Below are 91,749 nucleotides of genomic sequence, written 5' to 3'. Positions count from 1 at the left end.
TATGATCGTGCTATAAGCTCAACCCACAAAGACGGTATAGAAAAGGTCAGTGTGGTCTTTGATAAAGATACGGTGATTCCTACTCAAGAGAATCATATCTTTACCAACCGATTGACTAATAGTGTGGGTGAGACGACCGACTACCGCTATCAGTACAACAACGGTGAGGAACAGCTGCTATCGGTGGTAGGGGCAGGGTGCGTTACTTGTGGTCCGAGCAATGTCAGTTACGAGTATGACAGTGCAGGACGAGTGACTAAAACTAGTCAGCTGGATGGGCAGGGGCAAACGGTTTCGTCAACCAGTACGGTGTTTGATGAGTTGGGGCGGGTAACTAAGCGTATGGTTATGAGTAGTGATGCTACCCCTACGCATTCTGTTGTTCATTATAAGTATGTATCTGATAATCCTGAAGATAGTGGGTTCGCTCTTGTTGCTACAGAATGGCAAAATAGCGTTGCAGCAGATAAACAGACTGGTATAAGTTATATTTATGATAATCAAGGACGACCAGTTGAGAAAACAGAGTTCGGTCATACTCCTGACGGTATATCTATTTCTCGCACTCATCTTATGAGTTATGATAAAAAAGGCAATCTAACTAAAGTTGCTCTTCGTGATGACAATAATCCTGAGAGTAAACCCATCGTTATAGAAGCTTATACTTGGTTCGCTGATGGTAGCGTCAAAACCTCCGCAAGTCCCAATCTTGGAGAAATGACTACTTTCGAACATAATTCAGATGGTCAAACCACTGCAGTAGAGCGTAAAAATAATCAAGAGACAACGACTATTAAAATCAAGTATGGCAATAACAAACTCCCTATGTCTGTTTCTCGCTATCTTAATGGAGAGTTATTAAATGGTGTCAAGTATCAGCGTAATAGTAAAGGTGATATTACTAACGTTAGCGATTTAGAAGATAACTTTATCGCTAGTTACGCTTATGATGCTGCTGGACGCAACCTAGGTGAGTTAAATCCAAAAGGAGCTATGTTTAGCCATTTGGATACTGAAGGCAGACCTATTGTAGATTATAGTGTTAGTGATAATAAAGTCGACAAGCTCAGTTATATTTATGATGCTAAAAATCGAATTATAGGTGTAGGAAGAGATGATACTCAACTAGTCTCAGTTAACTATAGTAATGACAATAAAGCAGCTGACATAGTAGGTGCAAGTGGCGAACATATTTTGATGCAAGAAGAGGATTCAGAATCTAATGAGTATATTTTACCGAATGCATGGGATGCCTTAGGTTTAAAAGGAACTAGTGTTAAATCGATAAAGCCAGGCGTGACTCGCGTCGAACAAAACAACAATGTAACTACTGACTATGGTTATGATGATTTTGGACGTATAGCCTATGTAGATAGTAAGACCGCAGGACGTAATAACTACCGTTATGATGCTCGTGATCAGCTAATCACTATTAAATTAGCAAATGACGTTATCATCAACTATCAATACGATGAAAAAGGTCGTCAAATTAATAAAATGGTTAAGCAAGAAGATAAAATCGTACAGCAAGTCGCTTGGGAGTTCGACGATAAGGATCAACTACTTAGCGCTAAAGGCAATAACCAGCAAATTGATTATCAGTATGACGATGAAGGCCGTGTGATTCAAAAGCGTCTGAGCTTGGCTGATCTTGCAAACCCGTTAATCACTAATTATCGTTATGATAAAGATGGCAGCATGGTAGGGACTACTTTACCTGACGGAGTTGAAATACTCAGTCATGATAATCAAATTAGCTATAAAGCGCCTGACGATATCAGAGCAACCGCAATATACAGCGAAAGTGCGTACCAAGCTTCTGGTATCAATAAAATCAGCTATCAGTTAGGTCAGCACATTGTCATGGGTCACTTCTACGACGACAATGGTCAATTCTCAGGTCTTAGCTATCGCAGTATACCAAAGTCTGGCGACAATCCATTCATCCGCTCAGTTCGTGCAGATGACATCACGCCACTATTTAGCCAACAGTGGCAGCGTACCTCTGACGGTATCGTAGGTCAAGTCTCTGAACTTGATTACCAATCCAAACCTAAGGAGCACAATTATCTCTATGACAGTCAATACCATCTTATCAGCAGCTCATACCAGCCACTAAAGCTAAACGCTGACTTTACTCAAGTAGGTGCCGCTAGTAAGCAAGCCGCTGATCAAGTAGATAATGACACTATTGAAGCCCGTTATATCTATGACGAGCTTGGCAACCGTATATTAGGTATAGATGACTCACAGACCCTGAAAAAGTATCAATACGATGATAGAGGTCGTCTAATAACGGTAATTCCTATCGCTCAAGCCACAAACAACCAGAATAACAGTGCTCAAAGCATTGCCTATGATGCTGCTGGACTGCCTACTGAGTACGGCGGCTATCACCTGAGCTACACCGCAGGACAGCTTAGCCAAGTCAAAGATAATAAAGGACAGCTCGTTGCAGAATATTCCTATAATGACGAAGGGCAACGCATTAAAAAGAGCGTCCATCTAAAAGACAACAAGCCGCTTAGCATTCCAGAGAACAGCTATTATGTTTATGAAGACAGTCAGCTCCAGCATGAGCTTGATGGACAAGGCAATATTGTTCGTCACTATGTCTATATTGGTAATACTCTAACGGCTACCCTTGACTATCCTACAGATCAGCATGGAGAAGTGCTAAGCAGCGATCAGTCTGATATCTCACTATGGACTAGAGGTAAAAACTGGTTAGGGTCGCTATGGGGCAATGATGAAGCCTATCCAACCATTAATTATGTCATCACCGATTATCTAGGACGTCCCCGTCAAGTACGTGATGGTGAGACTAATGCGCTCAAATGGCAGTTTAAGCCTACCGCCTTTGGGGGTCAGGTAGACGACAGTGTTAATACTGGTAAATCAGATAGCAGCAAAGACAATAGCTACGAGCTAAACGTGCGCTTCCCAGGTCAGTATGAAGATGTTGAGACAGGACTGTACTATAACCATTGGCGCTATTATGACCAAGATACAGGACGTTATCTGTCTGCTGATCCATTAGGGCTTGGCGGTGGTGAGAACTTATATACTTACGTCAATGCAACACCGACCCACTTTATCGATCCGCCAGGGTTATTGCTGTTTGCCTTTGATGGGACAGGGAATAATGACAATGGTAATGAGCAATCTAAGTCTAATGTAGTAAAGTTTAGAGACGCTTATAGAGCTGATCCGAATGAACCAAAAATGTTTGATGGCGCTATTACAAAAATAACTAAACAAAATAAAGCGTTTGGTGCATTTGCTAAAAACAATGCGTTTTATATTTCTGGTGCTGCTACGACAGATCCGTATACTAGAGAAAAAGGCGATTCAACCGATGGCGGGTTTGGACTCTCCATAGTTAGAAGAGTAAATACTATGATTGGCTATTTAGAACATTATTTAGAAAAAGTCGATAAACAGTATAAAGGTAATAAGAAGCCAATAACTGTGGATTTAGATGTTGTTGGTTTTAGTCGTGGTGCTACCTCTGCCAGAATGTTCGCAAGTAAAGTAGAAAGGTTAATATCTGGTAAAGACAAAACATATACTGCTTACCGACAAAATGGAAGAATAGGAAAAGATTGGATTGATACGCCATGGAAGTATAACCAAGCTTGGCTGACAAGTAGTTGTGGTCTTAAAGTTAATTTTAATTTCATGGGGTTATGGGATACCGTTCCAGCATATGGTGAAGATACCAGTAATGATGTTGCAGAGATGAAAGCTCTTAATATGTCTCTATCGATACCAGATAAGTTTAAAAAAGTGGTTCATGCTGTGGCTGTCAACGAGCACCGTGCTCAGTTTCACGGTTATTCGATATTTGATAAGGCAAGTGAAGCAGTTAATACAAATAAACGAACAGAACTCGGTTTCTTAGGTGCACACTCAGATATTGGTGGAGCTTATAGAGAAGGCGATTTATCTGATGTAGCATTGATGTGGGTGATTCAAGAAGCTGGTAAAGCGGGTATTGATTTTAATGAAAAATTAATTAAAGACAAAGGATGGGACAACGTTACTAGACCTATCGTACATGACAGTATCGGTGTTAAAAGAGGAGGGTCTATTGGCGGTGTAGGACTGATTAATTTCTCACCTGGGCGTGAGTTTCGTTGGGCAGGTACAGATGCAGCAGGTGCACAGCAGTTTGCTAACTTTAATCATTTGAAATTAGATTGGAATGAGACATTAAAATTTCAGCCTACTTATAAAAAAGGTAATAAAAATTTTAGAAGGAATAAGTTTCAGCAAATACAAGGTTTGGCACAAGAGTATCTTGAAGATGAAAGTATAGGATGCGGTTACGTTTTGAACGCCTGTGATCAGACAAATGATATTATGGCTCTTAAAACTATAGACGGTGAGAAAAATATAACTATAGTCTATGATGGTTCAAATAGTAAAGAGACAATAGAGATAAAAAATTATATTCAATGGCTACAAAATAAAGGTTATGGTCTTAGTAATCTAAAAGTTAATGGAGCGACAATTAAAAAATGAAATTAAACCTATCAAAGCCTACTGAAAGTTTTCGCGTCATAGTCATTAGTTTGCTGTTATTAATCGTAGCAAGCAGTGCTTTCGCTTTAGATAGAAAGTTTTATTTGGAAATTGATCCTAGTGGTGGTCAAGGATTTGATGAGGATAAACCTCAGGTTTTAATCAGAGGAGATAATAATTTCAAATGTTCAAATACTTCTCTAAGTATGTTTTATTATGGTGAGCACTGTCAAGTAAAAGAAAGACCTGTTCCTGAGTCAGTTACTATTGAGTATGGTCAATGGATATCTGCTGAGGAGAGTGAAAGGTTATACCCCGCGATGCCTGGCTTTAGACCAAAGCAATCTGAAGAAACAGAGGCTGCTTACAGAGTAAAAGTGGATGCTCACTACGAAAGACTATCTAACCTTCCTGAATATCAAAAAATTGCAACCGATGAAGAAGCGTCTAAAGCTAATATAGAGTGGCATACTTATACTATATATCCTGAGCAGCTAATGAAAAAATACAAGTACAAAATACCAGAAGGTGGTGATACTTCATCGTATCTAAACCCTTTAGATTGGAGTACAAAGCTTTGGGTGACTATAGTGATCCATCCAGACATGACAATTACATTAGATGAGAGTTATAGCTTTGCTTCTGGCACTGTTAGCTGGCATTAAATAAATATTTGTTCGACGTATTAAATTTCATATAAGTCAGTAAAAATCATATTGGATTCTCAATACGATTAATATGTAAAATATGAATTCAAATTATTAAATTTGCGAACTCAGCAAACCGAGTAGAGCGTGGGTTTTTAGGTGCACATTCTGATATAGGTGGTGGCTATCAGGAAGGTGACTTGTCTGATGTATCGTTGATGTGGGTCATTCAAGAAGCTAAAAAAGCAGGTATAGACTTCAACTCTACGCTAATAAAGAATAAGGGATGGAACAAAGTAACCAATCCTATAGTCCACGATAGTTTATCGGTTGAGCTATCTGCAGTTAATTTTACTCCTGGTAGAGAATTGCGTTGGGTTGGTGCTGATGTCAGAAAAGGTCAAGCACCTTTGCAATCTACAAACTTTAATCATTTGAAATTTAACTGGCAAAATTCTTTGCAATTTCAACCCATAGTCAATGGTACTAGGGCTGATATTTTCCAACAGATTAGAGATTTAAGTGTAGAGTTTGCTAACAATAATAACCCTGCTTGTGGTCAGCTAAATTTTCTTTGCGACGCACAGAAAGATATCTACGCTCTTAAAGGTTTAGACGCTGATAGGACAGAAGATAATAATAATATTGGTAATAGAACTATCGTATACAGCAAGAACTTTCGGGGACAGATTAATATTTCAGGCTATGTTAACTGGTTGAAAAATAATAAAGGTTACGGTAGCTTATCTGAATTAAGTACTGTTAAATAGTACAGATAGTCAAGGACGCTAATATGTCAAATTTTGCCAAAATATTGATTATAAGTTCAAGTGTACTGATCGCATCTTGCGGTAATGCGAGTGTAAATAAAACGGTAAGCAGTATACAGACGAATAATTCTGATCCAATGATGACTATTTTTCTTCATGATGAACACTACTATGAAGCATTAGAGGCAGAAGATCCAAGTTATCTAGATGCAGAACCACAAATTATCATTCAACCTCTAAGCGATGTAGTTTGTACTAATGAGAAGAGTTCTGACTATAAATTTGTAGGTTCACAATGCGCGCTTAGTAGAGAGGTGTCTTTACCTGAAAAGATAGAGTTTCGATATGGTAAATGGTTGTCAGTTGATGAAGAACGTCGTCAGTTTCCCCCTATTCCAGACGAAGAGTATACTAATGAACCTCTTTTAGTAGATAATTATGAGTCTAGAGCGGCTTTTGAAAAAGCGAAAGACCACTTTTATGAGCAGTTATTTAGCATACCTAAGTACAAAGCAATGCGTGAAGCCAAACGCACCTCCAAAGATGCTATTGATTGGCATACTTATACCATCTATCCTCAAAAAATTATGCAGAAATATGATAAAGAGCATTCGACCCATCCAATGTCAACCTCTGAGGTCACGATTGTCCTTACTTTTCATGATGACCTCAGTATCACTATCAGCGATAATTTAAAATATTTGAATGCGTCACACCCTTAGCAATTATAGTCAATACTGCGTTGTACACTAGCTCTAGTACAATAGTGAAAATTTTGAAAAATACTTTAGTTCGCTAAGACCAGTGGTTACTACGGTGGTCTTAGCGAACTAAGTGCGTCAAAGCCAAAAAGTTAGGGGCATACAATGAAAATGTTGTTAAAAGTAATGCTAATCAATTTAGGTCTGGTGCTCACGATACCACTATTAGGCTGTAGCAATTTTAAAGACGGAGAACAGTCTACTCGATTTGGGCCTGGTCTTATCGTTACCGTCGGGCAGAACTCTGCGGCATGGTTTCCAGAGGATAAAGAGAATAACTACAATAATGTGCCTCAAATGATCGTTGAAGCGACAACTCCCGTAGTTTGTAGTAATACACCTGACGGTAAGTTTGATGTAAGTCACTGCGCATTGAGTCAAGAAATACTATTACCTGAAAAGATAGTATTTCGATACGGAATATGGCTATCAGAAAATGAAGAGTATCATAAATTTCCGCCTATACCGAGAGAAGCATTTGTCGATGAACCTCTTTTAGAAGAAAACTATGAATCTAAAGCCGCCTTTGAAAAAGCGAGAGACGACTTTTACGAAAATTTATTTAACATACCAGAGTATAAAGCAGTACGTGAAGCCAAACGCGCGTCAAAAAACGCTATTGATTGGCACACCTATACCTTCTATCCTCGCGAAGTCATGCAAAAATATGACAACTTAAGCCCTTACAACTATGCAAGAAGTTCATTCGTGGAATATGAAATTACTTTTAACCCTGATTTTTCAGTGACTACAGATGAATACATAAGGTATTTATCCTCTCCAACAACTAAGTAGAGTAATGTAGTGAAGTTTAGAGATGCTTATCAAGCTGATGTGAATGAGCCACGCATGTTTGACATTAATAAGAAAACTGGAAAAGTCGATGTTAAAAAAATAACTAAACAGAATAAAGCATTTGGCAAATTTGCTGAAAATAATGCATTCTATATTTCAGGTAACGCTACGACAGATCCGTATACTGGAGAAAAAGGTGATTAAACGGATGGTGGGTTTGGACTATCCATAGTTAGACGAGTAAATACTATGATTGGTTACTTGGAACAATATTTAGCTAAAGTAGATAAACAATATAAGGGTAATAAGAAGCCGATAACAGTGTACTGAGATGTAGTTGGTTTTAGTCGCGGAGCTAGGAGCTACATCTGCTCGCATGTTTGCAAGTAAGGTAGAAAGACTAATATCTGGTACAGACAATACATATACTGCTTATCGACAAAATGGAGTACAGGGAAAAGATTGAATTGACACTTCATGGAAGTATAACTATAGAGGTGATAAATTCTGCCAAACAGTGTTTGACGGTAATTTATTTCTTTTTTATCTTCATCTTTAAAATGAGGACATGTCGTTATTTATTTCGCTCGATTAGACAGGATGACACCAATTGTGCTTAACGCTATGCCGCATATCATTGCGATTGATAAGGCTTCATGAAGTACCAACGCTGCGAGTAATGCGGTTAATCCGGGAGACAGGGAGCCAAGTAACAAAGAGCGAATAGAACCAAGTTTATTGACCGCATAAGAAAATCCAATGGTTGAGATGACACCGACGCCAACGCCTTGTACTAAGATAAAAGGTAGGGCGTCGTCAAAAGAAATAACCCCTAGATTTGTCTTCAAAATACCAGATAGAACCATCACTAATGTCACAAAGAATGACGTATAAGAAAGCACGATAGCAACAGCTATTGGACTCAATTTCGTACTCTTTAAGCCTAAGGTGTAACCCGCCCAAACCAGACTCGCTATCAGTAAAAAGGCTGCGCCATGTAGAAGACTGTCAGGTATTGACCTTGCATTCCCGACAATCATAGTGGCTATGCCAAAGAGAATAAGAAGAAATGCCAAAAATTTACTCAGCGAGATCCTTTGACGATAAAAAATAAAGGACAAGAGTGCGGCAAAGAATACTGGCGTCCCTGTCAAAATAGTGCCAACGTAAGCTGCAGGAGCAGTGCTCGCGCCAAAAGTGGCTAGCAAGAGAAAAGGAACACCGCCAAGCATAATAAACGTGATATCAGACCATCTAATATTTTTGATTTCCTTCAAACTAGACAATACCCATGGCGTCAATAAAAGTAGGGGTACGCTAAATCGAATTAACATGACATCAGCAATGCTTAACGACGACGCACCAACAGCTCGAACAGTTAATGCAAAGCCTGACCAGATAAATAACACAATAATCATAGCCACATAGCCTTTCATTAGCGGCGACATTATGAATAAGGGGTTTTTACGTGGTGAGGACTGAAATGCTGTATTCATATTGATTTCTTATGCTTATCTTTAAAAACCAATTATCAATCAAAAGCCACGCCTTTATCTCTGTTTATTGATTGCAATTTCACAGTTATTTGATGGATAATGCTAAATAACTGTGAAATTTTGGCTGAAAACGCTAGAGAGGTAATTTATGGATAAAATTGATCGTCATATTTTGGAAGTGCTTCAAAAAGAAGGACGCTTATCAACGGCTGAATTAGCCGAGCGAATAGGGTTGTCACCCTCACCTTGTGCCAGGCGCTTGAAACGTTTAGAAGATGAGTTTTATATAGAGGGCTATCAGGCGAACGTAAACAAAGCTAAAGTTGGTATTACGATGAGCTTTTTTGTAGAAGTTAGTCTAAGTAATCATCAAGAAGAATCAATTACAGCCTTTGAAAAAGCGTTATCTGAGATGGATGAGGTTATTAACGGACATGTTGTTTCGGGCTCTTACGATTACTTATTAGAGGTGGTAAGCCCAGACCTCAACGGTTATGAGGAATTTACTCGTAAGCTACATAAGCTTACTAGTGTTAAAGACATACATACCCACTTATCAGTTAGACAAGTGATCCATAAAACGACGTTGCCTACTTTTATGTGATCTTTTTTGAGTGCAATCCAGTTCGCTAAACTACAATGTCAATTGAACTATTCTGAAGAAATTGTAGAAACTAACATGGGAGGTTTTAATCAGACAGCTCGATCATAATGACCCATGCTGTCGATTTTATAGTCATTAAGTTCATATCTAACACTAGCAGTTCGATGCCTGTATAGTGCACCGAACATATACTGATAAATCATTGAACGAATACACCACTTTGAAAATGGGTTTAGAGAATTAATAGGGATCAGTCCTAAAAAGGCAGCAGCCCGAGACGCTTTAGTAAAGCTTTTATCGTGCATGAGAGACAACATCTGTCTTGAAAAAATAACACCAACGCCGTTACTCGTTTGTAGCATATCTTGGTCTCGCTTTATTCTTGGACACGCAACATGGCATGCTTACCTTGTCCTTGTCCTTGTCCTTGTCCTTGTCCTTGATCCGCAGGGTGAAGAGCGCGAAACCGATTAAGACACTGACTGCCGCCTACCTCCTGTGATGGCGGCGGTCAGTGTCTTAATCGCAGACCCGCATGCCTAGGGTCAGGATACTAAGCTTGTCTGGTCACGGATACCGATTGGTTGACAAATTCCATGGAGCCGAACGAGGTTAAGAACGCGACGCTGGAAGCGTCAGATCCAACACCGATGCGTGCCATCGTGTCGGCATCTGCCATGCCGGTCGGATCAATGAGGTGCCAGCTTCCCCCGAGATAGACTTCGGCCACGGCATGGAAGTCCTGTGGCGTCACATCAGGCGCATAAACACTCGCGAACCTAGCGGGTATCGACGACGCACGCGCTAGTGTCACGAGAACATGCGCGAAGTCGCGGCAGACGCCCTGACGTTGAACAAAGCTGTCGAGCGCGGTGGTTTGTGCGTGGCTCGATCCGGGCACATAGCTAAACGCCGACTCGATCCAATCACGCATCGCGGCAATCCGTGCGCCGCCAGCGAGATCGCCAAACTCGGCGTCCACGAAGGCTTGGAACTCGTCTGACGGGCAATAGCGAGACGGCATCAAATGTTTGATTGTCTCTCCGGGTAAAAGGTGAAGTGGCGTTTGGGGCAGTGCCGATATGTCCAAGATAGGACGGTCAACGGCAATTTCTGCGATGTAAGTGCAGCTAAAATCCCCTTCGGCGCGGATCCAAATCCGCTCTCCTATGCCATCATCGGCGGCGACCCGTGAAAAATGCGCAACGTCTGATGTCCAAATCTCGGTCGAACGCACCCGCTGATCCACAAGATCGGCAGCTTCGATCTGAAGCAAAAGGTCCATCGGCTCGGAGAGCCGATAATGGAGTTTAACGTTAAGTTTCAGGATCATGTTCGAATTCCCTAAGGGTAGTGATCTGGCGGGCTATATCGGAGACTGTTTACTTAAGTCAATCAGCAATGCCTGACAGGGCTAAATTATCATAATACCGCTTTTCAAACTCAAAAGGTGAGACATAACCAATTGCACTATGCAGTCGGGCTTTATTAGACCTGAGAAACGTTAAAAATCGATTAACTATCGATTAACTATCGATTTAGCTTTGCAAGACGAGAGTGTGCTCGAAGTGCCACCCATTCAAGGGTTGCCAGTTCAACATCGTTCACCCCATGCCACTGCTCTTTTAGGTACTCAATCACTTCAGACTTATATAGCCCGTTGATGATTTCAGCCAAGGCATTATCGTATGAATCGCCTGTTGTGCCACTTGAGAGTGTTTTAAATAATTTAGGGTAGAGGTCGAAAGTGCTACTCTGAAAGATAGGCAAAATAGAGAGCAGGCGCAACTTAGGCACAATTTGGGCACACACGTTTTTTGATACAGTTTAATTAGGGTCGGAAAAGTGAGTGTTCTAATTGGTGTCAACGTTCTTTTGCCTCTACAGCCCATATTTTGCGGACAAAAAAAAGCCTCAATCGTGAGATTGGGGCTTTCTAAATTTGGTAGGCATAAGCAGACTCGAACTGCTGACCTCTACCATGTCAAGGTAGCGCTCTAACCAACTGAGCTATACGCCTATTTAGGTTGAGCATTTTAGCAAGTTTCTCAGACTTTGCAAGTCTTTTTTATCATAATCTTGCCTTATTATTATTATATTTAGAATTGAAGTCTATATTAAGCACTACAGAATATTCTTTTGTGTATATTTACTAAATATATCATTTAATAAGTTTAGTTTTTATTGTTAATTATAATGGATAAGTGCCTATAACTGGTATGATATCTCTCTAACTGAAGTGAAAGTCATAATAGTAATGACTTAGATTCAGGCATGCCTAACAGCGTCAAATGAAAATTAGAAATAGTCGGAGAATAATATGGGCTTATTGGTAGACGGACAATGGCAAGACAAATGGTACGAGACAGAAGCCAACGGTGGACGTTTTGAGCGTGAAGACGCAGGTTTTAGAAACTGGGTGACCGTGGATGGCAGTGCAGGACCAACAGGTATTGAGGGCTTTAAAGCCGAACCTGATCGTTACCATCTATATGTGTCGCTTGCGTGTCCTTGGGCGCATCGTGCTTTGATTTATCGTAAGCTCAAAGGTTTAGAAGACCTCATCCCAATATCCGTGGTTAATCCCTATATGAGTGAGCACGGTTGGACATTTGCAGATGATGCAGGCGTCGTTGCTGACCCAGTTATCCATGCAGACTATGCGTATGAGCTTTATACCAAAGCAAAGCCAGATTATACAGGCCGTGTCACAGTGCCGATTTTATGGGATAAGAAGACCAATACGATTGTGAGTAATGAATCATCTGAAATCATTCGCATGTTTAATTCAGCTTTCGACGAAGTTGGTGCCTTAGCAGGTAATTTTTTGCCAGCAGATCTGTTGCGCGAAATCGATGATATCAATACCTTTGTCTATTCTACTATCAACAATGGCGTGTATAAAACTGGGTTTTCGACCACACAAGAGGCCTATGAAGAGGCCGTGATTGAGTTGTTTGCGGCACTAGATACACTTGAGGCGCGCTTGGCACGCCAGCGTTATCTAACAGGCAGCACTATAACCGAAGCCGATTGGCGACTGTTTACCACCTTGGTGCGCTTTGATGCTGTTTATGTTGGGCATTTTAAATGTAATCTGCATCGCATTGTTGATTATCCAAATCTGTGGGGCTATCTGCGTGATTTATACCAAGTGCCAGGTATTGCAGAGACGGTGAATATGACTCACATCAAGCAGCATTACTACACCAGTCATGCCAATATCAATCCCACTCGTATCATACCTGTTGGTCCTGCTATTGATTTTATGACAGCGCATAATCGTGAGCAGTTATAAATATCGATACTTCGTAAGCACAATAAAAATCTTTTGCCTCAAATAGAGTTGCAGTATAAACAATCGCCCCAGCGACTATGAAGCAGCTGGGGCTTTTTTACGACATGAAAGGTAGTTCAATACTAAGCGTTGTTTAGCTGACGGGCAGCTTCTAATGCAAAGTACGTCAAGATACCATCAGCCCCAGCACGGCGGAAGCCAATTAATGACTCTAGAATTACCGCATCACTCAACCAGCCGTTTTGGATAGCAGCCATATGCATGGCATATTCGCCAGAGACCTGATAAGCAAAGGTTGGTACGCCAAAGGTATTTTTGACTTCACGAATCAAATCTAAGTATGGTTGACCAGGTTTTATCATGACCATATCAGCGCCTTCGTTAATGTCCATGGCGACTTCATGCAGTGCTTCAGCGCGATTGCCAAAGTCCATCTGATATTGTTTCTTGTGCCCACCTTTTAGATTGCCAGCACTGCCGACCGCATCACGGAATGGACCATAATATGCAGAGGCATACTTGGCTGAGTAGGCCATAATCGCGGTATTCACAAAACCTTCTGCTTCAAACGCATCACGCATGGCTTTGATACGACCATCCATCATGTCACTAGGCGAGATGATATCAGCACCCGCGCGGGCGTGTACTAACGCTTGCTTGACCAATACTTCGATGGTTGCATCGTTGATGACATAGCCACTGTCATCGAGCAGGCCGTCTTGACCGTGTGAAGTATAAGGATCTAATGCCACATCGGTCATGACGACCATTTCTGGCACAGCGTCTTTGACCGCCTTTATCGTACGTGCAGTCAGGGCATTTTCATCATAGGCTGCTTTGCCATCAGGCGTTTTTAGTGAGTTATCAATGACAGGGAAGATGTCGATAGTGGTGACACCTTCTGCTAATAATTCCTTGGCATAATCAATCAGCAAATCAACTGACAGGCGTTCAACACCCGGCATACTAGCGATGGTTTCGCGCTGATTTTGTCCTTCTAAGACAAATACGGGGGCGATGAAATGCTTAGGATGTAGCTCTACTTCACGAATCATAGCCCGTACATTATCGTTATAACGCAGGCGGCGCAGGCGAGTGGCAGGGTATTGGCGGTTAAAGGTATAGGTCATAATCATTCCTTACGATCGTTTTAATGGTTATCGCTTCATATCATTGGAGCATAGGTGCTGATATAGTCAGTTCAATATAAAAAAGAGACAGCGAAACTGATATAAATTTTTTGTAGTCTCTGTTTGCGTAGGCACAGCAAGCAAAAAAAACTGTACCAGTCACGCATCATAACGTCGTGTATCTATTTTATTTAGCATCGACTATAGATTTAATATTTGAAAATGGGCGCTAACAAAATAGCCGTTAGCATAGTGATTGATTCTACTATAACCAAAGACAGCTGATAAAAGCAAAAAGCCCTACCAAGTCGGCAGGGCTAATGGTACTTATCAACTGTCAATACGAGGATACTGTGATGTCACGATTTTAAGATCGAACCATTTAAGGCTCAACAATCTGTGTGACCGGCACTTGCTCAACACTATTTTCATTGAAACGCGTCTCTTCGGTAATCACACCCACTGCAGCATCTGTTTTACCATCGCTATTGACATCGACGATAGCAGTCGGCTCAAAGGTAGTGGTTTCTGACGGCTGCGCTTGTTTGATAGCGATGGCTTCTTGTACAGACGCCACACGTGCTGAGCTCGCCGCATCAATCGCGTTAGCCGCTTTTACCTTGTTGCTATAGGCAGGTAGGTTAACGACTTGAACCAAGTTGGTATATTGCGGCACAGGGATGACCGTTGGCACGTCAAGGTTAGCACCGCCACCGAGCGCTTGGTACAACTCAATTTGGCTGACAAGTTTTTGTAGTTCTAAATCCAAAATTCCCTGCTGGGTTGAGAATAACGAACGCTGGGCATCGAGGACATCTAGATAGTTGGAAACACCCGCTTTAAAGCGTGCATCGGCAATTTGATAGGTTTGCTCAAAGTTATCTTGTAGGCGATACTGGGATTCTAACTGCTCACCCAAGGTGGCGCGCGTCGCTAGCACATCCGACACTTCGCGGAATGCGGTTTGGATAGAGCGCTCATAACTCGAAAGCGTCTGCTCACGCTCGATTTTAGCCACATTGTATTCAGCATCCAAACGTCCTGCATCAAAGATTGGGACACTAATACTTGGGCCAAAAGACCAGCCGACTGCACCGCTTTTGAATAGATCATCTAAGCTACCGCTACTGACACCAACACTACTTGCTAAGCTAATAGAAGGGAAGTAAGACGCACGTGCCACTTCGATATTGGCACCCGCAGCTTTTAGGTTGTATTCCGCTTGTAGGACATCAGGGCGATAGCGTAACAACTCACTTGGTAAGCCGGCATTAAAGAGTTGCTGGCTAGTAATATTGCTGACTGCCGGTGTTGGAATCAACTCGTTTGGAATAGAAGCACCAATCAAATATTGCAATGCATTACGTGAGGTCAAGATGCTGCTTTGTGCCCGTAATACGGCAAGCCTAGCATTTTCTAAAGAAGCACTGGCTTGAAGTGAAGGCAGTTTAGGATCAATGCCTGCCTCAAAACGTTTGCTCGCAATAAACAATGATCTGTCACGACTCTCAACAGTAGCTTCTGCCAGCTTAAGCTGTGCCAAGCTATAGCTTAAATTGGCATAGCTTTGGGCAATATTACTGATTAGACTAATTTGAGTCGAATCCTTCGCGGCTGTAGTCGCCAAAAAATTCTGCAACGCTTGATCTTTTAGGCTAGAAATCTTACCCCAAAAATCCAGCTCATAGTTGGCCAATCCTAGGTTGACGTTATAACTACTGTTGGGGTTTTTGTCGGTTCTATTCTGTGCTTGGCGCGTGTAGCCGCCACTACCATTGATGGTTGGGAGGTCGTTAATATCGGTGATTTGATATTGCGCTCGTGCTTTTTCAATGGCTAAACGGGCACTTTCAAAGTCTTTATTGTTCTCAAGTCCTAAAGCAATCAGCCCTTTTAGACGCTCATCGCTGTAGAAGTTTTGCCAGCGTTGACCCGCAATACTTGGCTGTGACGCGTTACTAGCCGTTTCCTTGTCGAACGCCCCGTAGGCTTGTTCAATAGAGATATTGGGCTCAGCAAGTACAGGGCGAGTATCGGCTTTTGGAATGGTGTTACAAGCCGCCATACTCATCGCTAAAGCAGTCAAGCCGATTAAACGACCGCTGTTCTTGCGCATGCGTGATAGAACTGGGCGCGCAAGGGTAGCAGAGGCTACCACCGCTGTAGTATTGGTTGTACATGTTTTTTGAGCACTCATTATGTATTGTCTCCAAGGCTTGCAGGCTGATAACTCTCTGAGGGAGTTGGGTTCTGAGGAGCAGGCGTACCATTGTCGCCATCGCCTTTATCATTTGGCTTATTGTTGTCATACTTGTGAGGGAACACACTGCGTATCCAAATGTAGAACATTGGGATAAAGAAGATGCCTAAGAGGGTCGCCGTTACAACACCGCCAACCACACTGGTACCAATGGCGTTCTGACTGCCTGAACCTGGACCACTCGCCAAGAATAATGGCACAACACCTAGACCAAAGGCAAGTGAGGTCATGATAATGGGGCGCAGACGTTGGCGTGCTGCTGTCATGACTGCCTCTTTTAGACTATAGCCTTCCTCTTGATGCTCTTTAGCGAACTCGATAATCAAGATGGCGTTTTTGGCCGATAGACCAACCACCGTCAATAGACCTACTTGCAGGTAAATATCGTTGGCGAAACCTCGCAACCACGTAAATATCACTGCCCCTAATACCCCAAGTGGAATGACTAGTAGGACAGAGAAGGGGATAGACCAGCTTTCATACAGGGCTGCCAAACATAAGAACACGACTAAGATTGAAAGCGCGTAGAGCATCGGTGCTTGAGCGCCTGACTTTTGCTCTTCTAGTGACATACCTGTCCACTCGTAACCGATACCTTCAGGTAGCTTCTCAATCATGGCTTCCATCGAGCTCATGGCTTCACCAGTACTTAGACCGGGCGCAGCACTACCTTGGATGTTCATAGACGGTAAGCTGTTGTAGCGGGTCAGACGTGGTGAGCCTGATTGCCATTCACTGGTCGAAAAAGCATTAAATGAGATCATATCGCCCATTTCATTTCGCACATACCATTTACCAATATCATCAGGATTGGTACGGCTACTCGCTTCACCTTGAACAAAGACGCGTTTAATACGACCACGATCAATGAAGTCATTAACGTAGCTTGAGCCCCAAGCGGTTGAGATAACGCTATTGATATTACCTAATGACAAGCCATAAGCGGCAGCTTGCTCTTGGTTGATATTCACCTTAAGCTGCGGTGAGTCTTCCTGACCGTTAGGACGTACACCAGCGACTTGATCGTTTTGCGCTGCCATGCCTAGCAGCATGTTTCGTGCTTCAAGTAGCCCATCATGACCAAGGTTACCATTATCTTGGAGCATCAAATCAAAACCACTGGCGTTACCAAGTTCGGTAATGGCTGGCGGTACAATCGCAAAAACTTGCGCTTCATTTAATTGGGTAAAGAAGTAACCCATTGCTCGACCAGCAACAGCCTGAGCAGTGTTCTCATCACCCGAACGCGCTTCCCAATCTGACAGGCGAACGAATGCCAGTCCCATATTTTGCCCTTGACCTGCAAAGCTGAAGCCTGCAATGGTAAAGACGGAGGCAATGTTATCGGTTTCTTGAGTGTCGTAATAATTTCTTACTTTATCGAGCACTTCTTGTGTTTCATCTAACGTCGAACCAGCAGGAAGCTGAACCAAGGTAAACATAATACCTTGATCTTCTTCTGGTAAAAATGAGCCGGGAATACGTAAGAATACCACCACCATGACGCCAATAATGGCCGCATAACCAATCAAATATAGCCATTTGAAGCGAAAGCTTTTACCGACAAAGCCTTCGTATGAACGACTAAGCTTAAAGAATGAGCGGTTAAACCAGCCAAAAAAGCCTTTTTGCTTTTCTTCGTTGCCTTTTTCATGGCTCTTGCCACGTTTTAATAAGGTCACGCATAGCGCAGGGGTGAAAACAAGGGCGACAATGGCTGATAACACCATAGCAGTAATCAAAGTAATGGAGAACTGACGGTAAATTACGCCTGTCGAACCACCGAAGAAGGCCATCGGTACAAATACTGCTGATAGAATCAAAGCAATACCGATAACAATCTTACTAATCTCACCCATCGATTGAATGGTCGCGTCTTTAATAGAAATATGAGGATCTTCTTCTAAGATACGTTCAACGTTCTCTACCACAACGATCGCATCATCGACCAGTAGACCGATGGATAGTACCATCGCAAACATGGTCAGCACGTTGATACTAAAGCCCGCTACATAAAGCACTGCGAACGTGCCCAATAAAACGACAGGTACGGCAAGCGTCGGAATAATAGTTGCACGCCAGTTCTGTAAGAAAATGAACATGACGATAAATACCAACACAATCGCCTCAATGAGGGTCATGACGACTTGTTCGATAGACAAGCGTACAAATGGCGTGGTGTCATAAGGAACGACTGAGGCTAGACCAATTGGGAAGTTTTTTTCTAGCTCCGCCATACGTGCGCCAACGGCTTCACGAGTCTCAAGCGCGTTAGCACCACCTGCGAGTGAAATACCCAAAGCGGCAGCTTCTTGACCGTTATATAGCGATACTACACTATAGTCTGCACTACCGATTTCGACATCTGCCACATCGCCTAAGCGTACTTGGGCGCCTGAGGTATCTGTTTTTAACAGAATATTTTGGAATTCTTCAGGTGTTTGTAGATAGCTTTGCACTGTAACGGTGGCATTGATAACCTGTTGATCGGTATCAGCAGGTGCTTGACCTAGCTGACCAGCAGATACTTGCGCGTTCTGCGCTCGTATTGCATTGACGACATCAGACGGTACCATGTTATAGCTGCGTAGGCGTGAAGGGTCAAGCCATACACGCATCGCATAGGTAGAGCCGAAGACTTGAACTTCACCCACACCCTCTACACGACTGATCGAATCAACGACATTGGAGTTAATGTAATCGGCAATATCTGCTCGATCCATAGTGCCATCTTCAGAAATAAATGCTTGCACCATCAAAAAGCTGCTAGACGATTTATTGACGTTGACGCCCTGACGCTGAACAGACTCAGGCAAGGAACTCATCGCGGCTTGCAGTTTGTTCTGTACTTGTACTTGTGCGGTATCAGAATCAGTACCATTCTCAAAGGTAAGCGTCACTGAGGCGCTACCATTTGACGAGCTCGATGACGACATATACATCAGACCATCAAGACCCTTCATACGTTGTTCAATGATCTGTACGACTGAGTTCTCGACAGTTTGTGCGTTAGCACCAGGATAGCTGGCACTGACTGAGATGGTCGGTGGTGCAATACGTGGATACTGTTCGATCGGTAGGTTAATGACCGATATCACCCCGATGAGCATGACTAAAATAGCCAACACCCATGCAAAAATAGGGCGATTAATAAAAAAACGTGACATAGTATATCCCTAAGTCTTCCTATCTTTGAATGGAATTAGTTAGCAGTGGTTTCTGTAGGTTTCTTAGCAGAAGTTCCGTTACCAGCTGGCTTATCCACCGTTTTTGCAGCTTGCTGAGGCGTTTTGGCGTTTGGCGTGCCTTGTCCTTTTGCAGATGGTGCTGGATTGGCGCTTTCTAATGGCTTAGCGACTACCTCTTGATCAGGTTTGACTTTTGAGCCACCAATAATCACGACCTTATCACCTGCTTTTAGACCGTCAGTAACTACCCATTGTCCGTTATAAGTACCATTAATAGTGACTGGACGTACTTGGATTTTATTGTTTTCATCGACGATATAGACTTGCGTCTCACTCTTAGGCGTACGTGACACTGCGCTTTGCGGCACTAGCGCGGCATTGGTAATGATGCTTTGGGTCAAGCGTGCAGTGACATACATACCCGGCAGCAAGATGTTATTGCTGTTCGGGAAGATGGCACGTAAGGTCACAGCGCCAGTTGACGCATCAACCTTTGCTTCAGATAATGCAAGCTTGCCACGTACAGGATAGACTGAGCCATCTTCTAGAACCAATTCAACCGAGTTCATACCAGGCTGTGCTTTGCCTTCAGATATTTGCTGGCGTAATTTGAGCAGCTCAGACGATGATTGACTGATATCTACATAGATAGGGTCTAGACGCGAAATAGTCACCAACGGACTGGCTTGACTGGCGCTTACCAAGGTACCCGCAGTCACATTCGAGCGCTCTGTGCGACCTGAGATCGGTGCCCGGACAATCGTACGGTTAAGATCTAACGTGCTGGACTCCAATCCTGCTTGAGCCGTTTGGATACCCGCTTTCGCGCTTTCAATACCTGCTTGCGTCTGACCAACGGCTGCACGCGCACTTTCTACTGCAGCTTGAGCTGTACGGACTTCTGTCTGTGCTTGATCGTATTGTTGTTTAGAGATAGCGTCGATCTCTACAAGACCTTGTAGTCGCTGAAAATCATTGACCGCTTGGGCTAATGAAGCTTGGCGACTGCCCAATTCAGCTTTGGCATTGGCGTTATTGGCCAGTGCAGTCTGATAATTGGCTTGAGACTGAGCAACTGCTGCTTCACCGCTGGTGATAGAAGTGGCATAGTTATCAGTATTGATACGATAGAGAGGCTGGTCTTTTTTGACGTTACCGCCCTCACGGAACAGTACCTCGTCAATGACGCCATTAACCTGTGGACGAACGTCAGCGGTTTGATAGGCCGCAGTGCGTCCAGAGAATGTTTGTACTTGGGGTACAGTATCGAGAGTGACAGTCTGAACGTTAACAACCGCAGGCGGCATCTGCTGTTGTGCGGCATCTGCGCCAGCGGCGTCCTCGTTTTTGTCACAGCCAATCAGTACAGCTCCAGATAGTACAGATGCTATTACAAGCGCAAGAGTAGAGTGCTTCATCAATGTCCTCGGCAATAGGTATAAAATAAATAGTGACAGTATAAAAAATTTATAAGTAAATAAATCTTAACGTATGAAATTTTAAAGGTATTAAATATAGGGGCAGTCTTAACGCTAAGTACATGCCATATCTTGCTCAGATCACTTTCGATAATATCAGTTTTAATAGAACCAATTTTAATATCACGTAATGATTAGAATGCCCAGTTCTTACGTTTGTATGATGAATCATGAGGCAAGGTTTTTAGCATCATAGATGTAGGCAAGCCACAGAGTTGATTAGTAAATTTAATCAGTTATTATAAACTAATGGGGTTACCCCACAGTCAAGTACTTTAGGAGAGGGAAGGCGGCAAAAAGCGGCAATATTACGTTTTATGAATAAATGAAGTGCCGCTATAGTAAGCCTCACCTTAGTTAACCGCTAATAGGGCGACATACAACCTACTATCAAAACATATTGTAAACTTTTGTTATATTTATAAACCACATAATCATTGAGGCTTTTAAACGATGAAAATTGGGGTTTGTAAACAAAATAAAGAATTTATCAACTACTAATTATGACCATAAAAATAGGGCTCAATAGTTTCTACTATGCATAAATTAGTATCACAATAGAAACGCAAATCGAGACTAATAACCGTTAAAAAACGATGCTGCTACACTATCTACACTAAACGTGCACTAGCAAGCTCGGTCAGTTGATGCAAACCTTGACGATAGCGATTGTCTGGTAGCGTGCTCAGTGCTTGTTGCGCCAATTTGGTTTCTTCCAAAGCACGCTGTTTGCAATAATCTAATGAGCCTGAGCGGCGCACCAAATCAATAAGCTGTTCAGCGTTAGGCGTTTTCCCAGTTTGTACGGCAATGCGGAGCTGCTCATAGCCTTCTGTATCGCTGTTTTTTAGCAACTCAAGCGCTTTAATCGTTGGTAAAGTAGGTTTGCCTTCAGCAAGGTCGTCGCCTAGGTTTTTGCCCATCACTTCACTATCGCCACTATAATCAAGCACATCATCGATAATCTGAAAGGCATTGCCAAAGTGTTGACCAAAATCACCCAACGCCGTCATATATTCTGTCTTGTCTTGCAAGATAGCGGCACCTTGGGTCGCCATCATAAACAGACGTGAGGTTTTGCCATCAATAATGCGTAAGTAGTCTTCTTCTGTCGCGGCAGGGTTATGCTGATGCTGTAGCTGCAACACTTCACCTTCAGCAATATCACAAGTACCATCCGAGAACACTTGCAACAATGGCAAGCTTTGAAAACCGACCAGTAGGTTGAAAGCTCGGGCAATGAGGTAATCACCGACCAATACTGCGGTGGCATTGTCCCATGTGGCATTCGCCGTTGGCTTACCGCGGCGCTGTCCTGACTCATCAATGACATCATCGTGGACGAGGGTAGCAGTATGCAGCATCTCAGTGATGGCAGCTAAATGCATGGCTTTTTCTGATGGATTGTCATTGAACATGCGGGCACATAATAAGGTAATCAGTGGACGCATACGTTTGCCACCAGCATTGATTACATGCTGCGAGACGCTCATGACGAGCTGTACTTTTGAGTTGAGACTACCAAATACTTGCTTGTCCATGACCTCAAAATCATCAGCGACGATACTTTGAATATCAGCATAGCTAGGCATGGATTGAGTCATAGAAGAGGTATTAGTTGAAGAGGTAATAGTCATAATAAATAGTCATATTAATAAGAATAAAGAGAGTTTTTATAACCTTGACTTTATCTATCTATAGGTAAGGTATCGTTTTGCTTATAATAGCATAGCTGTACGTTTAAATTGTGGGTTAAAGTATATAGCAGAAGCAGAACAAAAATGTTTTATACACGCTTTACTGCGCGGGTTAAGAAGAATAAAAACTGTAAAAACCTCTTATATTTTGAATATATGTTCCCTAGCTTATTTAAAAATTTTTAATCACATAAATGACTCATAAAAGGCTGTAAGTAACTGATTGCATGAGTTATAATAACCGCTGTTGGGCTTAATCGATCATTCGTCATTGCTGTTTTGTATGCTCATATTAGAATTGTTGTCTATGACGCTCTTATAATCAGCAGTAGATATAGCAGGATGAGTGATTGTCATTAGTGTAACCACCTTACAAAAACAAGAGGCGCGGCTTGCTTTTATGAGCAAAAAGCCGTAAAATCTTGCCTTTAATTTTTCCCTGTCGTGTTCGTCGTAAAAGCGTTGGTATAACATCAGCCACGGCACACGGGTTAAACGGAGTCATACAATGTACGCAGTAATCAAAACTGGTGGTAAACAGCACCGTGTAGTCGTCGATGAATTGCTTAAAGTTGAACTACTAAAAGCAGAAACTGGCGCTACAATCAAATTTGAAGACGTATTGATGATTGTTGACGGTGAAACTGTCAAAATCGGTCAGCCTATCGTTGAAGGTGCTAGCGTTGAAGTTGAAGTTGTTGAGCATGGTCGCGGCGAAAAAATTCGTATCGTCAAGCACAACCGTCGTAAGCATTATCACAAAGAGCAAGGTCACCGCCAATGGTATACCTTGTTAAAAATCAAAGCCATTAATGCCTAATTACCCATTTAGCAATTATTGCTAAACAGCGCACTAAATGCTTAAGAGTTGTCGCATTAGCGATAAGTCACATTAACAAGGAGATTTTCTCATGGCACATAAAAAAGCTGCCGGCTCGTCACGTAACGGTCGTGATTCAAACCCAAAAATGCTCGGCGTAAAAATCTTTGGCGGTCAAGCCATCGTCGCTGGTAACATCATCGTTCGTCAACGTGGTACAGAATTCCACGCAGGCGAAGGCGTTGGCATGGGTCGTGATCACACTTTATTTGCACTGAATGACGGTGTTGTAAAGTTTGCGACCAAAGGTAAATTCAACCGTCGTTATGTTATGGTTGAAAGTGCATAATTGCCCATCTGAATTATTTTATTCTCTGTGAATAAAATAATCTGATGACTAGAAAAGCCTCTATTACCGTATGGTAGTGGAGGCTTTTTTGTATCCATACTTTATAGTAGGTTTGCGTTCGTGAGCCATCAAAGCCTTTAAAATCGTATCTAAAAACCTTGACGTACTGTGTAACAGAGTTGGTTACAAGCGTGTATGGCAGGCGTAGTAATGATTGCAAATCATGACTAGGCGCGTAATGAAAAAACTGGCACACTGTGCGCATTGCTTAATGACACTGGTTTTATCTGATGAGTTAAACATTATCGAAAACAAAAAATTTAATAAGAACATTTATTTTTTAGCGATTACGCACTTTAAGAGAGAATTAATAATGACTTTACTAAACAAACAAACGATTGAACAGACAACTACTTTAAAACAAAAAATAATGAGCGGTGCTTTAGCGGGCGTATTAATGACTTCGCTTGGTGTTGCAGCTCCAATGATGGCATTGACTCAGTCTGCTACCGCCGCGCCGGCTGACAATTTAACAGCAGCCACGCGTTTGAATAAACTGCTAACAAACACAAAAAGCATGACAGCCAACTTTAGCCAAACGACAAAAGGCGCTAGTAGCGGTACTTTTTCTGGCTCTATGAGTGTGCAGCGTCCAAACAACTTTCGCTGGGAGACAAAATCACCCTCACAGCAGCTGATCATTGCTAATGGTAGCTCTATGTGGGTCTATGATAAAGATTTAGAGCAAGCGACCAAACAAAACGTCGATAGCCAAGTGGGAAATACCCCAGCACTATTATTGTCAGGTGATCCAAGTAAAATTGATCAAAGCTTTAAAATCACCCAGCCGTACGATAATAAAAACTATTATGTGCTGTATCCAAAGTCAGATAGTGCCAGTTTTAAGAGTTTATCAATGAGTTTTAGCGGTGGTAAACCAGTGATGATGGTGTTAAATGATACCTTGGGTCAAACCACTTCTATCAAATTTAGCGGTATCAAGTTAAACCCAAGCATCAGCAGCAGTCAGTTCAAATTTACTCCACCAAAGGGTGTTGATATTATCAATCAGTAATCAGTACTGCTAATTGATGACACACTCAAGCTGTATTGGTTTACACCAATCAGCTTCGAAAAAAGGACAGACCTAATGAGGTCTGTCCTTTTTTTCGAAGCGATATAAACATTAGGCCATGGTCTTGATGGCTGGCATATCTGGCATTGGTGGTAACTCATCTAAATCACTCAGTCCAAATGCATCTAAGAATTGCGCAGTGGTATGTAGCAATGCTGGTCGACCCAAAGTCTCTTTATAGCCCTTCTCTTCAATCCAACCTTTATCAAACAATTGGCGCAATATATTGCTCGATAGTGTGACACCGCGCACGTGCTCGATATCACTGCGGGTCACTGGTTGTTTATAAGCAACCACACTTAAGGTCTCAAGTAGGGCTTGGCTTAGCCGCTCTTGACGTTGCGGGAACACGCGTTGGATTAAGAGGCTGTAGCTATCTGCGATTTGCAAGCGATAACCACTGGCAGTTTCATGTAGGCTAAGGACGCCCGTGTCTAAGCGTTGTCTCAGTAGGTCTAAGGCTTGTTTTAGCTCTTTACTAGACAACGACAGGTGCTTCTTTAAGGCATTGGCAGGGAGTGGTGCTTCAGATGCATGCAACAGCACTTCGATATGCTTGCTTATCTCTTCAAGATGTTGACACTGAATATCTGTCATTAGGAAAGCTCTCTTTTGAAAATCATTAAGCCAACCACTGTAAGGTCAATGGTCTCATTTGCTCGTTTATAGCAGATTGATTCGTATCCATTGAGGTCCTATCATCGTCAGAAGCAGAATTTACCACAACACCAACTAGTTGCCGCTTCATCAGCTCGAGCACGGCGACAAAGCTAACCACCACACCTATTTTACCTTGAGTTTTATCCAACAGCTCATAAAACGAGTGCGCGCCATCCGTGCTTAATTGCCTACTAATACTGGCAATACGATCAGCAAGTGGAATGGTATCGACCTTGATAGAATGCATTTGATAGTCTGGCTGTAGCTGCATTTTGAACAAGCTATCAATCAGTAAGTTTGGTGAGTAGTGCGGCAGCTCGGCATTCATGATGTCTTGACTGGGCATACTGACCATCGCCAAGAACACATCACGCTCAAGCCGTACCAGACTATCCAAGCGCTGACTGGCTACTTTAATTTGTGCATACTCCTCGAGGCGCTCAATCAGCTCAGCTTTTGGGTCGCGCTCATCGGCAGGCGTTTCGGGCTTAGGTAGTAACAGCTCGGTTTTAATCGCAATCAACGTTGATGCCATTAATAGATAATCACCGGCCAACTCAAAGTGCTCGGTATCTAATTCGCTGATGTAAGCCAAGTATTGCTCAGTGATAGGCAGTATTGGCATTTGCGTCAGATCAACGTTGTTTTTTTTGACCAGATATAATAAAAAATCTAACGGTCCAGCAAACTGCTCTAACCAAATAGCAAATGCTTGTGGTGGCACGTAAAGATCTTCTGGCAAATGCTGTACTGGCGTTTGATAGATGCGTAACGACGTATCACGGATAGTTGAGCGGTCTGTAGCACTTGTAGCGTCATGACTCGTTAGAGATTCAGACATTTGATAGGCATCTATGGACAAGACAGCTTGTGATACAGCTGCTTGTCCATACTGTAGGTCAGTATCCACGTTTTATATCCGTATTGGTGACCATCATTAAATGACTATTTAAGTTTGGCAAGTGGACGAATACCAATGGCGCGGCGAGTCTTGTCTAACTGTTTACGGCTATGGCGACGGGCTTTTTCTGCACCCATTTGTAAGATTGCTTCCAACTCTTTTGGATTGGCCATTAGCTCTTGGTAACGCTCGCGAAATGGGGCAATCTCAGCATCTATTTTGTCAAATAATGCCTGTTTGGCATCACCCCAGCCAATACCAGCAGCAAACTGTGCACGCATGTCGGCGATTTCTTGCGGCGTAGCAAAGGCTTTATAAATCTCAAAGATAGCAGAGTCGTCAGGATCTTTCGGCTCTTCAGGCAGCTGCGAGTTAGTGACGATTTTCATGATGGCTTTGTGCATTTGTTTTTCGGCACTGACTTGCGGATTATGCTCACCGAATAGGGGAATGGTATTGCCATAGCTTTTGCTCATTTTGCGCCCATCAAGACCAGTCAATAGCGGGATATTGTCGTCAACTACCGCTGTGGGTAGGGTGAAAAGCGGTTTGTAGCGGTGGTTAAATGTACCAGCGATATCACGTGCCATCTCAATATGCTGAATTTGATCACGACCAACAGGCACATGGGTGGCGTTGAACATTAAAATATCTGCTGCCATCAGCACCGGATATCCAAACAGCCCCATATTAATACCTTGATCAGGATCAACGTCTTCTTTTTCCATATTGATATCGACCGCTGCTTTATAAGCATGAGCACGATTCATCAGACCTTTGGCACATGAACAATTTAAAATCCAAGCCAGCTCTGATATTTCTGGCACATCTGATTGACGATAAAACGTCACACGTTCAGGGTCTAGACCACAGGCAATCCAAGTCGCGGCAATGGCTTTGGTCGACTCATGGATGACGGCAGGGTCGTAACAGCCAATAATGCCATGATAATCTGCTAAAAAGAAAAATGCTTCATCATCACTGTTTTGAATAGACTGAATTGCTGGACGAATAGCACCAACGTAATTGCCTAAATGTAGCGTACCAGTTGGCTTGATACCAGTTAAAATGCGTTTGGCTTGCGTTGAGCTATTAGATATTTGGCTATCAGAGGTCTGATTATCAGAAGTACGGTTGTTACTCATGGGAAATCCATTATTTGGTTTATCAAATTATTATAAATTTATGGTTAGTTTTGCACAGTTAATGGCAAAAATATTAGCCTCAAAGTATAGCAAATTTTACTTATATTTTTGGGAATAAAGTCTATTTATAGATATTTGTGCGACCTGTCGGCCCATGTTTAAAGCGCCGATGAAACCACATCCACTGGGTGGGATCGATACGAATGAGTCCTTCTAAGACTTCATTCACCTGAGTGGCGTCAGCAACCTCATCATTACTTGGATAATTATGCAGCTCAGGCGTAATCGTCAGATGATAATGCGGACGTTTGCCACTTGGCAAATTATCTGGCGTTTGCCGATAGGTATGCAGTGCCATGACAGCAGGCGGGTGCGCCTTGCTGCCCAATTTTGCCATGCGTCTTGAGGCAGTGATAGTGGCTGCAGGCACACCAAAGAACGGTGCCATGACACCTTGCTTAAGACCATAGTCTTGGTCAGGAGAATACCAAATGACATGCCCAGCTTTAATTGAACTCACCAAGCTACGCATATCACGACTGGAGATTTGCTTACCGAAGATATTGGTGCGACCGTTATAAATGAACCAATCAAGTAGCGGGTTATTCTGTGTACGATACATACAGTCTAAGGCAAAAAATTGCGCGCAAAACAATCCACCCAAATCAAGCATTGTATAATGTGCACCTAGCAAAATGACCGGACGATTTTCATTTTGGGCATTAACTAAATGCTGTAGTCCTGAAATAGAAACCGTACGAGTAAAGACATTCGGGCGGAACCAAGCACACAAGGTTTCAAATATACCAATACCTTGATTGACAAAGACCTGCTTTGCCATCAGCTCACGTTCAACTTCCGGCTTTTCTGGAAAGGCCAGTTTTAAATTAATGAGCGTATCACGTCGCCGCGAGCCTACAACTTTGTAAAACAAGATACCCACTTTACGCCCTAGCCAAAACTGCCAGCGTAGCGGTAGATAAATCATGGGCAACATCATCAAGAACAATAGCCAAATTGCCCAATATTTAGGCGATAAGAACTGCCATTGAAAGGGCTTTTTGTCTGCTTGTGCCGTACGTTTATGAGTTTGGGTAATCGTTGGCGTGCCGACAGGAATGGCGGGCGACTTATCCGACCGCTGCATACTCAGTGGTGGTATGCTGTTTTTTGCTGGCGGTTTGCTGGGGTCGTATTGTTCGGGCGCTTTCATAATGTCCTTTTGTAGCACTGTTTATAACGTCGGAGCTAATGACAAAAAGTTATTATTATGATGGGGTAGTCGCTACTGGTTTGCAAGCTGGTTTTCGACACTTAATGAGCAGCCATAAAAAAACCTCATAAACTGTGACCAGCTTATGAGGTTTTGCAAATCTATTCTTTTGCTTAATAGTGTTAAATCGACTCTGAGAAAAAGGCGATAACCACAAAAAGCAAAGAAGTAGCTTTGATTAACGTTTCGAGAATTGTGGACGTTTACGTGCTTTACGTAGACCCAATTTCTTACGTTCAACTTGACGTGAATCACGAGTCACAAAACCAGCTGCTTTTAGAGCAGGTTTGTTGGCTTCGTCAAGCTCAATCAATGCACGCGTGATGCCGTGACGGATTGCGCCAGCTTGACCACTAATACCGCCGCCTTTTACAGTGATGTAAAGGTCATAAGCAGTAGGGGTGTCAAGTAATTCTAAAGGCTGACGAACAACCATGCGCGACGTTTCGCGACTGAAATACTCATCAAGTGGTTTGCCGTTAACAACAATGCTACCAGTACCTTTCGCTAAAAAGACACGAGCGGTAGAAGTTTTGCGGCGACCAGTTCCGTAATTGCGTTCCATAAGTATATCCTTAGATGTCTAGTGCTTTAGGTTGCTGTGCTTCATGTGGATGTTCAGTACCCGCATAAAGTTTCAGCTTCTTGATCATCGCATAGCCAAGAGGACCTTTTGGAAGCATACCCTTAACCGCTTTGTGTAGAACATCTTCAGGCTTATGTGCAAGCAATTTACTGAAGTTGGTTTCTTTGATACCACCTGGGTAGCCACTGTGACGATAGTACTTTTTATCTTGCGCTTTTTTACCCGTTACCGTGATTTTGTCAGCGTTGATGACAACAATAAAGTCACCAGTGTCAACGTGCGGCGTAAAAGATGGCTTATGCTTGCCACGTAAGCGAGTAGCGATTTGAGTGGCTAAGCGACCAAGGGTTTTGCCGTCAGCATCTACGACATACCAGTCATGGGTCACTTCAGCTGGTTTTGCACTAAGTGTTTTCATGATAAAACCTTAAAATTAGAATTCGTTGAGAGTTTAGCTGGGAAAACGGGGCTCTCAAAAAACAGACTGCACATTATAAGCAGTAGCGCCTACGCTTGCAAGCTGCATTGGGGTTTATTTTCGCCTTATATACATTAAACTGCAGCGTTGGCCAGTTTTTTAGCGGTTTTAAACATTTTTAAAATTTATTAACGGCTTTCATTAACCCGACAATTATGACGATGATAGGCGAAAAAGTCCAGCAACAACTTGTCCAACTTTGGTTTGTTTCAAGCATTCAAAGTTAATTGGTTGCTGAATAACAGATGGTTGAGTCACCATACTATTATTAATAGTCTCTTCTAACTGCTCCAATTGTGTCGCTAAGTCTCTATCCGCTTCTAAATAAATAAGCGTCTCGGTGTTGATTAATGCTTGGGTAATAAGTGTCGCTAGAATAGGCTGCCATAAATCCTCAGCATAAGGCGGATCGATAAATACGATATCGAAAGGGCGCGGGACGATATGACTTTGCATCAATACTTGCTCTGCTGTGCCATTGATAATTTGATAGGTGTCAGCGTTGAGCTGCAACTGCTCAGCACTTTGGCCTAGCATTTGACTTTGCCCACGATTCATCTCAATAAAAGTGCAGTGTGCTGCGCCACGAGACAGCGCTTCAAAGCCTAAGACGCCGCTACCAGCACAGCTATCAAGCACGTATGCACCATGGATGTCGGCAAGTAGCCAATTGAATAGCGTCTCCCGCAGGCGATCTGGTGTTGGGCGCAGACCCTCAGCATCAATGAAACTGACGCTGCGACGTTTAAATTGCCCACCGATAATACGTACCTGACCGGCCGTCGATGATTTTTCCTGATGAGATGTTTTCTGTTTGGTATTACGCGATGCTGCTGTTTTTTTCATGGCCACTATTCTTTTTCTGTATTGGTTTTTATTCGGTCGCTGTCGTGGTTTCTGCTTGTGCGGCTGCCTGCTCTGCTAGTGCCTCCTCTTTATCACGCAGGGTGTCACGCATGATTTTTTCAAAGGCTTTTTGTCGTTTGATGACTTTTAGCTCATCAGCAGAGGGTGGCAGGATAGGATCGTTTTTGCGTTGTAATACCCAATAGTCAAACAGCGCGCGACCAATAGGTGCTGCTACGGCACTACCGCCGCCACCGTTTTCGACCAACACGGCAAGGGCAATTTGTGGGTCTTCTACTGGCGCAAAACCATTGAACCACGCATGATCCCAGTGGCGTTTGTCTATCGCAGACTTATCATAACGTTTGCCTTGAGCGATGGATTTTACCTGTGCTGTACCAGTCTTGCCCGCGATACGATAGCGCGGGGTATAGATACCGCGTCCCGTGCCATCTTTAACCACACTTTCCATCGCATCGTGCATACGCAGCCAATCAGAGGGTTTGCCATTATAGTCAATTTTGCCATCGGGTTTGGTGATGACATTGACCGCTGCTGCACCATCGCTGCTTTTTAATAGATGCGGGGTGATGTGATAGCCTTTGTTCGCAGTCATCGCTGTCGCATTAGCGATCTGTAGCGGCGTTGCCAAGAAATACCCTTGACCGATACTGACTGAGATGGTTTCACCAGGTAACCAGCCTTTATCGTAAGTGTCTTTTTTCCACTTAGGCGAAGGCATAATGCCTGACTTTTCATTGGGCAAGTCAATGCCTGTCTCTTCGCCAAAGCCAAAGCGTACCATCCAATCATGCAGACGCTGAATGCCCATCTCGTAGGCCAGTTTATAATAGTAGGTATCAACCGACATCACGATGGATTTTTTGAGATCGACCGTGCCGTGACCACCGCGTTTCCAATCGCGAAAACGGTGTGAGTCTCCAGGCAGGCTAAAATAACCGGGATCATAGATGGTGGTGTCCCAATTGCGTAAACCGTAATGAATTCCGCCTAGGCCTTCAAAGGGTTTAATGGTAGAGCCGGGCGGGTAGGTGCCTTGTAGCGCTCGGTTGTAGAGCGGCTGGTCTAGGTCTTCTCGTAGCGAGCCATAGTCTTTAAACGAGATGCCAGATATAAAAGGGTTGGGATCGTAGCTTGGATTACTGACAAAGGCTAATACGTCACCGTTTTGGGGATCTATCGCCACAATAGCACCACGACGACCATCGAGCTGCTGCTGGGCGATGGTTTGTAAACCATAGTCCAAGCTCAAGGTAATGTCATTCCCTGCAATCGGTGGCTTGGTGTCTAGTTGGCGGATGATGTTGCCGTGGGCGTCTGTTTCTACCGATTGGTAGCCCGGTTGCCCAAGTAAGATATCTTCATAAAAATCTTCGATGCCGATTTTGCCAATCAGATCTGTACCCGCATAGCGATCTTTGTCAATGCGCTTGGTTTCTTTATCATTGATACGACCAACATAACCGATGACATGGGCAAACAGCTCGTCATAAGGATATGAGCGTGTGAGCTTACTCTGGATGGTTACGCCACGAAAGAAAGGTTTGCGCTCGCTAAATTGTGCCAGTTGCGCCTCGGTTAAGTCGATTTTTACGGTTACCGGATCGTTTTTGCTTTTGCTCAGACGTGCCAAAATATCCGTGATATCTTTATCAGTAAGCTCAAAAATAGGCGCGAGCAAATTTAAAGTGCGTTCTGGGTTTTCCACTTCATCAGGGCTTAGCATGGCAGTAAATACGGGCTGATTGTCTGCCAAAATCACGCCATTACGATCGTAAATATAACCACGGCTTGGCGGCGCAGATATTAGCTTAATGCGATTATTGTCTGCCTGTGTGGTGTATTTATCATGAGCATAAACTTGCAAATAACCATAGCGTATTAGCAAACCACTCAGACCCAAAAATATTAACAGCCCAAAGATAATAATTCGGTGCGCAAAAATACGGTTGACCTGTTCGGCGTCGGAAGCTAGCGGTTTATTCATAGAAAATCAGTACTCAGGCGGTCAGAGAAGCATTGGAAATGGAATAAAAGGGCAGGGAAGTAAGCCAAAACGCGATGAATATAAAAGATAAGATAAAGGATTTCAATCACATACAGTATTATGAGTAAGCATGGGATTGCAAGGGATGGTATGCTAGGTTTCGCTGCAAATTAAGCACAAATTATAACAGAACAAACGCGAGGGCGCAGTACTCAGCCATTTATTTTGTTGTCATAATACGCCACACAAGCGATAGACCATATTAATATTTTTTCTACCATCAGAATCACATAAAATATGTCACCTTTAGTCACAACTTGCTTCTGGTCTACGTGTGCTAATAAACGGCAAGTATGCTAAAATCAGGCGATTTATTTTATAGTAGTTATTTGGGCGGAACGTCTTTTTAAGCGTTCTCAACTTGCTAAGCGTATTTCGTTAGCAACGACAACCATCACGTCAGGGACACAGAAAGTCATGGACGCAACTTCATTGTGGCAGACGATAGCTGAGCACCCAGAGTTTTTTGCCATGTTGACCATTCCACCAGTGACGGCATTCGTCACTTGGATACATGTGTGGATGGCGCTCAAAATGCTGTTTTATCCGGTCAAGTTTTGGGGTATTCGTATTCCGAACTTTCCATTTTTTGGTCTACCGGGTATCGGTTGGCAAGGTATCGTTCCGCGAAAAGCGGGCAAGATATCTGGGGTGATTGTAGATCAGACGCTCTCCAAATTGGGGTCGCTTAATGAGTTTTTTAAGGCGATGGAACCTGAGCAGATGGCAGTATTCATCACTGATACGGTGGATAAAAACCTTGAGCCACTGATTGATGAGATTATGCTGGATCACTCGCCAGCACTATGGGGTAATTTGCCTTATGCATTAAAGCGTCGTGTCTATGCCCAAGCGCACAAAGAGCTGCCCAGTATCATGCAGTCGCTCGTGACGGATTTGACTTATCATGTCGAAGACTTGGTCGATATGCGTAAAATGATCGTTAATACGATGGAAAATGATCGACGCTTAATGGTCGATATGTTTTTGAAGGTAGGCCAAAAAGAGATTAACTTTATTTGGCATATCAGTGCGTTGATTGGACTGGTTTTCGGTATTATCCAAATGTTTATATTTTTGGTGGTGCCGCAGCATTGGACAGTGCCTTTCTTTGCCGCTATTTGGGGATTTCTCACCAACTGGATTGCCATTTGGATGGTGTTTAATCCAGTGCAGCCACACTTTATCCCTTATGTGAAGTTTTTTGCGCTGCAAAGTCGCTTCCCGTTTATTAGGCCACAGCTGCCGCATATTGGTCAGTATCGTTTTCAGGGTGGTTTCATGAAACGGCAAGAGGAAGTCTCTGAAGTTTTTGCTGAGATTGTGGTAAAGGATCTGGTCACGCTTGAGAACATCATGAATGAGATGATGTATGGGGATCGTGCTGTGCAAACGCGTGAACTTATGAAGTCGCACCTATATGAAGTGCTAGAATCTCCTGTCATTAGCACAACCTTGCGCGTAGGGCTTGGTCGCCGTGAGTATGGACAGTTAAAAAACACTATCATTGACAAATCTATCGTTGCTACTATGGTGCCACTGCGAGATCCTGAGCTGAATGAAAGCCGAGCTAGTAAGATATTTGGGCTGTTTCGGGATCGTATTCGTGCGCTATCGCCAGATGAGTTTCAGAATTTATTACGTCCGGCGTTTCGTGAAGATGAGATGACACTTATCGTATTGGGCGGATTGACTGGATTTTTGGCAGGTTGGCTGCATTTGGTATTGGTGTTTTTCCCAGCGATGCAGTAGTAGAGCAATGAGTCAAAACTTTTAAAAGCTTTCTAAAATAATATAGTTAACAATATTAGAGCGTGTTGAAGATTCACAGAGCATTCATAATGTAGTCACTGCTATTGCCAGTGCTATGGTTGAGTGCTCGACATGCCCTAGGGCGTGTCATCAATTAGCACATTGATAGATTTAGTGGTCTTAAAATGGCTAAATTTTGCCAAACATCGTCAGAAATCTTGTCAATATGTTCATATTTACGGCAATTTCTTCCTTGTTTGGCTGCAATTTTCCTCATTTTAAGCCTCACAATCTAAATGATGACACACCCTAGTTTAAGCCAGCTTCTTTGTATTAATAATTCGTATTAATACATCACGATAATAGTAGCGGGTTTTATGGGCTTCTATAGCCACTAAAACCTCAGTTTTCAACCGTAAACCATGACCAAATAAAGGATTATTTAGTGTTTGCCAGTGGCTAACCATGCCATCGGTGAACCTTTAATTGTATTCAAGGTAAACAAGGTTAGACCGTATGTTAATCACAGAATTGGGTTATTTTGCCTTGCTGATCGCTTTTATGTTGGCGATTTTGCAAGTAGTATTACCAACCATTGGCGTTATGCGTGATCACGTTGCTTGGCAGCGTTTGGCGCCAAGTTTGGCGTGGGCACAGTTTGCCGCAATGATTATCTCGTTTGGCGCTTTGATGGCAGGCTTTTATTATAATGATTTTAGCCTAGTCTACGTCAGCCAGCACTCTAATACTTTATTGCCTTGGTACTATAAGCTATCAGCGACATGGGGCGGGCATGAAGGGTCATTGTTGCTTTGGATGACCATCATGGCCACTTGGTGTGCCTTGGTCTCTTACTTTAGCCGTGGTCTGCCATTGTCAATGCGCGCGCGCGTACTGGTAATTTTGGCTGGCGTACAGATGATGATGCTGGCGATGCTGATTTTCACCTCATCGCCGTTTGATCGTACCTTGCCGAACCTGCCTGTTGATGGTGCCGATTTAAACCCGGTTCTACAAGATTTCGGTCTGATTATTCACCCGCCTATGCTGTATATGGGTTATGTGGGTATGGTGGTGCCATTTGCTTTTTGTATGGCTGCACTGTGGGAAGGGCGCTTGGATGCCGTTTGGACACGTTGGTCGCGTCCATGGGCACTGGCTGCTTGGGGTTTCTTAACCATTGGTATCGCGCTGGGCTCGTGGTGGGCTTATTATGAGCTTGGCTGGGGTGGTTGGTGGTTTTGGGATCCGGTAGAGAATGCCTCACTGATGCCATGGCTTGCGGGCCTTGCTTTATTACATTCGCTAGCAGTAACAGAAAAGCGCGGTGTCTTTAAGGCTTGGACGATTATGCTGGCAATTTTTGCCTTTGCCCTCAGTCTGCTTGGTACTTTCTTAGTTCGCTCTGGGGTCATTACGTCGGTACATTCGTTCGCAGCCGATCCAACGCGTGGTCTGGTTATTTTAGTTATTCTGGGTGTGATCGTTGGCGGTGGTTTATTGATGTTTGCTATCCGCGGCTGGAGCTTGACGGTTGAGAGTCAGTACCAGCTCATCTCGCGTGAGTCATTCTTAGTCATCAATAACGTCATTATTTTGATTTCGACCTTGGTGGTGCTGCTTGGCACGCTATATCCTATCATTGCTGATTCCTTTAATTTAGGTCAAGTGTCCGTTGGTCCTCCTTACTTCAATGCGCTGTTTGTGCCTTTAACGTGGTTGTTGTTGATTGCAATGGGTATGGGCTCCAATATCCGCTGGAAAAAAGACAAGCGTCCACTACTAGGCGTTGGTATGGTCATTGCGGTTAGTAGTCTGGTGCTTGCTGCCATTATTACCTACTTTGTCGATCCCTCTTCTATGCTCAATATTGGCGTTACTTTGGCGGTTAGCTTTTGGGTATTGTTCTGGATGGTGGTCGACTTCAAAGACAAAACCAAAAATGCACCGAGCCTTTTAAAAGGCTTAAGTCAATTACGTTTGAGCTACTGGGGCCAGCAAACGGCACACATTGGCGTCTTAATAGCGGTTATCGGTATTGCTTTTACTAGCAGTCTGAGTATCGAGCGAGATGTGGCGCTGGGACCAAACGATAGCGTCCACGTGCAAGGCTATGACTTTACCGTAAAAGGCTTTAGAGAAGTCAAAGGCAGTAACTTTGATGCGACACAAGCTGAGGTATTAGTAAGCAAAGATGGTCAAGATGTGACTACCTTGTACCCTGAAAAGCGTAACTATATCATTAGCATGATGCCGATGACTGAAGCGGCGATTGATGCCAGCCTCATGCGTGATGTTTATGTGGCACTTGGCGAACCGATTGCTAAAGACAGCAACCAATGGGCGGTACGCATCTATGTGAAGCCGTTGATTCGTTGGATATGGCTTGGTGCTATTATTATGGCTCTAGGTGGGCTGCTAAGTATGTTAGATAGGCGCTATCGAATTAAAAAGCCTAAGACTGTCAGCCAAAATGTGATTAATGCTGCAGGTTTTGCAACAGTAGCAGATGTAGAAGTACCAGCAGCAAAGATGGGGGACAAATAGTATGACTAGGTCAAATAATACCTCTAATCAAAACGGCAACAAGACCATAAATAAAAAGCAGCTAAAGATATGGTTTGTCATTCCGCTCATCGTCTTTGCAGGCTTCGTAGTTATGCTCTACATGCGCTTAGGTCAGCCGACTGAGATCGTGACCAATACCGCGCTTGAGCGTCCGGTACCTGCTTTTGAGCTGCCATTGTTATCCGATACTAGCCGTATTATGACCAATGACAATCTGCCTGATCAACCGTTTTTGCTGAATATTTGGGGCTCTTGGTGTCCCACTTGTATTATCGAGCATCCTTTTTTAATGCAGTTAGAAGAGCGCGGTGTCAATTTGGTTGGCGTCAACTATAAAGATGAAATTGGTGATGCCCTCAGCTACCTCAACCGTGGTGGTGATCCTTTCTCGATGTCTATTCAGGATTTGTCCGGACAGTTTGCTTTAGACTTAGGTTTGACGGGTGCGCCTGAGACTTTCATCGTCGATGGTGAAGGGGTGATTCGTCAGCATATCATCGGTGAGATTAATGAGAGCAATTGGCAAAGTCGTATCACGCCTTGTCTCATGGTACTCAACGAAGCCAATAAGCGTAATGTCAGTCCTGACGCTACTCAGGTCAAGGAGGCGTGCAAATGATGACGATGTCTATAATGACTATGCTTATAAAGCACATGAAGGCTCTGAGCACGACATTCGCCAGCTTTATATCTGCCTGTTTGTTAAGTATAAGTCTTGCTATGGGCATAAGTATGACCGCTTATGCCGCCATTGACGTTTACGACTTTGACTCTATACAACAAGAAGCCCAGTATCGTGGTCTCATCGAAGAGCTGCGCTGTCCCAAATGCCAAAATCAAAACCTTGCAGGTTCTGATGCGCCAATTGCCCAAGATCTAAAGCAAAAAACCTACGATATGGTCAAAGATGGTCGTAGTGATACCGAAATTCGCAGTTATATGCAGGAGCGCTATGGTGACTTTATTAGCTATAAGCCACCTGTCCGTCCTTCGACGTGGATACTATGGTTTTTCCCGCCTTTATTACTGGTGTTTTTAATTGTTGGTTGGTTTTGGCAGAGTAAGCGCCATCAGCGTATTGCCAGTGGTCAAAGTGGAGTGACGATGGACAGTAGCGCGGCTGCGTTGACGGCAGCAGAACAAGCTGAACTTGATCGCCTGTTATCACGCGCCGATAGCAATAATAGCGTCAATAGAACGGATCATGACATCACCAGCCTCGAGGACAAAAAATGACCCTATTTTCTACCGTTGGCTTATTCATTGCTCTAAGCTTATTTATCGCTTTGATCCTTGGTGTTATCGCCATCATGCCGTGGTTAAGAGCCTCACGCGCACCAGATAAACCCGTGGACAATCAGCTACTCGATATCAACATCGCTGTCTTTCGGGCGCGCCTAGCAGAGCTAAAATCGGATAAGGATGCTGGCACGATTGATGATAGCCATTATCAAACCCAAAAGCTTGAGCTTGAACGTCAACTTTTAGATGCACAGCGCGTTGTAGCACCGATGGTCGTACCGGGTATCAAAAGCCGATTGATTATTATAGTTTGGGTGCCGGTCTTGGCTGTCATGGCATATCTGATGATTGGTGATCGCACGCCTGTTTTTGAATTGTGGGCTGCCGAGGATAAAGTCGGTCAAGTTGCTGATGATTTACTCACAGGTAAGATTGACCAGCCGCCAGCATGGGCCATTGAAGATGGGCAGCAGCTGATTAGTGCTATGCAAACCAATGTCTATCGCCACGCTGATGACTACAATCGCTGGATGCGCTTATCAGAGTTATTCTTATCATTAGAGGCGACGGACTCGGCACTAGAAGCATTGTCGCGTGCCTATCGATTGTCGCCAGATAACGAAGAGATTGCGACGACGTACGCACAGATTAGCTTTTTTGCCAATAAAGGGCAGTTGGATGATAATAGTCGTCGTGTTTTGGAGGCGGTTTTAGCCAAAAATCCACAGCATGAGGGTGCGCAAATGCTCATGGCAATGGGTGAGGCGCGCAGTAGTAACTTTGATCAAGCACAAGGCTGGATTAAGCGTTTGCGCGCTAGTATTGCGGCCAAGCCTGGGGATCATACACAAGCGCTGGCCAGTTTGGACGAGTTGAGTGCTAATGTGACGACTCAGCAACAACAAGCCTCTGAAGGTATCGACGTCACAATAACGATCAACGCCAGTTTGTTACCGCTGGTCAAAGGCGATGATGTTTTGTTTGTAGCGATACGCGATGTCAAAGGTGGTCCGCCGTTTGCTGCTAAGCGTTTGCCAATTAGCGTGATTAAGCAAGGTGAGGTCAATATCAGTCTAAGCGATCTTGATGCCATGATGCCGACACGAACGCTAAAATCTGCCCGTGCGGACAAAATACAGTTGGCCGTCATTGCCCGCATTAGCCATAGCGGCAATGCCAGTGCAGAGTCAGGTGATTTATCGGGTAATCCTGTGGTGATTAGCGCTGAGCAAAATCAGGTCAACGTTGATATCAATCAACAGGTTCCTTGATATAATTCCCTCACATCATCAGTTTTTAATACCAATGCTGTTGCCCGTCGGAGTCACGCGCAATAGCATTATATGAACAGATAAGTCATGGCAACTTATCACTGCAAATAATGAAAATACTTGAGCTTAGCAAAGCCACAAGGTAAGGTAGCTTTGCAATCAACCAATCCCTGATTTTTATTTGTCCCAAAATCCCATTTATTAAGGAGAGTCGTGTAATGATGCGTATTATTTTGCTAGGTCCACCAGGCGCCGGTAAAGGTACCCAAGCCCAGTTTATCTCTAAAGAATATGATATTCCGCAGATCTCAACGGGTGATATGCTGCGTGCAGCAATCAAAGAAGGTAGCGAGCTTGGCAAACAAGCCAAAGACATTATGAATGCTGGTGGTTTGGTTTCTGACGATCTTATCATCAACCTAGTGAAAGAACGTATCGCTAAGCCTGATTGCGCGAATGGTTGTATCTTGGATGGTTTTCCACGTACGATTCCTCAAGCCCAAGCACTTGCTGATGCAGACGTTGCGATTGATCATGTGATTGAAATCAGTGTGCCTGATGATGAAATCGTCAATCGCCTATCTGGTCGTCGCCAGCATCCAGGCTCAGGCCGTGTATATCATGTCGATCATAATCCACCGAAGCAAGAAGGCCTTGATGATGTGACTGGCGAAGCGCTTATCCAGCGTGAAGACGATAAAGAGTCTACCATTCGCGACCGTCTGTCTACTTATCATGAGCAAACATCAGCGCTCGTTGGTTTTTATCAAGACAAAGCCAAAGAAGGCGGCGATGTTGGTAATGCAGCGCCTAACTATGACAAGTTTGATGGTACCCAAGGCATCGATGAGGTTAAGCAACAAATCTTATCTGCTCTAAAAGGCTAGCTATCGATTGTAGATGCTAGATGCAGCAAGTGAAGACCCTGTTCATCGACAGGGTCTTTTATATTTTGGAAGTGAAGGGACAAATTAAGCAGCTGTCACATTGTTATTTGATACTTATTCAATATAAACGCATTAATTTTTTCAGTACAGTCTAAACTTAATAGTTCATCTTCTTCTGAGAAAGATAACTCGCATACTCCAAAATGCTTTACATAATTCTTAGCATAAGAATAATAATTTGAAGAATATGGCTTACTGGTATTTCTTATATAATAGTCAAAAACATCTGACTCTAAAATCTTTTTTAGAATTAATAGCTCTCTCTTTGATTTAGAAAAAATAGCATAACCACAATAGATTAGCATTTCCACATTATCGGTGAAGACGAAGTGAGGCCTTTTTGCCATATATGGAAATAGTAATTTAAGCCCACTATCAGCAAGAGCTTGTGTCCTTCCAAATGCAAACCACTCTTTGTAGTTTCCATTTCCTTTGTCACGTTCATTAAGTTGAATTTTGTAATCTGAAAGATACCTAAAAGCAAAAGGATATTCTTTATTAAAAAAATCTTCTTCTAATAGCTGTAAAATCCCTTTAGCTTTTAAATAAGGAAATATGATCTTCTCCATTGCTGGATCTATATCGTTCTCAGATTTAAGTATATTGGGTTTGATGATATCTTTACATATTAGCTTTTCTACCTGTCTTTCAACTTTATCTTTAAAGAAGTAATAATAATCATCATCCTCTCTTATAGGTTTGAAAATGAAAATATCATTGCTTAGTGTAGCGATACCATTCTTTATAGTATATAACTCGTCAAGAGTTGATCCAGTGTTCTCAATTTTATTAATATTCGAGACAGTTACAGAGTTGCTTAATAGCCAACCTCTGTGATGGTTAAGATCATCATATTGTAAAATAGAAAAATATATATATTCCTTGTTTTTAATGTCATTACTTGTCGCTCTAGCGTAAGAAACATTGCCTACAATAGCTTTATCAACAAAAAATAAACAAGTATAAGTTAGTCTGTTTGCGAAAATCTGTTCGTCCCCGAAATTGATTATATCTAGAGAATATCTTTTTTCAGACAAATAATTTCTTAAACCTCTTGCATTTACACTTTTAAAAAAAGAATTTACTGTAATATAGCCAAGAATTCCATTTTCATTAAGTATGTTAATGCCTATCTCAAAAAAAGGAATATATAAGTCTATATTACCTGATGAACCAACTTTCAGGCTCTTAATAAGCTCTTTAGATTTTGGATCAAGGTTTTTAGCTCTTACATATGGAGGGTTGCCTATGACTAAATCAAATCCATTATTCTCATATATTTTTTCAACTTTAAACCAGTTATAATCTAGAGAGTTTCCTTGGAAAATATTAAATTCGTAACTATTCTGATCTTCACCTTCTGTAATAGCTAAAATAGATAATAATATTTTAGCCCTTTGCACACTATTTTCACTTATATCAAGACCATAGAGCTGAGAAAATATTTCTTTATATTGCTTACCTGTCTTAAGCTTCAGTTTCTTAGCTGCGGAATACAAAAAAGCTCCACAACCACAAGAGATGTCAGCTATTAAGATAGAATGCAATTTTTCAGAAAATCTGTTGAAGGTATTGTCAATTATATATTTTTTTATAAAGCTAGGGGTATATATAGCGCCATTAGTCTGCTGCTCATTTTTAGGAATAGCTATTTCGAAAAGCTCTATTAGTTTTTTAGTGGATAATTCAGAATCCATTTGAGATAGTAGTTCCGATACTAATTCATTACTTTTAGGTAATAGATAACTTTTAATTAGATTATTATTGACCTCGTATATATTGCGTGAATAAAAATACAGTGTTGTAAATAACTGGTCTAGAAAAAGGTTGTCATCTGAATACTCTAGTACTATATGCTCAAATAATTTTTTCATTCTACTTCCGTTGTTTTAAAGATTCTACTCTATTGATATTGCGTCCTCTTTTATTAAAGAATCTAATCTGGTCATCGCTTAAGTCATACAAGCTATAGACTAAGCTATCCAGTTGATTCCATAATTGTTTGAGAATAGAGTTTAATATAGTTCTATTGTTAGGGTTTTTTTCATACTGGTATTGTCTTTCTTCAATGTTTTTTGAAATGTCTGCAAGTTTTAATATTAGCTCGGGAGAGTTATTGAAATTTTCTACAGGAAAAGGAATAGGTTCCAGAAATTGTTTGTTAAATTTAAAGTATCCACCATCCTGAGGATTTGCAATTGATCGAGCCAAAACAGAAAATATAATAGAGTTTATAATTGCTGCAACCGCATACAGCTTCTCTTTACTAGAGTCAGGTAACTCAATAAACCATATATTTGCATTATCTGCATATATTCTTTCAGAGTTACTTACAGTAGCAAATGTATCTAGAGCTGTCATAGGAATAAATACTTTTGAAGAAACGTTCGTTAAGTTATTGGGTCGAGTATATAGGTGCCAAAAGTTTGCGCTGTACTTTTCAGGGTGCTTCATAGGCATAGTCTCTACACCTCCAGCTTTACCTTTTGGTCCTTCTAATCTTGCTTTTTGACCTTCAAGATATGCTCCTGCTAAAGGAAACCTTTTGCAAAACTCATCATAAGGGATATCTCTTTTTTTACCATGCTTAATATCATAAGGAAATATTACATAAGTATTTGTACTAGTTGGCCTGAAAGCATAAAAATTTTCATTACAGAATAATGGTCGGCATGCATCAACTTCAATTTCTATGTCATCTACCCACTGGCTACTACCAATGATTATATCATCTCTAAAATCTTTTACTTTGATATGATATGCAGCGTTTTTAAGGGCCTGAGGACCACCTTTAATTGTTACATAGTCACTAAACTTTCCATTTAATAGAAGTTTATTTCTAATATCAAAGCAGTCAAATGCCCATTCAGTATCTTTGAGATCATAAGTAGGGATCACTTCATATTCAACAGAGCTTACTTCTGGTACAGGCAAGTTGTTCAGGTATGTTGGGATTGACTTACTATTCTCTTTTATTAAGTGGTAGTAAAATTTTTCGTATCCTGATCTATCTAAGATTAAGGTAGCAACATAAGTCAGTCGATCTTTAAAGATGGATGTACTACTGAAATCTATAAAAGAAGATAGATAATGATTGTCTACAATAAAATTACGTATTTTACTACCATAATTAGTCTTAAATTGACGTTTCTGTACTATAAATCCTAAACGCCCATTATCATTCAAAACGGATAACCCTTTCTCAATAAAAGGAACTGCAAGGTCTATTTTTCCGTTATCTGCAGTAGTGTATTTGTCTTTAATGAATGAGTGCATGTAAGGCATTTCTTGATTAAAGTGCTTAACTTCAACATAGGGAGGGTTACCAACGATGAAATCAAAGCCTTTTTTATTTTCGAATACTTTCATAAACTGAACTTCGTTATTCCAGTCGAAAGCGTTGGTTTTGAATAACTGTTTGTCATCATTTAATATTTCAGGATATTCTTTATAAACTAGTTCATTGACAAGGGAGTTGCCGCATACTATATTAAGACCTACTCCATTTAGTATTTGCTCACCAAAAAGACCGATTTTATTAGAGTATTCGTGAGATCCTTCGTTATCAATCACTTTTAAAGCAAGAGACATTCTTGCAACCTCTACCGCTTCAGGATCTATATCTATTCCATAAATACAATTATTTAATATAGCTTGCTTACCTTTTAAGTTTAAGACTAATCCACTTTCTGCTTGAGTAAATAAAGAGCTATAACTTTCGCTATGCGAATTTTCTTGGATTTCAATTATTATACCTTCCAAGTAATCATAAAGACCGATTAGGAAAACACCGCTACCACAACAAATATCTAATGCAGATATATTTAGAACTCCTTCAATACCTGAACGTATTAACTTCTTCTTTAGTAAAGTTCTCTTGATTATATCATCTACTATAAATTGTGGTGTAGTCACAGCGCCTTTTGATTTTACATATTCCGTCTTGAATGTATCTAAAATAACTCCTTCATTTAAGATTAGTTTTTTAGAAAGGAATATTTCGTAAATATCACTAAGCAGTTTCGTAGGTATAACATCAAATCTGTAAGGAGATGGGTAGTACAAGTAAGATAAAAGCCCATTGAAAACTTCGTTGTCAATAATAAGGTTGTTAATAACATCTACACGTTCAAATAGAGGACCATCATAATGGCGATAAAAATCTAAATAAGAAGATTTTTTAAATTCTTCCCAAAAACCTTGTTTTTGGAAATATACAAGCAACTGCTTCTCTTCTAACTTTCTTGCTTCACATACTCGAATAAATAAAATTCTATTTATTATAACTTGAACAATATAACTCAATAAAGAATTGTTATTTGAAATAGCTTCATTATTATTTTTAAGTATATTCTTAGCTAAATCAAGTCTAAAACTTGATAATAAGTTAGCAAAAGAAAAGTCAATACTGATTTTTCTAAGGCCATCAACCTGAGTTCCTGAATATAATTTTTCTAATTGTCCATTGTAGATATTAGGCTTGTATAAGTGATCATCTAATAATTCAAAATTTTCGATATACTCATCCATGCTAAAAATAGATCTACCAATATTTGCTACTTGCCCTTTCTCTGGCTGGTAGCCACAATCATAAATTGCAAATTGTTCGAAGTTAGATATAAATGCACAAGGTGCTGATATTGACCAACCATATGCTTTGATTTGAAAAGCAGCATTCTTATCGGTCTTTAAGTCAACTGTAATATCTTTAGCATCTAAAAAGGTTATTTTTTCTTTCCCTATTTTAAATGTATAGTCTGGCTGACTATGTGTTGAGTCAATTATTTTTAATCTTTCTCTTTCTGCTCTTGTTAATGTTTTTTCCTGCAATATTTGAGATGTATCTTGAACATCCCATCCAAATATGCCTAACATTTCATTTAGCCAAGTACGAATCGTTTCCTCTGAAGTCAGGTCTAGTCGACCTTCTAATTTATATTGCTTATAGCGACTTACAAGCTTTGTTAATGCTACGCGTCTTTGTTCAATATCTCTAATCAAAATTGACTCACCTTATTAAAAGTTTATACCTTTAAATGTAGTCCGCTCACTACAATGCTGCTACGATATTAATATAGCTAACCATAATATTATATCGACTATATTATACATAGCCATTAAGAAGTTTTATTTGCTGTCAATCCATAAAAAAGCCGCTCACTCATCATGAGTAAACGGCTTTTTTATCAAAATATATGACTTATAAAGTCAGTACATTTCTGATTTAAAACTTATGCGTTACCTTCAGCATCTACTTGCGCTTGTTGCTGGCTTTGTGCGTAAGCTTGATCAAAATTTACGGGTGCTAGCAATAACTGCGGGAAGCTACCACGCGTCACGATGTCGCTGATGACTTCGCGAGCGTATGGGAATAGCACGTTAGGGCAGTATGCACCTAAAATTTGACCGATTTGATCTTCTGGAATGTCTTTTAATAAGAAAATACCGGCTTGATGCACTTCAGCGATAAACGCCGCTTCATCTGCGTTTTTAGCCGTGACGCTTACCGTCAAAATCACTTGATAATGATCGTCGTCAAGTTTTTCAGCGTTACTTGATAAGTTGATATCTAGCTCAGGGTTCCACTCTTTGGTGAATACGCCAGCGCCTGGTACTTCAAGTGACATGTCTTTGACATAAATGCGTTCTAGTGCCAATTGTGGTTGTACTTGTTCTTCAGCCATGATAATTCCTCTAAAAGTTAATCAAATGAGTGGGCAAATAATAATTGTAATATAAATCGAGACTATGTTTCGATATTATTTCGAAGTTATTTAGACATTATCTCGATATTTTTTTACCAATTTTTTATTCTTACCATTGTTGATCTTCGAATATCAAATCTTTACAAACGCAAAGATAGCACAGGTAAAGAGTGACAGTCAGCAAAGTTAACAGATTAACCTGCTAATAGCTCGTCAAGTTTGCCTTGTTGGTTCATTTGATTGAGCTCATCAAAACCACCAACGAAAGTCTCACCGACGAAAATTTGTGGTACGGTGCGATAGTTATTGGTTTTTTGCATCAAAGCACGGCGCTCATCGCTGCTCATGTCATGCATACCGATTTCTTCATAGTCAACGCCTTTAGATTTTAGCAGTTGTTTGGCGTTTGAGCAGTAAGGGCAGATAGGAGTGGTGTAAACTTTAACAGATACAGTCATGGTAAATCCTTATTTATCAGTTTATGCGGCAACAGTTTTATTATAAACACTCATGTTATAAAAAATATTATAATCCGTCACCAACGAGTAAATTACAAACGTAATTGGTTATGCTCATTATAAAGTGGGGATGGGTAGCATAAATTCAAGCTGGCTAAGCCCAAAAGGTGTGACAGTAGCATAAATGCCACACAAAAAAAGACACCCAATGAAGAAGTGTCTTTTTTCTAACTTTGCGCTGCTAGCAGTGAGAACGAGCGTGTAGCCTGAGCAAGCTATTTAATTAAGTAGGTTTACGCAAGCTACTTATGCAAGCTCGGTTTTGCCTTACCTTTATTCTTAGATTTGGCATCTTTTACACCGACCAATGGCATGCCAGCACTTTGCCAACCGCCAACACCGCCTTCTAAGCGGTAAACACTGTCTTTGCCAATCATTTGGATGGCTGCGCCTGCTTGCACGCCCATATCGCAAATGATGATGACTGGATGCTCAATCGCACGAATCTCTTCGATGCGGTCTTTGAGATCAGTAAAAGGTATGTTGCGGCTGCCTTGGATATAACCGGTCTCAAACTTCTTTTTGGCTCGAATATCGATAAGCTGCGCGTTTTGCGAGTTCACCATCATCCCAAGGGTATTGGGTGATATTTTCTTACCGCTACGTTTGTTTTCGATGGCAAAGAACAGTACGGCAAGTACGGCTAATATGCCAAATAAAAACGGGTGGTTACCCACAAATTCTAGCGCACGATCCAAAACATACCTCCAAAAATGAGTGTTCTGTTAAGCTGAGAAGACAGCCTAACGATATTGAACAAGGCGCTATTATACCGATAAGGTCATCTATAGTAAACGTGTGATGCTCAACCTAATGTTTAACAGTTAATAAGGCAACGGTTAATAAGGTTTGGTGTCAGCTTCTTCTCTTAGCGTCACCAAATTTTCAACACGGCGTTGCAGCACTTCACCGTCAGCAACCGCTTGCCATAACGCGCAGCCTTTGCTGTTGTGAGTGTGGCGACAATCACGGAATTGGCAGTCACCTGACAGTGGTGCAAGCTCAACGAAGCCCGAGATGATATCATCCGGCGTCAAATGCCAAATACCATATTCGCGAATACCCGGCGTATCAACGATACCGCCTTGGGTTAAATCATCAGGGTTGAAGGGTAACAGACGGCTGGTGGTGGTGGTATGTTGACCAAGCTTTGAGTTCTCAGAGATGATATTGACGATCTGCCCAGAGTCTGGCAATAGCGCATTGATTAAACTGCTTTTACCAACGCCCGATTGTCCGGCAAAAATAACCAGCTTTTTATCTATGTAGCGCTTAAGCTCATCCAGTCCTTCTTGCTCATCGCTATCTGCGACGTTTTCTGGGCAATCAACTGAGGTTAATACGCTCTCATAACCAAGGGCAGCATACTGCGCCAACAGCTCACTGGTATCGACACCGTTTTCTGCTGCTAGTAAATCGGCTTTATTAAGGACGAGTAGCGGCTTTACACCAGCATGATGACAGACGACCAAATAGCGATCGATTAAGGTTGGTGCAGCAGCAGGCAGCGGCGCAAACACAATGGCGAGAATATCGACATTGGCAGCAACGGGCTTGAGCTTGTGATAGCGATCAGGGCGTGAGACGAGAGACGTGCGCGGCTTGACTGATTCGATACGTCCAAAGCCCGTATTAGAATCGGCGCTCCAGCGTACTTGGTCACCAGCGGCCAGCATCGGCAAGTTGGTACGTACATGACAGCGCCAAATATCACCCAATTCAAGCGTTTGCCAAAACGGCTCAGGATCATCAGGGGCAACTTCTGGCTGCGCTGGGATGACCGCTGGCAAGCTGGTGACTTGTACTTCTAATTGCTTACCATAGTGCGCCATGACCACGCCATCCATCAAGCTCTCATCGATGCTGTCTTGACTGACCAGCTGTTGTTTGTCGATGCGCCGAATCTGTTGTTTGGTCAGCTTGCGTTGCCGGATTAATGCCATGAGAGTGTGACCTATTAAAAAAATATTGCTAAGTGTAGCGTGAAAATTTGCTAACATACAGCCTAAAGCGCCTGTGCCAGACAGTGGTTTTGTAATGTTTAAGTTTTTTTTGGACGTTATGAACCATCAAGCGCACAGCGATGCCATCTACGCGTTGCCAGCTGGCGATGATTTATGTAAGTAATACTGCGCCAAAGTTGTTCCAAACTTTTTTGACCATAGGACAAAATATGAGTACCGATGACCATCCCAATAAGATTAAAATCAGAAACCAAGGCAAAAAAGGGCTGGTATGGATTGACCTAGAAATGACCGGACTCGATACCGTCAACGATGAGATTATCGAGATTGCTACCGTGGTGACGGATGAGGATCTCAATGTCCTTGCTGAAGGACCTGTATTCGCTATCAAAGTGTCTGACCGTATTTTAAACGGCATGGATGATTGGAATACCAAGCAGCATGGGCAGTCAGGGTTGGTGGATCGTGTGCGCCGTAGTACCGTGACATTGGCAGAAGCTGAAGCTGAGACGATTAAGTTCCTCAATAAATGGGTCGATAGCGGCAAGTCACCTATGTGTGGCAACTCCATCTGTCAAGATCGCCGCTTTATGGCGCGCCAAATGCCAGAGCTTGAGCGCTTTTTTCACTATCGCAACCTTGATGTGTCATCGATTAAAGAGCTGTGTTTCCGCTGGCGTCCTGATATTCTCAGAAACTTTGAAAAAGGTGGCAGTCATTTAGCATTGGATGATATTCGCGATTCTATCCGTGAGCTGAAACATTATCGTCAGCATTTCTTTAAACTTATGCCTTAGTATAATGGTTAGCAGAATAGCGATTCGCAGAATGTGAAATGGTATAAAAAAGGGTCTGTTACTTATGCAACAGACCCTTTTTCTTTTAAATGAAAGGTACTTAATGAGGCGCACCTTACACTAAATAGCTAAACTCAACCAAATCAAAATCTGTACGGTCGTTTTCTACGCTGGCCTCTGTCACAATTGCGCCAATCACCGCACTGACTTTGGGTTGGCGTTTTTCTTCATCGAGCAAGCGCCAATCACCAAGGACGTAACGTATCTTATCATTCTCCCTTTGATGAATGGCAGGGCGATGAGTATGTCCATGTAATAGCGCGTCATTGTTATTCACTGCAGCTGCCACAGCTTTGTCATTAACATCCATAATATGCGCGGCTTTGTTGGCATTGTTCTTTTGACTTTTTTTACGCATGTTATCGGCGATAGCCAGACGTTTTTTTAGCGGTTTGTTCAGCAAATACCATTGGGTCATAGGATTGCGCATTACTTTGCGAAAAAACTGATATTTTTTATCATCAGTACACAAGGCATCGCCATGCTCTAAGCGGTAGTTTTGTTTCCCAACCGCTAAAGGGTAAGGCTCAAAAATAAGCTCGCCACCGAATAAATTGCAAAAAGGCTGCCCCAATAGAAAATCACGGTTGCCATGCATGACTAAAATCTCGCAGCCAGCTACCCGTAGTTTTTTCAACTTAATGATAAGTGGGGTAAGCCAATGACTTTGTCGCCCCTCTTCTGATAAGGACAAATACACATCATCGCCTAGCCAAACTTCAAACCAATCGCCCAAGATGAATAGGCGCTTAAGCGCAGGCAAGGCAAGGCAATCATCTAGTAGCGCCAAAAAAGCCTGCACTAAGGCAGGCTCTTCAGGCGATAAATGCAAATCGCTAATCAATACTTGCCGCACCTCATGAGGGCGGGTGGTAATTAGATGGTTAAAACTTTGCATTTATCCTTATCCTCGTGACTTGTCATAAGCTTCTATCAATAATGCTTATATCTTAACTATCACTTAATAACCATTACTTAATAACTATTACTGAGAAGCCATTCTTTAATAATTATTACTGAGTAATAATGGTCGCTGAGTTGATAACGACTGGCTCTTTTGGTACGTCAGCATGCATGCCGAAACGACCAGTAGGAACGCCGCGCATTTTTTCGATCACATCCATACCGCTTGTTACTTTACCAAATACAGTATAGCCCCAACCCTGCATGTTTTTGCCAGAGTGGTTTAGGAAGTCGTTGTCTTTTACGTTAACGAAAAATTGACTGGTTGCTGAATGTGGATCTTGGGTACGTGCCATCGCAATCGTACCAGCATCATTTTTTAGACCATTGTCTGCTTCGTTTTCAACGGGAGCATTGGTTGCTTTTTCATTCATTTCAGCGTCCATTCCGCCGCCTTGAATCATAAAGCCATCAATGATGCGATGAAAAATCGTGCCATCATAATGACCAGATTTTACATAGTTTAAAAAGTTTTCTACGGTTTTTGGCGCTTTTTCTTCATTGAGTTCGATAACGATCGCACCCATATTGGTTTCAAGCTCTACTACTGGTGGCATGTCTACCATAAGATATTCCTTTTTGATTGCAGCGCCTAAAATGACGCTGTTAAGTGGTGGATAAAAAGTTGGTGGTTAAAAGTTATGGCTAGTCTAACGGCTTTTTTATCCCGTGTCATGTATCTGGCTGTTAATGCGTTTGCAAAAGCTGATAGAATAACGCAACTTTCCATTTTTAATGATTTTTGAACGCTGATTTTAACAGCGCCAATTTTAACAATTGGGTTTATGATCATCCATTTTTAGTAAATTAGTTTTAATAGTCCGGTTTTAATAGTTTGGTTTAAGTTTTCATGAGGCGTGATGGCACGCTGCATGAATGGACAATTTGCGTTAGGAGCAATGCCCGATGAGTGAGCACTCAAGCAACAATGCACAAAAAGATGAACAAAAAAACGACTTTATTCGTAATATCATTCGTGACGATGTCAATGCGCAAAAATACCAGCAGATTGTGACCCGTTTCCCGCCTGAGCCAAATGGCTACTTGCATTTAGGTCACGTAAAGTCTATTTGTCTAAACTTTGGCGTCGCTAAAGAGTTTGGTGGTATCTGTCATTTGCGCTATGACGACACCAACCCAACGGCCGAAAAGCAAGATTACATCGATAATATCAAAAACGATGTGCAGTGGTTGGGCTTTGACTGGGCAGGCGAGGCGCTGCATGCTTCTAGCTACTTCGACCAGCTATATGTTTGGGCGGTGCAGTTGATCGAGCAGGGTGATGCATACGTTGACCTACAGACGCCTGAGCAAATCAAAGAAAATCGTGGCTCATTCAATGAAGCAGGCAAGCCATCACCGCAGCGTGATGCCAGCGTCGCAGAAAATTTAGCATTGTTTGAAGACATGAAAAACGGTAAATATGCAGACGGCACTGCCGTATTACGTGCCAAAATTGACATGACTGATGCCAATATGAATATGCGCGACCCAATTATCTACCGTGTGATGCATCAAGAACATCATCAGACCGGTGATAAATGGTGCATCTATCCTATGTATGATTTTGCCCATCCGTTGTCAGATGCCTTAGAAGGCATTACTCATTCGCTATGTACCCTTGAGTTTGAAGACCATCGTCCGTTTTATGATTGGATTGTCAATAAAATCGGCTTCGAGCAACCGCCGCATCAGTATGAGTTCTCACGCCTCAATGTTGACCATACGTTGACCAGTAAGCGCAAGCTCAAGCAATTGGTCGATGAAGCTATCGTCGATGGCTGGGATGATCCGCGCATGCCAACTGTCGCTGGTATGCGTCGTCGCGGCTATACGCCTGAAGGCTTGCGTGATTTCTGTGATCGCGTTGGTGTCTCTAAAGCGGATGGTGTGACTGATATGCGTTTGCTAGAATTTAGTATTCGTCAGTCGTTAGACAATACGACAGCACGCGGTATGGCGGTGCTTAAGCCATTGAAAGTGACCATTACTAACTTCAGCGATGCGGTCAGTCAGTGGGAAATGCTAAAAGCGGACAGCGTCAATGCGCGCTTTGACGCTGAGGCACAAACCTTATGGTTGACGCAGCCAAACCATCCCAATATCGATATGGGCGAGCGTGAGATTCCGTTTACCGAAACCCTTTATATCGATCAAGGCGATTATGAGATTGAACCGCCAGCAGGCTATAAGCGTCTATCACCTGAAAAGCCAGAAATTCGTTTGCGTAATACTTATGTATTGGCCGTGACCGAGCATATTACCGATGATAGTGGCAACGTCGTGGAGCTAAAAGCGACGATTGATCCGACGACCTTGGGTCAAAATCCTGAAGGCCGCAAGGTTAAAGGCGTGATTCATTGGGTATCGGCGAGCCAAGGGATTCCAGCCACCGTGCGTCTATACGAGCCACTATTTAGTGTCGAAGATCCGAGTAATGTCAGTGACGTCCATCAAGCATTGAACCCTAACTCATTGACTAAACTTAATGCTGTGGTTGAGCCATCATTGGTCAATGCTGATGCTGGCACGCGCTTCCAGTTTGAGCGTGAAGGCTACTTTATCTCTGATAGCGAAGAGCACAGTAGTGACAAGCCTGTGTTTAATCAAATTGTCAGCTTGCGTGACAGTTATAAACCAGCTTAATCTGTGTCAGTCATATCCTTATCGATAGCATTTTAATCTAATAATCAACAATAGTAGTTTGCAATGTTGCCCATTTCTAGTACGCTAGGGATGGGTTTTTTTGTGACTACGCAAAAATTTTGATAATAGATGTTGGGGGCATTAGAATGGCAAAGTTTTTAAATAGCAGTGGGACGACTTATCATTTAGAAGAGTTGATTAAAAACGCGTCTGACAGATTGATTATTATCAGCCCCTATTTAAAACTCAATGAGCGCATCAAAGAGCTATTAGAGGATCGTAACCGTCTTAAAATCGATATTCGCATTGTCTATGGCAAAAATGACTTGCACCCCGAAGAGATTAATTGGCTAAAAAACCTCACTTTTATCCGTACCAGCTTTTGCAAAAACTTGCATGCCAAATGCTACCTTAACGAAAATGAGTGCATCATTACCAGCCTGAATCTCTATGAATTTAGCCAAGTCAATAATAATGAAATGGGCGTACTGATTTACCGTAACGAAGACGCTAAGCTTTATGCCGATACTTATGAGGAAGCCCAGCGTATTATTCGTATCAGTGATGAAGTCAGAATGTCCCTCGAAAAAGTAAGCGAATCTGATAACAGGACTGACTCTAATGCTAAAACAGCAAGCGCTACAGTTCAAGCGACGGCTATCGCCACTACAGAAGCGGCAACGCCTAATTACTCCAAACTTACTACGGCGAAGCTGGCGAAAGAGTTGGGCTTGAAGACGCAAGAATTAAATGACAAACTCCTTGCCGCAGGCTATCTAGTAGAGCAAGAAGGCGAGTTGGTATTGACGGATATTGGACGTACGGCTGGAGGCACTAGCAAACGCGGTAAATTTGGCGAGTTTTGTTTGTGGGATTCAGGAATGGTGGTTTAAATAGAAACTCTATCACCTGTTATTTTTTTAAACCCAAATGGTATAACCGCATTACAATCCGTCACAAGACATTGATAATCAGTTTGTTAAGATAAAGTAAGTTTTTCCTGACGTGTAGCCAGTCCTTTCTTATAGCGGCGCGCGTCAATGATAATAATAGAGCGCGTGATTTTCTTTATATGCTAACTCTGAAACATTGGCTTTTAGAGACCAGCGCTCATCACTAACAATAGCTAAGGAATTAAGCATGGCACATTTACGTTTAGGTGATAGCGCACCGAATTTTGACGCCACTACGACAGACGGCGACATCAATTTTTATGATTGGGCAGGAGATAGCTGGGTGGTTTTCTTTTCACATCCTGCAGACTACACGCCAGTATGTACGACTGAGCTTGGTCGTACCGCGGCATTAGGAGGCGAGTTTCAAAAGCGCAATGTGAAACCAATTGCTTTATCAGTTGATGGCTTAGAAGATCACAAAGGCTGGGTTGGCGACATTGAAGAGACCCAAGGGACTGCTGTCAACTTTCCAATCATTGCTGACTCTGAGCGCACCGTGGCCAATCTTTATGACATGATTCATCCCAATGCGGATAATACAGCGACGGTTAGAAGTGTCTTTATTATTGATCCTAACAAAAAAGTACGTTTGACCTTAACGTATCCAGCCAGCTGTGGTCGCAATTTCGACGAGATTATTCGCGTTATTGACGCTATGCAATTGTCGGACAAATATAACGTCGCCACTCCCGTCGACTGGAAAGACGGCGATGATGTCATCATTCCACCAAGCGTAAAAAATGAAGACATTGCAGCCAATTATCCTAAAGGTCATACAGAAATTAAGCCTTATTTGCGCACCACGCCAGCGCCTAACAAATAAAGTGCGCGTTTTTATAATTGCTTAAAAAATAAAAACCCTATAACTTACTGTTATGGGGTTTTTTATTATTCATATCACAAGCAGCGACAAGGTTTTGCTATGATAAAAAAACCAATAGTCACTGCACTAAGCGAGCAACAATAAACTTCTGTGCTTTGATAATACGACGGAAATCATAAAAATTTACCGTTATCGTTCTTTTCGGAAATAATACTTAAAAGGAATTTGCCATGAAAAAACTATATATAACCCGTACTGCACCCAACCCTCGTAAAGCCCTTATTTTGCTCGCATCAAAAGGTATTGATGTCGATGATATGGATGACATCGACGTGATAGACATTGATTTTGCTGCTAACCAGCAGATGTCAGAGGCTTTCACTCAAATGAATCCGATGCAGACGGTACCTGTTTTAACGTTAGATGATGGTACGATGCTCAATGATTCGCAGGCGGTTTGTGAGTATCTTGATCGCGTTTATGGTGAGCGCTCAGTGATGGGTAACGATGTGGTACAGCGTGCCCAAGTTTGTTCTATGCGCCGCATCGCAGAGTTTGAAATACTGTACAACTTGATGCTGGCATTTCAGCACAGTCATCCGTTAAAGGCACAACGTGTTGACCAAGTACCAGAATTTGTAGCCCCGTCCATTGCGCGCGCTGTAAAAGCCTTAGCATATTTCGAAACAAGCTTAGAAGGTCATGAGTATTTAGTCGGGGATCAACTGAGCTTTGCAGATATTGTGCTATATCTTGGCTTGGACTTTGGCAAAGCATTAAAAGTAGACCCCAAGGCCCATGGCGCGAATCTTGCGCGGTTTTATGAAAAAATGCATGAGCGTTTTAGTATTAAAAAACTGGCAAAAGCAGAACCTAAAGCGACCAATGAGTAGTGGACAGTAATTAAATCTGATTTTTTCTGTGCAATTAGAACTGGCTACATCGTCAATCGTGCTTTAAGTTTTAGTGGTTTGAAGTGCTAACTATCAACTGTGTAAATAGCTGTATTAAACACCCAAATAGGGATGGTTAACTAGAACTGTTAGCCATCCCTATTTTTTCGAAAACTAACTATGTTTATTTATTAAAAAATCATTAATAAAATGAAACGTTTCATTACATATGATAATAGGATCGAGGTTATAGTGGTTAAATTGTATCGGATTGCTGCTATTGGTTTTGTTTTATGAATAGCTATAAGAATCCTTATAAGTTAATACAGTCATAGCAGGTATCAGATAAGCTTAGTAAGAGAGGCGTAGTATGGTAGACATAAAAAGGCAACCAATCACAAAACTACTGTTATTACCCAGCGTATTGGCAGTCAGTCTGACACTAGGTGCTTGTCAAAAAAACGCCCCATCTACGGAGAGCGAAGGGACAGATGCTACGGCAAGTGCAGAGATGAGGGCTACTCTAGCAAACACAGAAGCTGAGCCTGATGCTAATGAGGCAGTGGCGGCATCTGAAGTAACTGAGCTCAGCGTTGAACAACAGATGATTGGCAATCTTGCGCGCCATCGTTGGACACTGATGACTGCCAAAGGTGCGAGCGATCAACCATTAGCGCCCCTGATAAATATTAAGGATCAGGTGACGCTGTTATTTAATCAAGGTCAAGATACCTTAAGTTATAGCGTTGGCTGCAATACGATGAGCGCTGCCTATGAATTACAAGCTCAAAGGTTAACGATAGAAGATAGTATGAGCACTAAGATGTCGTGTGGCAATCTTGATAGCGCAGAGAGTCTTTTAAATATGCTCATGCAAGGTAGTAGCGAGTTAACTGTCACTGAAGGTGAGACGCCACTATTGACGCAAGTGACTAATGATTCGATGACCTTGATTTGGACAGGTAGGCTCACTTCACAAGCCAAATATAATAGCAAAGGCGAGACCGTCTTTTGGGCAGTAAGTAGTGAAAAAATCGCTTGTGGCGATGCAGACTCTAGGATGTGTCTGCAAGTTAAGCCTGTCACTTATGATGATCAAGGCCTGAAAACCAGCGAAGGCAAGTGGACAGCATTCAAGGGTGACATTGATGGCTATCCACACGACGGCATGCACGAAGAAGTATTACGCCTACAGCGCTACCATATCGACAATAACGAGAATGCAGAAGGCGAAGAATATGCTTATGTGTTAGATGCGGTGATTGAGAGTGCCGTCGCAGAGTAGACGACGGGTGAAGCTGTTTTATTATTATAGTTAAATGATTGAGATGATTGAAAAAAAACACGCGCCATTTGATCGCGTGTTTTTTTATAGTTGTTTGCTGTATTTTGGCTTCTTATCTTATCGTAAATTACCTAAATCTTCTTCTGTCAAACGCCAGCGTCCTTTTTTCTTAGACGCCCCGCGTCCACGCATGGCGCTATTTAGGAGCAACTTGTTCATTGAATGGCTTGAGTGCGCATGACAAATGGCGCAGGCAAGACCATCAGCGGCATCTTGTTGTGGTACGACATCTAAAGACAGTATCCGGCAGACCATCTCTTGTACTTGCTCTTTGGCTGCGGCACCATAACCGCACACAGCTTGCTTGATCTGGCGTGCGGTATATTCTGATACTTCCAAATCCAGTGCCACCATCGCTGCAATGGCTGCGCCTCGTGCTTGCCCCAGTTTCAGCGCAGAATCTGGGTTTTCTGCCATAAACACCTGTTCAATTGCTGTATAGATAGGCTCTTCTGCATATTTTAGATGATGCTGGGTGATACGCGTCAAGCCATTAAAGATGCGCTTTAGGCGTTCAGGCATCTCTTTAGTATCCGTACGAATGGTGCCTGCGTCAATATAGGTTAGCTTATCGCCAGTTTGTTGCACGATACCATAACCCGTCATACGTGAGCCTGGGTCAATCCCGATAATAATTGCCATAGTATTCCGTCTTACTTACATTTTGTTTTATATTCAATCCTATATAAATCGGATACGGTGTCAGACTCGCTCAGCCTACTACTCGTAGTACTTTTACTCATCTTCCTTGTATCCAAATTATATTGCCCCGACTATATGGCTTAAAAATACGCCTTAAGTTTGATAGTATAGCAATCAATCCCCATATACATCATATGTTAGCCATCTTAATTTGTATGGCGCTCAATTTATTGGTTTTTATTTTATAGGACGACACTTTATGGGTCAGATAGTTGGTATTGCCATCGTTTGGTTTATTATCGAGATGCTACTGTGGTATTTAATTGCCCAGTTTATGAGCGGTTGGTGGGTATTCATGTGGTTTATTATCGCCGCAGTTATCGGTATCACCCTTATTCGTAAGGGTATGGCAGCACTCAATCCGATGGCTCAGCAAATGAAAGCGGGCGGCATGATGAACCCAGCGATGCGCCCACAAGAGTCGACCATGCTTAAAAGTGTGGCCATGGCAGCGGCTGGAATTTTGCTACTTATTCCAGGTGTGCTTAGCGATTTACTCGCGTTATTGGTGGTATTACCACCCGTGCAAAAGAAGCTCAAAGACTTTGCTAATAATTACGTCATGAACAACCAGCAAAAAATGATGGAGATGATGGCCAAACAGATGGGCGGCGGTCAAAACCCATTCGGCGGCGCAGGCGGTATGGGTGGACAAAATCCATTTGGTGGCGCTGGCGGTGGTATTAATGGCCAAAACCCATTCGGTCAGCAACAACAAAACCCATTTGGGGACGTGTTCAAGCAGCATACAACCGTTGACGGGACTGCCAAAAACATTCCTAAAGATGTCAAAAAGATTACTAAATCTGCTAATGATGAATAAAAATAGCGAAAAATTGACATAAAAAAAGCCCCTTACGTCATTGACGAGAGGGGCTTTTTGTTGGTTATTATGAATCTCTTATAAACTTATGGGTTATTAATAAACCTAGTGAATATAAATAGAGACATGACTAACCGAATATAACAACCGAAGTGCCGCCGTAAGATGGTGACCCATGAACCGTGAAGTTCAGGGCGGATGCGTCACTGCCTCTGCAGGTTTCCTGATACACCGCAAGCGGTGCAGGCATACACAATGAAGCAATAGGTACCACATCCTGGTAAAGCATTATCGGCTCAGGGAATAAACATCTACTAGCCAACACTTCAGAATAGATTTATCTTAACTAATGGCATAGCTGATTGCAAGCTCGGTTTACAGATTAATACGTCTTTTTAGAAAAGCGCAGCAATAATAGCAACCATTTCCATAAAATAAATAACAGAAAAAAAGGGTCGAAAGCATTGAAATAGCAGGATAAACGCGCAGTTTTTCAGCAATTTCAAGATGTATGCTAATATAGACAACTTTCGACATCCTAATATAGCAGTATAGGCGTTCATTCACTTGAGGAGCGGTAATCTATGACCAGTACCCAGCAACAATCTGAATCTATTGACGACAATCAGGCGCAGCTTGATAGCAAGCAAGATAGCGCACAGCATAAAAAAACACCGCATGTCTTAATGATATTGGACGGCTTTGGTCATCGTGAAGAAGACAAGGATAACGCCATTGCTGCGGCTAATATGCCGAATCTAGATAAGATCTATCAGAAATATCCGCATGGATTGATTTCTGCGTCGGGTGAAGATGTTGGTTTGCCAGATGGTCAGTTTGGTAATTCTGAAGTGGGCCATATGAACCTAGGTGCTGGTCGTGTGCTATATCAAGACTCAACCCGTATCTCAAGTGAGCTTGCCAATCGCGAGTTCTATAAAAACGAAGCCTTGGTCGATGCTGTCAAAGCGGCTAACGAAAAAGGGGGTAATGTTCATATTATGGGCTTGCTCTCTGATGGTGGCGTGCATTCGCATCAAGACCATATCGAAGGAATGTGTCATTCGGCATTGGTTCACGGTGCCAAAAACGTTTTTGTTCATTGTTTTTTAGATGGTCGTGATACGCCGCCTAAATCTGCTGATAAGTACATCAATCGTTTGCGTGAGTATCTTAATAAACTTAACGCCCATTATGAAGGCCGCGTACAGATTGCCAGTATCATCGGTCGCTATTATGCAATGGATCGTGACAATCGCTGGGATCGAGTACAGAAAGCTTATGAGCTTATTACGGAAGGTAAAGCCGATCGTCTATCTACCCGTGCTGATGGTGCTGTTCAAGCCGCCTACAAAGCCCGTGAAACTGATGAGTTTATCAATCCGACTACCGTGATTGAGAGCGGCGACACGCCCTATACCGTCGACGATAATGATGCACTTATCTTTATGAATTTCCGTGCCGACCGTGCTCGTGAGCTAGCGCAAGCATTTGTGCTGCCAGATCATGAGTTTTCAGGTTTTGCCCGTCATAAACAGCCAAAACTGGCAGCGTTTGTCATGTTGACCAAGTATTCAGACATTTTAGCGGATAGCCCGAAGACCAGTATTGCTTATTATCCGACGTCTTTGACCAATACGCTGGGTGAATATTTGCAAGAACAAAGTAAAACGCAACTGCGTATTGCCGAAACTGAAAAATATGCGCATGTGACGTTTTTCTTTAGTGGTGGCCGCGAAGCAGAGTATAAAGGTGAGACACGTATTCTTGTGCCGTCGCCAGATGTCGCCACTTATGATTTGCAGCCAGAAATGAGTGCTCCTGAAGTGACCGATAAGTTGGTGGCTGCTATTGAGTCGGGCAAATATGATGTGCTAATCGTCAATTATGCCAACGGTGATATGGTAGGGCATACCGGTATCTTTGAAGCAGCCGTGCAAGCGGTAGAGGCGTTAGATGTCTGTGTTGGCCGCATTGAATCGGCAGTACGAGCAGCTGGCGGCGATATGCTCATTACCGCTGATCATGGCAATGTTGAGCAAATGCAAGACTACGAAAGCGGACAGGTACATACCCAACATACCACCGAGCATGTGCCTCTGATTTATATTGGTGAGCAAAAAGTACAAGTGCGTAGTGGCGGTAAGCTGAGCGATATCGCACCGACCATCTTGTCATTGATGAATATCACTGCGCCAGAAGAAATGACGGGTGAAAACCTATTGATTCCAGTATCGTGATTCAGTCCTTCTGAGCTTTTCGTCTGTTAACTACTATAATGCTATTAGTGCAGATGAAGCCGTCAGCGAATGAAGGAAAAGGTAAAAAGAAAGGGGAAGGGTATCTACGATCCTTCCCTTTTTTAGGATAGGTTTTTAACTTATACCATTCACAAAAATTAGAGTAGCAAGGAAAACGAGTATAAGTGCTACGCATTGTAGACTAAACGAGTTTGACACAGCTAATCGTACTTGTTGGGTTTGGTATCACTTGCAATACTACCCTAGTCTTGGCTGTGATCTTGATGCTACCTTACACGATATCATTCATTAATTACCCGATAACAATAACTTTGCATGTTTTCTTTTTATCTAGGTGAGTTTTTTATGCATTCTATCTGCCTTAAGCGCTCATCGGCGTCTAAACGACTAGAAAAACCATCAATGATGACCGCATTGATAACGTCGACCGTCTTTAAACCCGTACTCATGGCCAGTTTCATAGGGTTGAATGTTGTTGGTATGCAAGCACAGGCTGCGACAAATAATGAAAGCAGCCCGACGGCCAGCCTACAGCTTATTAGTCTCGATGCTGATGAGATATCGGCAGAAAACGGTGCAGATAATCTGTCTGATATTGCCGATATGTTGGATGCTGCTGACGCGTCTGATGATGCGATAGATAGCGTTGCAGATGAAAGCGCTTTGACTGATGAGGCCGACGATATCAATACGGATATCCCTGCTGAAGTAGGCCAAGTGTCACTGAATGCTATCTCTCCTGAAACTCTAAAAACGTTTGTCGCGGTCGTGGATCTAGTACGCCGTGAATATGTGGACACGGTCAATGACGAAGAGTTATTTAATAATGCGATGAGTGGTATGTTGACTAAGCTCGATAGCCACGCTGAATTTTTGGATGCTGAGGCCTACGAAAACCTGCGGGCTTTTACCGAAGGGGATGTCGGCGATATTGGTATCAAAGTGATATATCGACCAAAGGCTGGCTATTGGGTCGTCACAGAGGTTCTTGATGACTCACCTGCGGATAAAAAAGGCATCGCAGTCGGCGATTATCTGCATCAAGTTGATGAATTCAAATTAGATGACGACAGACAAACTAACGATGTTGAACAGCTTTTAACTGGTATTGCGGGCACACAAGTGGATATTGTGACTTCTAAAGCGGGTCGCCGTAAACATACCACGACTTTACAGCGTAACAATAACCACCCGCAAGTCATTGAGACACGGCTTGTTGATGGTATGGCGGTGATGAAATTACCCGCTTTTCAAAACAACAGTCGTGAAAAGCTGCTGCAAGGTCTTATTAGCTTAGAAGCACCGATATCCGGTATTTTGTTAGACATGCGTGATAATCCAGGTGGTGTTTTAACCTCAGCGGTGAGTGTGGCTAGTTTGTTTATGGCGGACACTGATGTGGTACAAGTGAAAGGTCGGAAAGATGACTCTCGTGTTTTATCGACCCAAGGTGCTGCAATACTCAAGCCATTGCCCGTAGTGGTATTGCAAAACCGTTATTCTGCCTCAGCTGCAGAAGTATTAGCAAGCAGCTTGCAAGCGCAAAAACGTGCCACTATCGTCGGTGAGGTAAGCTATGGGAAAGGCTCGGTACAGTCGGTGATACCTGTGAATGACGAACAGGCCGTGAAGTTAACCGTTGCCAATTATGTGACGGCGGCTGGCAATAAGATAGATGGTATCGGGGTTGAGCCTGATGTCGCTCTACTGGGTAATGAGAATACATGGGAGCAGCAGGCGCTTGATTTACTCAGGGCAAAAGCGCTCGCTTCGGGTATTCGCTTTGTGAGAAATTCAGCTGTAGAGGATAATATTCTTGAAGATCAGACAGACGAAAAGCAGATAGACGAAAAGTAAATAGGTATCGATAGCGCTAAGCGTACTTTACTTGCCCAGCACCATTATTATGCTCAAAATTGATGATGTATTATGTTTAAATCTACAGACCCCAAAATCAATCGGCCTGATCTTCAGCAATATCAAGTTTTTTCATGCGATAACGTAAAGAGCGAAACGTCGTTCCTAACAGTTCAGCGGCTTGGGTTTTGTTCCAGCCTGTTTGTTTAAGTGCAGTAATAATCAGGTTTTTTTCTTGCTCTTGCAGATAGTGTTCTAGACCTTTGGCAGGCAACAACTGGCTTTGAAAATCCTCTTTTGACCTTGTTTTCTCGTCATGAGTCGTATGACTGGTTGTCAATTCCTGCTCTATCGAAGAGATGGGGCTACGATCAGACTCGATGCTATTAGCCATCGACCGCTGAATCGTGGAAGGGTAGTGCTGCGTAATCGTACGATAAGGATGTAGATTGTTCTTTGCTTGCTCAGATTGCTTAACCGTCGAGGTTTGACCAATTTCTTCTTTGCTAATTACGGATGCGATTGCTGGCTGGTTGTCTTCTTTATAATTAGATGGGTTAGATGTTAGCGCTGTATTATCGACTGCATTGGTATTCTGACTTTGTTGGGCATTAATCTCTTGATGAGTATCAAGCTCCGCTAGACCCAGATGACTGACGTCAATGGTATATGTTTCCGCCAATGTCACGGCGCGTTCGAGTAAGTTGCGTAGCTCACGAACATTACCAGCAAAATCGTGATGCTGCAAGCGCTCGCAAGCCGCTGCTGTCAATGAGGGCGGGGTGTCCAACTGCCACTCTTTTGCGATCAGTGCTAAAAAATGCTTGGCTAAGACAGGAATATCATCACGCCGCGCATTAAGCGTGGGCAGTTTTAGTTCAATCACATTGATACGGTAATACAAATCTTGCCGAAACAGTCCGCTTTGTACCAATTGATTCAAGTCTTTATGGGTCGCAGATAAGATGCGGATATCGACAGGCAGCTCTTTGGTATCACCGATAGCGCGCACGGTTTTTTCTTGAATGGCGCGTAGTAATTTGACTTGCATTGCCAAGGGTAAATCTGCTACTTCATCCAAAAATAACGTGCCACCGTTGGCTTGTTGGAACAAGCCTTGCTTATCAGCGACCGCTCCCGTAAAGCTGCCTTTTTTATGACCAAAAAATTCCGACTCCATCAGCTCGGAAGGGATTGCTCCGCAGTTCACCGGTACAAAACTGCCATCTCGACGTGGGCTTAAATCATGAATCAGCTTGGCAACCACTTCTTTACCTGTTCCGGACGCACCCGATAAAAAAACTGGCGCTTGTGAGCGAGCCAATTTTAAAATGGTGTTTTTAAGGGGATGCATGACGGCAGAATCACCGATTAAACGGCTATCCAACATCTGCTGCTCAGGTGAACATTCAGGCGCGGCTTCTGCTTCGTTATTTTGGTGAATAACCTTTAGTGCATTTTCGACCAACTGGCGTAAGCGTGGCAGCTCAAGCGGTTTATTAACGAAGTCAAAAGCACCCAGCTTTAACGCTTCAATAGCCAAATCCATACTACCATGGGCAGTAATCACGGCGATCGGTGTACTAGAGCTGTTGCTGATGTCTTTGACCAGCTCTAGTCCTGAGCCATCGGGTAGCTTGAGATCCGTCAGACAAAAGTCATAGTCGTTTTGCTGCCAGTAGGCGCGTGCTTGCGATAAGGTATAAGCCACATCGCTTTTGATGCCCATCTTGGTTAGGGTGATTTGCATCAAGCGGCACAAATCTACTTCATCATCAACGACTAGCGCGGTTACTGTCATACGTTATCTCATTGTGTTCGATGGCTAAAAATTTAAAAATAGGGTTCAATCTGTCTTATCTAGTAAGGGTGATAATCAACGTGCTTTTATCAAACAACCCTTCTCTGTTATAGAAGCTATTGGTCTTCAGTAAGCCGTTTATCAGCATCGTGACCATCGGTGTCGATAGCAGGGGCAATCAAGCGAAAGCAAGTCTTTTGGTGTTCAGGAATATAGAGTAAACGGGCTTGATTGGCTTCACAGAACGCCTGCGATAAATACAATCCTAAACCCGTTCCAGCTTCGTCGGTGGTAAAGAATGGATTGAATAAATGCTGTAAATCATTGCTACTAACACCCAATCCATCATCTAAAATATCAATTATAACATCGTTATCAGCACAGTAAATCTCAATTTCCACAAAAGCATGAGGGTGAGCGTAGCTACTATGACGCAGACCGTTATTGATCAAATTGATTAGTACTTGTTCCAATTGGTGCATGTCGAACGAGATGGTGGGATTGGTGTATACACGTAAAAAAATGTCATGGTCTCGAAAATAATTGTCCAAAAACAGTGGTAGCCAATCAGCCAATAAAATTGATTGCTGACGGGCTACCTGCTGGCGCGACAGTTTTAAGATATCTTCAATAATACGGTTTACGCGTTTGGTTTGCGAAAATATCATTTCATACAGTTCGTGATTGCCCGTCATATAAGTATTTGCAGGCTCTGTCATCGCTGTTGTGTGGTCGGCAGTAGAATTGATAGAACTGATAGTACTGTGCTCTGCTGCCTTGTTCCTCTCACTTTCTACGACATCTTCCATCAATAGTTGACTGGCCTGTGAGATAGCCGCAAGCGGATTTCTGATTTCATGGGCAATACTGGCGGTCAATTGCCCAAGCGATGCCAGCTTTAACTGTTGAGCGCTGGCTTGCTCACGGCGCAAATCTTCTAGCATGATCAGCTTGCTATTATCTTTTAAGGGGATGATTTGTACCCGTAGCTTACCGACGACAGAGGCATTTGCTACCGCAGGTAATTCATAAACAAAGCTGCGTGACAGCCCTTCAGAGACGGACAAACAGGCATCAATAAGTTGCAGATGTTGTTCTTTGAGCTGCTGCTGAAAGTCGGCGAGGAGGGTAGCTTCGGGGTTGTTTTGCTCATATCTTAAATGACTGGATGTATCAAGCATGGACGCTAGCGGAGGGTGGGGAATACTGAGTAGCTGATGAGCCGCTAGGTTTGCTAACACAATATGCTGTCTGTCAATCACGATGACCCCATTGACCATTTGGGTAATGACTTCTTGATTGATCACGTTCAGTCGTTCGACTTCTTTGGCCTGATTTGCAGCGACTTGTTCGACTTGTACTAAGCGCTGGGAAATGGACCAGCTCAAAACCCCTACCGCCAAAAAGCTTGCTGACATAAGCAAGGCATCGCCTAAATTAGCCAAACTCATGCTATTGGCGATGGCATAAAAAAACTGCTGATAGATCACGAAAATAATAGCAAGCAAAGTGATGATAAGTGCTTGCGAGCCGTACAGTAGCATGAAGCTGGCCGCGACGACGACCATATAAAGCATGGTGAGCTGTAAGTCAGGGGCACCATTGGTATAAAGCAAAAGGCTCAAAATAATGACGTCTAATGCCAATCCGAAAGCCAACTGGCGCCGCAGATTCTTAGTCACCACATAAAACAAGCCAAGCAAAATTAAACTGATGATGACATAGAAACTAAGCGCTGTTTGCTGCAATAAGCTTGGTAATAATGAGCCACTATCAGATTTGACAGTCACATACACCATCAACATAAAGAATACGCTAACGATAAATCGATAACTGCTATAGATCAGTCCCAACCGCCGTAACTGTGGTAGAGGCAGCGTCTCATCTTGCTGTAGGTAATTGGTGATGGCAGAGACGGCTCTGAGCGCAAGTTTCATAAATTGACCGTAATAAAAAAGGTATGAAGAGGTTTACGGTTGGATAAGACCATGACGGATAGCCAGATGAGTCAATTTCACGTCACTATCGACGCCGACTTTTTCATAAATGCGATAGCGATAAGTGTTGATGGTTTTGACACTCACGAACAATTGATCAGCGATTTGCTGCGGACTTTGGCAGTTGACCACCATCATGGCTACTTGTTTTTCGCGGTCACTTAATAAGTCAAAAGGTGAGTTGGCATTATCTGACAAGAGAACATCAGCCAACTGCTCAGCGACATCTTGGCTAAAGTAACGACCACCTTGATAGATTTTTTTGACCGCACGTATCATCTCATCAAGCGGTGTGCCCTTAGTAATATAACCATTGACGCCAGCTTTGATCAGCATGGATGGATAAGGTTGCGCCGACATGCTACTGACGGCCAAAATTTTAATACCCAGATCGAGCTGAATCAAGCGCTTGGTTGCTTCAAGCCCGCCGATATTGGGCATATTAACGTCCAGTAAAATCACATCAGGGCGCAGCTGTTTGGCCAGTTTAATCGCCATGTCGCCGCTGTCAGCTTCACCGATGACTTCGATATCAGCACTGTCTGCCAACATACGGCTGATACCCATCCGCACCAAATCATGATCATCTACTACCAATACTCGAATCATAGTTGTACTCTTTGCTGTCTATCAAAATGAAGGTTGCATTGTGAACGTTAAACTATCTGAACCAATCTGTATATCTATTAACCACAACAATGATTTTTATTATTTTACAATAGAATGATATCGCACTGATGTGATGACTACTACTCTCATCATATATTGCTATAGTGTTAATTAATATTGCTAAAATCTAATTTAAATGTAGCAAAATTTGAAGCAGGTTAAAAAATGCCCATCTAACTGATTTAGTACATTAAACTTAAATGCAAACCATGATACACTAAAAATACAAAAACTCTATGTGAGTACCTACAAACACAACCACAAACGCTACGTACGTTGTTGCTATTAATTAGTATGTAACTGATTCGCTAATTAACAGCATCGCGACAGCAGGGGGAAGAATGAAGCACTTACCATTAACCAAACAGCAGTTAGTTGCTGCCATGATTTCATTGAGTTTAGGCAGTATTGCACAAGCTGCACTTACAATTAATGGTAGCGCTGATGCTGGATCGAGTGCTCGTATGAGTTGGGGCGGTGCTGATAGCTTGTCCGAAGCGCGCAATATCATGTACAAGTCTAATGGCTCGGCCATCAAAAAAGTCGATAATGGGTATGGCACTACCAATATTACTAACAGCAACACCAGTAGTTTTGGTAGTAGTAATAACAGCTTCAATAACACCAACAGCTATAACACTACTTATCGTGGGAGCTTTGGCAGCAGTAGTATGATTCCGATCAGCACCGACTCTCGTAGTGTGGCGGTGATCGATGCCGAAACTGGTGAATCTATTTACGAGAAAAACGCTGATGTCGCCCGTCCTATGGCGAGTATTACTAAGGTAATGACGGCAATGGTGGTGTTGGATGCAGGTCTCGATATGAGAGAAGAGATCACCCTCGATCCTGAAGATTTCGTCGGTCCTAAGCGTGCAAGTTCGCGGTTAAAATCAGGCGATCGTTTGAACCGTGCTGAAATGCTGTTAATGGCATTAATGAAATCTGAAAACCCTGCTGCCAAAAGCCTAGCGCGTAACTATCCAGGTGGCTATGATGCCTTTATACGAGCGATGAACCGTAAGTCACAAGAGCTTGGTATGACGACAGCTTATTTCGGTGATCCAACGGGTCTCGATAAACGTAACGTTGCTTCATCAAATGACTTGGTAAAAATGGTTCGTGCTGCTGGTAACTACGATGTGATTCGTCGTTTCTCCACGACTAAGAGCTATGACTTTTACGTGGCCAATTATTCAGCCGGTAACCGTACCTATAAAGCCAACAACACCAGCAGTCTAGTACGTTCAGGCGATTATCCAATCGGCATCTCAAAAACCGGTTTTATTAATGAAGCAGGTCGTTGTGTGGTAATGGAAACACGTGTGAATAACCGTCCTGCGATCATTGTCATCTTAGGGGCGAACAGCTCAGCCACGCGTTGGGGTGATGCTAAGAACATTTTAAACAGTTTGGCAACTCGCCGTACAGTGTAAGCGGATGGGTTTAGTAGGTATAAAAAGGCTGTTATGTAATATAACGGCTTTTTTATTGTGTTGAATTTTTGTCTCCATTATTTTTAAAATAAGAACACGCCCTAGGAAAAACCATATGACTCAAGCATCGACTACTACACTAGCCCCAAAGTTATATTTGCTGACCAATGATGATGAATTCGCGCTGCTATACCGCAAATTAGAGACCGCGTTTGCCACAGGGTGTATTGCCTTATTGCAAATCCGCCGTAAGCAAACATTGACGTTAAGCAATGGCGCATCCAAGCTCTATGACGAAGCTCTACAAATAATTCGCTTGGCAAAGACATGCAATGTCCCAGTTGTCATCAATGATGATATTCAGCTGGCCGCAAAGCTTGGTGTTGGGGTTCATTTGGGGCAAGAAGATGGTGATATCAGAGAGGCCAAGCAATGTCTATTATCGAATCAAATTATTGGTCGCACTTGTCATGGCGATGTGGCGCTGGTGAAAGAAGCGCAGAATGATGGCGCCAGTTATGCCGCGATGGGCGCAGTATTTGCGTCTACAACTAAGCCTAATGCGGATATCATCTCGCGTCGAGAGCTTTCCGATGGATGTCAGCAAGGTATTGAGCTATGTGTGATAGGCGGTCTAACGGCAGAAAACGTTATTGAGCTGGCAGGTTTGCCGATTGCTTATGTAGCAGTAGTTGGGGATATTATGGATTTGCCAGAACACCAAATAGCCGAGCGTTGTGAGCAATGGCAGCAGGCGCTTGGTACGTGGCAGACGCCTGCTTTATAACTTATTTCTAAAATTGAAATCGATATTTCAAAATATAAGTGCATTATATAAATGAATCGTTATTCTGCATGTTCCATACATAAGGTGGCATAGGGCAGTGCTTCCAAGCGTTTTTCTTCAATCAGTTTGCCACATACCTCACATTCACCATAAGTCCCATTTTCGATACGGCTCAAGGCATTTTCGACATAGATTAGGCTTTGTCGTGCTTCACCCATGAGATTTTTACGCATATCGTTTTGACGATAAGAGATGGCTTGATCTTCCCAATGCTCATTGAGGTCATCTTGTGGGTTTTGGATATGATCTTCGATTTTATCGATTCGAGTTTCATACTCGTCTTTCAGCTTCAATAAAGTCTGTTTAGCAGTGGCTAGATCGATACTCATGGTATTCTCCTAATGGGTTATTTTTATTGTTGAACTTAATTATTATCATTAATAGGCGCTGTATCGTAAAGCTCATATCTACGATAAACATCAATGCCATCATAAACAGCCTGATTGCTGAGTACCACCACGAAATGTTACTGATTTTTATAAAAATTAAATAAGTTTGTCTTATTTTTTTTTAACCTGCTTAGTAAAATTTAATCATAGGTTCTTTATGAGCGCTTGTTAGAAAACTGCTAGAATACACCGCCTCAGATTCTTGCTAGATCAGTCTCATGAGACCATTAGTAAGAATAATCGGTTAAATAGTTTGATAACTGTCATTCAGTGATATTTAGCATTGAGTGATATTTAGTAAAAAGCCACACCGTATATTAACAATAGATGATGCATAGGAGCAGGTAATGAATTTTTTGCGTATGAGTGAGCTAAACTTAACGGACAAAGTGGTATTGATTCGAGAAGACTTGAACGTACCTATTAGAGACGGTAAGGTCACGAGTGATGCGCGCCTGCAGGCCAGCTTGCCTACCATCAAAATGGCACTAGAGAAAGGCGCTGCCGTTATTGTGTGTTCACACTTGGGACGTCCAACTGAAGGCAATCCTGAAACCATATACTCTCTAGCACCTGTCGCTGACTATTTAAGCGACAAATTGGCAGCGCCAGTTAGTTTAAACAATGACTATCTGACTGAAGGCGTTTCGATCAAAGCAGGTGAAGTAGTACTACTAGAAAATGTGCGCTTTAATACGGGTGAGAAGAAAAATAATGCAGACTTAGCACAGAAATATGCATCGCTATGTGATGTGTTTGTGATGGACGCCTTTGGCACTGCGCACCGTGCGCAAGCCTCAACTGAGGGTGTCACTCAGGCCATGCGTCAAGCAGATAAAACAGTGTGCGCAGGGCCGCTATTAGCTGCTGAGCTTGATGCCTTGAGCCTAGCGCTTGAAACCCCAGCGCAGCCCATGCTCGCTATTGTTGGTGGCTCAAAAGTCTCTACAAAATTGCAAGTTTTGCACAGCTTGGCAGAAGTATGCACGCAAATAATCGTTGGTGGTGGTATCGCGAATACCTTCCTAGCCGCGCAAGGTCACAGTGTCGGCGCTTCGCTATATGAAGCGGACTTGGTTGAGACCGCTCGTGAGATTATGACTAAAACTGAGATTTTACTGCCTGAGTATGTGGTGGTTGCCGATAAAAATGAGATCGATTTCGCTGACTTTACAGGCTCCTTACAACAAGCCACTGCGACTACGAAGTCGGTTGATGCGATTGGTGATAATGACATGATATTGGACATCGCTCCAGAAAGCGCCAAGCAACTGGCTGATGCTATTACCAACGCAAAGACTATTTTGTGGAATGGGCCAGTGGGTGTTTTTGAAGTGGATGCTTTTGGTCAAGGCACTCAAATCGTGGCAAATGCGGTCAAAAACAGTCAAGGCTTTTCGATTGCTGGTGGTGGCGATACTTTAGCAGCGATCGATAAATATCAAGTTGCAGATGGCGTGAGCTACATGTCAACAGGTGGCGGTGCATTTTTAGAGTTTGTAGAAGGCAAAGTGCTGCCAGCTGTTGCCGCACTGCAAATAGAAGCGCGATAATTTAACCAACTTTCAGCAGTTCAGTAACATTAGGCGTACAACTTATCGCAATCATCTAAGGTAGGCTATAAAAATAATATGGTGACTGGCTCTCTTACCTTGTTAATTTGACAGCTATGAGTGCAATTGGTCATCAATTATTATCAAGTAGTAATTATTTGTTTTTATACTGAAAATTATTATTGCATGTCTTATTTACTGCCTATAGAATAGCGCAACCATGTATTTTGACATGCTTTATTTACGAGAGGTTTATTATGTTAAAACGTCATTTGTTACTTGCTAGCGTACTTGCTGGTACTTTTGCAATCACTGCATGTAGTCAAGAAACACAAGATAAAACTGAAGCTGCTGCTGATTCTGCTGCTGAAGACACTGCTGCTAACGCTGACGCTGCTGCTGTTGAAACAGAAGCTGCTGCTGCTGAAGCTGAAGTTGCCGCACAAAACGCTGGTACCGAAGTTGCTGAAGGCGCTGACACTGCTGGTGTTGCCGCTACAAATGCACTAGAAAACACAGGTGAAGCGGTTGTGGTCGGCGCAAATGAAGCCGTTGCCAATACTGCTGAAGTGGTTGCCGATGGCGCATCTGCTGTTGAAGATAAAGCCAGTGAAAACGCAGTAGAAGCAGAGCAACAGTACTAAGAATCGTACTGAGCAAGTCAGTTATTGATTCGGTGACGTGCTATCGATTGATAGGACGAGGCACTGAATGAGTAGCGAGCATTGATAATTGCTTTAATTGATAGTTGCTTTATAAGCCCTCAAAATACTAGAAAAGCCTTGGTGATTACCAAGGCTTTTTGCGTTGTGTGTCAGTGTTATAGTTGATAATAATCAAACTCACGTGAAGAGACGTGTAGACTGACAAATAGTCGGGCAACTGCTACGAAGACGGAACAATTTTTGCTATAATCACCGCGTAGCGTTCACACCCAAAATATTTTGGGATTTTATTACTTTCTATACCGTTAGTATGGTCTTCTGAACATTGGGATGATCGTTATAAAGCTTTTTTAAATACTATTCAAAATCTAATCAGAGAGCGTCTTATGGCCCTAATATCCTTACGTCAACTTCTAGATCATGCCGCTGAACACAGCTATGGTGTTCCTGCTTATAACGTCAATAATTTAGAGCAAATGCGTGCAATCATGATGGCTGCGGATGCTTGTGACTCACCTGTCATCGTACAAGCCAGCGCAGGCGCACGTAACTATGCAGGGTCAGCGTTTTTGCGTCATTTGATCATTGCCGCTATCGAAGAATGGCCACATATTCCTGTAGTAATGCATCAAGATCATGGTATGTCACCAGCGATTTGCCAACGTTCAATTCAGCTTGGTTTTTCATCAGTAATGATGGACGGCTCGCTTGGCGAAGATGGCAAAACGCCAATGGACTACGATTACAATGCCAGTGTCACTCGCGAAGTGGTCAAAATGGCACATGCTTGCGGTGTTTCTGTAGAAGGCGAAATCGGTTGTTTAGGTAGTCTTGAGACTGGTATGGCAGGCGAAGAAGATGGCTCTGGCGCTGAAGGTGTGCTAGATCATGAGCAATTATTGACCAGTGCTGACGAAGCCGAACAATTTGTAAAAGACACCAATGTCGACGCGCTAGCCATTGCTATTGGTACTAGCCATGGCGCTTATAAATTTACGCGTCCACCTACAGGTGACATCTTATCTATTGAGCGCGTAAAAGAGATTCATGCTCGTATTCCTAACACGCATTTGGTGATGCATGGTTCTTCGTCAGTGCCACAAGAATGGCTAAAAATCATCAATGAGAATGGTGGTGATATCGGCGAAACTTATGGTGTGCCAGTTGAGCAGATCGTCGAAGCGATCAAGCACGGAGTACGTAAAGTCAATATCGATACCGATTTACGCTTGGCCTCAACAGGTGCTATCCGCAAATTTCTTGCAGAAAATCCGAGTGAGTTTGATCCACGTAAATACTTCAAAGCATCTATGGTCGCAATGTCAGACATCTGCACCAATCGTTTTGAAGCTTTTGGTTCTGCAGGTCAAGCGCATAAAATTCGTCCAACTAGCCTCGAAGGTATGGTGAGTTTTTACCAGTAAGGCTATGCTGATAAGAGCAATAAGACTCTGCTGCTAAAAGATAGTCGCGGACAACAAAGTGGCAGCTGATGCTATTTATATAATAGCCCATATGAGAGGTAGTAAGTGATGATTGGATTGATTACCGGACAAGTGCAATACTTAATGGCACCAACCGCCTGTATCATGACGACCTCTGGTGTGGGTTATGATATTGAGCTGCCATTGCCTTCATTTTGTCAGCTACATCTCAATGAGCAGGCAAGCATTTGGACGCATTTCCATGTGCGTGAAGATGCGCAGTTGCTCTATGGTTTTATTGACCGCAAAGAGCGTGATGTCTTTCGTCAGTTGATTAAAATCAACGGTGTTGGTGCAAAAATGGCACTAGCGATGCTGTCTGCAATGTCAGCAGCTGAGCTAAAAATGCACGTCGAGCAAGACTCTGAAACCGCATTAACTCGTATCCCAGGTATTGGCAAAAAGACTGCGCAACGGTTATTAATTGAGCTAAAAGATAAGCTAAAAAATATCGAAGTGGATAATAGTAATTTAGAGTTTGCTATGCAGCCAGCTGAGATTTCTGCCGAAGACAATATCATCGCCGAAGTAGAAGGCGCTCTGATTAGTTTGGGTTATAAAGAAAAAGAAGCTCAGCAAGCCATCAAAGCTGCCAAAAGTAACGGTAACATTTTTGCAGATACACAAGGATTGTTAAAAGCCACATTACAGCAGCTATCAACGTTTAAGTAGTTTTTACTCCAACTGCTATTAATGGTTACATCAGTCAGTATCAAACAAATAAGCGACATTAAGTGTCGCTTATTTTCGTTTTGGTATATAACTGTTGATGTTTTGCATGACTTATAGGTGGCGTTTGGTTATGCTATTTATTACCTAATTTTTTAATATAATGATAAAAACTATGATGCAAGATCGTTTGATTAATCCGTTAGAAGGCGCAGGGGATGCGCCTGATTCCAATATTCGACCAGCACTGTTGGCTGAATATATTGGTCAGCCGGTGGTGCGTGAGCAGATGGAAGTATTTATTGGCGCGGCACGCGGTCGTGGTGAGCCATTGGATCATACGCTCATTTTTGGTCCACCAGGGTTGGGTAAAACAACGCTTGCCAATATCATTGCGCGTGAAATGGGCGGTAACTTACGCTCGACTTCAGGGCCTGTCCTCGAGCGTCCAGGCGATTTGGCAGCCATGCTGACCAATTTGGAGGAGGGTGATGTCCTGTTTATTGATGAGATTCACCGTCTGAGTTCAGTCATTGAAGAAATACTTTACCCAGCCATGGAAGATTTTCAGCTAGATATCATGATCGGTGAAGGGCCAGCGGCCCGTTCTATCAAGCTTGATTTACCACCGTTTACCTTGGTTGCAGCGACTACTAGAGCAGGGCTATTAACGTCGCCATTACGCGATCGCTTTGGTATCGTACAGCGGCTAGAGTTTTATAATATCGCCGATCTGACAACGATTGTTAGCCGTGCCGCCCGCTTGATGCGTGTGCCTATGAGTGAGGATGGTGCGGTGGAGATTGCGCGCCGTGCCCGAGGCACACCAAGGATTGCCAATCGGTTACTACGCCGTGTACGCGATTATGCGGAGGTCAGAGGCGATGGCAGTATCAATGGGGCGATTGCGGGTAGTGCGCTAGATATGCTAGCCGTGGATAGACGAGGTCTTGATCATTTAGATAGACGGTATATCGAGATATTGCATGAGCGTTTTGACGGGGGTCCTGCAGGGGTTGAAGCGGTAGCAGCTGCTATGGCAGAGGATCGCGGTACACTTGAGGATGTGATTGAGCCTTATTTGATTCAGCAAGGCTATGTGTTGCGTACGGCACGTGGTCGTGTATTGACCCAAATGGCGATTGACCAAATGTTATAGTAATCAGTATTTAGCATAAAAAATGCGCCTGCTTCTCATTAAAAGCAGGCGCATTTTTTTGTTTGAGTCTCGAGTTACGAGGGTTTTTCTGAACTAAGTAAATAAAAGATAAAGTTGGTCTCTAAGCTAAAATTCGCCAAACAACTACCAAGAGAGCCAGTATATAAAATATAGGTGATAGCCAACCGACGACTTGCGTTGCGATGGCAATGAAAATAGCAAAGCCTGCAAGTGCTAGCCAATCACGGCGGCGATCGTTAAGCATGTCCGCGCGAATTTGCTGTATTTCACGTAGTTGGCTGTCTTGACGTGAGCCTTGTGAGGCAAGACTTTGTAAGCCTTGATCTAGTAATTTTGGAATATCAGTTGTAGACAACAACATCTCAGGTAATTGCTGGCGTAGTTGCTGTAGATTACGCATCGGATCTAGCTGTTCTTTGATCCAGCTGCTTAGAATGGGCTTGGCAAGTGACCAAATATCAAGGTCAGGATACAAGTCGCGACCGAGGCCTTCAACGTGCACTAATGTTTTTAGCAATAGCATCAGCTGTGGCGGGATACTCATATGATGGCGACGTGCGATATCCAAAATCTGCATCAATACGCCAGCAAAGTCGATGTCATTAATGGATTTTTGTAGCATAGGGCCGACGGTACGTTTCATATCACGCATCAACGCATGCTTGTCGGCATTTGGTGGTATCCAACCGGCTCGGCTGACGATATCAACCATTGCAGTAAAGTTGTTATTCATGACTGCCAATAACATCCTCGCGACAATGAGCTGATCGTCTTTTGATAAGGTGCCCATGATGGCGCAATCAAGTCCGATATAACGTGGCTCATGACCCAAGTCGACCGCTGCCATACCTGCATGTAGTGTTTGCACAGGCGGGGTCTCTACGAATACATTGCCTGGATGCATATCAGCATGAAAGAAATTATCACGAAAGACTTGGGTGAAAAATATCGTTAAACCTTTTTTTGCCAGTGCCGCACGGTCATAGCCTAGCTGGTCAAAGACTTCAACCTGCGAGATGGGGACACCTTGGATACGCTCCATCACCATCACATTTTTGGCAGCATCATACACTTCAGGCACATACATCAATGCTGAACCTAAGAAGTTATTGCGCATTTGGGTGGTATTGTCTGCCTCTAACGTCAAATCTAGCTCGTTAAGCATGACTTGCCGATAATCCTCGACAATATCGATAATATGTACGGCACGCGCCGCTTCAATACGAGCGGATGCCCAACTTGCCAATTCACGTAGTAGCTCAAAGTCAGAAACAATCGTGGTGCGGATATCGGGACGAACCACCTTTATGACGACTTCACGGCCATCATGCAGGGCGGCAGTGTGTACTTGGGCGATAGAGGCGGCCGCTAGCGGTTTGACATCAAAGCGTGCGAACAATGTGCCAATAGACTGCCCAAGACCATGCTTAGGGTCTTGGATTTGGGTAATGGCCACATCAGAGTTAAATGGTTTAACCTTGTCTTGTAGCTGAACCAGTTGAGCGATGATCTCAGGCGGTACCAAATCACGACGTGTTGACAGTAGTTGGCCTAATTTTAAAAACAGCGTACCCATGTCCTCAAGCGCGTATTTAATCGCGTTTGGCTGATGCTTTTTACCCCAAGCGGCTGGATGCAAGCGAATTAAACGTGCTAAAGGTTGCAGCTGTGGCGCCTCTTCAATAGAAAAATGCGTATCAATGCGATATATTGCGGCGATACGCCAAAGCTCAAGTAAACGGGCGCGATGGGATAATAGCATGAGGTATAGGTACTCTAGAGAAAGTCAAAAATAAGGTAGACGCTGTGCTTATCTATAGATAATGTGATCAATAACCCGTTTAACTAATAATGTTTGCTTGTTATTAATTAAACGGGTTATTGATGGAACGAATTATTGATAAAACGTGCCTGCTCCTCTTTGATAGCAGCAAGTTTGGCCTCTTCACGTTCGACATCTGCACGCAGCTTTAGCAGTTGTTGCTTAAGATCATTTACTTCTTCCAGCTCAACGGGGTCAGGGACACTGTTGCCCGCCACATCATTGGCCCAGTCGCTGACATCATTAAAAGCACGTTTGGCACTATGACGCCAACTGCCTTTCAGCTGTGATATGAGCAGATGTAACTGACTCGCCATGGGTTTGCCGATGAAGGGTTCTAACTGGCCAGCGACATCTGGGTCAAAACCTGCCACCAACTGTTTCAGTTGCATCAGCACTTTATAGTCACCAGCGATAGGCAAGTTACCTTCAGTGCCTCGCATCAGGTTGAGCAGCTGGGCTGGGTTGTCTACGGTAATGATACAATCTGGGCGACTGTGACCGATACGCGCGCGCTCCATACTCGCTTTTTGGCGTTCACTCATGCGGCCACTTGGCTCAAACACACTGTCAGTCGTGACGGGCTCAAAACGCAAACGTTCATGGGTGAATAACACATCCAAATCAATCTCAGGCGACTTCATATTCAGCCGTAACACTTTGCCAGCCAATGGTGCTAGACCTGATTTGGTGATTTCATCGCTAGCAATGGCAAGGTTAATCAGCTTTTCGGCACCAGCCAAAAGTAACACAGTCAGCATAAGGCTCTCGCATATTTAATTGAGCGCCTTTAGAAAAGCGCATGGTTTGTCAGGGTCAGTGGTTACGACTATTGGGTGTTAGTATTTTTCTTTTATCGTTATGCTTTAAAGCCACGATGCACGGCGACGATACCAGCAGTAAGGTTATGATAATCACAATTTTCAAAGCCCGCTTGTTGCATCATTTGCTTCAGCGTTTGCTGATCAGGATGCATACGAATCGATTCAGCCAAATATTGGTAACTTTCAGCATCATTAGCAATCAGCTTACCCATAATCGGTAAGGCGGTAAATGAATATAAATCGTAGGCTTTCGATAATGGCTCAAACACAGGTTTTGAGAATTCCAAAATCAATAAGCGACCACCCGGCTTCAGCACGCGATACATAGATTTTAGAGCAGCATCTTTGTCAGTCACATTACGCAGACCAAAGCTAATGGTAAGCAAATCAAAGCTATTGTCATCAAATGGTGCTAATGTTTCCGCATTGGCAAGTACAAAATCGACATTATTGCAGCCAGCATTAATCAAGCGCTCACGACCAACTTCTAACATTGCCGCATTGATATCAGATAACACGACTTTACCGTTGCGACCGACTTCACGGCTAAAGACTTTGGCCAAGTCTCCCGTACCGCCAGCGATATCAAGCACATGCTGACCCGCACGTACGCCTGATAAGCTAATGGCATAACGCTTCCATAAGCGATGAATACCAAAAGACATCAAGTCATTCATAATGTCGTATTTTTTGGCGACTGAGGTAAAAACGTCGGCAACACGTGCTTGTTTTTCTGCTTTATTGACTGTTTTATAACCGAAATGCGTTTGCTCATTACCGTCAGTGTCGAGTGTGTGCGGGTTATTAATGTCATCACGCTGGTTAAAAAGCGTTTGCTTAGCGGTCTGCTCTTGTGCAGCGGCGCTATTGTTTGTAGAGTTGTTTGACATAGTGGTTTGTTGGCCTTGTGGCGTTCCAGTTGGTAAGTCTTGGACTTGCGTAAAATCATTGCTTTTTTTGACGTTAGCATCACTACCAGTATCAGTCATCGCATTAGGCACAGGACTTTGACGCGCTTTTACTTGTGCAGTGATATTTTGACTGTGAGTGATACTGTCTCTGACCAATTTATCTTGTAAATGACCATTAGTTGTGGTGTTGGTCGATAGCTTTTGATCAGAGTGAGCAGTGTTATTATTGGTATTATCGGTCATTGCATTATCCTATTGTTCACTTTTATGATTATTTGTTTGAGATGTTTTTTGAGTATATATATGGTGTTCGTTAACGAGTTTTTGCCAGTTAACTCAGTCTCTCATCAATCCTATGATACATCAAATGACAAAGGCTTACTGCCATTATCCGTGTCATGAACTTCGTCAATAATCTCAAGCTCACGTTCACAAAACGGCTCGATAAAATTGCTCACACTTTTGAGGGGTTTCATGGCCTTAAAACCAGTATCGATGAAGTCGTACAGTGGTTGAAAGTTATAGCGATAGGCGGTGCCTTTTGCTAGGGCAAACGCTTTTTTGAGCATAAATGAGTTCAAATGTTTGTCAGTGCGGTAGCAAACGTCTTTAAGAGTACCAATCTGGACACGGCGTTCATCCTCTTCATCGACAGTACGATAGGCGGCTAGCATATTGTCTTCGGTGACTGGTAAGTCTTGGGCAAGTAGCCATTGGGCCAAATGCAAGTCTAGCTCAATCGCTAAAATGGCTGCTTGAATGCCCATGCTGCCAGCTTCTAAAGCGGACTCTTTGGCAAGACGCTCAAGCTTTTTTGCTTTTGGCAAAATGCGTTCTAACTGTTCGGCCAATAACTTGAATTCATCGCCACCATATAACTGTGTCAGAAAATAGTCTGCCATCAGCTGGTTTTTTGGCTGTTCAAACAGCTCACTATGCGTACGTTGGAGTCGCGCTTGTTGCCATGCTTGCACTTCGTTGAGTTTGATATTCAATTCGGCGTCTTGATGATGTGGCAGCGCCCAAAAATTTGTTAAGTGCTGTTGTAAGTCGGTTAAAGCAGACATGGCGTAAAATCCTATATAAAAATAAAGATCATGATTAAGTTGAGAATAAAATGGTCAAAGTTATGCCGTTTTTGGTGCTTATTGTAATTTTAAGACTCTTTTAAAACATGCTCTCAAGATTGTGTTCACCTTAAAAGAAAATAAAGCAGAATACAAATGTCAAACTGTTACACAGCAGCGTTATTTACTGAATTGGTCGAATGCTATGATTAAGCTGACACGCTTTCAATCATAGGACGATACCAGTTATGAGCAAAAATAATAATACGACTGAACTTACAGCACCACAAGCGGTCAGTGCGCAATTTAGTGAGCAAGTGATCGAAGAGCGCTTAACGCCCAATCCACTGAGTCAGTTCTCGATGGATAAAGATGACCTTAGATTGGCACTGGTTACTGCCCAATATGCTCTACGCGCGACACGGCAACAAACGCCGCCACCTGCCAATCAGCCAACTGGGCTGTTGGTACTGGTTAATGGTATGGAGCAGGCGGGCAAGGGGACTGCTGTCAAACAGTTGCGCCAGTGGGTAGATCCTCGGCTGCTTAAGGTGGAGGCAACTATTGGTTATTGTCCCTTAGCGTATCAGCCGATGTGGCAAGCACATACCAAGGCGCTACCACGTCACGGTGACGTCATGGTTTATTTTGGCAACTGGTATGCTGATTTGCTTTACAACGTCATGCGTATGGCAGCAGACAACAAAGACGATGATAATTCGTCAAAAAATATTCAATTACAAGACAAAAAATCCGATAACGACAAAGTGCTACCGATTGCGAAATGGCAAGCGTATCTACAACGGCAACTTATTAAACTGCAAGCGTTTGAGCAAGACCTCGTTGCCAATCAAACCAGACTACTAAAATGCTGGTTTCATGTTGATATCGAAACGTTGCAAGAGCGATTAAATGACGATGAAGCCGATCCGCAGTTTTTGTATCAAATTGATTGGAATAATGCAGAGATTGTCGCTCAGTTTAACGAAGTAGCCGTGACATTGTTACGGCAACAGGACGATTGGGTCATCATCGATGGTGAAGATAAATCACAAGCTGCCGATCATTTTTGCCATGAAGTATTGCATGCGATGCAAACTGCACTTGTAAGTAGTCGAATAGACAGTAACGAAACAACAAAAAGTCAGTCCGAGTCCAAGACGCAAAAACCTGAGTCAAAAGTTAATCAGGAACCGTTTGAACCTGTGAAAATACCCAAGTTACTAACCGATATCGACGACTCAGACGTCAGTAAATCTGACTATCAAGAGGCATTGGCAGAAAAACAAGCTCGTCTTGCCGAATTACTACGTGCACGCAAAGGTCGTCATATTGTTTTTGCCTTTGAAGGAATGGACGCTGCTGGCAAAGGCGGGGCTATCAAAAGACTGGTGGCCGCGCTCGATCCGCGTGAATACCAAATTTATAATATTGGTGCGCCGATGCTATACGAGTCACAGCATCCTTATCTCTGGCGTTTTTGGACAAGGCTGCCTGACGAGCAAACAAATCGCATTAGCCGTATTGCGATCTTTGATCGTACTTGGTATGGGCGCGTGTTGGTTGAGCGTATTGAGCAGTTTGCGACTGATGCTGCATGGCAACGTGCTTATGATGAAATCAACCGCTTCGAGGCGGATTTGACCGAGGCAGGGACGTTGGTTATTAAATACTGGCTGGCGATTGATAAGAAAGAACAGCTTAAGCGCTTTGAAGCGCGCGAAGAAACACCTCACAAACAGTTTAAGCTCACTGATGACGATTGGCGTAACCGCGATAAGTGGTCAGATTACGTACAATCCGCCGCTGATATGCTGGTACGTACTGATACTGAATATGCACCATGGTGTGTCATAGCCACCAATGAGAAGCGTCAGGCGCGTTTGGATGTTTTAGACCATGTTATTAAACAGTTGTCAGTAGCATCTAAAAGCCAGTAGCTCTTTATTAAAATTGAGGGTTAATGGCGGTCTATATTGTCAGCCGTCTTTTCCAAGTGAAGTTTAGTGAAACATACTCGATCTAATCTGTCACTGATAAAGGGTGACATTGAAAGTACACTGTCACAGTTACAAATCTTGCAATATCATTATGCATTATGTGATTATATTTAATATAATAGGGGCACAATTGTCTCTGTTATGTCATATATTGCTTTAATAAGTGTGTATTGTATGATTTATACAGATATTTAAAAGATACTGTTGCCGTATCAGATATCGGTAGAACAGTAACATCGCCACAAATATAAGCCGCAAGATGCTGTAATCAGATGATTTAGCAATACCACTTGCGGCTTTGTGACATGTGGAGTGATGGGTTTTTGATAATGTATTAATAATTTGAATCAAACGTCAAACAGCAACAATCGATTCTAAGAGACGGCAGCAAAACAAACGTAAAGAGTTCATTGTTTAGAGAGCACGTTGCGCCTTTATATAATGCTATTTTAGTGCGGGATATTAAAACCTGCCTGTATAGCTGCGCAATATTACTAATCGCATATAATTCCAATCAGCTTACGCAGGACGCATCAACGTATGGGTATTAGCAGCAGTTCTACAGAGTCAGCTAAATCAGTTGGCTCCATGAGAATAAATCTATTTTTTGCCATTTTATTGGTTGCGATGACCAGCTACTTTTTGTGGTGGGGTCTAGATTACACGATGCGTCAGCAAACGACGCTATTTATTGTGGCGACCGCTTTTGGTGTCTTTATGGCATTCAATATCGGTGGTAACGATGTCGCCAACTCCTTTGGTACTTCAGTAGGCGCAGGGACGTTGACTATCCCGCAAGCATTGGGTATCGCAGCGATATTTGAAGTGTCAGGCGCTGTGCTGGCAGGTGGTGAAGTAACCGATACTATCCGAAGCGGCATTGTCGATCTAGATGGCCTCGCAGTCGAACCCAACCAGTTTATTTATGTCATGCTTTCAGCGCTCATTGCTGCCGCCTTTTGGCTGTTATTTGCCACCAAAAAAGGCTTACCTGTTTCGACCACACATGCGATTATTGGCGGCGTGGTTGGTAGCTCCATCGTATTAGGTATCACGTTAGGTGGTACCGAGATGGCATTATCAACCGTGAATTGGGGCAAGATTGGTACTATCGCCATCTCTTGGGTGCTATCACCGCTACTAGGCGGCGTTTTGTCTTATTTATTATATGGACAAATTAAGAAAAATATCATCGAGTATAATGATAAAACAGAGGCGCATATTGGCGAGTTAAAAGCTGATAAAAAAACCTTAAAACAAAACCACAAAGAATTTTTGGACGGTTTAACAGAATCAGAACAGCTGGCTTATACCTCAGCGATGTTACGTGACCAAGAAATCTACAAAGATGATGATTGCGTCGTTGAAGATTTAGAGACCGATTATTACAAACAGCTTTATGAGATTGAAAACGAGCGCAGTAACCTCGATACCCTAAAGGCATTGAAGCAATGGGTGCCTATGATTGCGGCTATGGGCGGTGCAGTCATGGCCTCTCTGGTTGTCTTTAAAGGTCTAAAGAACGTCAATAATGGTATGACGACGCTGCAAGGCTTTTTGATCATGGGGATGATCTCAGCGCTAGTATGGCTTGCGACCTATATTTATACCAAGAGTATCCGTGGTAAGCATAAAGAAGATCTGACCAAAGCCACCTTTATTATGTTCAGCTGGATGCAGGTATTTACTGCCTCTGCATTTGCCTTTAGCCATGGTTCAAACGATATTGCCAATGCAGTTGGTCCTTTTGCGGCGATTATGGATGTCATCCGTACCAATAGCATCTCTACCGAAGCGGCTGTACCCCCTGCTGTGATGCTGACCTTTGGTGTTGCTCTTATCGTTGGTCTTTGGTTTATTGGTAAAGAAGTGATTCAGACCGTTGGTACCAATCTAGCGAAGATGCATCCAGCTTCTGGATTCTCAGCTGAATTGGCTGCTGCTGCCGTTGTGATGGGCGCATCGACGATGGGTCTGCCAGTCTCAAGTACACATACCTTGGTCGGTGCGGTACTTGGCATTGGTATCGTCAATAGAGACACTAACTGGAAGCTTATGAAACCAATTGGTCTGGCATGGGTGATTACCCTTCCGGCTGCAGCTTCAATGTCTGCTATTAGTTATCTCATATTGATAAATATCTTTTAAGAGTAATGCTATAGAGCCCATTAATAAGGCTTGAATTAGAACCAAAAAATGCTTATCAGCGTGATGCTGATAAGCATTTTTTTATGTTGGATGCAGATTTACTCAGTGCCAAACTGCTGGCGTTTTTTGGCAAAAAAGCGATCCAAGCGATCCATCGCATTTTCTAAATCAAGCAAGTTTGGCAAGAACACCAAGCGAAAATGATCTGGTTTGTCCCAGTTAAATCCTGTGCCTTGAACCATCAATACGTTTTCTTCGACAAGTAAGTCCATCATAAAATCCATATCATCTTCGATAGGATAAACCTCAGGATCCATCTTTGGAAAACAATAAAACGCGCCTTGAGGCATGGTACAAGAAATACCTTTAATCGCATTGAGACGTGAGACGGCCATGTCGCGCTGCTTATATAGACGACCGGTCTTAGAGGTTAAGTCTTTCATACTTTGGTGACCGCCCATGGCTGTCTGAATCGCATACTGTCCTTGGACGTTAGAGCAAAGGCGCATGGATGCGAGCATATCTAAGCCTTCGATAAAGTCCGCTGCATGTTGCTTGCGACCGGATACCATCATCCAACCTGAACGAAACCCTGCAATACGATGCGACTTCGATAAGCCATTGTATGAAAGAACCAGAACGTCGTCAGTTAAAGTGCTCATTGGGGTATGCACATTATCATCATAGAGAATGCGATCGTAAATCTCATCGGCCATGATGATTAGGTCATGCTCCTTAGCGACTTCAATGATCTGCTTTAGTAGTTCATCACTATAAAGGGAACCTGTCGGATTATTGGGGTTAATAACCACAATGCCTTTGGTTTTGCTGGTGATTTTAGATTTGATGTCTTCGATATCAGGGTGCCAGTTGTCTTCTTCATTGCAGCGATAGTGTACAGCAGTGCCGCCAGCGAGATTGGCCGCTGCCGTCCATAATGGGTAGTCTGGCATCGGAATCAGCACTTCATCGCCATCATTCATCAACGCCTGCATGGTCATGACAATCAGCTCAGAGACCCCGTTACCCAAATATACGTCACGGACATCAACTGCCGAGAGCAGACCTTTAGATTGGTAATACTGCAAAATAGCTTTACGCGCTGAAAAAATTCCCTGCGAGTCCGAATAGCCAGTTGCTTCAGATAAATTCATCGCGACGTCGCGTAAAATCTCATGAGGGGCTTCTAGGCCGAACGGCGCTGGATTGCCCACATTTAACTTCAATATGCGTTTGCCTTCTGCTTCCATTTTATTGGCAGTCTGTAATAAGGGACCACGAATGTCATAGCAAACGTTTTGTAATTTATCGGATTTTTTTATCGGATTCATAGCATGACCATTTGTCAGATTGTTTGGTAAGTTTTTATTAGTATCAATGAAAGCAGTTGATGGCGTTTTGGTCTGATTTCTTTGTGTTTTCTGTGGTGTTATTGCGTATTGCATTTTTTCATCTTGAGGTGGGCTATTACTGTTAGGCGATGTGTCATCAGAGTTTTCATTTTGAAGCTCACCACGTAATAGATACCCTTCGCTACAGCCCAAAATACGTGCGAGGGTAGGGAGCTTGGATGAGACGATACCATTAGTACCACGCTCCCAGTTCGAGATAGCACCGCGACTCACCTTGGCACCAGCGGCGGTCATCGCTTGTGCTAGCTGCTCAGCGGTGAATCCTTTCTTACGGCGTAGTTGTACCAATCGTGCTGCTTGGGTGCTATTGTCATCCGACATGGTTTTTAGGCCTTTATTAACTGATAGTTTTTTAATAAGTAGATGAATTGAGGATTTTAATTAGACGCCAATGCAAGATATTATTGCATTGTTAGTCTTAATGCAAGAGGTTTTCAAATCACTTACACTTGTAAATGCAAGCTTTACTTGCATTGCTCCTTTTATGTATGACGCTCCCGACGATGATAGTCAACTGAATACATGTTTACCTATCAAAATTACATCTTTACTCACTCTAGTTTTAGAGTAATTTGATATATTTTAAACCAGATAAAACTCTATTTAACGACATACTTATTCCAAAATACAGGTATTACTACTCTAATATTCACCTTGAATAGTGAGTCGATAAGCAACAGATAGGGCACATCGTTTTCATAATGATATGGCGATAAAATAGTGACAGAGATAACAGATACTCTAATAAGGACAAATCATGCAAGACAATCAATTAAGTAAAGAAGAAATCAGCCAATTGACTGAAGCTGACTGGAAAGAGCGTTTGAGTGCTGACGAATATCATGTACTGCGTGAGAAAGGCACAGAGCGTCCATTTACTGGTGTTTATAATGATGCGACTGATGACGGTGTTTACCGTTGTAAAGGCTGCGGTGCCAGCTTATTTGATTCAACCAATAAGTTTGATGCAAGCTGCGGTTGGCCAAGTTTTGATCAAGGCATTGATAATAGCGCAATTGAAGAGCACGTCGATAATTCGCTAGGTATGACGCGCACAGAAGTAACTTGTAGCAACTGCGGCGCACATTTGGGTCATGTATTCCCTGATGGACCGAGTGAGACGACAGGCATGCGCTATTGCATCAACTCAGTATCTATCGATTTAGATAAGTCTGAGAAGTAAGTATTTAGATAATAGCAGTAATAGTAATGTGGAAGGGAAGTACAGAGTGCTTCCTTTTCAATAACATTTGCCGCTTATATGATTGAGAAAGTAAAAGTGTCAAATGAATACCCAAAACAACAAAAACCTCAATTTAAGGATAAATGATGAGTGCTATTTATGATTTTACGGCTGAGCGCATGGATGGTAGCCAGCAAGCGTTTTCTGACTATCAAGACAAGGTATTGTTAATCGTTAATACCGCGAGTAAATGTGGCTTTACGCCCCAGTTTGAAGGGTTAGAGGCGCTATATGAGCAATACAAAGATCAAGGATTGGTCGTTGTTGGTTTTCCTTGTAATCAATTCGGTAGCCAAGATCCAGGCACTAATGACGAAATTGGCGCGTTTTGTCAAAAGAATTATGGCGTCAGCTTTCCGATGATGGCAAAAATTGATGTCAACGGAGCAGAGGCTCATCCCATTTATGCATGGCTCAAAGAGCAAAAGGGCGGATTGCTGACAGATGGTATTAAATGGAATTTCACCAAATTTTTAATCGATAGTAAGGGTCAAGTGATTGATCGTTATGCACCAACGACCAAGCCTGACGCGATAAAAAGTGATATCGAGCAAGCACTAGCTAATAAATAAGCATGAAGTCTAGAAATATTGAATATTTATAAAAATATAAAATCAATAAAAACATATGCTTGTCATGATAGTGAATGAAATATCTCAAAAAGTGGTAAATACTGTTTGACACGCACATGTAAATCTATATAATACACACCCACAGCAGCAGAGCTTAGTGACAAACTAAAGAGCTCGGTTGATGTTGAATAAATTGCATAGCAATTGTTCGATGGGTGATTAGCTCAGTTGGTAGAGCGTCTGCCTTACACGCAGAATGTCGGCGGTTCGAATCCGTCATCACCCACCACTTATTTAGCGAAGTGGGCCTCTTCATAAAGGTAAAGTGCTAAAGAGACCTAAGCAGCGGTAGTTCAGTTGGTTAGAATGCCGGCCTGTCACGCCGGAGGTCGCGGGTTCGAGTCCCGTCCGCTGCGCCATATTTAAAACGAATTTAAACTATAAAGTTTAAGCAAGTTTCACCTCAAACATTAGATTGTTTGGGGTTTTTTTGTGTCTGTATTTTCTCTTAAAGCCTTTATAGATAAAGGTTGTCTATTTTGGCTCTATTAACTCTTAAAAAATGGTCTACTCTTTAGTGTTGTACTCGCTATAATTTTACGTTCATGAAGTCTACTTTTTGAAAATCAGTGACCAAGTGATCGGTGACCAAATGGTGACCATTTTGTGACCAAGATTATTGAGAGTTGGTAGGAGCAACTGATACCTAGAATTTATAAATACAATCAATTGAAACGGTTGAAGTGGTCAGTTAATTTCTAAATGGTGAAGGGTTTCATTAAAGTAGCGCTTCTCTTTTCATTTAGTAGTAAAGAATCATCAAAGCTTTGCAATCTCATGCTTTAATAGTAGTCTCAAATATAATCATTGATAGCGCTCATGATTTCAGCGATATCTTTGGGCATCAATTTTTCCTTGCAGCATCTAAATAGTCTCACAGTGGCTCATTACTCCAATAGTTGCCTTTTTCGGCTCATACACTACTTAGCAAACCTCTCCCTAGTATAATGTGTACCTTAATAGCGTAGCACAAATAAACCACTTGATTAGTAGTAGATAGATTACGGTATAGAATACTGTTATGCGTTCTGTGCGCCTTCTTATTATGCTTATCCCGTATTTATTTACCCAGCCCCATTTACTTCAAAAGAGTAAGCATAGTGGCGTAAATAATATTTCAGCCTAACATCATATTCATTACTCAAAAGAGTGCGTGCATTTACTTATCGGTTAGCTGTTAAACTCTTGGAATACTTGGAATACTTGGAATACTTGGAATACTTGGAATACTTGGAATACTTGGAATACTTGGAATACTTGGAATACTTGGAATACTGCTGCGCTGAGATTGTCAGATAATCTGAAGTCTTTCCAACTGTAGTGGTCAACTAATTTAGGACATCTGATAAGAGGTTTTTATTGAAGTAGCGTTTCTCTTTCTCTAGCGGTGTTAAATAATTGTTGAAAGTATGCGGTCTTACCGTTTGGTAGTAGCCCCAGATATAATCGCTAATAGCACTTGATGCTTCAACTATATCCTCGTAGCCACTCTTTGGCATCCATTCTGTCTTAAAGCTTCTAAAGAAGTGCTCAGTGGGTGCGTTGTCCCATGAGCGAGGATTAGCAAAGCACTGCTTTGTCCGAGTGCAAGACGGAGAGCTATGCCCGTAGTGGATTACCACGACGGCTCATACTTTGTGTCATGCCCCCACAATCAGCTATCGCGTCAGCGAACTTCTCACTGGTGTAGTGCGACCCTTGATCAGAATGAAACAGCACACCGCTTGGTTTAAGTCTAGTGTGATACGCCATCTGTAGCGCTGAGCTGGTTAAGAGACTGTTGGGAGAGTCAGAGAAACTAAAGCCAACCACACGTCGAGCAAACAGGTCTAGAACAACAGCTAAGTAACACCAGCCACCTTTGATACGAATATAAGTCACATCACCTGTCCAAACTTGATTAGGCGCATCTGGGCTAAACCTGCGGTCTAATATATTATCATGGGTTCTATGCGCTTGATCAGCGTGCTTGTACTTATGAGACTTAAGCTGGCAACTGACCAAACCTATTTGCTTCATAAGCTTAGCAGCTAAGTAGCGCGTCAACCTAATGCTATGCTCATTCCATAGCATGGCGATAATGGTGCAAGTGCCTGCTGACTGCTTTGATTCATTGAATACCTGACATATCAAAGCTTTAAGTTTGATACGCTCAACATCAATAGGCTTAGTCTGTATGCCATAGTAGTAACTACTTCTCACTACACCGAACAGGTCGCACAGCTTACACTTGCTTAATCGTTTGTCCTGCTCTACAAGCTTACTTATCAGTAGTAGCTTTTGAGACTGTCTGATGCCAGTAGAGCTGAAGACTCACTCGAGCATAGCTCTCGTCTTGCGTCGGGACGAAGCAGTGCTTCGTTTTATCCCTCCTCATTTAAGATGTCGCGCTCCATGGTCAATTGCTTAACTTGTTTGCGAAGCGCTTGTAGCTCTCGTTGTTCATCGGTGAGTGCCAAACCTTGAGTTGGTGTAACCTCCAGCTGCTCTTTTTTATACTTGCTTACCCAGTTATCTAGAGTAGATGCGCCAATCCCTAACGACTCTGCCACTTCTGCAATCTTACGCTTATGGTCAATCACTAAGCTGACGGCTTCTAACTTGAATTCTCGGGTATATTCTCTGCGTTTGGTAGTCAAGCTGGTTATCCTCTTTGGGGTAGTATAACCGCTTATGCGCTGTCCAATTTTATTATGCCACTACACACCTTCCAGCCGACAATGATATGGGTAAACATATCAACAATAAAAGCAATATACACCTATCCGCTAGTCGTCTTGATATAAGTGAAGTCTGCAACCCATAACTGGTTAGGAGGATAATCGTTAAAATTATGATTGACCAAGTCATCAGCACGCTTTTGGCCATCTCGGCTGCGAGTTGCTATTTTCACTTCACTGGGCTGTAAGCATTACAAATGCATATTCCTTTATTAACCATTCGACAGTAAAGCAAGCACCCTATTAGCCATCAGCTTTCATTTTCTGCAAGACTTTGCGTGGTACTGCAACAGTATTTATTACCCTGCCAGATCCGCTTATTTTAGTGATATAAAAGTAGTTATTCTGATTGCGTTGTGAGTGATTTTCAAGGCAGCTCTCCAAATCTTTAGCATGGAAATAGGCTGATGAGGCAGTCAGTATTATTTTGCAGATCGACTCAATCCCATGACTATTTTTATAATCCTCAATAAAATTGACTGCCACTTTATCGGACGGCCCGTCTTCGCCTGGCCGAAAAAAACAGCAGTCTTGCGTATAATTTCGTTGGCTTGTTTGAGCTCTTTATAGACTATTTCTGACTTTGGACTTGTACCAAAGTATGAATTTTTTTGTCTACATGTTTCTTGTGTCATGAATGCAGCATTTAAGGCGTGCAGCAGTTTTTGAAGCTATAGCTTGAATAGCTGAACATATAGAAGGATGTTCATTTATTATTTCAGTTAGCACACGAATGGCACGCTCTTTAACCTTGGGAATATAAGTTTGTCTTTTCATTGTCGTGTTCTCCCAGAGTTTTGGTTCTCCGATAATACCAAGGCGTTTCAAGTGAATTATTTATATAGATAAAATTGGATATAAATTTGAGGCAATAAGATTTCATAGCTATACGCCAATTGGTAAACCACGGATTGAATATCATGACTAGCAGTCAAAAAAACTGAATAATCTTATTGGTACTTTGTATAAAAAGATACTGTTTGTCCTTAAAAATGTTTATAAGAATATGAGTTGGGCTGTACAGATAGTACAAATACACATTTATTTCAAGTCTAAAAATATAAGGTGTAATTTTTGTATAAATTGGAAGTACTGCTTTGCTCTAGCACAAGATGTGAGTTGCTCTCTACCGGCAAAAGAAATGGGCACAGGTTAAATTTCCACACAATGATAGATTAAGAACAACTTGGATAAACTATAGTCAGTTCTTTATAAATAAGATACAATCGTTTTAAAACAAGCGAAATGGCAGAAGAACACATGACCTATTCAGCA

General features: G+C 42.6%; 76 protein-coding genes, 3 tRNA genes, 1 other RNA gene and 1 pseudogene. 40 read left to right on the top strand and 41 right to left on the bottom strand.

The features are described from left to right. The 6 genes from J5X94_RS12575 to J5X94_RS12550 form a co-directional block, all read left to right on the top strand. Positions 1 to 4,527 (top strand): phospholipase effector Tle1 domain-containing protein (locus J5X94_RS12575; protein WP_210541457.1); only part of this gene is annotated, 4,527 nt, incomplete at its 5' end. After that, on the top strand, positions 4,524 to 5,192 hold the full coding sequence (locus J5X94_RS12570; protein ID WP_210541456.1) for a hypothetical protein: 669 nt from the start codon (positions 4,524 to 4,526) through the stop codon (positions 5,190 to 5,192). The genes J5X94_RS12575 and J5X94_RS12570, both read left to right, overlap by 4 nt. Before the next feature lie 182 nt (positions 5,193 to 5,374). Further along, positions 5,375 to 5,944: a hypothetical protein gene (locus J5X94_RS12565; RefSeq protein ID WP_323128911.1), complete on the top strand. Its 570-nt coding sequence runs from the start codon at positions 5,375 to 5,377 to the stop codon at positions 5,942 to 5,944. Between the two features lie 23 nt (positions 5,945 to 5,967). Next, on the top strand, positions 5,968 to 6,666 hold the full coding sequence (locus J5X94_RS12560; protein WP_210541455.1) for a hypothetical protein: 699 nt from the start codon (positions 5,968 to 5,970) through the stop codon (positions 6,664 to 6,666). 144 nt (positions 6,667 to 6,810) lie between these two features. Beyond that, positions 6,811 to 7,500, top strand: a complete 690-nt coding sequence (locus J5X94_RS12555) for a hypothetical protein (protein ID WP_210541454.1) — start codon at positions 6,811 to 6,813, stop codon at positions 7,498 to 7,500. A gap of 54 nt (positions 7,501 to 7,554) precedes the next feature. Further along, the gene (locus J5X94_RS12550) at positions 7,555 to 7,704 is read left to right on the top strand and encodes a hypothetical protein (protein ID WP_210541453.1); all 150 of its coding nucleotides are present in this window, start codon (positions 7,555 to 7,557) and stop codon (positions 7,702 to 7,704) included. A gap of 374 nt (positions 7,705 to 8,078) precedes the next feature. On the opposite strand, the gene J5X94_RS12545 is transcribed toward J5X94_RS12550, so the two are convergent. Continuing rightward, entirely contained in the window at positions 8,079 to 8,996 is a 918-nt protein-coding gene (locus J5X94_RS12545) for a DMT family transporter (protein WP_228293257.1), read from the bottom strand. A gap of 148 nt (positions 8,997 to 9,144) precedes the next feature. On the opposite strand from J5X94_RS12545, the gene J5X94_RS12540 reads away from it, so the two are divergent. Next, on the top strand, positions 9,145 to 9,600 hold the full coding sequence (locus tag J5X94_RS12540) for an Lrp/AsnC family transcriptional regulator (protein WP_010199142.1): 456 nt from the start codon (positions 9,145 to 9,147) through the stop codon (positions 9,598 to 9,600). A gap of 89 nt (positions 9,601 to 9,689) precedes the next feature. Here J5X94_RS12540 and J5X94_RS14095 read toward each other — a convergent pair whose 3' ends face one another. After that, entirely contained in the window at positions 9,690 to 9,905 is a 216-nt protein-coding gene (locus J5X94_RS14095) for a hypothetical protein (protein WP_416346184.1), read from the bottom strand. Between J5X94_RS14095 and J5X94_RS12535 the strand changes: the two genes are divergently transcribed. Then, positions 9,904 to 10,074, top strand: a complete 171-nt coding sequence (locus J5X94_RS12535; protein WP_210541452.1) for a hypothetical protein — start codon at positions 9,904 to 9,906, stop codon at positions 10,072 to 10,074. The genes J5X94_RS14095 and J5X94_RS12535 overlap by 2 nt on opposite strands. A 79-nt stretch (positions 10,075 to 10,153) precedes the next feature. Here the strand turns inward: J5X94_RS12535 and J5X94_RS12530 are convergent, their stop codons facing one another. The 3 genes and pseudogenes from J5X94_RS12530 to J5X94_RS12520 form a co-directional block, all read right to left on the bottom strand. Then, the gene (locus J5X94_RS12530) at positions 10,154 to 10,933 is read right to left on the bottom strand and encodes a transglutaminase-like domain-containing protein (protein WP_210541451.1); all 780 of its coding nucleotides are present in this window, start codon (positions 10,931 to 10,933) and stop codon (positions 10,154 to 10,156) included. 58 nt (positions 10,934 to 10,991) lie between these two features. Next, positions 10,992 to 11,313: pseudogene (locus J5X94_RS12525) on the bottom strand (hypothetical protein); the annotation flags it as partial. A gap of 230 nt (positions 11,314 to 11,543) precedes the next feature. Further along, positions 11,544 to 11,620, bottom strand: a tRNA-Val gene (locus tag J5X94_RS12520). A gap of 300 nt (positions 11,621 to 11,920) precedes the next feature. Between J5X94_RS12520 and J5X94_RS12515 the strand changes: the two genes are divergently transcribed. Further along, positions 11,921 to 12,898 carry a glutathione S-transferase family protein gene (locus tag J5X94_RS12515; RefSeq protein WP_210541450.1) on the top strand — a complete coding sequence of 326 codons (978 nt, stop codon included), beginning with the start codon at positions 11,921 to 11,923 and terminating at the stop codon, positions 12,896 to 12,898. Positions 12,899 to 13,020: 122 nt separating this feature from the next. Here J5X94_RS12515 and hemB read toward each other — a convergent pair whose 3' ends face one another. From hemB to J5X94_RS12490, 5 genes are all read right to left on the bottom strand, one after another. Then, positions 13,021 to 14,028, bottom strand: a complete 1,008-nt coding sequence (gene hemB, locus J5X94_RS12510) for a porphobilinogen synthase (RefSeq protein WP_210541449.1) — start codon at positions 14,026 to 14,028, stop codon at positions 13,021 to 13,023. Positions 14,029 to 14,410: 382 nt separating this feature from the next. Further along, on the bottom strand, positions 14,411 to 16,225 hold the full coding sequence (locus J5X94_RS12505) for an efflux transporter outer membrane subunit (RefSeq protein ID WP_194620225.1): 1,815 nt from the start codon (positions 16,223 to 16,225) through the stop codon (positions 14,411 to 14,413). Then, a complete protein-coding gene (locus J5X94_RS12500) occupies positions 16,225 to 19,455 on the bottom strand; it encodes an efflux RND transporter permease subunit (RefSeq protein ID WP_194620223.1) in 3,231 nt (1,076 codons plus the stop codon). The genes J5X94_RS12505 and J5X94_RS12500 overlap by 1 nt, the downstream gene beginning before the upstream one ends. Positions 19,456 to 19,490: 35 nt before the next feature. After that, positions 19,491 to 20,894, bottom strand: a complete 1,404-nt coding sequence (locus tag J5X94_RS12495; RefSeq protein WP_210541448.1) for an efflux RND transporter periplasmic adaptor subunit — start codon at positions 20,892 to 20,894, stop codon at positions 19,491 to 19,493. A gap of 671 nt (positions 20,895 to 21,565) precedes the next feature. After that, the gene (locus J5X94_RS12490) at positions 21,566 to 22,591 is read right to left on the bottom strand and encodes a polyprenyl synthetase family protein (RefSeq protein WP_210541447.1); all 1,026 of its coding nucleotides are present in this window, start codon (positions 22,589 to 22,591) and stop codon (positions 21,566 to 21,568) included. 568 nt (positions 22,592 to 23,159) lie between these two features. Here J5X94_RS12490 and rplU point away from each other — a divergent pair. The 3 genes from rplU to lolA all read left to right on the top strand — a co-directional run bounded on the left by rplU (position 23,160) and on the right by lolA (position 24,895). After that, complete coding sequence (gene rplU, locus J5X94_RS12485; protein ID WP_010199185.1) at positions 23,160 to 23,471, top strand: 50S ribosomal protein L21; 312 nt, start codon at positions 23,160 to 23,162, stop codon at positions 23,469 to 23,471. Positions 23,472 to 23,562: 91 nt separating this feature from the next. Then, positions 23,563 to 23,820, top strand: a complete 258-nt coding sequence (gene rpmA / locus J5X94_RS12480; protein ID WP_010199200.1) for a 50S ribosomal protein L27 — start codon at positions 23,563 to 23,565, stop codon at positions 23,818 to 23,820. Positions 23,821 to 24,193: 373 nt separating this feature from the next. Then, the gene (gene lolA / locus J5X94_RS12475) at positions 24,194 to 24,895 is read left to right on the top strand and encodes an outer membrane lipoprotein chaperone LolA (protein ID WP_026037202.1); all 702 of its coding nucleotides are present in this window, start codon (positions 24,194 to 24,196) and stop codon (positions 24,893 to 24,895) included. Positions 24,896 to 25,006: 111 nt separating this feature from the next. Here the strand turns inward: lolA and scpB are convergent, their stop codons facing one another. The 8 genes from scpB to mrdA all read right to left on the bottom strand — a co-directional run bounded on the left by scpB (position 25,007) and on the right by mrdA (position 32,852). Beyond that, positions 25,007 to 25,552, bottom strand: coding sequence for an SMC-Scp complex subunit ScpB (gene scpB, locus J5X94_RS12470; protein ID WP_210541446.1), 546 nt, complete (start codon positions 25,550 to 25,552; stop codon positions 25,007 to 25,009). A 25-nt stretch (positions 25,553 to 25,577) separates the two neighbouring features. Continuing rightward, entirely contained in the window at positions 25,578 to 26,456 is an 879-nt protein-coding gene (locus tag J5X94_RS12465; protein WP_228293261.1) for a segregation/condensation protein A, read from the bottom strand. Positions 26,457 to 26,560: 104 nt separating this feature from the next. Continuing rightward, positions 26,561 to 27,661 (bottom strand): tryptophan--tRNA ligase, encoded by a 1,101-nt coding sequence (locus J5X94_RS12460; protein ID WP_210541445.1) that lies wholly within the window; start codon positions 27,659 to 27,661, stop codon positions 26,561 to 26,563. 121 nt (positions 27,662 to 27,782) lie between these two features. Next, complete coding sequence (locus J5X94_RS12455; RefSeq protein ID WP_210541444.1) at positions 27,783 to 28,874, bottom strand: lysophospholipid acyltransferase family protein; 1,092 nt, start codon at positions 28,872 to 28,874, stop codon at positions 27,783 to 27,785. 238 nt (positions 28,875 to 29,112) lie between these two features. Continuing rightward, positions 29,113 to 29,499 carry a 30S ribosomal protein S9 gene (gene rpsI, locus J5X94_RS12450; RefSeq protein ID WP_010199221.1) on the bottom strand — a complete coding sequence of 129 codons (387 nt, stop codon included), beginning with the start codon at positions 29,497 to 29,499 and terminating at the stop codon, positions 29,113 to 29,115. Positions 29,500 to 29,509: 10 nt separating this feature from the next. Continuing rightward, a complete protein-coding gene (gene rplM, locus J5X94_RS12445; RefSeq protein ID WP_010199223.1) occupies positions 29,510 to 29,938 on the bottom strand; it encodes a 50S ribosomal protein L13 in 429 nt (142 codons plus the stop codon). 213 nt (positions 29,939 to 30,151) lie between these two features. Further along, entirely contained in the window at positions 30,152 to 30,844 is a 693-nt protein-coding gene (rsmD, locus tag J5X94_RS12440) for a 16S rRNA (guanine(966)-N(2))-methyltransferase RsmD (RefSeq protein ID WP_210541443.1), read from the bottom strand. A gap of 28 nt (positions 30,845 to 30,872) precedes the next feature. Continuing rightward, complete coding sequence (gene mrdA / locus J5X94_RS12435) at positions 30,873 to 32,852, bottom strand: penicillin-binding protein 2 (RefSeq protein ID WP_201593059.1); 1,980 nt, start codon at positions 32,850 to 32,852, stop codon at positions 30,873 to 30,875. A 477-nt stretch (positions 32,853 to 33,329) separates the two neighbouring features. On the opposite strand from mrdA, the gene J5X94_RS12430 reads away from it, so the two are divergent. From J5X94_RS12430 to adk, 6 genes are all read left to right on the top strand, one after another. After that, positions 33,330 to 34,664, top strand: coding sequence for a membrane protein (locus tag J5X94_RS12430; RefSeq protein WP_010199226.1), 1,335 nt, complete (start codon positions 33,330 to 33,332; stop codon positions 34,662 to 34,664). 516 nt (positions 34,665 to 35,180) lie between these two features. Further along, positions 35,181 to 37,211 carry a heme lyase CcmF/NrfE family subunit gene (locus J5X94_RS12425; protein WP_210541442.1) on the top strand — a complete coding sequence of 677 codons (2,031 nt, stop codon included), beginning with the start codon at positions 35,181 to 35,183 and terminating at the stop codon, positions 37,209 to 37,211. Between the two features lies 1 nt (position 37,212). Beyond that, complete coding sequence (locus J5X94_RS12420; RefSeq protein WP_010199230.1) at positions 37,213 to 37,851, top strand: DsbE family thiol:disulfide interchange protein; 639 nt, start codon at positions 37,213 to 37,215, stop codon at positions 37,849 to 37,851. A 35-nt stretch (positions 37,852 to 37,886) separates the two neighbouring features. Next, entirely contained in the window at positions 37,887 to 38,468 is a 582-nt protein-coding gene (locus J5X94_RS12415; RefSeq protein WP_416346183.1) for a cytochrome c-type biogenesis protein, read from the top strand. Next, positions 38,465 to 39,745 (top strand): c-type cytochrome biogenesis protein CcmI, encoded by a 1,281-nt coding sequence (gene ccmI / locus J5X94_RS12410; protein ID WP_194620203.1) that lies wholly within the window; start codon positions 38,465 to 38,467, stop codon positions 39,743 to 39,745. Before J5X94_RS12415 ends, ccmI begins: the two co-directional genes overlap by 4 nt. A gap of 218 nt (positions 39,746 to 39,963) precedes the next feature. Then, entirely contained in the window at positions 39,964 to 40,632 is a 669-nt protein-coding gene (gene adk, locus J5X94_RS12405; RefSeq protein WP_026037207.1) for an adenylate kinase, read from the top strand. A 95-nt stretch (positions 40,633 to 40,727) separates the two neighbouring features. On the opposite strand, the gene J5X94_RS12400 is transcribed toward adk, so the two are convergent. The 6 genes from J5X94_RS12400 to rsgA all read right to left on the bottom strand — a co-directional run bounded on the left by J5X94_RS12400 (position 40,728) and on the right by rsgA (position 48,858). After that, a complete protein-coding gene (locus tag J5X94_RS12400; protein ID WP_210541441.1) occupies positions 40,728 to 42,566 on the bottom strand; it encodes an HsdM family class I SAM-dependent methyltransferase in 1,839 nt (612 codons plus the stop codon). A gap of 1 nt (position 42,567) precedes the next feature. Beyond that, positions 42,568 to 45,693: an Eco57I restriction-modification methylase domain-containing protein gene (locus J5X94_RS12395; protein ID WP_210541440.1), complete on the bottom strand. Its 3,126-nt coding sequence runs from the start codon at positions 45,691 to 45,693 to the stop codon at positions 42,568 to 42,570. Positions 45,694 to 45,923: 230 nt separating this feature from the next. After that, on the bottom strand, positions 45,924 to 46,379 hold the full coding sequence (secB, locus tag J5X94_RS12390) for a protein-export chaperone SecB (protein ID WP_210541459.1): 456 nt from the start codon (positions 46,377 to 46,379) through the stop codon (positions 45,924 to 45,926). Positions 46,380 to 46,591: 212 nt separating this feature from the next. After that, complete coding sequence (gene grxC / locus J5X94_RS12385; protein ID WP_010199242.1) at positions 46,592 to 46,855, bottom strand: glutaredoxin 3; 264 nt, start codon at positions 46,853 to 46,855, stop codon at positions 46,592 to 46,594. Positions 46,856 to 47,157: 302 nt separating this feature from the next. Beyond that, positions 47,158 to 47,613 (bottom strand): rhodanese-like domain-containing protein, encoded by a 456-nt coding sequence (locus tag J5X94_RS12380; RefSeq protein ID WP_010199245.1) that lies wholly within the window; start codon positions 47,611 to 47,613, stop codon positions 47,158 to 47,160. 141 nt (positions 47,614 to 47,754) lie between these two features. Further along, a complete protein-coding gene (gene rsgA / locus J5X94_RS12375) occupies positions 47,755 to 48,858 on the bottom strand; it encodes a ribosome small subunit-dependent GTPase A (protein ID WP_010199247.1) in 1,104 nt (367 codons plus the stop codon). Positions 48,859 to 49,088: 230 nt separating this feature from the next. On the opposite strand from rsgA, the gene orn reads away from it, so the two are divergent. Further along, a complete protein-coding gene (gene orn / locus J5X94_RS12370; RefSeq protein WP_210541439.1) occupies positions 49,089 to 49,676 on the top strand; it encodes an oligoribonuclease in 588 nt (195 codons plus the stop codon). Between the two features lie 115 nt (positions 49,677 to 49,791). Here the strand turns inward: orn and J5X94_RS12365 are convergent, their stop codons facing one another. Both J5X94_RS12365 and J5X94_RS12360 read right to left on the bottom strand, forming a co-directional pair. Further along, positions 49,792 to 50,634, bottom strand: coding sequence for a UDP-2,3-diacylglucosamine diphosphatase (locus J5X94_RS12365; RefSeq protein ID WP_210541438.1), 843 nt, complete (start codon positions 50,632 to 50,634; stop codon positions 49,792 to 49,794). A gap of 115 nt (positions 50,635 to 50,749) precedes the next feature. Further along, complete coding sequence (locus J5X94_RS12360; RefSeq protein WP_010199251.1) at positions 50,750 to 51,265, bottom strand: peptidylprolyl isomerase; 516 nt, start codon at positions 51,263 to 51,265, stop codon at positions 50,750 to 50,752. A gap of 340 nt (positions 51,266 to 51,605) precedes the next feature. Here J5X94_RS12360 and J5X94_RS12355 point away from each other — a divergent pair, with 340 nt between their 5' ends. From J5X94_RS12355 to J5X94_RS12335, 5 genes are all read left to right on the top strand, one after another. Then, the gene (locus J5X94_RS12355) at positions 51,606 to 53,345 is read left to right on the top strand and encodes a glutamine--tRNA ligase/YqeY domain fusion protein (protein WP_210541437.1); all 1,740 of its coding nucleotides are present in this window, start codon (positions 51,606 to 51,608) and stop codon (positions 53,343 to 53,345) included. 146 nt (positions 53,346 to 53,491) lie between these two features. Further along, a complete protein-coding gene (locus tag J5X94_RS12350) occupies positions 53,492 to 54,238 on the top strand; it encodes a phospholipase D family protein (RefSeq protein WP_210541436.1) in 747 nt (248 codons plus the stop codon). Between the two features lie 247 nt (positions 54,239 to 54,485). Continuing rightward, positions 54,486 to 55,124 carry a peroxiredoxin gene (locus J5X94_RS12345; RefSeq protein WP_010199256.1) on the top strand — a complete coding sequence of 213 codons (639 nt, stop codon included), beginning with the start codon at positions 54,486 to 54,488 and terminating at the stop codon, positions 55,122 to 55,124. 230 nt (positions 55,125 to 55,354) lie between these two features. Beyond that, a complete protein-coding gene (locus J5X94_RS12340; RefSeq protein ID WP_210541435.1) occupies positions 55,355 to 56,017 on the top strand; it encodes a glutathione S-transferase family protein in 663 nt (220 codons plus the stop codon). 370 nt (positions 56,018 to 56,387) lie between these two features. Next, positions 56,388 to 57,302, top strand: a complete 915-nt coding sequence (locus J5X94_RS12335) for an META domain-containing protein (protein ID WP_210541434.1) — start codon at positions 56,388 to 56,390, stop codon at positions 57,300 to 57,302. Between the two features lie 117 nt (positions 57,303 to 57,419). Here the strand turns inward: J5X94_RS12335 and ruvC are convergent, their stop codons facing one another. Beyond that, positions 57,420 to 58,004: a crossover junction endodeoxyribonuclease RuvC gene (ruvC, locus tag J5X94_RS12330; protein ID WP_010199263.1), complete on the bottom strand. Its 585-nt coding sequence runs from the start codon at positions 58,002 to 58,004 to the stop codon at positions 57,420 to 57,422. A gap of 259 nt (positions 58,005 to 58,263) precedes the next feature. Here ruvC and J5X94_RS12325 point away from each other — a divergent pair, with 259 nt between their 5' ends. Beyond that, positions 58,264 to 58,887, top strand: coding sequence for an FxsA family protein (locus tag J5X94_RS12325; RefSeq protein ID WP_201593050.1), 624 nt, complete (start codon positions 58,264 to 58,266; stop codon positions 58,885 to 58,887). Positions 58,888 to 59,027: 140 nt separating this feature from the next. Here the strand turns inward: J5X94_RS12325 and ssrS are convergent. After that, a non-coding RNA gene (gene ssrS / locus J5X94_RS12320) (6S RNA) lies at positions 59,028 to 59,223 on the bottom strand. 248 nt (positions 59,224 to 59,471) lie between these two features. Here ssrS and gpmI point away from each other — a divergent pair. Continuing rightward, positions 59,472 to 61,127, top strand: a complete 1,656-nt coding sequence (gene gpmI, locus J5X94_RS12315) for a 2,3-bisphosphoglycerate-independent phosphoglycerate mutase (protein WP_210541433.1) — start codon at positions 59,472 to 59,474, stop codon at positions 61,125 to 61,127. 366 nt (positions 61,128 to 61,493) lie between these two features. Next, positions 61,494 to 63,005 (top strand): S41 family peptidase, encoded by a 1,512-nt coding sequence (locus J5X94_RS12310; protein WP_210541432.1) that lies wholly within the window; start codon positions 61,494 to 61,496, stop codon positions 63,003 to 63,005. Between the two features lie 97 nt (positions 63,006 to 63,102). Here J5X94_RS12310 and J5X94_RS12305 read toward each other — a convergent pair whose 3' ends face one another. The 3 genes from J5X94_RS12305 to J5X94_RS12295 form a co-directional block, all read right to left on the bottom strand. After that, complete coding sequence (locus J5X94_RS12305) at positions 63,103 to 64,806, bottom strand: sigma-54-dependent transcriptional regulator (RefSeq protein WP_210541431.1); 1,704 nt, start codon at positions 64,804 to 64,806, stop codon at positions 63,103 to 63,105. A 116-nt stretch (positions 64,807 to 64,922) separates the two neighbouring features. Beyond that, positions 64,923 to 66,743: a sensor histidine kinase gene (locus J5X94_RS12300; RefSeq protein ID WP_210541430.1), complete on the bottom strand. Its 1,821-nt coding sequence runs from the start codon at positions 66,741 to 66,743 to the stop codon at positions 64,923 to 64,925. A gap of 33 nt (positions 66,744 to 66,776) precedes the next feature. Continuing rightward, positions 66,777 to 67,412 carry a response regulator gene (locus J5X94_RS12295; RefSeq protein ID WP_010199282.1) on the bottom strand — a complete coding sequence of 212 codons (636 nt, stop codon included), beginning with the start codon at positions 67,410 to 67,412 and terminating at the stop codon, positions 66,777 to 66,779. 401 nt (positions 67,413 to 67,813) lie between these two features. Here J5X94_RS12295 and J5X94_RS12290 point away from each other — a divergent pair, with 401 nt between their 5' ends. Both J5X94_RS12290 and J5X94_RS12285 read left to right on the top strand, forming a co-directional pair. Then, a complete protein-coding gene (locus tag J5X94_RS12290; protein ID WP_010199283.1) occupies positions 67,814 to 68,908 on the top strand; it encodes a serine hydrolase in 1,095 nt (364 codons plus the stop codon). A gap of 115 nt (positions 68,909 to 69,023) precedes the next feature. Continuing rightward, positions 69,024 to 69,695: a thiamine phosphate synthase gene (locus J5X94_RS12285; protein WP_210541429.1), complete on the top strand. Its 672-nt coding sequence runs from the start codon at positions 69,024 to 69,026 to the stop codon at positions 69,693 to 69,695. Positions 69,696 to 69,754: 59 nt separating this feature from the next. Here J5X94_RS12285 and J5X94_RS12280 read toward each other — a convergent pair whose 3' ends face one another. After that, a complete protein-coding gene (locus J5X94_RS12280) occupies positions 69,755 to 70,084 on the bottom strand; it encodes a TraR/DksA family transcriptional regulator (protein WP_194620186.1) in 330 nt (109 codons plus the stop codon). Between the two features lie 407 nt (positions 70,085 to 70,491). Between J5X94_RS12280 and J5X94_RS12275 the strand changes: the two genes are divergently transcribed. The 5 genes from J5X94_RS12275 (at position 70,492) to ruvB (ending at position 75,674) form a co-directional block, all read left to right on the top strand. Then, complete coding sequence (locus J5X94_RS12275; protein ID WP_210541428.1) at positions 70,492 to 71,697, top strand: phosphoglycerate kinase; 1,206 nt, start codon at positions 70,492 to 70,494, stop codon at positions 71,695 to 71,697. A 257-nt stretch (positions 71,698 to 71,954) separates the two neighbouring features. Then, entirely contained in the window at positions 71,955 to 72,341 is a 387-nt protein-coding gene (locus tag J5X94_RS12270) for a hypothetical protein (RefSeq protein WP_201593040.1), read from the top strand. A 407-nt stretch (positions 72,342 to 72,748) separates the two neighbouring features. Next, a complete protein-coding gene (fba, locus tag J5X94_RS12265) occupies positions 72,749 to 73,786 on the top strand; it encodes a class II fructose-bisphosphate aldolase (protein ID WP_210541427.1) in 1,038 nt (345 codons plus the stop codon). Between the two features lie 108 nt (positions 73,787 to 73,894). Then, the gene (gene ruvA, locus J5X94_RS12260) at positions 73,895 to 74,518 is read left to right on the top strand and encodes a Holliday junction branch migration protein RuvA (RefSeq protein WP_210541426.1); all 624 of its coding nucleotides are present in this window, start codon (positions 73,895 to 73,897) and stop codon (positions 74,516 to 74,518) included. A gap of 175 nt (positions 74,519 to 74,693) precedes the next feature. Next, complete coding sequence (ruvB, locus tag J5X94_RS12255) at positions 74,694 to 75,674, top strand: Holliday junction branch migration DNA helicase RuvB (protein WP_026037210.1); 981 nt, start codon at positions 74,694 to 74,696, stop codon at positions 75,672 to 75,674. A 121-nt stretch (positions 75,675 to 75,795) separates the two neighbouring features. Here ruvB and J5X94_RS12250 read toward each other — a convergent pair whose 3' ends face one another. From J5X94_RS12250 to J5X94_RS12235, 4 genes are all read right to left on the bottom strand, one after another. Further along, complete coding sequence (locus tag J5X94_RS12250) at positions 75,796 to 77,457, bottom strand: ABC1 kinase family protein (RefSeq protein WP_210541425.1); 1,662 nt, start codon at positions 77,455 to 77,457, stop codon at positions 75,796 to 75,798. Between the two features lie 116 nt (positions 77,458 to 77,573). Then, entirely contained in the window at positions 77,574 to 78,278 is a 705-nt protein-coding gene (locus tag J5X94_RS12245; RefSeq protein ID WP_010199305.1) for a ubiquinone biosynthesis accessory factor UbiJ, read from the bottom strand. A 98-nt stretch (positions 78,279 to 78,376) separates the two neighbouring features. Further along, on the bottom strand, positions 78,377 to 79,495 hold the full coding sequence (gene ubiE / locus J5X94_RS12240; protein WP_210541424.1) for a bifunctional demethylmenaquinone methyltransferase/2-methoxy-6-polyprenyl-1,4-benzoquinol methylase UbiE: 1,119 nt from the start codon (positions 79,493 to 79,495) through the stop codon (positions 78,377 to 78,379). A gap of 110 nt (positions 79,496 to 79,605) precedes the next feature. Then, positions 79,606 to 80,319 (bottom strand): FFLEELY motif protein, encoded by a 714-nt coding sequence (locus J5X94_RS12235; RefSeq protein ID WP_201593032.1) that lies wholly within the window; start codon positions 80,317 to 80,319, stop codon positions 79,606 to 79,608. Positions 80,320 to 80,567: 248 nt separating this feature from the next. Between J5X94_RS12235 and J5X94_RS12230 the strand changes: the two genes are divergently transcribed. After that, the gene (locus J5X94_RS12230) at positions 80,568 to 82,259 is read left to right on the top strand and encodes an ATPase (RefSeq protein ID WP_210541423.1); all 1,692 of its coding nucleotides are present in this window, start codon (positions 80,568 to 80,570) and stop codon (positions 82,257 to 82,259) included. Between the two features lie 600 nt (positions 82,260 to 82,859). Continuing rightward, positions 82,860 to 84,467, top strand: coding sequence for an inorganic phosphate transporter (locus J5X94_RS12225; RefSeq protein WP_210541422.1), 1,608 nt, complete (start codon positions 82,860 to 82,862; stop codon positions 84,465 to 84,467). 98 nt (positions 84,468 to 84,565) lie between these two features. Here the strand turns inward: J5X94_RS12225 and J5X94_RS12220 are convergent, their stop codons facing one another. Continuing rightward, positions 84,566 to 86,200: an aminotransferase class I/II-fold pyridoxal phosphate-dependent enzyme gene (locus J5X94_RS12220; RefSeq protein ID WP_210541421.1), complete on the bottom strand. Its 1,635-nt coding sequence runs from the start codon at positions 86,198 to 86,200 to the stop codon at positions 84,566 to 84,568. Between the two features lie 436 nt (positions 86,201 to 86,636). Between J5X94_RS12220 and msrB the strand changes: the two genes are divergently transcribed. The 4 genes from msrB to J5X94_RS12200 all read left to right on the top strand — a co-directional run bounded on the left by msrB (position 86,637) and on the right by J5X94_RS12200 (position 88,113). After that, the gene (gene msrB / locus J5X94_RS12215) at positions 86,637 to 87,062 is read left to right on the top strand and encodes a peptide-methionine (R)-S-oxide reductase MsrB (RefSeq protein WP_010199314.1); all 426 of its coding nucleotides are present in this window, start codon (positions 86,637 to 86,639) and stop codon (positions 87,060 to 87,062) included. Between the two features lie 146 nt (positions 87,063 to 87,208). Then, positions 87,209 to 87,694: a glutathione peroxidase gene (locus J5X94_RS12210; protein WP_210541420.1), complete on the top strand. Its 486-nt coding sequence runs from the start codon at positions 87,209 to 87,211 to the stop codon at positions 87,692 to 87,694. Between the two features lie 213 nt (positions 87,695 to 87,907). Continuing rightward, positions 87,908 to 87,983 (top strand) — tRNA-Val (locus J5X94_RS12205). Between the two features lie 53 nt (positions 87,984 to 88,036). Then, positions 88,037 to 88,113: transfer RNA gene (locus J5X94_RS12200), tRNA-Asp, on the top strand. A 969-nt stretch (positions 88,114 to 89,082) separates the two neighbouring features. On the opposite strand, the gene J5X94_RS14090 is transcribed toward J5X94_RS12200, so the two are convergent. From J5X94_RS14090 to J5X94_RS12180, 4 genes are all read right to left on the bottom strand, one after another. Beyond that, positions 89,083 to 89,376 (bottom strand): integrase core domain-containing protein, encoded by a 294-nt coding sequence (locus tag J5X94_RS14090; protein ID WP_210541419.1) that lies wholly within the window; start codon positions 89,374 to 89,376, stop codon positions 89,083 to 89,085. After that, a complete protein-coding gene (locus J5X94_RS12190; RefSeq protein ID WP_323128912.1) occupies positions 89,354 to 90,022 on the bottom strand; it encodes an IS3 family transposase in 669 nt (222 codons plus the stop codon). Before J5X94_RS12190 ends, J5X94_RS14090 begins: the two co-directional genes overlap by 23 nt. A gap of 95 nt (positions 90,023 to 90,117) precedes the next feature. Next, a complete protein-coding gene (locus J5X94_RS12185; RefSeq protein WP_210541418.1) occupies positions 90,118 to 90,393 on the bottom strand; it encodes a transposase in 276 nt (91 codons plus the stop codon). Positions 90,394 to 91,089: 696 nt separating this feature from the next. Then, complete coding sequence (locus J5X94_RS12180) at positions 91,090 to 91,251, bottom strand: hypothetical protein (protein ID WP_210541417.1); 162 nt, start codon at positions 91,249 to 91,251, stop codon at positions 91,090 to 91,092. Positions 91,252 to 91,749: the final 498 nt, after the last annotated feature.

This window comes from Psychrobacter sp. K31L (assembly GCF_017942195.1).
GTDB classification, from domain to species: Bacteria; Pseudomonadota; Gammaproteobacteria; order Pseudomonadales; family Moraxellaceae; genus Psychrobacter; species Psychrobacter glaciei.
Note: the sequence above shows the minus strand (reverse complement) of the source record. Positions and strands in the feature narration are given on the sequence as shown.

Coding starts and splice junctions, on each gene's coding strand:
- J5X94_RS12275 (WP_210541428.1), top strand. CDS start 70,492: ATGAATTTTTTGCGTATGAGTGAGCTAAACTTAACGGACAAAGTGGTA.
- rplM (WP_010199223.1), bottom strand. CDS start 29,938: ATGAAAACACTTAGTGCAAAACCAGCTGAAGTGACCCATGACTGGTAT.
- J5X94_RS12505 (WP_194620225.1), bottom strand. CDS start 16,225: ATGAGTGCTCAAAAAACATGTACAACCAATACTACAGCGGTGGTAGCC.
- J5X94_RS12220 (WP_210541421.1), bottom strand. CDS start 86,200: ATGTCGGATGACAATAGCACCCAAGCAGCACGATTGGTACAACTACGC.
- J5X94_RS12535 (WP_210541452.1), top strand. CDS start 9,904: ATGAGAGACAACATCTGTCTTGAAAAAATAACACCAACGCCGTTACTC.
- ruvB (WP_026037210.1), top strand. CDS start 74,694: ATGCAAGATCGTTTGATTAATCCGTTAGAAGGCGCAGGGGATGCGCCT.
- J5X94_RS12210 (WP_210541420.1), top strand. CDS start 87,209: ATGAGTGCTATTTATGATTTTACGGCTGAGCGCATGGATGGTAGCCAG.
- J5X94_RS12495 (WP_210541448.1), bottom strand. CDS start 20,894: ATGAAGCACTCTACTCTTGCGCTTGTAATAGCATCTGTACTATCTGGA.
- grxC (WP_010199242.1), bottom strand. CDS start 46,855: ATGACTGTATCTGTTAAAGTTTACACCACTCCTATCTGCCCTTACTGC.
- J5X94_RS12400 (WP_210541441.1), bottom strand. CDS start 42,566: ATGAAAAAATTATTTGAGCATATAGTACTAGAGTATTCAGATGACAAC.
- rpmA (WP_010199200.1), top strand. CDS start 23,563: ATGGCACATAAAAAAGCTGCCGGCTCGTCACGTAACGGTCGTGATTCA.
- J5X94_RS12365 (WP_210541438.1), bottom strand. CDS start 50,634: ATGCAAAGTTTTAACCATCTAATTACCACCCGCCCTCATGAGGTGCGG.
- msrB (WP_010199314.1), top strand. CDS start 86,637: ATGCAAGACAATCAATTAAGTAAAGAAGAAATCAGCCAATTGACTGAA.
- J5X94_RS14095 (WP_416346184.1), bottom strand. CDS start 9,905: ATGCACGATAAAAGCTTTACTAAAGCGTCTCGGGCTGCTGCCTTTTTA.
- J5X94_RS12350 (WP_210541436.1), top strand. CDS start 53,492: ATGGCAAAGTTTTTAAATAGCAGTGGGACGACTTATCATTTAGAAGAG.
- ubiE (WP_210541424.1), bottom strand. CDS start 79,495: ATGACCGATAATACCAATAATAACACTGCTCACTCTGATCAAAAGCTA.
- J5X94_RS12310 (WP_210541432.1), top strand. CDS start 61,494: ATGCATTCTATCTGCCTTAAGCGCTCATCGGCGTCTAAACGACTAGAA.
- J5X94_RS12455 (WP_210541444.1), bottom strand. CDS start 28,874: ATGAAAGCGCCCGAACAATACGACCCCAGCAAACCGCCAGCAAAAAAC.
- ccmI (WP_194620203.1), top strand. CDS start 38,465: ATGACCCTATTTTCTACCGTTGGCTTATTCATTGCTCTAAGCTTATTT.
- J5X94_RS12290 (WP_010199283.1), top strand. CDS start 67,814: ATGAAGCACTTACCATTAACCAAACAGCAGTTAGTTGCTGCCATGATT.
- J5X94_RS12415 (WP_416346183.1), top strand. CDS start 37,887: ATGAAGGCTCTGAGCACGACATTCGCCAGCTTTATATCTGCCTGTTTG.
- J5X94_RS12515 (WP_210541450.1), top strand. CDS start 11,921: ATGGGCTTATTGGTAGACGGACAATGGCAAGACAAATGGTACGAGACA.
- rpsI (WP_010199221.1), bottom strand. CDS start 29,499: ATGGAACGCAATTACGGAACTGGTCGCCGCAAAACTTCTACCGCTCGT.
- ruvC (WP_010199263.1), bottom strand. CDS start 58,004: ATGGCAATTATTATCGGGATTGACCCAGGCTCACGTATGACGGGTTAT.
- fba (WP_210541427.1), top strand. CDS start 72,749: ATGGCCCTAATATCCTTACGTCAACTTCTAGATCATGCCGCTGAACAC.
- J5X94_RS12225 (WP_210541422.1), top strand. CDS start 82,860: ATGGGTATTAGCAGCAGTTCTACAGAGTCAGCTAAATCAGTTGGCTCC.
- J5X94_RS12490 (WP_210541447.1), bottom strand. CDS start 22,591: ATGACTATTACCTCTTCAACTAATACCTCTTCTATGACTCAATCCATG.
- scpB (WP_210541446.1), bottom strand. CDS start 25,552: ATGACAGATATTCAGTGTCAACATCTTGAAGAGATAAGCAAGCATATC.
- J5X94_RS12250 (WP_210541425.1), bottom strand. CDS start 77,457: ATGCTATTATCCCATCGCGCCCGTTTACTTGAGCTTTGGCGTATCGCC.
- J5X94_RS12340 (WP_210541435.1), top strand. CDS start 55,355: ATGAAAAAACTATATATAACCCGTACTGCACCCAACCCTCGTAAAGCC.
- J5X94_RS12570 (WP_210541456.1), top strand. CDS start 4,524: ATGAAATTAAACCTATCAAAGCCTACTGAAAGTTTTCGCGTCATAGTC.
- J5X94_RS12425 (WP_210541442.1), top strand. CDS start 35,181: ATGTTAATCACAGAATTGGGTTATTTTGCCTTGCTGATCGCTTTTATG.
- J5X94_RS12300 (WP_210541430.1), bottom strand. CDS start 66,743: ATGAAACTTGCGCTCAGAGCCGTCTCTGCCATCACCAATTACCTACAG.
- J5X94_RS12430 (WP_010199226.1), top strand. CDS start 33,330: ATGGACGCAACTTCATTGTGGCAGACGATAGCTGAGCACCCAGAGTTT.
- lolA (WP_026037202.1), top strand. CDS start 24,194: ATGACTTTACTAAACAAACAAACGATTGAACAGACAACTACTTTAAAA.
- J5X94_RS12270 (WP_201593040.1), top strand. CDS start 71,955: ATGTTAAAACGTCATTTGTTACTTGCTAGCGTACTTGCTGGTACTTTT.
- J5X94_RS12360 (WP_010199251.1), bottom strand. CDS start 51,265: ATGGTAGACATGCCACCAGTAGTAGAGCTTGAAACCAATATGGGTGCG.
- J5X94_RS12500 (WP_194620223.1), bottom strand. CDS start 19,455: ATGTCACGTTTTTTTATTAATCGCCCTATTTTTGCATGGGTGTTGGCT.
- rsmD (WP_210541443.1), bottom strand. CDS start 30,844: ATGAAAAAAACAGCAGCATCGCGTAATACCAAACAGAAAACATCTCAT.
- J5X94_RS12325 (WP_201593050.1), top strand. CDS start 58,264: ATGGGTCAGATAGTTGGTATTGCCATCGTTTGGTTTATTATCGAGATG.
- J5X94_RS12530 (WP_210541451.1), bottom strand. CDS start 10,933: ATGATCCTGAAACTTAACGTTAAACTCCATTATCGGCTCTCCGAGCCG.
- J5X94_RS12460 (WP_210541445.1), bottom strand. CDS start 27,661: ATGAGTAACAACCGTACTTCTGATAATCAGACCTCTGATAGCCAAATA.
- hemB (WP_210541449.1), bottom strand. CDS start 14,028: ATGACCTATACCTTTAACCGCCAATACCCTGCCACTCGCCTGCGCCGC.
- ruvA (WP_210541426.1), top strand. CDS start 73,895: ATGATTGGATTGATTACCGGACAAGTGCAATACTTAATGGCACCAACC.
- J5X94_RS12280 (WP_194620186.1), bottom strand. CDS start 70,084: ATGAGTATCGATCTAGCCACTGCTAAACAGACTTTATTGAAGCTGAAA.
- rsgA (WP_010199247.1), bottom strand. CDS start 48,858: ATGGCATTAATCCGGCAACGCAAGCTGACCAAACAACAGATTCGGCGC.
- J5X94_RS12555 (WP_210541454.1), top strand. CDS start 6,811: ATGAAAATGTTGTTAAAAGTAATGCTAATCAATTTAGGTCTGGTGCTC.
- J5X94_RS12230 (WP_210541423.1), top strand. CDS start 80,568: ATGAGCAAAAATAATAATACGACTGAACTTACAGCACCACAAGCGGTC.
- orn (WP_210541439.1), top strand. CDS start 49,089: ATGAGTACCGATGACCATCCCAATAAGATTAAAATCAGAAACCAAGGC.
- J5X94_RS12285 (WP_210541429.1), top strand. CDS start 69,024: ATGACTCAAGCATCGACTACTACACTAGCCCCAAAGTTATATTTGCTG.
- adk (WP_026037207.1), top strand. CDS start 39,964: ATGATGCGTATTATTTTGCTAGGTCCACCAGGCGCCGGTAAAGGTACC.
- J5X94_RS12540 (WP_010199142.1), top strand. CDS start 9,145: ATGGATAAAATTGATCGTCATATTTTGGAAGTGCTTCAAAAAGAAGGA.
- J5X94_RS12465 (WP_228293261.1), bottom strand. CDS start 26,456: ATGTCTGAATCTCTAACGAGTCATGACGCTACAAGTGCTACAGACCGC.
- J5X94_RS12335 (WP_210541434.1), top strand. CDS start 56,388: ATGGTAGACATAAAAAGGCAACCAATCACAAAACTACTGTTATTACCC.
- J5X94_RS12295 (WP_010199282.1), bottom strand. CDS start 67,412: ATGATTCGAGTATTGGTAGTAGATGATCATGATTTGGTGCGGATGGGT.
- gpmI (WP_210541433.1), top strand. CDS start 59,472: ATGACCAGTACCCAGCAACAATCTGAATCTATTGACGACAATCAGGCG.
- mrdA (WP_201593059.1), bottom strand. CDS start 32,852: ATGAATAAACCGCTAGCTTCCGACGCCGAACAGGTCAACCGTATTTTT.
- J5X94_RS12545 (WP_228293257.1), bottom strand. CDS start 8,996: ATGAATACAGCATTTCAGTCCTCACCACGTAAAAACCCCTTATTCATA.
- rplU (WP_010199185.1), top strand. CDS start 23,160: ATGTACGCAGTAATCAAAACTGGTGGTAAACAGCACCGTGTAGTCGTC.
- J5X94_RS12420 (WP_010199230.1), top strand. CDS start 37,213: ATGACTAGGTCAAATAATACCTCTAATCAAAACGGCAACAAGACCATA.
- J5X94_RS12345 (WP_010199256.1), top strand. CDS start 54,486: ATGGCACATTTACGTTTAGGTGATAGCGCACCGAATTTTGACGCCACT.
- J5X94_RS12560 (WP_210541455.1), top strand. CDS start 5,968: ATGTCAAATTTTGCCAAAATATTGATTATAAGTTCAAGTGTACTGATC.
- J5X94_RS12305 (WP_210541431.1), bottom strand. CDS start 64,806: ATGACAGTAACCGCGCTAGTCGTTGATGATGAAGTAGATTTGTGCCGC.
- J5X94_RS12245 (WP_010199305.1), bottom strand. CDS start 78,278: ATGCTGACTGTGTTACTTTTGGCTGGTGCCGAAAAGCTGATTAACCTT.
- J5X94_RS12355 (WP_210541437.1), top strand. CDS start 51,606: ATGAGTGAGCACTCAAGCAACAATGCACAAAAAGATGAACAAAAAAAC.
- J5X94_RS12550 (WP_210541453.1), top strand. CDS start 7,555: ATGTTTGACATTAATAAGAAAACTGGAAAAGTCGATGTTAAAAAAATA.
- J5X94_RS12235 (WP_201593032.1), bottom strand. CDS start 80,319: ATGTCTGCTTTAACCGACTTACAACAGCACTTAACAAATTTTTGGGCG.
- J5X94_RS12180 (WP_210541417.1), bottom strand. CDS start 91,251: ATGAAAAGACAAACTTATATTCCCAAGGTTAAAGAGCGTGCCATTCGT.